This is a genomic window from Xenophilus arseniciresistens (assembly GCF_028023875.1).
GTDB classification, from domain to species: Bacteria; Pseudomonadota; Gammaproteobacteria; order Burkholderiales; family Burkholderiaceae_C; genus Xenophilus; species Xenophilus arseniciresistens.
The window spans coordinates 55,069-165,988 of record NZ_JAQIPB010000002.1 but is presented as its reverse complement, the minus strand read 5'-3'; the positions used below and the strand labels follow the sequence as shown (position 1 = coordinate 165,988).

The window sequence follows — 110,920 nt, the reverse complement described above, 5'->3', positions numbered from 1 at the left end:
CTCGCGCAAGTGCGAGGGGTGACGCTGCCACTGTGGGGCGTCGTAGTAGGCGGCTTCCTGTGCCGCGTGGTCATCCGTCCCGGCCAGGGCCATCAGTTGGTCAAGGCTCACGGCATCGGCGCGATAGTCCTCCATCAGGCGCGGCGAGACATTCGCCAGCTTCAAGCGGCGCTGCACCACCAGCGGCGTGACGGAGAAATCCGCTGCAATGTCCTCGATGGGACGGCCTTCGGCCACCAGCGCGGCGAACGCCTCGAACTGGTCAGCCGGGTGCATGGCTTCACGCTGCACGTTCTCGGTGAGACTGGCAGTGCGGGCCGTGCCATCGGCCACTTGCAGGCAAGGCACCTGCCAATCCTTGGCGATGCGGTGTTTCTTCGCCAGCAGCTTCAAAGCTGCGAGGCGACGGCCACCGGCCACCACCTCGTATTGCAGGCCATCGGCGGCGGGAATCACGATCAGGTTTTGCAGCAGGCCCACGCGCTGGATGGATGCGGCCAGTTCAGGGATGGACATGCGCGGGGTCTTGCGCACGTTGCGGCCCGTGGGGCGCAGCACCAGACGCGACAGCGGCACCAGGATCATGTGCTTGCTCGGGTCGGCGGCTTGCAGCACGTTCGCGGCGCTGTTGGCTGCGGTCTGGACGGCGCGGGCTTCGGTGGTGGTGGTAACGGCGTTCATGGTGAATCTCCAAACAAGTGAAACAAGGGAATGGAGGGGAAACCGCCCCTCCGGCGGGAAAAGCGCCAGAGGGGGTCAGGCTTTGAGAGCACGCATGCCATCGGCCAGCAGCCACAGGGCGCGGTTCAGGCGAATGTCCGAATCAATGCCCTGCACGGGGCGGGTCTGCTGGCGGCGTCCGTTGGTGCTGCGCCCGGACAGGCCGCCCTTGGTCAAGTTCTCCTGCGTGCGGTTGAACACGCTCCACAGGTCGGGGCGGCGGTCGTCGAAGCGGCGCGGCATCAGGATTTGTGATTCCGAGATCGGTGCGGGCTTGGTCGGGTCGTCGTACTTGAGGGCCAGCGCGGCGCGGGCGAACACTTCCGATTCACCGGCGTCCAGCGTGATGGCCTGCATGGATTCGCGCGATTCCTGCGCATGCTCGAAGCCACCCAGCACCTGATAGGCTCCCTCGATGACATGCCCGGCTACGTCGCCTTTGTGGGGCACGCGCACATCGCCCACGGTGTCGCCGCAGACAAGGCCATTGCTGCACACGAAGCGGAACATGCCGCCCAGCAATTGATAGCTGCTCGTGCCGTCGTGCGAGTTCAGCAGGATGATTTCGTTGGCTTCGCGGGCGTTGATCTGGTTGGCATGGCGCAGGCGCAGCATGTGTTTCGTGTGCTCGCGCCGGCCCTCGTTGCGCACGCGGGTCTGGCACACCATGAAGGGTTGAAACCCTTCCTTTCGAAGCTCGGTCAACACGGCAGCCGTGGGGATGTAGGCGTATCGCTCGGAACGGCTCTCATGCGGGGCATCCGCGAAGATGGACGGGGCCACCTTGCGAATCTGGTCATCGGACAGAGGGGTTTCGCTGCGCAGCGCGGGGGAGTGGGAAGCAAAACGGGTTGCAAGCATGTCGTTCTCCTGAACAAAAAGGCTGTTGAAGAAAACCGCACACCGGATTCCTAGATTCGGAGCCCAGCCTTTCGGCTGTTCGGTGCGGTCGGCACGAGGAACCCGGTTGGCCCTGTTGCCACCGTCTTTCCTGAGTTCATCGCCCGCGACGGTCAGGAGCGCGCGGACGGGGGCCGTCAAGGAGACAAGCGCAGGGTTGGTGCGGCCCGCAGGCGCAGCCGAGGACACGGCCCTGCGCGCCTTGACGGCACATGGCCGCGGGCTACAGTCGCGAGCAAGGTGATGGAGTCAGGAAAGACGGCTGAACAAGGCAACGGCCATCCTTGTGTGCCGACCGCACGGCAAGCGAAGCGCGCAGGCCCGGATCTGGAAGCCGGGCCGGAGGCGTCAGTCGAGCAGCGCGAGGGAACGATGGAAGCCCGATAGGGGCGAGACGCCGAAGGCGGCTCGATGCGCAGCACGACAGCGCGACCGGCCATCTCCCAGTTGGCCGGGGACGCCCTGACTTCAATGCTCGATGAAAACCACGCCCAGGACGAACTTTATGCACAAGGCATAGAGGGAGTTGGCTCTGCTGTTGAAACTGCGGTTGGTTTCTGGCCGATCCGGCGCAGCCGGTTCGGCGGTCTTCGAGGGGCGCCAAGCATCGCGCGGCGGGGATAGCCCGCAGGGCTTTCCCCTGGAGGCAAGCGAAGCGCGTAGCGCCGCAGGCGCGAAGGCATCGGCATCGGACGCAGCAAAAGAAAAAGGCGCGTCGTCCTCTCGGGCGACGCGCCAGGTTGCCAACGCGCGATCAGTTCGCCGCCGGCGACACCATCGCTTCAAGCTGCTCGATGACGCCCGGCTCGACGAAGACGCAAGGCTGGTTGGCCTCGATCGGGACGTTGAACATCTTGGAGAACACGTGACGCTTCAGGTGCGCCAGCCGGCCCGTTCGATAAGCCTGCTCGGGCTTCACGCTGCCATTCGGCGAGCCGCTGCGCTGCGGGTCGCATTCGACCAGCGCGACGAAATCATCGTCGGCCAGCTTCTGGTGTTCGGCGCACAGACCCCAGCCTGTCGTCGTGTGGCGCTCCATGCTCGCGCGCAGGCGCTTGTCGAGCAGGATGGCGCCGGTGTCGAAGGCCACGCCGCAGACCAGGCAGACGTGTTGTTCCATCGAAACGTGTGATTTGTCGTTCATGACGATCTCCGGTTGCTCGGGCGGAATTGCCCGGAACCGTCGTCAGCACGGCGCAGTGCAAGCAGTCAGGGGTCGCAGACGGCCGCCAGGACGCAAGCGCGCAAGGCGCGCGCCGCCCTTGACGGCGAGAACGCCGTGATACGGTGAAGGAGACAGCAAGGCCGCCTACCGACCTCCATCGAAGGCACGGACAGGCAAGCGCAGCGCGCAGGCCCCAAGGGCCGGAGGCGTCAGGGATGCGGTAGGCTGGCGAAGCCAGTCCCTTTAGGGATGAGCGGAAAGCGAACCTGGAGAAGCCCGGCCCGCGACGCGGGGACGCACAGAAACATGGCGCCCCGAATTACTTACGGTGCAGGGCTCGTTGCATGCGGGAACAAACCGTACCGACCATGATGAGGGTTCTTACCGAACATCAGTGATTGCTCGCGTTTCATGATCGAATCAGGCGGGTCGGTGTTCTCGACCACGATGACCTGTGTGTCGTTGGGCAATGCTTCAAGGTAGGCGTAGAACTTCTCCTGAAGGTCCGTGCCGGTCAAATCATCTTCTGTTCCATCGGGTTCTCGATACGCAAGCAAGGGAGAGTCGAGAACGACAAATCCTGTGTGCGGCGTCTGACGCGCGCGGCAGAAGGCGAACAACCCGAGAGTGAATGCCGCATGTGTAATGGCACGAAGGCCCTTGCCGAACGCGCTGCGAGACTTCCCCGCAATGACAAGATCGCGCGTTTTGGAGTCGAAGTACACATCTCCGACCTCGGGGAAATGCCAGCCCGTCAGGATGCTCTCGACAGTCTTGGCAAAGCCATGAGCTACGGTAGTGGGGATGTCAGCGTTGGTGAGAGTTCCGGCCTTCTCATCGTCGGCGCCCTTCTCAAGATCGGCGCGGCGTCGTTCCATATCTTGCACCGTGGCATAGAGTCCCAGCGCCTCGCGCACCTCGGCGCGCTTGTCGGCAAAATCGGAATAGGATTTTCGAAGGGTTGAAAGCTTTGGTGCGATCAGCTCTTCAACCGCCGAAGAGATTGATGCCAGTTCTTGGACTACGTTGGGCATCTTGCGGTCAAAGTTGCCGCTCTCGCGTTCAAGGCTATGCACAGTCGCTGCAAGCTCAGCGCGCAAGACCTCGATTTTGTAAATCTCCTGTCGTGCTGCCTGAACAACGGCGTCAATGTCTCCATTGCATTCAGCGTCGGTGCGGTGATGTGTGGGCTCCGCACCGCAGAGGGGGCAGTACCCGGAGCCCAGTACGTTGAATAAGGTTCCGCCTTCCTCGATAGCGCGCAGCCGTTCGATATCGGATGCGTAGTGCTTATCGAGAAGGCTGAACCGCTCAAGCATCGCCCCGACCTCTGCACGTCGCTCACGGCTTTCTTCCAGCTTCTTGCGCAGTTCGCGCCGCTTCCCAGCGGCCTCCTGAAATTCGGCTTCAGTGGTATTTACCTGGACTGCCTGCTGACGGAGCGAGACATCAATCTTCTCTAGCTGCTCCTCCAACTCCTTCGGACTCTTGGTCAATTCCTTGAGCCGCTCACGGTAATCGTCGAGCAGTTGGTCAAGAAGTTTCAGTTGCGCCTCACGCGACAGTTCCTCTGGCTCACGCTTATTGCTGGCGACCAGCGCAGAGTCATCCGTGCCAGTCAAAAGCAACTTGAACGTTGCGAGATTCGGCGTGTTGGCGATGGGATTGCCGTCAAAGAGCGGTGAGCTTTGTTGTGTGATTTCCGTCTCGTTGACGATCATCAGGCGCGCAATATTGCGAAAGCTCAGGCTGTTGGTTTCGTTCTTGGAGTTCCTGCGGACACGCTTGCCACCAAGGCCGCACAAGCCCAACAAGAACGAAGACAGGTTTTCGTCATTCTTGTCGCTGTGCTGTTCATCAAGCTGCTTGTACGGAATATCGGCCGCAGGTGGCGTCTGATGTAAGTCTTCGTAGAGTCGAAATCCACCACCGTCCATGCTGCGCCAGAGCGTGAAGGCCTTCCCGTCCAGCGTCTCAAGACCCAGAAGAATGAGGTCGTAACCGACACGCTCAGGAATGTCGCGCAAGGGCGGCTTGCCGCCGAGCATGAAGTCGATGGCTTCGACGATGAAAGATTTTCCAGTGTTCGATGCGCCATAAATGACATTCAGACCGGGGCCGAAAGTCACGGTTGCGGGCGGCTTCTGCGGGCCGAAAAAGCCGAGGAATCGCAAGCGGATGCCGGGAGTAGCGGCCGTCATGCTTTTTCGCCCCCCAAGCTCCGCTCGACCTGTTGGAATTCCTCGACCCACTTGTCAAAGAAGCGGCGCATGACACCCTTGAATTGTTCGTCAGTGAGGCCGCCGAGGGTTTCGACAAGCCAGGTGGCTCGATCCTTCAGGGCCAACAGATAGCTCGACGAAACTGACGAAAGGAACGTTTCAGCGCTTTCGCCCGCACCATATTTAATGCCATCGGGTGTGACTTCGCGCTCTACGAGATCTCGGGTCATCATGAGAAGTAGCGATTGCTCGACCAGCTTGCGGCGCACCAGCAATTCAGCCGAGTGCATCGGCGTCGGTGGATGCAAATTGTCCGGGCCGTTGATATCGCCTGTGTGGACAAGAAGGTAGTCAAGGGCGACAAGTCGCTGAAGGTCGTAGGTCTGCGGAAAGGCGGCTGCCAGAATTGACACCGCGCGGATACCGGCCTCAAGCGGCCCATTGAATGTGATCGGCTTGCGTTCCAGGCTCATGATCGTGTCCACCGCAGGCGATCCTCATTCGCGAGTTGATGGCAGATTCCATCTCTATCTTTGGGGTTCGTACAGGTGATGAGGGCGTTCGCCGTGATTTGCATATCGCGAGCAGCCTTGGTGACGGCACAGACCTTTTCGTAGCCATCAGCATGGTTCGCGTCGTGCGTGTCGATGACGCCGCCGTGGATGTCATCGAGCAAGGATTCAAAGGTGCCAGGCGGCACACTATCGCGGGCAAAGACGCGCAGCGACTCCGCCTCATAGAACGCTTCGCGCTGGCGACGGAAATGATCCTTGAGCTTTGGTACGGACAGGGCCGAGGGATGGGTCACGATCGACCCCGTGTGCTCGCCATATGCGCCGAGCAATTGCGTCACATAACGGCTCTCGGTGGCGGCGACTTCCTGGGGCGGCTTTTCGGAAGCAGGCCGCGCTGGTAACCCACCGCCAAAGCGCGCTGTATGAACCGGCGTGGCGCGGTGATCGTCAACAAGTTGGAGCGCTGTCTTGGCGTCGAAGATAGAGAAGTCGAAGGCATCCACATAGGCGCGGAGCGTTGCATCGAGCGGCACCGCTTGTGTGCCCGTGATCTCGTCCTTTACGTGCTTGTCCCAGTTGGCAATCAGCTCTTCGCGCAGCTTCGCAGCGTTCGCCAACAGGCGACTGAGCGATGTGCCCGCGCCTCGGGGGGCAACAAAGTAGTAATGACGGGGTGCGGCGTACTCACCGCTGTACGAGTACCAGATGACCTTGCCGAACTCAACCCAGACATCGCCGGGCCTAAGGGCGTGGTCATAGTGCTTGCACTGGTAGTTATCCCATACACCCTTGAGGCGCTTGTCGTCGGCGAATCCGGCAATGTCAATTCCCATGTCGCCAGCACCCGAGAAGCGTTGGACATATTTGTACTTCGCCGGGAGACAGTAGTAGGCCCACTCTTCGACGAAGCCTTCCCACTCGTCTGGCGAGTAGGTCAACAGCCTTTGCTGTGGTGGAATGACGGGACCGTTCGCCACCTGCGCTGCGGTGACCGCGGTCGTGGGACTCGACGGCTTGTTGATGTTTTTCCAACTCGCCGTCATAACGCACCTTCTCCTTGGCCATCATGAGGACGGAAGTACGGGTTCTTGTGTATCTGCGCCGCCTGGACTTTTTTCGTGAAGAACTCTGCGAGGTCGTCCTGTTGTTCGAGTAGATGCACCAGCTCTTGCAGAGTCGAAAGAATCAAGACCTTGTGTTGCAGGAACTCACGTACCGTGTGAATCGCGGGATCGGTGTAGTCACTGGCAGAGATGAAAATGCCTCGAACCTCTGCGCGCGACATGAGACGAACAAGATGCTCTGATATCTCGGGTTTTCCCACCGGGTTGCGATACCACTTCATTTCAACGAAGTACAAGGTGCTACCAAGCTCAATCACGCCGTCGATCTGCTCAACGATCCCCTCCCCAGCATTGCCGACCAAATGGAAGGCTTTGTGAATGAGAACGCCATAGGCTTGGAAGAGATTGTTGAGAGCGGTCTCCAGCATCTTGCCGCGTTCCTGTGCCGTCGCTGAAGTACCAAACAGCGCATACAAACCCTGCTTGGCATTCTCGATCCTGGAAGTGCGCTCGCGCTTCTCCGCAGCGATTCGCTGCGTCTCAGCGAGGCGCGCTCGCCGTTCTTCTTCACGAGCGTTGTTCATTCGTGTGAAGGCATCCTTCTGATTGACGACTTCACGGATGCTGGCGACAAGGCCCTTGGCCTTGAGCTGATCGTCGGGCCAGCACGAATCGAAGTTTGCAAAGTCCACGACACGCCGCAGCACCTCACGTCGCTCGCGAAGAGCGGCTTCCCCCTTCGCGTTGAGGCGCTCCAGCACGGTGCGCACCATTTGGTACTTGTTGACGTCCTTTGGCGCGCTTCTCAAATGAGCGGCTATGTCCGCAGTCGTGGTGTCAGACACACCTGCGCCACGAAAGAAGACAAGCACATCTTGTTTGGATCGGTTGAGCAATGGGACAACATCCACCAGGAGATTGAACAGCTCCGGCGGATAGTGGAACGTGATGTCTGTAGCGGCATCGGTCACGCGATGCTCTCCTTACAAACACACCCACCACCGTGAGATAAGGTTTTGTTCTCCCCCGTCATAAGTCCTTTCCTATGCAGTCTTCACCTGCTTGTGGGCCTTATGGCCGCGAACGACCGGACCAGTAGGGAGCGCTCTGATGGCTAGCCCCGACTCAGCTTCCGCCAGTTCAAGGTCGGATTGCACTTGCAGGCTCATCCAGAATTGCGGGGTGTCCCCGAACCAGTGGGCAAGCCGCAACGCTGAATCGCCAGTAATCCCTCGCTTGCCATTGATGATCTGAGTAATCCTATTGGCGGGGACGCTAAGCTGGCGCGCCAACTCAGTCGGTGACACGCCAATGGCTTCCAGCCTTTGTGCGAGAACTTCACCCGGTTGATGGACTGCCGCAGTCATATTGACCTCAAAATGAACAGGCTATCGCCCCCTCGCTTCCCGTGATTCATCAGCGTTGGCGCGAGAGAATTGACGATGTACGTCAATCGTACATTACTTTTGCTTACTTGGGGCAACGCATGCGGTTCGGCAAGGGCCGGAGGCGTCAGGAATCAAGGCGAATGGCCGTGACTCGGCACGAGGCTCGGACGCAACCAGCGACGCCCGACGGAGGAACGCGAGGACGCTCAGCTATGGCTTGCGTTCTTTGTGGGAAAGTGCCGCGCGAGATTCGAGCAAAAGCCGCGTGCTCTCCAGCTTTTGCTGCAGCAGCTCGGCATCCGGTAGCACCATGCGGTAGTTCGCCGCCATCACCTTGGTGGGCAAGCCCTCCAGCGCGTACCTTGCCAGCGCATGGCCTTTGTCGGCGCACAGGATCAGGCCCACGGGCGGGTTCTCCTCGGGGTAGGCCCAGTGCTCCTTGGCGTAGTTGCAGTACATGTGCATCTGGCCCACGTCCGCATGGCTCAGGCTGCCCAGCTTCAGGTCGACGATGACCAGGCAGCGCAGCCGGCGATGGAACAGCAGCAAGTCCACCCGATACCAGGTCTGGTCGATACGCAACCGGCGCTGCCGCCCGATGAAGGTGAATCCCTCTCCCAGCTCCAGCAGGAAGTCTTCCAGCCGCCGGATCAAGGCGTCTTCCAGATCGGATTCCGAATACTCGTCCTTGAGGTCGAGGAACTCCAGCACATACGGGTCTTTGATGGCATCGCCGGGCGCGACGGAATCCTCGGGCTTGGCCACCGCGCCCTTGGCCAGCATCGCCGCCTTGTTTTTCGACAGCGCCGTGCGCTCGTAGAACTGGCTGCCGATCTGCCGATCCAATTGGCGCACGCTCCATCCGCCGCGCAGGGCCTCAGCTTCATAGAACTGGCGCGCATGCTCGTCCTTGACCGACAGCAGCCGCACGTAGGCCGACCAAGGCAGCGTGAAGACCTGTGCCAGCTCGTCAAGCCGCCACGGCCGCATGGGCTTCGGGGAAGATTTGCCAGACACTGTCTGGCGAATTGGCCGGGTCAGAAAGAATGATCGCATCTGCTGCAGGTTCTGGCGACTGAACCCGCGGCCGAACTGCCGTGTGAGGTCGCTGGACAGTCGCTCCATCAACTGCTCACCATAACCCGCACGCCGCTTGCCCTGTTGCTCAGCCTCCACGATGCGGCGACCAATCTCCCAATAGCTCGCCGTCATCAGTGCATTGACGCTGCGCGCCGCCGCCTGGCGCGCAGCGTCAAGCAGATCCACGATGCCGCTGTGGATGCCGGCGTAGCCGGCAGGCAAAGCAGCGGGTGCGGCTAGCACCGCCGCATGCGTCTTCCTGGTCATGCTGCTACCTCTGCGGGACGTTGCGCCTCAGCAATCGTCTTGCGCCGGTTCGCCACCAGTTCGGCGGCCTTTCGCACGGGATCATCCTCGGTATGGACGTAGCGCATGAACATCGCCACGGTCTTGTGCGCCGTCAGCGCCATGCCGACCTTGACCGGGATGCCCGAGTTGGCAATGTCGGTCGCCGAGCGGTGGCGGATACCGTGCGTGCCGACGTGCGTGGCGCCCGCCGCCTTGAGGGCGCGGCTCCAGCCGTTGTAATACTCGCCCGTGGTCAGATGCTTGCCCGGATGGCTCGGGGACGGGAGCACGTAGGGAATGCCTTCCGGCCGCGGCGCCGTCGCGAGCAGCCGATAGGCTACCTCGCTCATGGGCTTGGACATGCCGCCGGTCTTGCTGTCGGGCCAGATCACACGGCGGTTGTCCAGGTCCACCCAATCCCATTGGAGCGTCACGATTTCGGAGCGGCGGCCGGCGAACTCGAATTGCAGGCGGATCGCCAGCGGGATGACGTAGTTCTCCAGGCCCTCGGCCTCGATGTGCTCCAGTCGCCGAAACAGCTTGCCCATGTCCTCGTCGCTGATGAGGTGCGTGGCCTTGCCGTTGGGGTACATCGGGACGTGGCGGCAGGGGTTGGTGCCGTCCGGCCGGTGGCCCCACACCTCGGCCAGGTTGAACATCTTGCGCATCACGCTGAAAGCACGGTTGGCCTCGGCGGGCTTGTGGGCCATCTTCTTCATCGCTGTGGCCACGTCCGGCCGCTTCACGTCCTGCACCTTCAAACGGCCCAGCATCGGAACGATGCAGCGGTCGATGACGGCCTGATACCCGCGCTGGGTGCTGGGCTTGTTGCGCTGCTTGGAGTAGTCCTCCATGAACTTGGTGCACAGCTCCTTGACCGTGGGGGCTGAACGGGCGGCGGCCTTGGCCGCGCTGGGGTCGCCGCCTCGGCGAACCTCGGCCAGCCATTCTTGGGCCAGCGAGCGGGCCTGTTCGACCGTCAGTTCCCCATACAAGCCCAGGGCGGGCTTGCGTCGCTCGCCAGCGTTCGTGCGGTACTGGAGCATGAACACCTTGCGGCCCGCTGGTGTAACCTTGCACAGGAAGCCGGGCACCAGCGTGTCCCGGAGTTCGATGGCCTGCGCTTGGGGTTGTGCCGCATCGACTGCGGACTTGGTGAGCTTGATTTTCGCCATGATGACTCCTCGGAAAAGACCCGATTCCCAGGAGCCTTGTAGGGGCCAGCAGAGGGGAAGCCAGGTCAGGTTTCGGAAAGCACCGGCATATGTTGAACTCGCCTAAGTTATTGATAAACCTGCTGTATCGGGCTTCGGCGTAGTCCAGCGAAGTTCGGTGCTGGAGTCATGGTGAAATGAAAAATGGCCCCCACGCTCCCCCGCTGCGCGAGGTCCGCTGCCCCCCGAGGGGGCTTTTTCATCTTGGGGCGGCCCGGCGATGAAAAAGGCGCCGCGCGCGGCGCCTTCAGCCTGGCGGCGCGCCGCCCTGGTCGTGCGCAGGCACCAGGCCCAGGCCCTGCGCCACGCGCAAGGCCGCCCAGGCGTCGTTGGCCGCATAGCGCAGCTGGCCTTCGCTGAGCACCGGGGTCGCCCAGTTGGTGGTGCTCTGCTTGCGCGACTTGGTGAAGCACTGGCCAAAAACGATGGCCACGGCGGTCTTGACGCCGATGCTCTGGCGATAGCCCTGGCGGCGAAAGGCGCTGTCCAGGTCCAGCACCGCTTGCGGCTCGATGCCCCAGCGCTCGCGGATCAGGCGCTTGTCGCCATCCAGGCCGAAGCCCACCTTGGTCAGCGCCGCGTCGGCCAGCAGCTCCAGCGCGAGCGCCAGGCAATCGCCCTGGTGCAGCTGGAACACCCAGGCCGCATCCGCACTGGCCAGTTGCAGCGTGTGGGGGCCCGTGGAGCGCTCGTCCTTGTGGAAGGTGGGCTTGGACTCGGTGTCGAAGCCCAGCCAGGCATGGCGACGGATCTGGCCTGCGGCCTGGGCCGCGGCTTGCGCGCTGTTCACGCGATGGATGTGGGCCAGCGGCAGCGGCGCGAAAGGGGGCAGGGCGGCGATCTGCTCGCGCGAGGGCGGCTGCGGCCGAGGGGGGCGCGGGCGTTCGGCGGCGCGGCTGGGCCGGGGCGTGGGGGGCGGCGGGTTGGCGCTCATGGCAGAACAGCAGCAGCAGGAGGCGGAAAAAAATGAGCAGGGCTGGCAGGGCAGCCGCACATGGCATGCGCCGGCTTGCGCCATGGCGCTAAAGTGCGCGCCATGCAACAAGAGCCGATGCGGATGGTAGTGATGGGCGTGTCGGGCTGCGGCAAGTCCAGCCTGGGTCGGGCCCTGGCACAGCAACGGGGCGTGGCGCTCATCGAAGGCGACGATTTTCATTCAGAGCAAAGCGTGGCCAAGATGCGCGCCGGCACGCCGCTGCAGGATGCCGACCGCGCCCAGTGGCTGCGTGTGCTGGGCGAGCAACTGGCCGCGCACCCGCAAGGCGTGGTGCTGAGCTGCTCCGCCCTCAAGAAGGCCTACCGCGCGCAACTGCGTGCCGCTGCGCCGGGCCTGCGCTTCGTGTTCCTGCAGATCACGCCGGAAGAGGCGCTGCGCCGGGTCAGCGCGCGCGCGTCGGCCCACATGTTCCCGGCCAGCCTGGTGGCCAGCCAGTTCGAGGCGCTGGAGTCACCTGAAGGCGAGCCGGGTGTGTTCACGGTGAGTGCCACGGCGCCCACCGAAGGCGCACTCCAGGCCATTGAAGCCTGGTGGGCGCGGGGCGCTGCCTAGCGCCTGTGCCGGCTTGCGGGGGGCCAGCCACGGGCGGCCGGCGGCGCTGACGGGCTTTGCCCAGGAAGCGGGCAGTTAACATGTGGCCCGGCCGGCGCCCTGCCGGCTGCCTTGGGGCACGCCTCGTGCCCTGTCCCTCCTGGCCTTTGGCGCACCGCCGCGCGGTGATGCGAAAGCGCCAGTCCGCCTTGCGCGGTGCCTGATCAAACCTGCCTTTGGGTCTTGAGCGCGCCGCGTGCCTTTGTGCCCCAGTCCGGGCCGAAGGGCTGCAACCGGGCCCGGCCCGCGCTGCAGGTCTTTGTCGCTCCGGCATCAGTCAGCGCCCTCGCGCGCGCTTTTTTTTCATCCGCATGACCCTGGCATTCCGCTGTCTCTCCCTTTCCATTTCCCGCAACCCGCTGCGCCGCTGCGTTCGCCCGCTGGGCGTCGTGCTCGCCGGCATCAGCCTGGCCGGCCTGGCACACGCGCAGTCCGGCGTCACCATCTCCGGCACCGTGGACATCGGTGTGAGCAAGAAGACCGGCTCGACGATGTACCTGGGCACCATCGGCCGCAGCAACCTGTCCTTCGCGGGCACGGAGGATCTGGGAGGCGGCCTGGCCGCGACCTTCAAGCTCAACACGCGCTTCGAGCTGGACACCGGCGAGCAGGAGAACTCCGATGCCCAGCGGCCCTACTGGAAGGCCGAGTCCACCGTCGGGCTCAAGGGCGGTTTCGGCGCCGTGCGCCTGGGCCGCGCGCTCACGCCGCTGTGGGAGCTGTCGTGGGCCTATGACGCCTGGTACAACAACGACCGCATCGCCTCGCCGCAGTGGCTGGGCTTTGCGCCGGACTACCTGTCGAACCCGCAGACCCGCGAGTACAGCCGCCTCAACAACGGCATCTTCTACGACTCGCCCAAGTGGAACGGCTTCAGCGCCCATGTCTCGGCGGCCGTGGAGCGCGACGAGGACGACCTGACGCGCGGCGTGAGCGGCGCCCTGCGCTACGAAGAAGGGCCGTTCTCGGCCATGCTGGGCGTGGAGCGCAACAGCCAGCGCGACCGCGTGGCCTTCGTGGGCGCGAGCTACCAGTTCTCGCAGATCAAGCTGATGGCCGGCTACAGCCATGTCAGGCTCAACCGCCAGGGCGAGATCTTCGGCGCCGACTGGGCCAACTGGGCTGCGGCCAGCAACCCCACCACCAAGCGCTCGGCCTTGACGCTCAGTGGCGTCTACACCGTGGGTGCGTCGAGCTTCAAGCTCGGGGTGGGCCGCGACTTCCAGGGCGCGACCGATGGCTTCAACTACATCGCCAGCACCTTCGCCAAGGCCGGCACGCACTACTCGGGGCCGATCACGCAGGTCAGCCTGGGCTACAGCTATGCGCTGTCAAAACGCACCAGCCTGTTTGCCGACCTGTCGCGCGCGCAGTGGAAGTTCACCGATGACCAGGGCCGGCGTTCGGCCATGGGCTATGCGGTGGGCATGACGCACTCCTTCTGAGTGCAAGCGCGGACGAGGCCTTCAGGCGGCCGGCTTTTTGCGCGAAGCCGCCTTGCCTGAAGCCTTCTTGCGTGGCGCCGTCTTGCGCGCGGCCTGCGCCCTGGCCAGCTTGCCGTTGGCCACGCGCAGGGCGGCCTCGAAGGATCGGCGCGACCACAGCGCCGCTTCGGCACGGTCCTCGAACACGGTCTCGGGCGCCTGCCAGTACGACATGGGCATCTGCCTGCCTTGCCGCTCGTAGGTGAAGGGCGCCAGGCCCAGCGCCTCGAAGTGCGGCTGCGTCTGCGCGTCGCACTTCAGGTAGAGCGTGTCGCGGATCACGATGGCGCACATCAGGCCGTCATGGAACACCCCATGGCCGCCGAACATGCGCCGCAGCTGCACCGGCCCGAGTGCGGCGAAGACTTCATGCAGGCTGTCGGCAAACTGGCTCATGGGGCATGCAGGCTACCGCGGCGCGAGCGCCTTGGCGTGGTGCGCGAAGTGGTCCGCGAGGAAGCTGGCGATGAAGTAGTAGCTGTGGTCGTAGCCCGGCTGCAGGCGCAGGGTGAGCGGGTGGCCCGCGGCTTCGCAGGCCGCCTGCAGCAATTCGGGCCGCAACTGACTGGCCAGGAATTCATCGGCCTCGCCCTGGTCCACCAGCAGCGGCAGCTTTTCCTGTGCGGTCTTCACGAGCTCCACCGCGTCCCACGCGTTCCAGCTGCTGCGGTCTTCACCCAGGTAGGCCGCAAGCGCCTTCTGGCCCCAGGGCACCTGCGTGGGCGCCACGATGGGCGAGAAGGCCGACACGCTCTGGTAGCGGCCCGGGTGGCGCAAGGCCGTGACCAGCGCGCCGTGGCCGCCCATCGAATGGCCGAAGATGCCGCGCGCTTGGCTGGCTGCAAAGTGCTGCTCGATGAGCGCGGGCAGTTCCTCGGCCACGTAGTCCTGCATGCGGAAATGCGGCGCCCACGGGGTCTGGGTGGCGTTCAGGTAGAAGCCTGCCCCCTGGCCCAGGTCGTAGGCCGGATCGTTGGCCACGCCTTCGCCGCGCGGGCTGGTGTCGGGCGCCACCACGATGAAGCCATGTTGCGCGGCCAGCGCCTGCGCGCCGGCCTTGGTGATGAAATTCTGCTCGGTGCAGGTCAGGCCCGAGAGCCAGTAGAGCACCGGGCACTTTTCACCGGCCAGGGCAGCCGGCGGCAGGTACACGCCCACCTTCATCGCCACCCCCAGCGTGGCCGAGGCGTGCTGCCACACCTCCTGCCGGCCGCCGAAGCTGGCGTGCTGTTCAACACGTTCCATGTCGAGCGGCCTCAGGCGTAGTGCACCACGGAGCGGATCGACTTGCCTTCGTGCATCAGGTCGAAGGCTTCGTTGATGCCCGTCAGCGGCATGGTGTGGGTGACGAAGGGCTCGAGCTGGATCTCGCCCTTCATCGCATCTTCGACCATACCCGGCAGCTGGCTGCGGCCCTTGACGCCGCCAAAAGCCGTGCCCAGCCACTTGCGGCCCGTCACCAGCTGGAAGGGGCGGGTGGAGATCTCCTGGCCCGCGCCAGCCACGCCGATGATCACGCTCTGGCCCCAGCCGCGGTGCGCGCATTCGAGTGCGGCGCGCATCACGTTCACGTTGCCGATGCATTCGAAGGAATGGTCCACGCCCCAGCCGGTCATCTCGACGATCACCTGCTGGATGGGCTTGTCGTGGTCCTTGGGGTTCACGCAGTCGGTGGCGCCGAAGGTCTTGGCCAATGCGAACTTGTCGGGGTTGGTGTCCACGGCAATGATGCGGCCGGCCTTGGCCTTCTTCGCGCCCTGCACCACGGCCAGGCCGATGCCGCCCAGGCCGAACACGGCCACCGTGTCGCCTTCCTGCACCTTGGCGGTGTTCCACACGGCGCCCAGGCCGGTGGTCACGCCGCAGCCCAGCAGGCAGACCTGTTCGGGGTTGGCGTCGGGGTTGATCCTGGCCAGCGAGACCTCGGCCACCACCGTGTACTCGCTGAAGGTGGAGCAGCCCATGTAGTGGTAGATGGGCTGGCCGTTGTAGGAAAAGCGGGTGGTGCCGTCGGGCATCACGCCCTTGCCCTGCGTGGCGCGCACGCTCACGCACAGGTTGGTCTTGCCGCTCTTGCAGAACAGGCATTCGCCGCATTCGGCCGTGTACAGCGGGATCACGTGGTCGCCGGGCTTGACGCTGGTCACGCCTTCGCCCACTTCCACCACGATGCCTGCGCCCTCGTGGCCCAGCACGGCGGGGAACAGGCCTTCGGGGTCATCGCCCGACAGCGTGAAGGCGTCGGTGTGGCACACGCCCGTGTGCGTGATCCTGACCAGCACCTCGCCCTTCTTCGGCGGGGCGACGTCGATTTCGACGATCTGCAGCGGTTCTCCGGCCTTGAAGGCGACGGCGGCTCTGGATTTCATGGATGGGTGCTCCTTGTTTGGGGGGAAGGTTGAACGCTTGGCGCGCAACGCCAGGCGTTCACTTGAGATACGTGCGCACAAGCGCGGTCATGTCCTGCACGCGCTGCGCCTGCCGCGCGTCGGCCGGGTCGGCGAACTCCTCCCGGATGTGCGATTCCAGCACCTCCGCCATCAGGCCGTTGACGGCGCCGCGGATGGCCGCGAGCTGCTGCAGCACGGCGCTGCAATCGGCGCCGGCTTCCAGCGCGCGCTCCAGCGCATCGGTCTGGCCGCGGATGCGGCGCACGCGCACGAGCGCCTTTTTCTTTTCGGCGGGGGAGTGGGGCATGGCCTGGAACTATACCCGGGGGGAGTATGTCGATCCAGTGTAGTCCTGCTTGCGGCAGCAGCGTGTGACAAAGCCGCCCGCGCTACCATGCCAGCCCCTTGTCCTGCTCTGCCTGCGTGCGCCTGCCATGAAGAAAAAGATCCTCGTCCTCAACGGTCCCAACCTCAACCTGCTGGGCACGCGCGAGCCCGCGCAGTACGGCCACCACACGCTGGCCGACGTGCAGGCCCTGTGCGAGGCCGCGGGCCAGGCGCGCGGCGTGGCCATCGAATGCCGCCAGAGCAACCACGAGGGCCTGCTGCTGGACTGGCTGCACGAGGCCGGGCGCGAAGCCGCCGCAGGCACGCTGCTGGGCGTGGTGCTCAACGCGGGCGCCTACACCCACACCTCGGTGGCGATCCACGATGCGATCAAGGGCGCCAACGTGCCCGTGATCGAGGTCCACATCTCCAACGTGCATGCGCGCGAGGCCTTCCGCCACCACTCCTACATCTCGCCCGTGGCCAGGGGCATCATCGTGGGCCTGGGCGTGCGCGGCTATGAGCTGGCCATCGATGCGCTGGCGCCGCTGAACCCTGCTGCGGCTGCCCAGGCCTGAACACGGCCTCGTTTACAAGGGGTCACGGAACTGCCGCACGCAGTCGCATCCAATGAGGGCTGTGACGCGATTCGCGTGACGTGCGCTATCTTTGCTGGATGCCGGAGACCCTGCCATGACCGATCAAGAAGCCGACTACCGCCCGCCCGCCGGCCGTTCCCCCTTGCCCTGGCTGGTGCTGGTGGTGGTGCTGGCCGTGGCCGGCTACTTCGGCTGGCGCGCCTGGCAGCAACAGCAGGCACGCGATGCCGGCCCGCCGCCGCTGACCCAGGCCCCGCCGCCCGAAGACCGGCCCGAAACCCCGCCCGCCGCGCCACCGGCCGGGCCGCAGAACCCGGTGGATGCCATCGCACCGGCCGACACCGCGCTGCCCGCGCTGGCCCAGGCCGATGCAGCGGTGCGCGACGCGCTCAACGGCCTGATGGGTGCGGCGCGCGTGGGCCAGTGGCTGCAGGTCGATGGTTTCGTGCGCCGCGTCGTGGCCACCGTGGACAACCTGCCGCGCGAACACGCAGCGCCGGCCGTGTGGCCCGTGCGCCCCATGGCCGGCCGCATGCCGCTGACCGGCGAGGGCGACCTGCAGACCCTCGCGCCCGAGAACGCTCAGCGCTACACGGCCTTCATCGCGATGGCCGAATCGGTGGACAGCGTGGCCGGTGCCCGCGCCTATGCGCGGCTGTACCCGCTGTTCCAGCAGGCTTATGAAGAGCTGGGCTACCCGGGCCGCTACTTCAATGACCGGCTGATCACCGTGATCGACCACCTGCTGGCAGCCCCGGTGGCCGAAGGCCCGCTGGCCATCCGCGTGGTGGAAGTGCGCGGCGAGGTGCCCAGCGAGCGGCCCTGGCTGCGCTATGAGTACGCCGATCCGCGCCTGGAAGCCCTGTCGGCCGGCCAGAAGCTGATGCTGCGCATGGGCAGCGAAAACGCGCAGCGCGTGAAGGTGGTGCTGCGCGCCTGGCGTGCGCAGCTGGCGCGCATGCCGGCTGCTGCCAAGCCTGCGGGCCAGTAGAGAAGCGGCCTCAGTACACGTCGCGCCGGTAGCGGCCGCTGGCTGCCAGCTGCGCCAGCGCCTCTTCGCCCAGCACGGCCTCCAGCGCCCGGTGCACGCTCTGCGCCATGCCCTGGCGCTGGCCGCACACGTACAGCGCCGCACCGCGGCCCACCCAGTCACGCAGCATCGCGGCCTGCGGCGCGATCAGGTCCTGCACATAACGCGCGGCCGTGCCAGGCTCGCGCGAAAAGGCGCGGTCCAGCTGTTGCAGCAGGCCCTGCGTGCGCCAGGCCTGCAGGCGGCTGTCCCAATGCCGGTCTGCACTTGCGCTGCGTTCACCGAACATCAGCCACGCAGGCGCGACAGCCTGCCCGGCATGGCGTGCCTGTTCACGCGCCGTGAGCAACGCAGCCAGGCCGGCCAGCCCCGTGCCGTTGCCGATCAGGATCAGCAAACGTTCTGCTGCCGGCCCATGAAAGCCCGGGTTGCTGCGCAGCTGCAGCGTGAGCGTGTCGCCCAGCGCGAGTTCGCGGCACAGCCAGCCTGAGCCCCGGCCGGCGCTGCCATCGGGCCGATGCACTTCTCGCACCAGCAGTTCGGCACGGCCTTCATGGGGCAGCGAGGCCAGGCTGTATTCGCGCCAGGCTGCAGCCTGGCCTTCGCGCGCGGGCAGATGGATGCGCACCACGTCGCCGGCCTGCCAGTGCGCGCCGGCGTCCAGCGGCTGCAGCACCAGGTGGTGCACCGGCGCGCCGGGGCTGCCTGCGTTGAGCACATGGCGCTGCTGCAGGCGCCAGGCTTGCGGGGCCGACAGCGCACCGGGCGCGGGCGTCATCGCTTCGCCCTTGAGCGTGGATGTGCCTGCAAAGCGTGCGCAGTTCTGCAGCCAGGCCTGCCAGACCTGCGGGTCGTCGTTGTCGGCTTCCAGCGGCGCAAAGGCCGCGCCGGCGCCGCTGGCCTGCAGCCAGTCGTTCAATCGCCGGCCAAAGCCGCAGAAGCGCGCGTAGCTGCGGTCGCCGCGCGCCACCAGGCCGTACTGCAATTTCTGCAGCTGCTGCGGCGCGTGCATCAGGCGCGATTCGAACAGCGCCGCGTTGTCGGGCGCGTCGCCTTCGCCCGTGGTGCTGGCCACCAGCAGCAGCCGCGTGGCGCCTTGCAGCTGTGCGCCGTTCAGCCGGTTCAGTGGCAGCAGGCGAACGGCGCAGCCCTGGCTGGCCAGTTGCTGCGCGGTGCGTTCAGCCCATTGCGCACCCTGGCCGCTCTGGCTCGCATAGGCGATCAGGATCGGCTCGCCCTGCGCCCCACCGCCGCTGGGGCGGATGTGGCCGTGCCGACGCTGGCGCCACGGAATGAGCCACAGGGCGAGCCACAGCGCGACGGCCAGCGCGGCCCAGGCGCTGCGCGCCGCATCGGGCGTCCACGCGTTCAAAGCGCTTCTCCGGCCAGCATCGCGGCCATGGCCGGGCTCAGGTGGTGGTGCAGACCCTGCGCATCGCGCACCGTGATGCGCGCCGCCAGGTCGTGCTGCACGGCCCAGCGCAGCGCGTGTGCCACGCCCATCACGGTGAAGGCGGTGGCCAGTGCATCGGCCACCATGGCCTGCGGATGCAGCACCGTGACGCTGGTGATGCCATGGGCGGCCGGATGCCCCGTGCGCCCGTCGAGCGTGTGCGACAGGCGCCGGCCTTGGTGCATCACGAAGCGCTGGCCGTCGCCCGAGGTGGCCACGGCCATGTCCACCAGCGCGAGCAGGCTGCGCGGGCCGGTGCTCGCATCCGGCGCCAGCGGCTCCAGCTCCACCCACCAGGGCTGCAGGTCGGGCTTGAGGCCTCTGGCCTTGAGCTCGCCGCCAATCTCCACCAGGTGCACGGCCGAGCCCTCGCGCAGCAGCGCGGCGCTGACCTGGTCCACCGCCCAGCCCTTGGCGACGCCGCTCAGGTCCAGCCGCAGGCCTGCGGGCTTGTGCAGACTGCGATCGGCAGCGTGGGCATGCACACGCTGCCAACCGCTGAGCTGCCGCGCGGCCTGGATCTGCGCCTCATCGGGCAGTGGCGCAAGCGGCAGCTGGCGCGGTCCGGGCGGGCCGAAGCCCCAGAGATTGACCAGCGCGCCCAGGGTCGGGTCCACCGCGCCCCGGGTGCTGCGCGCCAGCTGCAGGCTGTGGCCGATCACCGACCAGGCCTCGGGCGAGAACTGCCAGGGTCCGGCGCCGGCCTCGTTGAAGCGCGCCAGTTCGCTGTGCGCATGCCAGTGGCTGAAGAGGTCGATGGTGCGTTGCAGCGCCCGGTCGACGGCCTGCGCCAGCCGGTGTGCGGGCAGCGTGGGCGGCGCATAGGCCTGCACGCACCAGCGCGTGCCCATCGCGCTGCCCTCGAAGCGGTGCGCGGGCCAGTCGCGCGCGGGCCGCAGCGGCGGGGTGGGCCCTGCGGCTTGCGGCAGAAAGACTTCGTTCTTCGGCGGCACCGCCATCGTTGCGCGGGCGCTCTCAGCCATGGATGAAAAGCAGCGCGATCAGCACCGGCGCCAGCAGGCTCAGGCCGGTCAGCGGCCAGGTCAAGGGACGCGTGCGGCCATGCATCCACAGCAAAGCCAGGCCCGTGAGCGTGAACACGATGCAGCTCAAAGCCAGCACATCGATGAAGGCCGACCACACGCCGCCGGTGTGGCGGCCCTTGTGCAGGTCGTTGAAGTAGGCGACCCAGCCGCGGCTGCTGCGCGTGTAGATGGCCGTGGCGCCCTCGCGCTCGATCCGCAGGCTGGCTTCGCCGCCGGGCAGGGACTGGCTCAGGAACAGCTCGTCGGCATCGGCCTCGGCCGTGGCCTGGCGCACGTCGGCGCCGAACTGCTGGCGCACCCAGTCGGCCATGGCCGGTGGCAGCGGCTGCTCGCCTTCTTTGGGCAGGGCCTGCAGCGTGGCCTGCAAGGGGGCGGGCAGCGTTGCGCGCTGCACCTGGCTGCTGGGGGTGGCCGAAAACCAGCCCGCATGGTTGAGCGTGAAGCCCGTGATGGCGAACAGCAGCATGCCGGCCAGGCTCAGCGCGGCCGAGATCCAGTGCCAGGTGTGCAGTTGCTTGAGCCAGAAGGCGCGCATGGATGGGGAGGATCAAATGACGAAAGCCACGGCACCGAAATGCCGTGGCCTGGGGGGCGCGAAGCTCAACTTCGCGTGGGCTTAGAACGCGATACGGGTGACGCTTTCGTTGCTGCCGCGCGCGGCATCACGCCCGTTCTTCACGGTCACGAACAGCACGTTGTTGCGGCTGTCCAGCGCGAGGCTGTTGGGGTGGGCCGGCAGTGCGATGGTCTGCAGCAGCTGCTGGCTGCGCGTGTCGAACACGCTCACGGTGCCGGCGCCGCGGCTGGTCACGTACAGGCGCTCGCGCTGCGCGTCGAACAGCGGTGCGATGGGGCCGTCGCCCGTGGGCAGGCTGGCGCGGATCGCGGCCGTGTCGGCGTCAAACACCACCACGCGGTTGCCCGGCGTGGGCTTGAAGCCCGGCTCGGCCTTCTGGCGCCGCTCGCTGATGCTGGCCAGGCCCTGGTCGGTGGCGAACAGGCGCTTGCCCTGCGCGTCGTAGGCCAGGTTCAGCAACTGGTCGGCGGCCACCGCATGGTGCTTGCGGATGCTCAAGCTGCGCGTGTCCACCTCGTACAGGCCGCCGCGCATGTTGGAGATGAACAGGCGGTTGTTGGCGGCGTCCAGCGCAATGCCCGTGGCCACCTGGCCAAAGCCGGGGATGACCTTCTCGCGCGTGAGCGTGCGGGTGTTGAGCACGTACAGCGCGCTGCCGTCCGAACTCAGCCCGGGCGCATACACGCGCTGGTTGGCGCTGTCGATCACCAGCTCGCGGAAGTGGTGCTCGTACTTCTCCTTGCCGTCGGCGCCCTTGACCTTGTCCATCATCTCGATGGTCTTGATCACCTGGTTCGTGGCCGTGTCGACCACGGTGATGGAGCCCTGCGTGGTGTTGCCGATGTACAGGCGGTTGGCCGCGTCGTCCAGCGCCAGGCCGAAGCCGCGCAGCGGCAATGCAAGCTCGCCCTTGACGGCCAGTGTGGCCGGGTCCAGGCGCAGCAGCTTGCTGGCCGGCGCGTTCTCGCCAAAGCCACCGGCCGAGGCCACGAACACCGTGTTCTGGCGTGCCGAGTAGGCGATCTCATACACGGCCGGCGCCACGGCCGCGCGCTGGATCTGCGCGGCCTGCACGGTGCGGTACGGGGCTGCGGGCGCCTGCGAAGTCGGGGTGCTGCCGCAGGCCGAGAGCAGGGCGGCTGCCAGCAGCGCCAGCGGAAGGAGGGGACGGATGTTCATGCTTTCTTCCTTGTCTTTAAGGCCGGACGGTCACCGTGACCGCGCCCAGCTCCTTGTTGCCCTGGGCGCTGGCGCTGTTGGCGGCGCCGCCCCAGTCGAAGGGCACGCGCAGCAGTTCGCGCTCGCCCTGTTCACGCGCCACTTCCACGGCCAACTGGTAGCGGCCCGCGGGCAGGCCGGCCAGCGTGCCCTTGGCATCGGCGAACTGCAGTGCATGCGTGCCAGCCGGGCGCGTGGCACCGCTGATGCCGTCGGCCGGCAGCGCGAGCTTTTCGCCGCTGCTGCGCCACCAGGTGCGCAGCTGGCGCAGCCAGCTCTTGCCCAGGCCGTCGCGCAGCTTGGTGTCGTACCACACGGCCAGTGGCCCGACCACGGCCTTGTCGTCGGCCTTCTCCACCCACGCTGCCAGGTAGGGCCGGTAATAGGTGGCGGTATCGATGGCCGGCAGCGTGAGCTGCACGTTCAACGATGCAGCGGCGGCCGGGCCGCCCGCGGCCAGCGCGGCCAATGCCGCGGCGCACAGCGTCAGCCGCGCGCCGCCGGCTTGCAGAGGCTGGGTCATGGCGGGCGCTGCGCTCAGTTGTTGTCGGCGTTGCCGCCTGCACGGCGCTCGGGCTGCGGGTCGTCGCGCGACACCACGCCGTCTTTGTTGGTGTCCAGGTTCTTGAAGGTCTTGTCGGCAATGGCCCGGTCTTCGGCGACGGTGAACTTGCCGTCGCGCGCGCGGTTGACGAGCGCGAAGCGCACGTGGGCCTGCTTGATGTTGCCCTGGTAGCGCTCGTCGGGCTGGCGGCCTTGCTCGAAGTACTGACGCTTGAGCCGGCCTTCGTATTCGGCCACGTACTCGGCTTCGCTCAGCACGCCGTCGCCATTGGTGTCGGCGGCGCGAAAGCGCTGCATGCGGATGGCGTCGAACTCGGCGCGCGTGACCTTGCCGTCGCGGTCGGCGTCGTAGCTGCCCAGGAAGGCGTCCAGGCCATGGCCGCCGGCGGGGCGGGCCGGGCCCTGCGTGGGTGCGGGGCTGGCGCAGGCGCCCAGCAGGGCGGCCAGGGCCACGCTGGCCAGCAGGGGCTTGCGGGAAGTGCGATTCATCATCAGGTGCTCCTCAGGTGGGGGTTGGCAGGGATCAGAAATCCACATTCAGGTTGACCGCGAAGGTGCGGCCCGGCGCGGTGGACAGCTCCAGCTGCTGGCGGTCGCGCGCCAGCGAGGGCTCGAGGTTGCGCGTGTTGCTGTAGTTCCAGTACTTCTTGTCGCCCAGGTTGTAGATGCCGGCCGTCAGGCGCACGTTGGGGCTGACGCGCCAATAGCCGCTCAGGTCGAAGCGCGCGTAGCCCGGGATGCGGTAGTAGGTGACGGTGGCGTCGGTCAGGGTCTGGCCGGGGTTGTTGCCGAAGGACAGGCGGTTGGTGGCCTGCGCCTGCTTGCCGCGCACGAAGGTGCCGGTCAGGTTCACGCCCCATCGCTTCTCGGGGGCGTCGTAGCCCACGCCGATGATGGCCTTGCCGGGCTGCACGGTGTCCAGCGGCACGTCCTTGTCGCCGGCGTAGTTTGACTTGGAGTCGCCCTTGCTGTAGCCGAAGGCCCAGGTGCTGTAGAGGCCGCGCGCAGCCGGCGTCCACACGCCGTGGTCCAGGCGCACGGCCAGCTCGGTGCCGTAGATGGTGGCTTCGTCGCGGTTGCTGGCCTGGTACAGGATGCTCAGGTTGTTCTGGATGTTGACGAACTTCTCGGGGTTGTTGGCGCGCGTGTAGCGGGTGTAGGAGATGAAGTCCTTGTAGCGCGTGTAGAACACCGAGCCGTTGAGCGTCACGCCCGGCGTGGGCGAGCCCTTCAGGCCCAGGTCGAAGGCGTTGCTGGTTTCCTTCTTGAGGTTCTTGTCGCCCAGCAGGGCGTAGCTGCCGCCGCCGCTGTTCCAGTAGCCGAAGATCTCGCTGTTGGTGGGCGCGCGGCCGCCGCGCTTCCACTGGGCGTAGGCCGTCAGGCGCGGTGCCACGTCATAGGTCACAGCCAGGCTGGGGCTGACGATGGTGTTGGCCGGCGCGTCGCCGTACATGCTCTCCAGCTGCGCCTGGCTGATGCGCGGGTTGTTGAAGCTGCCGGTGTTGCGGATCTCGGGGGCCACGCGGTCCACGCGCAGGCCCGGGATCACGGCCAGGCGACGGCCGCCGACGTTGAAGTCGATGGTGTCTTCCACGAACACGCCCGAGCGCACCGTGAGCGTGTCGGGGAAGGGCTGCTGGGTGGCGAAGCTGCTGGCGAACTGGTCGGTGGACCAGAAGGGGTGCGAGTTCTTGGTGCGCGAGTAGTTGAAGCCGAACTTGAGGTGGTGGTTGGCCACGCGCTTGTCGGCCACGCTGGAGATGCCCATCTGCTCGGTGCTGTTGCGCGAGATCTCGCGCGTGCGGGCGCGGCTGGGGATGGCGACCGTGTCGGTGGTGTCGTCCATCGAGCTGTCCTGCGTGTACAGGCGCGTTTCCAGGCGGTCCAGCCAGCCCCCCACGGGCGTCCAGGTGTGGGCCAGCGACAAGGTGGTGCGGCCGGTCAGCGCTTCCTGCGTCGAGATGCCGCTGCGCGCCGTGGCCAGCGTGTTCCAGGCGTCGTAGGCCGAGTGGCTGGTCTTGCGATAGAGGTCGGCCGCCAGCTCGAGCTTGTGCTCGCTGTTGATGCGCGTCACGCCCTTGAGCAGCAGCGCGTCGGTGTGCCAGGTCTCGGGGTAGGCGGCGAAGCTGTCGCTGTTGTTCTGGGTCTCTTTGCCGTCGCGGCGCACGTAGCTGATCAGCGCGCTGGTGTTGCCCCACAGGCCGGCGGCCGTGACGCCTTTGGTCCAGGCGCGGTTGGCTTCGCTGTAGCCCACCTTGGCGCCGGCATACCAGGGCTTGGTCACGCTCACATACTCTTCGGGCGACTTGCTCCTGAAGCTCACGGCGCCGCCGATGCCGCCGGCCGTGCGCTGCGCGTTGGTGGTGCCGGACTGGATCTCCACCGAGGAGTACATCTCGGGGTCGATGAAGTCGCGGCCCATGCCGAAGGTGGCGTCCTGCGAGCGCGCGGTGAAGGGCGCGCGGCTCACGGCGTCGGGCATCTCGATGCCGTCCACGTCCAGGCCGATGCGGTTGCCTTCCAGGCCGCGGATGTTGTAGCCCGTGGTGCCGCCGCGGTCATAGCGGCTGGCGCCCTTGGAGGAGCCCGACACGATGCCGGGCGCTTCGACCAGCGGCTGGTAGCGGATCACGTCGGCGATGCCCGTGCCGCCTGCGCGCTCGATGTCCTGCTGGTGGATGACGGTCTTGGTGCCCGGTTCCTGGCGCAGCGCGTCGGCATGGACCTCGATGGCCGGCAGCACCGGGCGAGCAGCGTTCGCGGCAGTGCCGCTGTCGGCCTGCGCGAAGGCCGGTGCGGCGGTGGCCAGCAGCAGGCCCTGCACGGCCAGGGCCACGAGGCTGGGCCGGAGGCGGTCGGGATGCTGTTGGGAGCGTTGTGCGTGGGCGCGAGCGCGCCTTGCGCACGCGAAGTCGGACGAGGCCATGGTTGCTGCCTTGGGTTTCAGAGGTGGATTTGCTGGATTCAGCCCTCTGAAACAGGACACGCATCTGGCTAGGTGGCGCGGATTCTAAGGATGCAAATAAGAACTAGTATCAATAAGGCCAAATATGTCACTGAAATGTCGCGCACTGGCGACAGTGCGCGGCGGTCGGCACCGACGGCCCAGCAAAAAGGCGCGGCGGGTTAGAACCCTGCCGCGCCTTGTTGTTTCGGCTGCTGCAACGCGCAGCGCGATCAGTCTTCGCCAGCCGCCAACGACTCGACGGGCACGCAGCTGCAAAAGAGGTTGCGGTCGCCATAGACGTTGTCCACGCGGCCCACGGGCGGCCAGTACTTGGCCTGCTTGAGCGTGGCCAGCGGGAAGGTGGCGATCTCGCGCGAGTAGGGGTGCGGCCAATCGGTCGCGGCCAGGGTGGCGGCCGTGTGCGGCGCGTTCTTGAGCGGGTTGTCCTCGCGCGGCCACACGCCTTCCTCAATGCGGCGGATCTCGCCGCGGATCGCGATCATGGCCTCGATGAAGCGGTCCAGCTCCGCGAGCGGCTCGCTCTCGGTGGGCTCCACCATCAGCGTGTTGGCCACCGGGAAGCTCAAGGTGGGCGCGTGGAAGCCGTAGTCGATCAGGCGCTTGGCCACGTCCTCGGCCATCACGCCGCTGCTGTCCTTGAGGCCGCGCAGGTCCAGGATGCATTCGTGCGCCACATGGCCGTTCTTGCTGGCATACAGCGTGGGGTAGTGCTCGGCCAGGCGCGCGCTGATGTAGTTGGCGCTGAGGATGGCCGTCTCCGTGGCCGCCTGCAGGCCGGCCGCGCCCATCATGCGGATGTACATCCAGCTGATCGGCAGCACGGCCGCATTGCCATAGGGCGCCGCAGACACGGCGCCCACCGTGCCCGCCTTGCCGCCGGTGGCATGGCCGGGCAGGAAGGGCACCAGGTCTTCGACCACGCACACCGGGCCCACGCCCGGGCCGCCGCCGCCGTGCGGAATGCAGAAGGTCTTGTGCAGGTTCAGGTGGCTCACGTCGCCGCCGAACTCGCCGGGCGCGGCCACGCCCACCAGCGCATTCATGTTGGCGCCGTCCACGTACACGCGCCCGCCATGCGCATGCACGATCTCGCACAGCTCCTTCACGCGGGTTTCGAACACACCGTGCGTGCTGGGGTAGGTGATCATCACGCAGGCCAGTCGCTGCGCATGCTTCTCACAGGCGCGCCTGAGGTCATCGATGTCGACGTTGCCCTGCGCGTCGCAGGCCGTGACCACCACCTGCATGCCCACCATCTGCGCGCTCGCGGGGTTGGTGCCGTGCGCGGAAGAGGGGATCAGGCAGACGTTGCGCTGCGTGTCGCCGCGACTGGCATGCCAGGCCTGGATGGCCAGCAGCCCCGCGTATTCGCCCTGGCTGCCCGCGTTGGGCTGCAGGCTGATGCCGGCGTAGCCCGTGGCTTCGCACAGCCAGGCGCGAAGCTGCGCGTCCAGCTCGGCATAGCCGGCCAGCTGCTCGGCCGGCGCGAAGGGATGGACCTGCGCAAACTCGGGCCAGGTGATGGGGATCATCTCGCTGGTGGCGTTGAGCTTCATGGTGCAGCTGCCCAGCGGGATCATGCTGCGGTCCAGCGCCAGGTCCTTGTCGCTCAGGCTGCGGATGTAGCGCAGCATGGCGGTCTCGCTGTGGTGCGTGTTGAACACCGGATGCGTGAGGAAGGCGCTGGTGCGGCGCAGGTCCTCGGGGATGCGCAGCGCGGTGTCGTCCGCGAGCTGCTCGAAGCGCGGCATGGGCGTGCCCGCGGGCACGAACAGCGCCCACAGCGACTCGACGTCGGCGCGCGTGTGGGTCTCGTCCAGCGAGATGCCCAGGTGCTGCTGCAGGCGGCTGCGCAGGTTCACGCCGGCCTGCTGGGCGCGCGCCAGCACCTGCTGCGTGTCCTCGCCGGTCTTGACGGTGATGGAGTCGAAGGCCGTGTCATGCACCAGCGGGCGGCCCATCTGCTCCATGCCGCGCGCCAGGATGGCCGTGAGCAGCGCCACGCGCTGCGCGATGCGCGTCAGGCCCTGCGGCCCGTGGTAGACCGCGTACATGCTGGCGATCACGGCCGGCAGCACCTGCGCGGTGCAGATGTTGGAGGTGGCCTTCTCGCGCCGGATGTGCTGCTCGCGCGTCTGCAGCGCCAGCCGGTAGGCGGGCGCGCCGTGGGCATCGACGCTCACGCCCACCAAGCGGCCGGGCAGCGAGCGCTTGAAACTGTCGCGGCAGGCCAGGTAGGCCGCGTGCGGACCGCCCGCACCCATGGGCATGCCCAGGCGCTGCGTGTTGCCGCAGACGATGTCGGCATCCCATTCGCCGGGCGGCACCAGCAGCGTCAGCGCCAGAAGGTCTGCGGCCACGCAGAAGGCCGCGTCCTTGGCATGGGCCATGCCGGGCAGCGGGCGCAGGTCATGCACCTTGCCCGTGGTGCCGGGGTACTGGGCCAGCGCGCCGAAGAATTCGCCATTGGCCATCAGGTGCGGCAGCGTCTCGCTGGCCGTGCTCACCTTCACCTCGATGCCCAGCGGCGCGGCGCGCGTGCGGATCACCTCGATGGTCTGCGGATGGCAGTCGCCCGAGACCAGGAAGACATTGCTTTTGCTCTTGACGCTGCGGCGCGCCAGCGTCATGGCTTCGGCCGCGGCCGTGGCCTCGTCGAGCATGGAGGCATTGGCAATCGCCATGCCCGTGAGGTCTGTCACCAGGGTCTGGAAGTTGACCAGCGCTTCCATGCGGCCCTGCGAGATTTCGGCCTGGTACGGCGTGTAGGCCGTGTACCAGGCCGGGTTCTCGAGGATGTTGCGCAGGATCACGCCCGGCGTCAGCGTGCCGTAGTAGCCCTGGCCGATGAAGTTGCGCGCCACCTTGTTCTTGGCTGCCAGCGCGCGCAGCTCGGCCAGCGCCTGGGATTCGCTCACCGCGGGCGGCAACTGCATGGCCTGGCTGCGCCGGATGGCCGGCGGCACGATGCTGGTGATCAGCGCCTCGCGCGTGCTCTCGCCGATGGCCGCGAGCATGCGTGCTTCCTCCTCGCCATCGGGGCCGATGTGGCGGGCAACGAATTCCGCGGGGTTTTCCAGTTCGTGCAGCGAGGGCAGGGCGGGCGTGGTCATGGTCGGATGACAGGGCTGGGAGATGAACAGGCCGCGAAGCGGCCTGGGGGATTGCTCAGTTATCGGCTGCAAACTTGGTGTAGGCGGGCTCGTCCATCAACTGGTCGAACTCCGCCATGTCGCGCTCGCCCAGGTGGACCTTGAAGAACCAGCCATTGCCCATCGGGTCGCTGTTGGCCAGCGAGGGATCGGCGCGCAGCGCTTCGTTCACTTCGACGACTTCGCCGGTCACGGGCATGTAGATGTCGGCAGCGGCCTTGACGGACTCCACCACGCCGGCCACTTCGCCTTGCTTGAAGGTCTTGCCCACTTCGGGCAGGTCGACGAAGACCACGTCGCCCAGCGCTTCCTGCGCGTGCAGCGTGATGCCGACGGTGGCCGCCTCATGCTCTTCGGCGATCTCGATCCATTCGTGGTCTTTGGAGTAATGAACGGTCATGGGTTGTTTCCTGCAAAAAAGGTCAAGGAGGGGCCTGGAGTATGGCGCGCGGCAGTGTCCGGGCCGGTGTCAGTGGGTGTCGGGATTCAGCCGCGCCAGTAGCGCGCCGGCACGAAGGGCATCTGCGTCACTTCCATGGGCACGGCCTTGCCGCGCACCACGGCCTGGATGCGGGTGCCGGGCTGCGCAAAGGCCGCGGCCACGTAGCCCATGGCAATGGGGCGGTCGACCGTGGGCGCCAGCAGGCCGCTGGTCACGGCGCCGATGTCATGGCCTTCCAGGTCCTGCAGCAGCGAGCCCTCGCGCACCGGAATGCGCTCCAGCGCCACCAGGCCCACGCGCTGGCGCGTGAGGGTCTCGCGGTCGGCGGGCATGGCCGCCGCCTCGAGCTGGGCCAGCACCTTCTGCGCGCCCGGAAAGCCGCCTTCGCGCGCGCCGCCGCGGCGCCGCACCTTCTGGATGGCCCAGCTCAGCGCCGCTTCCACGGGCGTGGTCGTGGTGTCGATGTCGTTGCCGTACAGGCACAGCCCCGCTTCCAGGCGCAGCGAGTTGCGCGCGCCCAGGCCCACGGGCTGCACCTCGGCGTGGGCCAGCAGCAGGCGCGCCAGCGCATCGGCATCGGTGCCGGCCACCGAGATCTCGAAGCCGTCCTCGCCGGTGTAGCCGCTGCGCGTGACGAAGGCCGCGATGCCGCCGATCTGCACCTGGCCGCCGGTCATGAAGACAAAACGCTCGATGCCCGGCGACAGCCGCGCCAACACGGCGGCCGCCTGCGGGCCCTGCAGCGCCAGCAGCGCGCGCTCGGGCAGGGGCTGCACCTGGCAGCGCTGGCCGATGCGGGCCTGGATGTGGGCGATGTCCGATGCTTTGCAGGCCCCATTGACGATGACGAAAAGCGAGTCTTCGCCCTCGTTGAAGAAAATCAGGTCATCAAGGATGCCGCCTTCGTCATCGAGCAGCAGGCCGTAGCGCTGCTTGCCGGGCGCCAGGCCGATCACGTCCTGCGGCATCAGCGATTCGAGCGCGGCGGCGGCATCGGGCCCCGTCAGCCGCAACTGGCCCATGTGCGAGATGTCGAACAGGCCTGCGGCGCTGCGGGTGTGGCGGTGCTCGGCGATCAGCCCGGCCGGGTATTGCACCGGCATCGAATAGCCGGCAAAGGGCACCATGCGCGCGCCCAGTTCCAGGTGCAGGGCATGCAGCGGCGTGCGCTGCAGTTCATCGGCGAAGGGGGCGGGAGCGGCCATGGCAGGTCCAGTCAAGGGGCAGTCAACACCGCAACCTGCGTTGCGGGCCACCCCTGCTGTCCCGGGTACCTGAGAGATTCACCACGCGCATCGCCACAGGAAAGCGGGGATGGGGGCTTGCTCCTTCGGTGGGCCGCCTCGGCGGGCGGCCTCTCTCCAGCAAGGAAGCGCCCATTTGCACGGGCGCGCGCGCCAGTCCTTTTGCCTGAGCGTTCGGGGCCATGCCCTGCGCCTTCGGCGGCCGTGCACTTGCGTGCCTTGGCTCTCTCCTGACGAGTGGGCGCAGTATAGCCACGCGCCGGGCCGCCAGCGCCCCGCAGGCGGCCGGAACGGCTCAGGCAGCGACCACTTCCAGCAGCCGGTCCAGCCCGCCGCTGTCGATGGCCACCATGGCCTCGGCGCGCACGCGCGGCTTGGCGTGGAAGGCCACCGACAGCCCGGCCTCACCCATCATGGGCAGGTCGTTCGCGCCGTCGCCCACGGCAATGGCCTGCCTGGGCGAGATGCCCATCAGCGAAGCCACTTCCAACAAGGTGCGGCGCTTTTCTGCGCCGTCGCAGATGTCGCCCCAGCTTTGCTGCACCACCTGGCCGGTGAGCACACCGTCCTTTTCTTCCAGCAGGTTGGAGCGCGCGAAGTCGATGCCCAGCCGCTGCTTCACGCGGTTGGCAAAGAAGGTGAAGCCGCCCGACACCAGCAGCACCTTGAGGCCGGCCGCCTGGCAGGCCTTCACGAGCGCCTCGGCGCCCGGGTTCAGTTGCAGTCGCTGGTCATAGACCTCTTGCAGGGCGCTGGTGGGCACGCCCTGGAGCAGCGCCACGCGCCGGCGCAGGCTCTCCTTGAAGTCGGCGATCTCGCCGCGCATGGTGGCCTCGGTGATCGCGGCCACCTCGGCCTTCTTGCCCACCGCGTCGGCGATTTCGTCGATGCACTCGATGTTGATCAAGGTCGAGTCCATGTCGAAGGCGATGAGCTTGAAGTCCTGCAGGCGCAGCCCGGGCGCGATGCCGCGGATGTGAAGCCCGGGGGCGAATTCGGTGGCGGAAGAGGGCAGGGAGGACATCGGCAATGCGCGTTCGGCAATGAAGCAATGGCGGCTATTGTCGGGGCCCCGCGCCTTGGGGGCCTGCGCGTGCGCGCAGGCCCGGGCAGGCTCAGTCCAGCTCCGCGCGCCGGGGCATGTCTGCCCCGCGGCGCGAGCAGGTGATCGCGGCCGCGCGTGCGGCAAAGCCCAGCAGCGCGTGCAGCGCGTCTTCGTCCAGGTCCCCGAGCGCCTCTGCCGTGAGCGCGCCGCGCTCGTCCAGCCAGGTCAGCAGCGCGGCCTGGAAGGTGTCGCCCGCGCCCACGGTGTCGATCTTGTCCATCTCGGGCGCCGGCACGCTGGCATGGCCCGCGCGCGTCCAGGCGCTTGCGCCCTGGCTGCCGCGCGTGACCACCACCAGCGCCGCGCCCCGTTCCAGCCAGCGCGCGGCGGCTTCCTCGGGCGGCTGGCCCGGGTAGAGCATGGCCAGGTCCTCGTCGCTGACCTTGACCAGGTGCGACAGGGCCACCATCTCGGCCACCACCGCCTGCCAGCGCTCCAGGTCGGGCTCGACATTCAGGCGCACGTTGGGGTCGTAGGCCACCAGCAGCCGGTGGCGCTCGCGCGCAGCCAGCGCGCGCAGCACGCTGCCGACCGGCTCGACCAGCAGCGCATAGGAGCCCAGCTGCAGCACGCGCGTGTTGGGCGGCAGCGCCGGCAGCGTGTTCCAGGTGATCTGCCGGTCGGCCGCGCCCTCGCCGTGCAGCGCGTAGCGCGGCACGCCGCGCGCGTCGATGCTCACGGCGCAGAAGGTGCTGGGCGCATCGCTGCGCACCACCAGCGAGGTGTCCACGCCTTCCGTCTGCAGCGAGGCCAGCAGCCGCTCGCCCATCGCGTCGGTCGACAGGCCGGTCAGCAGCGCGGCCGGCCGCCCCAGCCGCGCCAGGCCCTGCGCAACGTTGAGCGGCGAGCCGCCGATTCGGGCGTCCATCACCATGCCGGTGGATGTGGCTTCGCCCATGTACACATCCATCAGTGCTTCACCACAAACCACGAACACGTTGCGTCTCCCCTGTTCAGCGCGCTGCTGCCCAGCCCTTGTAGTCCTTGACGTTGTCGCGCGTCACCAGCTTGGAGGGCAGCAGCACCATCTGCTGCGCCGGCTTCTTGCCATTGAGCAGGTCCTGGCCGATCTCCACCGCCTTCTGCGCGATCATGTACGGGTCCTGGCTGGCCGAAGCCTGCACCTGGGTGTCGGTCTTCAGCGCCGTCTCGATGTCGGGTGCGCCGTCCACCGCAGTGATGACGATGTTCTTGCGGTTGAGCTGCTTGGCCGCCAGATCGGCACCCACGGCCTGCGGATCGTTGATGGCGAACACCGCATCCACCTTGGGAAAGCGCGTCAGATGGCCCTGCATGACGTTCAGGCCGCCCTCGCGCGTGCCCTTGGCGTCCTGGTCGTCGGACAGGATCTTGATGCCCGGCGCCTTCTTGAGCATGTCCTTGCAGCCCTTGACGCGGTCGATCACGGCCGAGACCTGCGGGCCGTTCTGGATGATGACGTTGCCCTGACCCTTGAGCTTGTCGACGATGAACTGGCAGGCAATCTCGCCGGCCTGCACGTTGTCGGTCTGCACCGTGGCGTCCGCGCCATTGGCGGCCACGTCCACGCCCACCACTGCGATGCCGGCCTTCTTGGCCCGCACCAGCGCCGGTTCGATGGCCTTGGCATCGGCCGCGTTCACCAGGATGAGGTTCACGCCGGCGGCAATGAAGCCGTCGATCTGGGAGAACTGCTTGTTCAGGTCATAGTCGGCCGACAGCGCGGTGACCTTCGCGTTGGGGTTGATGGCCTTGATCTTCGCCTCGGCGCCCTTGGCAAGCGCCACGAAGAAGGGGTTGCCCAGCGTGCCGAGCGTGATGCCAACGCTCTTGATCTGCTGCTGGGCCTGGGCCGCCAGGGGCAGCGAGAGGACCGCGGCCGCGGCGGCCAGTGCGACGAGTTGCTTGCGCATGAGATATCTCCTTGAAGTGAGTGACAGCGTGGTTGAGGAAATTGATGGCCTGAGCGAGTTCAGGTGCGGGCCGAGCCCTTGCGGCGGTACCCGTCCAGGATGACGGCGCCGATGATCACCAGGCCCTTGATGATGTATTGCCAGATGTCGGACACGCCCATCAGGATCAGGCCGTTGGTCAGCACTGCAATGATCAGCGCGCCCACCAGCGTGCCCAGGATGGAGCCGGTACCGCCCACCAGGCTGGTGCCGCCCAGCACCACCGCGGCAATGGCGTCCAGCTCGTAGGACATGCCCAGTTGCAGGCCGTTGGCCGCATACAGCCGGGCCGAGGCCATGACGCCGCCCAGCCCCGCCAGCAGGCCCGAGGTGGCATACACGAACAGCAGGATCAGCGGCACCTTGATGCCGGCCAGGCGCGCAGCCTCGGGGTTGCCGCCCACCGAATAGATGTTCAGGCCCAGCACCGTGCGGCGCAGGATGAACCACGAGATGGCAACCACCGCAAAGGCAATGATGACCAGCCATGGCACGCCCAGCACTTCGCCATTGCCCACGAAGGCAAAGGGCAGTTGCGGGTTGAACACCGTCTTGTCGTCGGCCAGCAGGCGCGCAATGCCGCGCACCGCCGTGAGCGAGCCCAGCGTCACGATGAAGGGCGAGAGCTTGAGCACGGCGATGAGAAAGCCGTTGATCAGCCCGAACACCAGCCCGCATGCCAGCCCGGCGAACATGCCCAGCATGCCCAGGCCCGGAATGGTGGACACCAGCAGCGCGGCCACTGCCGACACCGCCAACACCGAGCCCACCGCCAGGTCGATGCCGCCGGTCAGGATCACGAAAGTCATGCCGGCGGCCAGCACGATGTTGATGGACGCCTGCTGCGTGATGATGGTCAGGTTCTGCACGCTCGCGAAGCTTTCGGTGGTCAGGGCAAAGCCCACGCACAGCAGCACCAGCACCGGCAGCATGCCCAGCGCGCTGATCAACTGTTTTGCATTGCCGCCGGCAGGGCGGGGCGCTGCGCCTTGCGAGGCGACGGCTGCGAGAGAAGTCTTGTCGTTCATGGTTGCCTTCCTGAGGGTGAATGTGTGACAGCTGTCAGTGCAGCACGGGGGGTGGGGCTGAATGCGCGCCCGTGGCCAGCGCGCCTATGTTTTCCTGGGTGATGGGTTCGCCGGTGCTGCCGCCCAGTTCACCGACCAGCTTTCCTTCGCGCATGACCACCACCCGGTCACACACGCCAACCACCTCGGCCAGCTCGCTGGAGATGACCAGCACCGCCATGCCGTTGCGCGCCAGCTCGTCGATGAGGCGGTAGATCTCGCTCTTGGCGCCGATGTCCACGCCGCGCGTGGGTTCGTCCAGGATCAGCACCTTGGGGCCCAGCTCCAGCAGGCGCGCCAGCAGCACCTTCTGCTGGTTGCCGCCCGACAGCGAACCCACGTTCACCTTGGGCGAAGCCACGCGGATGGTCAGCTGCTTGATCGAGTCGAGCGCGCGCTGGGCCGCGCGCCGGCCGTCCATCACGCCGCCGGGCCGGGCGTCGCGCGGGCTGACCATCACGTTGATGTTGTCGCGCACGCTCATGTCCAGGAACAGGCCCTGGTGCTTGCGGTCTTCCGTCAGGTACAGAATGCCGTGGCGTACCGCATCGATCGGCTGGTTGACCTTGATGGGCGTGCCGGCGCCATCGCTGAGCTCGCCGCTGCTGCGCGCGTCGGCGCCGAAGATGAGCCGCGCCAGCTCGGTGCGCCCCGCGCCCACCAGGCCCGCAACGCCAAGCACCTCGCCGGCGTACAGGTCCAGGCTGCAGCCGCGCACGCGCGCGCCGTCGGCAAAGTTGCGCACCGCCAGCGCCTGCGCGCCGGTGTGCTGGCCGTGGTGCTCCTTGCGGTAGAAGCCCGAGAGGTCGCGCCCCACCATCATCTTCACCAGCTTGTCGCGCGACAGCTCGGCCCGGTTGAGCGTGCCCACGTAGGTACCGTCGCGCAGCACCGTCACCTCGTCGGCCAGCTCGTCGATCTCGTCCATGCGGTGGCTGATGTACAGGATGGCCAGGCCTTCGCTGCGCAGCCGCTTGACCAGCGCGAACAGCTTGTCGGTTTCGTGCGTGGACAGCGGCGTGGTGGGCTCGTCCATCACCAGGATGCGGCAGTCGAAGTGCATGGCGCGCGCAATCTCAACGAGCTGGCGCTGCGCGATGGAAAGCGTCTCCACGATCGTGGACGGCTTGAAGTCCGCTCCCAGGCGCTCCAGCGTGGCAACGCAGGCCTTGGCCATGGCGGCGCGGTCCACCTGCCCGGCGCGCACCAGCGGGCGGCCCATGTAGATGTTTTCCGCCACCGTCAGGTTGGGCGCCAGGCTCAGTTCCTGGTAGATCACCGACACGCCCAGCGCCTTGGCGGACAGCGGGCCGTCAATGGCCACCGGCTTGCCGTCGATGAGGATCTCGGCGCCGGCGTCGGGTGTGTAGGCGCCCGAAAGAATCTTCATGAGCGTCGATTTGCCGGCGCCGTTCTCGCCCATGAGGGCATGCACGAGACCCTTGTCGGCCCTCAACCGCACGTTCTGCAAGGCCTTCACGCCCGGGAAGGTCTTGGAGATGTTGCGCAGTTCAAGGAGCGGGGGTGAACCTTCATTCATGTGAACTCTCCTTTGCGTGGTGGGAAAAGCGGGAAGGGTGCTGCCCGCGCAGCACGTCGGCGCGTGGCGAGAAACTGAAGAACATCGGCAGGCTGGCCGCGCCGATGGAGCCTGCGTTGTGGCCGAAGCTGCCGTGCAGCAGCCGCGGGGTCTGGCGCGCCTCGGGGGCGATGCGGCGCAGCCCTTCGTCGGTGCGCCGGATGAGCTCGGCCACGAGACCGTCGTCGATGTCGCAATCGATCACCACGGCCGGCAGGTCCAGCACGGCGAGCGAGGCGCGCAGCGAAGGCACCAGGGCCTCCACGCAGTCGTCCAGCCATTCCTTCACTTCGGGGCGGCCCGATGTCACGCAGGCGGCCAGTTCGGCTTGGTTGTGCACGGGCACGCCGTGGTGGCGCAGGTGGCGGCGCAGCGCGTTGAGCGAGGCGCGGGACAGCAGGATGTCCCAGGGGCCAGCGGAAGGCGGCGCCGAGGCCAACCTGCTGGGCAGCACCGGCATGAGCCCGAGATCGGCTGCATTGCCCGTACTGCCCAGCAGGCTTTCCCCCCCCATGACCGCTCCGGCGCCCAGGGCCGCGCCCAGGAAGACATAGAGAAAGTCGTCTTCAGCGTGGCCAGCGCCGAAGCACAGCTCGGCGATGGCCGCGGCATTGCCGTCGTTTTCCTTGAAGACCGGCTGCCCCAGCGCCTGCGAGAGCAGGGCGCCGAAGTCCACCTCGTCCCAGAGCCGGAAATCGGCCTGCAGGTCGAGTTCGCGCAGCCAACTGCCCAGGTTGTAGGGCTGCGCCAGGCCGACGCCCGTCAGCCGCCGGCGCTGGGATTCGTTCAGCACTTCGAGCAGGCGCGCGATGCTCCGGCGCACCCGCTGGAGCGCTTCGTCCGGATGAGGCAGCAGCAGGTCGTGCGCCTCGCGCGCCAGGATGCGGCCCCCGAGGTCGATCAACACCGTCTCGATGCGGGTGCGGTCCAGCCGGACCCCGATGCCGTAGGCGCCGCCCGGGTTGATCCGGTAGAGCCCGGCCGGCTGTCCGCGCTGGCCTTCCTGGCGCCGACCGGCGGCCTCGATGAGCTGCGACGCTTCCAGCGAATGCACGATGCTGCCCACGGCGGAATTTGTCAGCCCGGCCCAGCGGGCCAGATCGGCCTTCGAGGCTTCGCCCGCACGACGCAGGCGCTGCAGCAGCATCCGCTCGTGGTAGAGGCGCAGGTTCGCCGAATTCGTTCCCCGTCCGGGGCCCTTGTGTGTCACCGCTGTCTCCGTGGGCCCCGCTGCCGTGCGGCATCGAGGGACCTTATTAATTAATTCAACTGGAAGAAAGTTTAGGCGGCAGTGAAGGCTTGAGGATGGGGATAAACCCGGCCCGGGGTTCAGGGCGCAGGGAAACAGGGGCGCGCGCAAGCGCCGCCGCCCGCGGTGCGGGTGGCGTGTGTGCGGGGTCAGTCGGTGGAAGGCGCGGGCGCGGTCGGGCGGCGCGCCGCGATGGGCAGGCGCGTCAGGCCTGGGGGCTGGCCTGGGCGGCGGCCGCCGCGGGCTCGGTGCTGGGCCGGCCCAGCGAGCGCAGCACGTCCCGCACCATCTGCGCGCGGTCCTTGGGCTCCTTGAGCTCGCGCTCGATGCGCAGCTTGTCGTTGCCGGCCAGCTTGATGTGCCGGTTCTTCTGGATCAGCTGGATGATCGCCATCGGGTCGATGGGCGGATTGGGCTTGAAGGCGATGTTGATCACGCCCGGCGCCGCATCCACCTTCACCACGCCGTAGGGCCGCGCCAGCACGCGCAGGCGGTGCACGTCGATCAGCGTCTGCGCCTGCGGCGGCAGCTTGCCGAAGCGGTCGACGATTTCCTCGAGCAGGGTGTCGATCTGGTCGCTGGTCCTGGCCGTGGCCAGCTTCTTGTAGAAGGACAGGCGCAGGTGCACGTCGCCGCAGTAGTCGTCGGGCAGCAGGGCGGGGGCGTGCAGGTTGATCTCGGTGGCCGCATGCAGCGGCGCCAGCAGGTCGGGCTCCTTGCCCTCCTTGAGGCAGCGCACGGCTTCGCTGAGCATCTCGTTGTAGAGCTGGAAGCCGATCTCCATCATGTTGCCGCTCTGGTTCTCGCCCAGCACCTCGCCGGCACCGCGGATCTCCAGGTCGTGCATGGCCAGGTAGAAGCCGCTGCCCAGCTCTTCCATCTGCTGGATGGCGTCCAGCCGCTGCGCGGCCTGCTTGGTCAGGCCCTCGGTGTCGGGCACCATGAGGTAGGCATAGGCCTGGTGGTGCGAGCGGCCCACGCGGCCGCGCAACTGGTGCAGCTGCGCCAGGCCGAACTTGTCGGCGCGGCTCATCACGATGGTGTTGGCGCTGGGCACGTCGATGCCGGTCTCGATGATGGTCGAGCACAGCAGCAGATTGAAGCGCTGCGCCACGAAGTCGCGCATCACGCGCTCGAGTTCGCGCTCGGGCATCTGGCCATGGGCCACGGCAATGCGCGCCTCGGGCAGGATTTCTTCGAGCTTCTGGCGCCGGTTCTCGATGGTTTCGACCTCGTTGTGCAGGAAGTAGACCTGCCCGCCGCGCTTCAATTCACGCAGCACCGCTTCGCGGATCACGCCCGTGCCCTCGTTGCGCACGAAGGTCTTGATGGCCAGGCGCCGCTGCGGCGCGGTGGCGATCACGCTCAGGTCGCGCAGGCCTTCCAGCGCCATGCCCAGGGTGCGCGGGATCGGCGTGGCCGTGAGCGTGAGCACGTCGACCTCGGCGCGCAGCTGCTTCATCTGCTCCTTGTGGCGCACGCCGAAGCGATGCTCCTCGTCGATGATCAGCAGGCCCAGGTTCTTGAACTGGGTCTTTTCAGAAAGCAGCTTGTGCGTGCCGACCACGATGTCCACGCTGCCGTCGGCCACGCCCTTGAGCGCGGCCGTGATCTCCTTGCCGGAGCGAAAGCGGCTCATCTCGGCCACCTTCACGGGCCACTTGGAAAAGCGGTCCACCAGCGTCTGGTAGTGCTGCTCGGCCAGCAAGGTGGTGGGCGCGAGGAAGGCCACCTGCTTGCCGCCCGTCACGGCCACGAAGGCCGCGCGCAGCGCCACTTCGGTCTTGCCGAAGCCCACGTCGCCGCAGACCAGGCGGTCCATGGGGCGCGGCGAGATCATGTCCTGGATGACGGCGTGGATCGCGGCCTTCTGGTCGGCCGTTTCCTCGAAGCCGAAGTCGTTGGCGAACTGCTCGTAGTCCTGCGGCGAATAGCGGAAGGCATGGCCCTCGCGCGCGGCGCGGCGGGCGTAGATGTTCAGCAGCTCGGCCGCGGCATCGCGCACCTGTTCGGCGGCCTTGCGTTTGGCCTTGTCCCACTGGCCGCTGCCCAGCTTGTGCAGCGGGGCCTCGTCCGCGCTCACGCCGGTGTAGCGGCTGATCAGGTGAAGCTGCGACACGGGCACGTACAAGGTGGCCTTGTCGGCGTACTCCAGGTGCAGCATCTCCTGCAGCGCGGGCGTGCCGTCGGCGTTCTTCGAGCCCAGGTCCATGTTCATCAGCCCGCGGTAGCGACCGATGCCGTGCGCGCTGTGCACCACCGGGTCGCCCACGTTGAGCTCCGACAGGTCCTTGATCAGCGCGTCGACGTCGCTGCTGGCCTCCTGCCGCTTGCCGCGCCGGCGCGTGGTGGGCGCGGCGGCGAACAGCTCGGTCTCGGTCACCAGGTCGATGCCCGCTTCGAGCCACACGAAGCCCGCCGCCATCGCGGCCGTGGCGATGCCGATCTTTTCGTCAGCCGTGGCCTCGAACTCCGCCAGCGAATCGAAGGCCGGCGGGTTCACGCCGCTGGCGCGCAGGAAGTCCAGCAGGCTTTCGCGCCGGCCCGCGCTTTCGGCCAGCACCAGCACGCGGTGCTGGGTGTTGCGGATGTGCTCCTTCAGCCGCGTGAGTGGGTCTTCGGCGCCGCGCACCACGGCCAGCGGGGGCAGGGTGCCGAACTCGGCAAAGGGCGCGCTTTCGCCTTCGGCCGTGCCGGTGGCGGGGCGGATGGCCAGCTGTGCATGGGCCTTGGTATGGCCGTAGAACTGCTCGGCCGAGAGGAACAGCGCCTCGGGCGGCAGCGCGGGGCGTTCGGGGTCGCCCTGCACCAGGCGGTAGCGCTCGCGCGTGTCCTGCCAGAAATGCTGGAAGGCGGCTTCCATGTCGCCGTGCAGCACCACGGTGGCGGCCGGGCCCAAATAATCGAAGACCGTGGCCGTCTCGTCGAAAAACAGCGGCAGGTAGTACTCGATGCCGGCGGTGGCCACGCCGTTGCCCATGTCCTTATAGATGCGGCTCTTGGTCGGGTCGCCCTCGAGCAGCTCGCGCCAGCGGCTGCGAAAGCGTGCGCGGGCCTCGTCGTCCATCGGGAACTCGCGGCCCGGCAGCAGCCGCACTTCGGGCACCGGATACAGGCTGCGCTGCGAGTCGGGGTCGAAGGTGCGGATGGAGTCGATCTCGTCGTCGAACAGGTCCACCCGGAAGGGCTGCGGCGAGCCCATGGGGAACAGGTCGATCAGTCCGCCGCGCACCGCGTATTCGCCGGGGCTCACCACCTGCGTGACATGGCTGTAGCCGGCCAGCGTGAGCTGGGCCTTGAGCCTGGCTTCGTCCAGCTTCTGGCCGGTCTTGAACTGGAAGGTGTAGCCGGCCATGAAGGCGGGCGGCGCCAGCCGGTACAGCGCCGTGGTGGCGGGCACCAGCACCAGGTCCACGCCCTCCTTGGCATCGCGCGCGTTCTGCTGGCTGTGGATGCGCCACAAGGTGGCCAGCCGTTCGCTGATCAGATCCTGGTGCGGCGAGAAGCTGTCGTAGGGCAGCGTTTCCCAATCGGGGAACACGGCGGTGCGCAGCTCGGGCGCGAAGAAGGCCAGCTCGTCCACCAGGCGCTGGGTGTCCGTGGCGTCGGCCGCGAAGACCGCCGTGACGCGGCCGGCCCCGCGCTCGCGCTGAGCCAGGCGGGCCAGCAGCAGCGCGTCGCTGGAGGCAGGGGGGCGGGGCAGCGTGAAGCGCTTGCCGGTGTGCAGATGAGGGAGTTCCATGCGGGGCGCAGCAATGCAGAACACCCCGCGCCGGTGGGCGAGGGGTGTGTAGACGGATTTTAGGAGCGTTGCCGCCGGCCGGCCCGGCAAGTGGTCTTGTGGGCGCACGGGCTGGAAGGCGGCGCTCAGAGCTGGAAGGCCAGCGTCAGCAGCAGCCCTTCGGCCAGGTCGCGCGCCAGGCCGGGTTCGCGCGTGCGATAGGCCTCGCCGGCGCTGGCCACGCCCTGCACCCACTGCGCCAGCCAGTCGATCTGCTGCGCTTCGTAGAACACCACGGCGGCCTCGTGATTGAGCAGCAGGCTGCGCTGGTCCAGGTTGATGGAGCCGGTCATCGCCAGGTCGTCGTCCACGATCACGGCCTTGGCATGCGCCATGAAGGGCAGCATGTGGAAGCGCACGCCCGCACGCGCCAGCGGGCGCATGGACCGGCTGCGCACGAAGTCGGCCAGCATGTGGTTGGACTGGTCGGGGATGGCGATGTCCACCTGCACGCCGCGCCGGGCCGCCAGGCGCAGCGCATCCTGCAGGCTGTCGCCGGGCACGAAGTAGGGGGTGACGGCCAGGATGCGCCGTTCGGCCCGGAAGCATGCGCCGATGAGCAGCGACTGCGCGGTGTCCTCGCGCTGGTCGGGCCCGCTGGGCAGCAACTGGGCCAACTGGCCGCTGCGTGAGGGCGCGAGCGCCGCCACGTCGCGCGCGGTTTCGCCGCTGACCAGCGACCAGTCGTGCTCGAACTGGCGCGCCGCCGCGGCCGCCACGTCGCCGCGGATGTCGAAGGACAGGTCCAGCCAGGGGCGCGGATGCGCCTCGTTGCCTTCGAAATACTCGCCCGCGAGGTTGCGACCGCCGCTCCACAGCCACTGGTCGTCGGCGATGGTGAACTTGCGGTGGTTGCGCAGGTTGCGCGGCCCTTCGCGGCGCAGACTGAAGATCGGGCGAAAGACCCGCACCCGTGCGCCGGCCCGGCGCAGCGTGTCCAGATGCCGCCGGTTGATCAGCAGCGCGCCGAAGCCGTCGAGCAGCACGCGCACCTGCACGCCTTCGGCTGCGCGCCGGGCCAGCCGCGCCAGCACTTCGCGGCCCAAGGCGTCCTCGCCGATGAGGAAGGTACATACGTCCAGCCGATGCTGCGCGTCATCGATGACGGCGAGCAGAGCTTCTCGTGCCGCCGCGCCATCACCATGCATGCGGATGGCGCAGCGGCTGGGCGGCGCCAGCCCGAAGCTTTCCAGCATGTCGGCGGCCCAGTGGCCGGCCGGGGCATGGCGCGGCAGCCGGGGCTGGGCGGCGGGCCGCAGCTTGCGCTGACCGAAAACCAGGTAGGCCGGCAGCGCGACGTAGGGGATGAGCAGCAGCGACATGACCCAGGCCATGGCACTGGTGGGCGCGCGCCGCTCGCGTCGCCCGCGCGTGGTCAGCACGTAGACCAGCAGCCCCAGCGTGACGGCCAGGAAGTGCTGCGAAACCGACGGCAGCCAGGGCGCGAAGGAATGGAACATCGGCGCCGAGCTTCGCACAAGTGCGACGCGCGACCTGTCAGGCGCGCTCCTGCGTGGCGGGCTTTGCGGCGAATGCGCAACGGGGCTTGCTTGGTGTGTTTGGATCGCGGGTTGTGGGGCGTGGGCGCAACGCCAGCACGGCACACGCCCCTTCAAGCTTCCCTCAGCAAGGCTCCGCGCAAGAAATCCGCAATCAGCGCCGTCACCTGCTCCGGCGCCTCGCGATGCGGCAGGTGGCCCAGCCCCTGCAGCGTGCGCACGAGGGCGCGCCCCGCGGTGCCGGTCTCGATCATCCGGCCATGCGTGGGGCTGCAATAAGGATCCTCCGAGCCGTAGATCGCGAGCATGGGGCAGCGCACAAGGCGCAACTGCTCCTGCAGGCTCCACGACGCGAAGGCCGGGTCCAGCCAGCGGTCGATCCAGGCGTCGATCACCCAGGCCGCCTTGCTGCCGTGATAGCGGGCCAGCTTGGCCACCTGCTCGAGCGAACGCACCTGCGGCGCGGCGGCGCGGATGCCGTCCAGCGTGTGCGTCTCGGGAAAGATCTGGGCTGCGATGGCCACCACGGCCTCGCAGGCTTCGGGCATCTGTGCGGCGGTCTCGATGGCCATGCCGCCGCCCACGCTGTGGCCCAGCGCCACGAAGCGTTCGATCTGCAGCTGCGCCCGCAACGCAGGCAGCACCTCGCGCGCCTCCTGCGCGACGAAGTCCAGCGCGGGCAGCCCGCTGCGCGCATCGGACTGGCCGAAGCCCAGCCGGTCGTAGGCCAGCACGCGGCGGCCCGTGGCCTCGGCCAGCGCGGCCGGAAAGCCGCGCCACAGTTCCACCGAACCCAGCGATTCGTGCATCAGCAAAAGCGGTGCGGCCTGTGCATCGGGCCCGTGCCACTGGCGGGCAAAGAGCCGCCCTTCAGGCAGGTCGATCCAGTGGTCGGTGGTGGGGGTGGCGCTCATGGTGCGACTGGTGCAGTGAAGGCTGCACTTTAAGGGGGCCGCTCACGCGGCTGCGTCGCCCGCAGGACCGAGGCTCAGGCCGCGATCCCGTCCGCGCGCAGCTGCAGCACGCGGTCGGCGCGCGCCGCCGCGCTGGCCGAGTGCGTCACCAGCACCAGCGCGGCCTTCTGCTCGCGCGTCTGCGCGATCAGCACGTCCATCACCTTCTCGGCCGTGGCCGGGTCCAGGTTGCCGGTGGGTTCGTCGGCCAGCAGCAGGCCGGGGCGGTGCACCAGCGCGCGCGCGATCGCCACGCGCTGCAGCTGGCCGCCGCTGAGCTGCTGCGGCAGCCGCGCGCCCAGGCCGGCCAGGCCCACCACCGCCAGCATCTGCTGCACGCGCGCGTCGTCGTGCTGGCGCAGCAGCAACAGCGGCAGCCCCACGTTCTGCGCCACGTCCAGGTGCGGCAGCACATGAAAAGCCTGGAACACGAAGCCCACGTGGCGCCGCCGCCAGTGCGCGCGGGCCTCGGCGCCGAGCGCGCCGATGTCGGTGCCGCCTGCCATCACGCGGCCCGCGTCCCAGTCGTCCAGGCCGGCGATGCAGTTGAGCAGCGTGGACTTGCCCACGCCCGATTCGCCCACGATGGCGACGAACTCGCCGGGCGCGACCTCGAAGCTCACGTTCCTGAACACCGGCGCCTGCGCATAGTGCTTGGCCAGCGAGTCGATCTGCAGGCTGGGCGCGCTGCTCACCGGGGTACCTTCGGGCGGCCGGGCGGCGCTCATGGCTGCTGCGCCTTCAGCGCCGCGTGCACGGCCGCCACGGCCTGCACCAACGCGTCGCTGGCGTCGGCGTCGATGACCTGGCGTGCCGGCATGCTGCGCAGCCAGGTGATCTGGCGCTTGGCCAACTGGCGCGTGGCGGCGATGCCGCGCTCGCGCAGCTCGGCCAGCGCGGCGGCATCGGGCTGTGTGCGGCCCGCGGCCTGCAGTGCGTCGAACATCTCCCAGGCCTGGCGGTAGCCCACGCAGCGCATGGAAGGCAGGCCCAGGTGCAGGTCGCCGCGCGCACGCAGGGCGCGCACTTCATCGAGGAAGCCGGCGCCCTGCATGGCGTCGAAACGCTGCGCGATGCGCGCGTGAAGCCAGGCGCGGTCCTGCGGCTCCAGCGAGATCAGGTGCAGCGCCAGCGCCGGCTGCGGCGCCTGCGCGCGCTGGTGGAAGTGCGACAGCGGCTGGCCACTGCTCATCCACACCTCCAGCGCGCGCTGGATGCGCTGGCTGTCGTGCGGCGCCAGGCGCGCGGCGGTGGGCGGGTCCACTTCGGCCAGGCGCGCATGCAGGGCGGGCCAGCCCAGCCGGGCGGCGTCGGCGTCGATGCGCGCGCGCACCTCGGCATCTGCCGCGGGCATGGCGTCCAGCCCCTGCATCAGCGCCTTGAAATACAGCATGGTGCCGCCCACCAGCAGCGGCAGGGCGCCGCGCGCGCGGATCTGCGCCACCAGCCGCACCGCGTCGGCCACGAAGGCGGCGGCGCTGTAGCTCTCGCGCGCATCGAGCGTGTCGATCAGGTGGTGCGGCACGGCCGCGCGCTCGGCCGCGCTGGGCTTGGCGCTGCCGATGTCCATGCCGCGAAAGACCAGCGCGGAATCGACACTGATGATCTCCACGGGCTGCACGCGCGCCAGCGAGGCCGCGGCGGCCAGCGCGGCAGCCGTCTTGCCGCTGGCCGTGGGGCCGGCCAGCGCGATGCAGGCCGGGGGCGAGGCCGTCATGCGGTGCTCCTGGCCGCCTTGTTGGCGACAGGCTGTGCGCCACCGTGGCGGCGCACCAGCGTCCAGGCCAGCAGCGCCAGCATCACGCCCCAGAAGGCGATGCCCAGCGCCAGCGGGCGCGTGCTGTGCTCTTCCAGCGCAACACCGAGCCAGGCGCCCACGCCGAAGGCCACCACCATCTGCACGAAGCCGTTGAGCGCCGAGGCCGCGCCCGCGGCCTGCGGGAAGGGGCCGATGGCGCCGGTCTGGCCGCAGGGCTGGTGCACACCGTGCGCCACCATCACAAGCGTGAGCGGCAGCACGATGGCCCACACGGCCTGCACGCCCGCGAGTGCCAGCGCGCCCATGCACACCCCACCCACCAGCGACAGCAGCGAGGCGCGGCAGACCGTGCCAGGCACGCCGTGGCGCGGCAGCCAGCGCCGGCACAGCAGCGTGCCCGCGATGTACGACAGCGAGTTCCACAACATCACCAGCCCGTAGGCCGGCTTGCTCAGCCCCAGCACGTTGATGAAGACGAAGGAAGACGAGGCCAGGAAGGTGAACAGCAGCGCATAGGCCGCGGCCGTGAGCGCCGTGAAGCTGGTGAAGACCGGGTGGCGCAGCATGCCGCCCCAGGCCGCAACCAGCCGGCCCGGCTCGAGCGCCCGCGGGTCGGGACGGGCCAGGCTTTCGCGAAAGCGCAGCGCGATCAGCGCGAAGGCCAGGCCACCGAAGACCGCCGTGCTCAGCAGCGCCGCGCGCCAGCCCCAGAGGTCCGACACCAGCCCGCCCAGCGGCGCGCACAGGCAGGCGATGATGCCCAGGCCGGTGAGCGCGCGCGACATCACGCGTGCGCCTTCGGCCGGCTCGTACAGGTCGCGCACCATGGCGCGCGCCACCATCACGGCCGCGCCCATCGCGGCGCCCTGAACGGTGCGCGCCGCGATCAGCACTTCAATGGAAGGCGCCAGCGCCGTGCCCAGCGCGGCCAGCACATAGGCGCCCAGCCCCGCCAGCAGCACGGGCCGGCGGCCAAAGCGGTCGGCCAGAGCGCCGAAGACCAGTTGCGCAAAGCCAAAGGCCAGCAGCAGCGCCGTGAGCGTGAGCTGTGCCTGCGACACCCGCGCGCCCAGCGCCTGCGTGAGTGCCGGCAGGGTGGGCAGGTACAGGTCGGTGGTGACGGGCTGGATGCCCAGCAGCAGGGCCAGTACCAGCACCACCAGGGCCGGGCTCATCGAATGCACGGCGCCGGCATGCGGGGAAGGTGCTTCGGAAACAGAGGCGGCGGAAGACAAGGGCGGCGGCGCGGGCATCCGGCCAAGGGTAGCAAATGGGCGCGCCCGCCGCAGGCGCAGCACTCGGGCCGCGGAGCTGCTAGCGCCAAAGCCGTACCGCCCCTGCCATATGGGCAGCGCGCTCATCGCTGTCTAGATTGGGGGCATACACATCTAGAAGCTACAGGGACATCATGGCCGCAGAAGTTCTTGAAAAGCCGGTTGGCTTGCGCATGAAGCTCAGCCAGGTCGCCAACCTGTCGGGCGACCAGGAGGCAATCGTCCGGCTGCTGGCCGGCATACCCATGGAAAGCGGCGGCAGACCGGGGCTGTCCTCCGGCCCGCGGGGCCAGTGCCCGAAGGAACTCGGCCTGGCGATCTGGGACTTCCAGACGCGCTGGCTCGGCAAAGGCATCAAGAAGCGCGACGGCGTGGTGGACCCCGGCGGCTCGACACTGGCTCAGCTCAACTTGTTGAGCACCGGCGCGGCGCCATTGATCGGCCCCGGCGGAACCGACCCCACCGCGCGCGCCATCGAAGTGAGCCTGGAGTCGGTCAATGGCCAGTATGGCGTGGTGATCACCAACCCCGTGGTGGCCAACCTGTCCGAGCCGGTGCTGCGTGAAGTTCCGCTCGCGCTGCCGGTGAGCCTGTATCGCTGCAAGGTCCGGAAGAACGGGCGCAGCTTCTGGATCGGGGCGGCCGTGCCCGTGGGGACCCTCGACTACACGGGCGTGCAGCTCTACTTCCACCCGACGCCGACCAACGGCGGGGTCGTGCATGCCGCAGATCCGGATTACGCGAGCTTCGGCGGCGGCTGGGCCGGCTCGATCGAGCGCTACCTGCCGATGATCGGCGGGCAGCTCGCGGGCGTGCGGCCGATGGTGCTGCTGACGCCTTTCATGACCATGGCCGCGATGTCGGATGGCGCGGCCAACATGTTCACGGAGCAGGGGGTGGAGATGCTCAATGCCGTCATGGCGGCGCTGCAGCGTGAATCCAACTGGACGATGAACGCGCCGGATCTGCAGCAGATCGGCGTGACCAGCTTCAGCTCCGGCATCGAGTACCTGCGCCGCTTCATCAGCGCCGTGGGCCCGTCGGGGCTGATCCGCGAAGTGATCGAGCTGGACGCGAGCTTCAACCACCGCTATCCCGCTGCACCGACTCTGTGCGAAGGGGCCGTCTCGAAGGCGTATGGGCAAAGGGAACTGCGCAGCCCGCCTCCTGGCTGGACCACCCTGGCGCCGCACCGCTGGAAAAAGGTGAAGTCCTTTGCCGCGAAGGGCACCCATGCCCAGATTGGCTGGATGACCTATTTCGCGGCCATGCAGTCCAGCGTCATCACCTGAGGCCGCTGGAAGGCTGGGCGGCTCAACCTGCGCTGGCGCTGGCCGCTGCGCCCTGATGGGCCGGCAGCAGGGGCGTCCGAGCGGCCTGCGGCGGCTCGGCGGGGCCGGGCGTGGGCACCACTGCAGCGCGGCCCTTCATGTCGAAGAGCTGGCTCAGCGCCGTGCGGTACTGCAGCTCGCCGATGGAGTTGGTGCTGTGGTGCGAGCCGCCTTCGACCAGCACGAACAGCTTGGGGCTGGTGGCCGCGTCGTACAGCTTCTTGCCCAGGGTGGGGTTGATCAGCGTGTCGTTGGAACCATGCACCACCAGGAGCGGCGATTGGATGGACTTGACCTTGTCGAGCGACTCGAAGCGCTGCGTGACCAGGGCGCTGAAGGGCAGCCAGCCCCACTTGAAGCTGCTGACCACGTCGGTGATGGAGGTGAAGGTGCCTTCGACGATGGTGCCGGCCTCGTCCTTGACCTGCGAGGCCAGGTCGATGCCGATGGCGCCGCCCAGCGAGTGGCCGAAGATGTAACGCGGCTGCTTGGGGTATTTTTTGGCCAGCCATTCCCAGGCCGCGCGGGCGTCCTCGCGGGCCGACAGCTCCGAAGGCAGCGCCTGCGTGCTCTTGCCGAAGCCGCGGTAGTCGATGGCCAGCACCGAAAAGCCCAGCTCGTGCATGCGGCGGATGCGTGGCGCCGATCCGGCCACGTTGAAGCGCGCGCCGTGCAGGTACAGCATGACCGGCTGGTCGGGCGAATTGGGCGCGTCGCCATACCACAGGCCATGCAGGCGCGTGCTCTGCCGGGTGGAGGGCGAGGTGAAGTCGATCCAGATGTCCTCCATGCCTTCGGTCATGGCGGCACTGTTGCCCCAGCTGCGGTCGCTGGGCTGGAAGATCCACTGGCGCTGATGCTCATCAAGGGAGGAACAACCGCCCGCCAGCAGGGCGCAGGCGGTGGTCACCGCGGCGAGAAAAGTCCATCGCTTCATGGGGCAGAGAGAGAAGAGTTGCGGGCCAAAAGTTCACACACTTGCATTTGCAAGCGCCCTCGCGCCTGCAAACGTAACTCCCTGCAACGCTCTTTGGCGTCGTACGGGCTATGCAACGGGCGTGCCCGCGCCCCAGTTGCCATGGAAAACCCGTAAGAACTTGTTCACGCGCCGAAAAGGCGACGCATGGCCCCCCGCAAGGGCGCCTGCTGTCAGCGCCCGCGCAGGAACAGCGTGTCCAGCTCCCGCACCGAAAGCTGCCGCCAGGTGGGGCGCCCGTGGTTGCACTGGTCGGAGCGCTCGGTGGCCTCCATCTGCCGCAACAGGCCGTTCATCTCGTCCAGCGTCAGGCGCCGGTTGGCGCGCACGGCGCCATGGCAGGCCATGGTGGCCAGCAGCTCGTGCTGGGCGCGCTGCACGACGGTGCTGGCCGGGTGCTGGGCCAGTTCGGCCAGCACACTGCGGGCCAGCTCCACCGGGTCGCCGTCGGCCAGCGGCGCGGGCACGGCGCGCACCGCCAGCGTGCGCGGCGAGAAGGGCGAGATCTCCAGCCCCAGCGTGGGCAGCACCTCGGCGCAGGCTTCCGCCGTGGCCACCTCTTCGGGCGTGGCCGCGAAGGTGGCGGGGATCAGCAGCGGCTGGCTCTGCAGGCTCGCGCCTTCCAGTTGCGCCTTGAGCCGCTCGTAGACGATGCGCTCGTGCGCGGCATGCATGTCCACGATCACCAGGCCCTGCCGGTTCTCGGCCAGGATGTAGATGCCCTGCAACTGCGCCAGCGCGCGGCCCAGGGGCCAGTCTTCATCGGCCGCTGCAACGGGTTGCGGTCTGGATGCCGCGCCTGGCAGCGCCGGTGCGCCCTGCCAGGGCGCCGCCTGATCGGGCATGCGCTCCGCTGCGAAATTCTGTGGGGCCTGCGCGGCGGCAGGTTCGGCCGGTGCGGCCTGCGGCCACAGGGCGGCCATGTCGCCCGTGCCGTAGGCACGCCGTTCGGGCCCGAAGGGGATGCGCGGCTGCGCCCAGGCCGCCAGGGTGGGGGGCAGGTCGGTGCGCAGCAGTGACGCGGGCTGAGCGGTCAAGGGGCCGCCGTCGGCGGCCTCGCCAGCTTGCGCTGCCGCCGCGGCCCGCGGCGCGGCCAGCGCGTTCTCGATCGCGTGGCGCACGGCCTGGTGGATTTCGCGACCGTCGCGAAAGCGCACCTCGATCTTGGTTGGATGCACGTTCACGTCCACCCGGGCCGGGTCGATGGCCAGATGCAGCACGAAGACGGGCTGGCGCTGGCCGTGCAGCACGTCCTCATAGGCGCTGCGCACCGCATGGGCCAGCACCTTGTCGCGCACGTAGCGGCCGTTGACGTAGAAGAACTGCTGGTCGGCGCGTGAGCGGGCTGCGTCGGGCACGCCGGCATGGCCGCTCACGCGCACGGCGCCTTCCTGGTGCTCCACGGCAACGCTCTGCGCGACGAACTCGTCGCCGAACACGTCGGCGATGCGCTGGGCCGGCGTGGCGGCGGCGCGCCACTGCTCGATCAGCTTGCCTTCGTGCCAGATGGCAAAGCCCACGTCGGGCCGCGCCAGCGCATGGCGGCGCACGGCCTCGATGCAGTGGGCCAGCTCGGTGGCATCGGTCTTGAGGAATTTGCGCCGCGCCGGCGTGGCGAAGAACAGCTCGCGCACTTCCACGCTGGTGCCCTGGGCGCGGGCCACGGGCTTGAGCTCTCCGGTGGCGCCATCCAGCAGCCAGGCGCCGTCGGCGCCCGCGCGGCGAGACAGCACGCTCACTTCGGCAATCGAGTTGATGGCCGCCAGCGCCTCGCCGCGAAAGCCCATGGTGCCCACCGATTCCAGCTCCTGCAGGCTGCGGATCTTGCTGGTGGCGTGCCGGCGCAGCGCCAGCGGCAGTTCTTCGGGCGGGATGCCCACGCCATCGTCTTCCACGCCGATCAGGCGCACGCCGCCGGCCAGCAGGCGCAGGGTGATCTGCGTGGCGCCCGCGTCCAGCGCGTTGTCCACCAGCTCGCGCACCACCGAGGCGGGGCGCTCCACCACCTCGCCTGCCGCGATCTGGCTGATCAGCTCGTCGGGCAGTTCCTGGATGGGGCGGCGCCCGGCTGTGGCGCAGGCCGCATCGGCGGGGGTAACGGCAGGGGTGAAGGGGGTAGGCGTGGCACTCACCAGGGCATTCTAGAAAGCTGACATGAGCCACTGCCGATAATGCGCCGCCATGGAAATCGTCAGCTTCCTCATCGACTTCATCCTGAACGTCGACACCCATCTCGAGAACTTCGTCATTGCCTACGGCCCCTGGGTCTACGCGCTGCTCTTCGTCATCGTGTTCGTGGAAACCGGCGTGGTCGTCATGCCCTTTCTGCCTGGCGATTCGCTGCTGTTCATCGTGGGCGCGCTGTGCGGCGCCGGGATGATGAACTTCGGCATCGCGATTCCCCTGCTCATCGTGGCCGCCATCCTGGGCGACCAGTGCAACTACAGCATCGGACGCTACTTCGGGCCCAAGGTGTTCCAGTGGGAGAACACGCGCTTTTTCAACCGCAAGGCCTTCGACCAGGCGCATGCCTTCTACGAGCGCTATGGCGGCATCACCGTCGTGCTGGCCCGCTTCATGCCCTTCATCCGCACCTTCGCGCCCTTCGTCGCCGGGGTGGCCGCGATGAGCCGCGGCAAGTTCACGGCCTACAACGTCGGCGGGGCGGTGCTGTGGGTGCTGGGCATCGGCGCGGCCGGTTACTTCTTCGGCAACCTGCCTTTCGTCAAGGCGCACCTGGACAAGATCATCTGGGCGCTGATCATCGTGCCGGGCCTGATCGCCATCTTTGGCGCCTGGCGCGGCTCGCGCGCGAGCGCTGCGGCGCCTGGCACGCCCCCGACGTCCTGAGGCACGCCGGCCTGGCGCCCGCGCCCCAAAAAAAAGAAGCGCGCACTAGGGCGCGCTTCTTCCTTATGCGGGATCCGCTGCTGCTTCTTCAGTAGCGCGGGCCGTAGTACGGGTCATAGGGGCGCTGCGGGTAGTACTGCTGTTGCGGGTAGTACTGTTGCTGCTGCTGGCGCTGGTAATTGCGCTCGTCCACATTGCGGCCCACCTGGTTGCCGATCAGACCGCCGATGGCTGCGCCACCCACCGTGCTGGCCGTGTTGCCGCCAATGGCGTTGCCGATGATGGCGCCGCCCACGGCACCGCCTGCGGTGCCCAGGTTCTGGTTCGGGCCGGAGGCACAGCCGGCGAGGCCCACCACGGCCGAGGCCGCTGCGGCAGTGATCCAGATGCGGGTCTTGGAACGCGTGTTGGTCATGATGTCCACCTTTGTGAAGTGATGGCGTCATGGTGCGCGCGGGCTGTAAACCCTCGGTGTAGGAACGTTGCGCGCCGCCTTGTGCGTGCAAGGGGCGCGTGAAAGTACGCAAGCAGTTGTATGCCGGGCCGGCCCTGGCCAACCGCTGCTTACAACTGCCGGCTGCGCGCCAGGGGCGGGTTCTTGGCGAAGTAGCCCTGGATGCCGCGCATCAGCGCATCGGCCAGCTCTTCCTGATAGCTGGCGCTGCGCAGCTTGGACTCTTCCTCGGGGTTGCTGATGAAGGCGGTTTCCACCAGCACGCTGGGAATGTCGGGCGCCTTGAGCACGGCAAAGCCCGCTTGTTCCACGCGCGGCTTGTGCAGCCGTGCGCCCATGTCCTTCATCTCGCCCAGCATGGCCGTGCCCAGCTTGATGCTGTCGTTGATCTGGGCGGTGGTGCTCATGTCGAACAGGGCGCGTTGCACATGGGCGTCCTGGCCGCTCATGTTCACGCCGCCCACCGCGTCGGCCTCGTTTTCCTTGTTCGCCAGCCAGCGTGCGGCGGTGCTGGAGGCGCCGCTCTGGCTCAGCGCATAGACGCTGGCGCCGCGCGCCGACGGCGTGGTGAAGGCGTCGGCATGGATGCTGACGAACAGGTCGGCCTGCACACGCCGGGCCTTCTGCACGCGCACGCCCAGCGGGACGAAGAAATCGGCATCGCGCGTCATGAAGGCGCGCATGGGGTTGCCGCCCACGTTGCTGGCGTTGATGCGGTCGCGCAGCCGCCGCGCGACGGACAGCACGATGTCCTTCTCGCGCGTGCCGTTGGGGCCGATGGCGCCCGGGTCTTCGCCGCCATGGCCCGGGTCGAGGGCCACGATGATGATGCGGTCGGTGCGGCTGGTGGTGGCGCGGTTGGGGCCCGTGGCGGTGGCGGCGGGGGCCGGCGGTGCCGGCGTGTTGGCCACCGGCGCCTGAGGCGCAGGCGGGGCCAGCCCCGGTTGCGTGGGTGCGGGCGCGGAGGCGACCGGCGGCAGCGGGGTACCGGCGCGGTTGGCCTGCTGGCGCATCAGATCGCCCAGCGGGTCGTTGCTGTCGGCGCCGGGCGCCGGCGTGGCCTGCGCGGTGCGCGGGGGCTGCGGCGCGGCCGCCGGTGCCGGGCCCGCACCTGCATCGCGCAGCCGGTCGGCGATCAGCGCTTCCAGCGGGTCGACCGCGCGCTGCGGATACAGGTCGAAGACCAGCCGGTTCTGGTACGCGGCCACGGGCGCCAGCGAGAACACCTGGGGCACCACCGGCTGCTTGAGGTCGAACACGATGCGCACCACGCGCGGCGCGAACTGGCCCACGCGCAGGCCGGCCACGTAGGGGTCGTCGGCGCGCACCTTGCCCACCAGCTCGCGCAGGGTGGGGCTCAGTTCGAGGCCGTCGATGTCGATGGCCATGCGCGGCGGATTGCCCACCATCAGCTGCTGCGTCTGCAGCCGCTTGTCGGACTCGATGGTGATGCGGGTGTAGTCCTGTGCGGGCCACATGCGCACGGCGACGATGGACGCGCCGAACGCGATGTGCTGGCGGCCCAGCAGCAGGGCCAGCGTGCCGGCCTGCAGCAGGCGGCGGCGCGTGGCCTGGGCGGCATGCATTGGCACGTCTTCGCGCAGACGCGCTGCGGTGCGATCGGCTTCGGGCGGCCGTGCGGCGCTCATGCCGCAGCCTGCAGCAGCGCGAGGCCGCTGTCGCTGTGGGCTTGAAGGGTCACTTGGCGGGTGTCGTCACTCATGGCGTCGATGGTAATGCTCAGGTCCGGCACTGGAAGCTGGCCGCGGGCGTTGGCCGGCCACTCGGCCAGCTTGAGCCCGGCGCCCGCGAAGATGTCGCGAAAGCCGGCGTCTTCCCATTCGCGCGGATCGCTGAAGCGATAGAAGTCGAAATGGAAGATGGCCTGATCACCTTCGCCCTGGTGAGGTTCCACGACGGCATAGGTGGGGCTCTTGATGCGCCCCGTGACGCCCAGCGCGCGCAGCAGGTGGCGCACGAAAGTGGTCTTGCCCGCGCCCAGGTCGCCATGCAGCGCGATGAAGGCGTTGCGCAGGGGCGGCTGGGCGGCCAGCGCCTGCGCCAGACGTGCGGTGTCCTCCTCGTCGTGCCACTGCACCAGCCGCTGCCCGCGCACGGGGGGCGTTTCTACAATCGAAGGGTGGTTGTCGATGCTCAACTCGTCACTCAAACGCTGGTTGCGAAGATCGGTGCGTGGGCCCGCGAGCTGGGATTCTCCCAAATCGGCATTGCCGGCATCGACCTGCGCAGTGCCGAGGCCGGCCTGGCCGCCTGGCTGGCCCAGGGTTTTCATGGCGAGATGGACTACATGGCCGCGCATGGCATGCGCAGGGCCCGTCCGGCCGAGCTGGTGCCGGGCACCGCGAGCGTGATCACCGCGCGCATGGACTACCTGCCCAAGGACACGCCCGAGGGCTGGCAGGCAATCGAGTTCTCGCGCCTGCAGCGCCCCGGCGAGGGCATCGTCTCGGTCTATGCGCGCGGCCGCGACTATCACAAGGTCCTGCGTTCGCGGCTGCAGAAGCTGGCCGATCGCATCGCCGCCGAGATCGGCCCTTTCGGCCACCGCGTGTTCACCGATTCGGCGCCCGTGATGGAGGCCGAGCTGGCCGCGCGCAGCGGCCAGGGCTGGCGCGGCAAGCACACGCTGGTGCTCAACCGCGAAGGCGGCTCGATGTTCTTCCTTGGCGAGATCTACGTGGATTTAGAGCTGCCGCCCAGCGCGCCGGTGGCGCCGCACTGCGGCAGCTGCAGCGCCTGCATGGAGGTGTGCCCCACGCAGGCCATCGTGGGGCCGCACCGGCTCGATGCCCGGCGCTGCATCTCCTACCTGAGCATCGAGCACGCCGGGCCCATCCCCGAGGCGCTGCGGCCGCTGATGGGCAACCGCATCTATGGCTGCGACGACTGCCAGCTCATCTGCCCCTGGAACAAGTTCGCCAGCCCCGCGACGCTGAGCGACTTCGATGCGCGCGCCGGCTTTGCCGACCAGAGCCTGGCCGCACTGTTCGCCTGGAGCGAGGAGGAATTCCTGCGCCGCACCGAAGGCGGCCCGATCCGCCGTATCGGCCACGAGCGCTGGCTGCGCAACATCGCGGTGGCGCTGGGCAATGCGCTGCGCGCGGGCGATGCCGAAGCGGCAGCCGCCTTGGCCACGCGCCGGGATCACTCCAGCGCACTGGTGCGCGAGCACGTGGCCTGGGCGCTGGCGCAGCTGCCCGCGGCCGTCAGTGCGGCAGACTCAACGCAAAGGGCAGGCTGACAACGCCCAGCAGCGTCGAGACCGTGACCAGCCCGGCCACGAAGGGCCCGTTGTAGCCCATGCGCGCGGCCAGCACATAGGCGCTGGATGCGGTGGGCACGGCCGAAAAGGCCATCAGCACCGCGGCCTGCGCCGGCGCCAGTTGCAGCGCGCGGGCCAGGCCCCAGGCCAGCAGCGGCAGCACGAAGTGGCGGATGGCCAGCACCGCCACGCCCAGGCGCTTGGCGCGCGTCAGCGTCGCGAACTGCATGCCCGCGCCGGCGGCCATCAGCCCCAGCGCCAGCGCGGCGGCGCCGATGCGGGTGAGCGTGGGCTCGGCCCAGCCGGGCACGCGCAGGCCCAGCAGGTTCACGACCAGGCCCAGTGCGGTGGCGATGATCAGCGGGTTGCGCAGCAATTGGCGCACGAAGCCCGTGTTGGCATGCCGCGCCATGGGCCAGACCGCGGCCACGTTCAGCAGCGGCACGCACACGCCGATCAGCACCGCGATCAGCAGCAGGCCCTCGGCACCGGCCAGGCGCTCGGCCATGGCCAGGCAGATGAAGGAGTTGAAGCGGAAAGCCACCTGTGCGCTGGCCGCATGCTCGCGCCGGTCCAGCGTGCGAAGCCCGGGCAGCCAGGGCAGGGCATAGGCCAGTGCCACGCCGCCCAGGCTCACGCCCAAGCCGGCCAGCACCAGGTTGGAGGTGGCGCCGAAGTCGATGGGGCTGCGCACGATGGAGTGGAACAGCAGCACCGGAAAGAGGAAGTAATAGACCAGGCTCTCCACGGGCTCCCACACCCGCCGGTCCAGCGCCGTGAAGCGGCACAGCAGCCAGCCGCAGGCGATGAGCGAGAAGTCGGGGAAGAGCAGTTGTGCATAGTTCACGGCGCGCAGCATACGCGGCATCGTGGCGCACCGGATGGCGCTGATCGGCAGCCGCGCCAGCCCGCTTTGACCCGTCGGTTTGTGGGTTATCCAGGGTGAGGCCCAGGGGAACAAGCCGCTAGTATTCGCGCGCCGAATACATTTGCTTGCTGGCAAACGGCAGGCTTGGCACGGGAGGCCGCCGGATGATCGGTGCGCTGGCCAGGTCTGTACCCCACTTTCATCACTAGGAGAGTTTCATGCAACGTCGCCAATGGGCTGCCTTGACGGGCACCGTGATGCTGGCTGCACTGGCGGGCGCGCCCGCCGCCTGGGCCCAGAAATACCCTGAGAGGCCCATCGAACTGCAGGTGCCTTTCGCGGCCGGCGGCACCACCGACATCGTTGCCCGCGTGATCGCCGACCCGCTGGGCAAGACCCTGGGCCAGCCCGTGGTGGTGATCAACAAGGCCGGCGGCGGCGGCATCGTGGGCGCGGCCGAGACCGCGCGCGTTGCACCGGACGGCTACAAGCTGGGCGTGGCCACCGTCTCGAGCACGGCTTCCAACCCCGCCATCAACCCCAAGGTGCCGTACAACCCGGTGACGGACTTCACGCCCATCATCAACATCGCGGCCACGCCCAACATCATTGCCGTCAACCCCTCGTTCCCGGCCAAGGACTACAAGAGCTTCCTCGAGGAAATCAAGAAGAGCCCCGGGCGCTACTCCTATGCCTCCTCGGGCACGGGCGGCATCGGCCACATGCTGATGGAGCTGTACAAGAGCATGACGAGCACCTTCGTCACGCACATCCCTTACCGCGGTGCGGGCCCGGCCCTCAACGACGTCGTCGCGGGCCAGGTGCCGATCATTTTCGACAACCTGCCCTCGGCGCTGCCCTTCATCAAGGCCGGCCGGCTGGTGCCCATCGTGGTGTCGGCGCCCGAGCGCCTGAAGGAACTGCCCAACGTGCCCACCTTCAAGGAAGTGGGCCTGGAGCCGGTCAACCGCATGGCCTACTACGGCATCCTGGGCCCCAAGGGACTGCCCAAGGACGTGGTCGACAAGATCAGCGCCGGCACCAAGAAGGCGCTGGAAGACCCGGCCGTGCGCAAGCGCATCGAAGACACGGGTTCGCTGATCGTGGCCAACACGCCCGAGCAGTTCGCGGCCCAGATCAAGGCCGAATACGCGGTCTACCAGGAAGTCGTGAAGAAGCAGAACCTCAAGCTCGACTGAGCAGCAGCACGCCCACACACCTTCGCGGGTGTGCGAGCATCCAAGGCCGCCTCCGGGCGGCCTTTGTCTTGGCCCGCTGCACTTTTTTCTTCCTGCATGGCTGAATCCGCCTGATGACCCGACCTGCCGCTGTTGCCTCCGATCCGCCCGAGATCGACCTGTTCATCGATGGCCTCTGGCTGGAGCAGGGGCTGTCGGCCAACACCCTGGCCGCCTACCGCCGCGATCTGACGCTGCTGGCCCAGTGGCTGGCGCCGCGCGGCCTGGCCAGCCTGGACGCCGCGCGCGAAAGCGACCTGCATGCCTACATGGGCGCCAGGCTGGCCGAAAAGGGCAAGGCCACTTCGGCCAACCGCCGGCTCACCGTGTTCAAGCGCTACTACCGCTGGGCCCTGCGCGAGCGCCGCATCCATGAAGACCCGACCTTGCGCCTGCTGCCCGCGCGCCAGGCCATGCGCGTGCCCAAGACCCTGAGCGAGGCGCATGTGGAGGCGCTGCTGGCCGCGCCCGACCTGTGCACGCCGCTGGGCCTGCGCGACCGCGCCATGCTGGAGCTGATGTACGCCAGCGGCCTTCGCGTGAGCGAACTGGTGGCGCTCAAGCATTTCGACCTGAGCCTCAACGACGGCGTGCTGCGCGTGCTCGGCAAGGGCAACAAGGAGCGGCTGGTGCCCTTCGGGGCCGAGGCGCGGCGCTGGATCGAGCGCTACCTGGCGCAGGCGCGCGCCGCGATCCTGGGCGGGCAGCAGTCGGCCGACCTCTTCGTCACGGCGCGCGGCGCGGGGATGACGCGCGCGATGTTCTGGGTCATCGTCAAGAAGCAGGCGCAGGCCGCCGGCATCCAGGTGCCACTGTCGCCGCACACGCTGCGCCATGCCTTTGCCACCCATCTGCTCAACCACGGCGCCGACCTGCGCGCGGTGCAACTGCTGCTGGGCCATGCCGACATCTCCACCACCACCATCTACACCCACGTGGCGCGCGAGCGCCTCAGGCAGCTGCATGCGCAGCACCATCCGCGCGGCTGAGCCCGGCCGCGCGCGCCGCATGTACTCCGATTGGGGCATGGCGGCGCCTGCATGAACGAGGCAGACTGCGGCACGCTTTTTGGGGGCCGGGCCGCGACCGTGCGGCAGACCGGCGCCTGCAGGAGGAGTCTTCGATGGAACACTGCCGCAATACCGACCAGGATCGTGGTCACGGGTGGGCCGCCCGCGCACTGGCCACTGCGACCCTTTGGCTGGGCATGGCGGCCGGCTTGCCGGCCCAGGCGCAGGTCAGCGCCGAGGACATGGCACGCATGCGCGAGCTTCAGCCGGGCGAGTTCGTTGTCAAGACGCGCGAGGGCTGCGGCACCATCCGGAAGGAGCGCGGCCCCAATTCAAGGGAAATCATCACGACCGCCGCGTCCCGCGACAGCTGGGAAGGCGCGTGTTCCGAGGGCATGGCGCTCGGCCCGGGCACATACGTCGCCCGCAACGACAAGATGGAAACGGTGGGCAGCACCGACATGTGGTTCTTCTACGGTCGGGGTATCGGTCATGCCGTCTATACAGGGCAGACCCCAGGCATCTACCTGGGCAGCAAGTCCGAGTCGTTTTCCTGGGATGGCATTTCCTATTCGAGGAACGTGGCGCGCATGGAGGCTCTGGAACCGAGGGAGAACGCCGTTGTGCCGCGGATCTGGTATTCCCCCAGGGAGTACGCCAATGAGCTCGCATACACCCTTCATCCTGCGTGCGGCGTCGACCGCCAGCCTTGCGTCACGGAACAGCGGCCTTCCCCTACCGGCAACTTCTTCGACGGCCTGAAGCATCTGCCCTGCAATGGGAGCTGCGGCAGCCTGTGGATGGAAAAGGCGGGACCGCTTTTCGTCGCGTTCGACGACTTCGCCCGGCAGCATGCCGCCGATGTCGAGTCGGTCAAGAAGGCGCTTGAACCGACCCTGGCCCGACTGGGGCGCGAGGCGGCGGTGGCGCAGGCCGAGAAGGAGCGCCAGGCCGAGCGGCAGCGCCAGGAAGCCCAGGCACAGCAGCAGCGCCAGCGCGACGAAGCTGCCCGGGCCGAGCAGCAGTTCCGCACCAGCCTGCAGACCATGAACCCCGGCCAGCTGTTTGCCCGGGCCGACGAGCTGACTGCGCAGGGCGATGCGGTGCGCGCCCGCGAGGTGCAGCGCGCGTTGGTCAGCCGCTTCCCCGACCATCCGCTGGCCGCCACGGCCGCGCGACAGATGACAGGCGGGGCCCCTGGCGGCGGCAGCACGCCGGCTGCGCCCGCTGCTGCTTCCGCCGGAGGCAGCGCCACGCCGGCCGGCACGGGCGCGGCGGCGGGCCGTCTGCCCAGCGCCCAGTGCGAGGCCATGAAGCGAGTCGTCATGGGCACCCGGATCCCGTCCAATGCCTCGGTCACCGCCAGCACCGAAACCGTCATGTTCATGACCGGGACCGTGCTCGACATGATCGCGGGCGGCTGCCCCACCGACGGCACGACGCCTGCGCAGATCGAGGCGGAGCGCAAGGAACGCCAGCAGCAGTACAAGGCCGCCGAGGACGCCTGCAACGCCGTGCAATCCGGCGGGCGCCGCTGCGTGGCCGCCAATCACTTCGGCCCCGGCGCTGCGCCGGGCGCGGGGCTGCGCAGCCCCGATCCGGTCTTCCCGACGATCACCGTGCCCAAAGTCACGCCGCAGCGCTGAGGCCGCGCTGGCGGGCCGCCATCCTCAGCCCGTCAAAGCCTGCAGTTCCTCGTCGGTGAAGCCGGCGCGCGCGCGAGCCTCGAGGTTGAAGGGCGGCCGCATGCGCGGCGCCTCGTGTTGGCGGTAGAGCAGGCGGTAGTGGGCCAGCGGATCCAGCCCCTGCTGCGCGCAGAGCCAGCCGTACCAGCGGTTGCCAATGGCCACGTGGCCGATCTCGTCGCGCAGGATGATGTCGAGGATGGCGCAGGCGGCCTCGGCATCGGCGGTGCCGACGCGGCGCAGTTTGGCCTGGATCAGCGGCGTGGCGTCCAGCCCGCGCGCTTCCAGCGTGCGTGGCACCAGCGCCATGCGCGCGGTCACGTCGTCGCGCGTCTTCTCGCACATGTTCCACAGGCCGTCGTGGCCGGGGAAGTCGCCGTAGCGCCAGCCCATGGACTGCAGGTGCGCATGGATCAGCGTGAAATGCAGCGCCTCTTCGTCGGCCACGCGCAGCCAGTCGCGGTAGTAGTCGGCCGGCATGCCGTCGTAGCGCCACAGCGCATCGAGTGCGAGGTTGATGGCATTGAACTCGATGTGGCAGATCGAATGCACCAGCGCGGCGCGGCCTTCGTCGGTGAAGGGCGAGCGCGCGGGCACGGCCGTGGCCGAGACGCGCACGGGCCGCTCGGGCCGGCCCGGCACGCCCCGGTCGTCGCCGCCCTGGCGCACGGGTGCGGTCCAGTCGGCATCGGGCGGCAACTGCGCGCGCGCCCAGGCGGCCAGCGCCCGGGTGGCGGCCACTTTCTGGTCGGGATCGGTCAGGCACAGCGCATGCAGCGCACGCAGGCGAGGGGGCATCCCTACAATTCTATTTTTGCAACGATCCAGAATTCGGAGACACAAACGATGGCGCTGTACGAACTCGATGGCGTGGCCCCTCAACTGGCAGACGGCGCCTGGGTGGCCGAGAACGCGCAGGTGATCGGCAACGTGAAGATGGCCGAGAACAGCAGCGTGTGGTTCGGCGCCGTCGCCCGGGGCGACACCGAAACCATCGCCATCGGCCGCAACAGCAACGTGCAGGACCTGTCGGTGCTGCATGCCGACATCGGCTCGCCGCTGACCATCGGCGACAACGTGACGGTGGGCCACCAGGTGATGCTGCATGGCTGCACCATCGGGGACAACTCGCTGATCGGCATCCAGGCCGTGGTCTTGAACAATGCGCGGATCGGCCGCAACTGCATCGTCGGTGCCGGCAGCGTGGTGACCGAAGGCAAGGAGTTCCCGGACAACTCGCTGATCATCGGCGCGCCGGCCAAGGTGGTGCGCACGCTGGACGAGGCTGCGGCTGCCAAGTTGCGCCAGAGCGCGCAGCACTATGTGGACAACGCCCGCCGCTTTGCGACGGGCCTCAAACGGATCGCCTGAGCCCGCGCACCGCGCAGTGGCTGGCGATCCCAGGAAAGACCCCTTGAGCGAATTGCATACCTTTCTTTTCGACGGCCTGCCCGTGCGCGGCATGATCGTCCGGCTGGACAGCGCCTGGCAGGAAATCCTGGCCCGCCGCGCCGGCAACACGCAGACCGGTGCCTACCCTGCGCCGGTGGCCGAGCTGCTGGGCGAGATGACGGCCGCTGCCGCGCTGATGCAGTCCAACATCAAGTTCAAGGGCTCTTTGATCCTGCAGATCTTCGGTGACGGCCCCGTCAAGCTGGCCGTGGCCGAGGCCCAGCCCGACCTGGGGCTGCGCTGCACCGCCAGCGTGCAGGGCGAGGTGGAGGCCGACGCGCACCTGCCCGAGCTGGTCAACGTGGGCAACAAGGGCCGCTGCGCCATCACGCTGGACCCGAAGGAGCGCCTGCCGGGCCAGCAGCCCTACCAGGGCGTGGTGCCGCTGTTCGGCGACCAGGGCGAGAAGCTGCACAAGCTCAGCGACGTGCTGCAGCACTACATGCTGCAAAGCGAGCAGTTGGACACCACGCTGGTGCTGGCGGCCGACAGCCAGGTCGCGGCGGGCCTGCTGATCCAGCGCCTGCCGCTGGCCGGGCAGGCGAACATCGCAGGCAGCTCGCAGCGCGCCGAAGAAGACCACATCGGGCTGAACGAAGACTACAACCGCATCGCGGTGCTGGCCGCCAGCCTGACGCGCGAGGAGCTGCTGACGCTGGACGTGGAAACCATCCTGCGCCGCCTGTTCTGGGAAGAGAAGCTGCTGCGCTTCGAGCCCCGCGCCGGGCTGCTGGCGCCGCGCTTTTCCTGCACCTGCAGCCGCGAGCGCGTGAGCAACATGCTGCGCACCCTGGGCCAGGCCGAGGCCCAGAGCATCCTCGACGAGCGCGGCCAGATCGAGGTGGGATGCGACTTCTGCGGCCAGCAGTACCGCTTCGATCCCGTGGACACGGCCCAGATCTTCACCGAGCCCGGCGAGCAGATGCCGGGCTCGCAGGTGGTCCAGTAAGCCGCGACCGGCGCAGCCTTCAGCGCGCGGGCCGGGCCGGGCCGCCCGCGAAGCCGCTGAGCCGGATGTCGGGCGCACTGGTGTTGTGGCGCGAAGGCTGGCTGCGGCCGAACACCACCGAGCGCACCTGCAGCGTGTTCAACTGCGACAGCGGCATCACCTGCTCCGGGGCATGGCGGCCCGCCCGGGCTGCGTCGCGCCATCGCACTTCGCTCACATCGGCGTTGTCGGGCGCCACATGCATGGAGCGCAGCATGGCAAAGGGCTGCGTGTGCGGCACGGCCGGGTTCAGGCGCAGGTCGACGGCCGTGCGTGCACGGCTGGCTTCCACCACGCGCAGCACCGCGCTGCCGCCCTGGGCAAAGCGCAGGTGAAAGCGCATGGGCCGCGGCTCGATGTGGACGTGCGAGATCTCGACCACCGGCCGGCCGGCCTGCGTCACCGGCCCCAGCAGCAGCGATGAGCCATACACCCCGTCGCCCAGGTGGGCCAGCGGCAGCGGCTTGAGGCGCCAGTAGCCGTCGGCCGGATACAGCACCAGCACCTCGCGGAACTGGCCGTCGATGCGGCGCAGGAGCTGGAGCAGATGGAAGCCGCGATCGTGCAGCCTGCCCACCTGCACGGGCACCTGCTGCGGGCGCCAGAACTGCGGCAGCACGCGACCCACGAGGCGCCAGTCGCGGTCCTGGTGCAGCATGCGCACGCGCGGCTCGAAGTCGTGACGGGGGTCGGTCAGATGGCTGGCGCCGTCGAAGTCGCAGCCCGAGAAATCGGGTGCGCTGCCGTCTCGTTCAACCGCAGCGATGTAGGGTGGCTGCAGGGCCTCCACGCGCAGCTGCCGGATGCCCACGGCGCTGAGCGCGATGGAGACGTTGTCTTCCTCGGCGCAGGTGGTGGGCGTGCTCAGTTGCGAAGCTGCACGGCCAACTGGGCGCGTGCGCTGCCGGGCCATGCCGGCGCCAGCAGCGCCAGGCAGATCGCGGCGAGCAGAGCGGGGGCGGGCGGTAGGCGATGCGTGCGAGCAGGCATGGGCGGCGGCAGGGCCGGGCTGCGGCCCTGGCCGCATCATGCCTGCGCGCGCTGGCCCACGAGGTCGGAGAAGAGCCGGTGTTCGCAGACAGGGTCCGAACACTTCTCGCAGTTGCTGCGCCAGTTGGCGAGGCTGCGGGCTTCCGCGGTGGGCTGTGCGTCACCGGTCTGTTGCTGCGCCAAGCCCAATGCGCTTTGCAGTGCCTGCCAGGCCTGCAGCGCGATGGCCGCATCGTCGCCATGCAGCACGCCATAAGCCGCACCGGCTGCGTGCAGTTGCTCGCGCAGGAAGGCTTGCCGGGCCTGCGCCGATGCGTCTTCGTCGGCGCGCGCGGCGCACAGCAGCACCAGGGCGGCGCGGCTCAGCCGGGCCAGCGCAGATGCGGCTTCGCCATCGCAGAACGAAGGGGTGGGGAGGGGTTGGGGCAGGGCCTGGAGCCGGCCTTGCAACTGCGCGATGAGCCACTGGCGGCGGGCCAGCGGCCCGCCCAACACCAGAATCAGGGGCGCCGCCAACGCTGCGGCGGGCTTCACTTGGCGATCTGCACCAGGATTTCGTTGGGCTTGACCATGCCCAGCTCCTGGCGCGCACGCTCTTCCACCATCTCGATGCCTTCCTGCAGGTCGGCCACCTCCGAGCTCAGGCGCTCGTTGCCGGTCTGGGCCTTGGCGTTGGCCTCCTGCTGCTTTTCAAGCCGCTCGCGCAGCTGCGACACCTCCGGCACGCTGCCGCGGCCCGTCCACAGCTGGACCTGCAGCACCAGCAGCAGCAGGACCAGCACGATGGGCACGATGACGCGGGAGCTCATGAAGGCAGCAGCAGCGCGGGGGCTTGCGTCTTAGCGCAGGTTGTAGAAGGCAGCGCGGCCGGGGTAAACGGCCACGTCACCCAGGTCTTCCTCGATGCGCAGCAGCTGGTTGTACTTGGCCATGCGGTCCGAGCGCGAGAGCGAGCCGGTCTTGATCTGGCCGGCGTTCAGGCCCACGGCGATGTCGGCGATGGTGGAGTCCTCGGTCTCGCCCGAGCGGTGCGAGATCACGGCCGTGTAGCCGGCGCGCTTGGCCATCTCGATGGCTTCGAAGGTCTCGGTCAGCGTGCCGATCTGGTTGATCTTGATCAGGATCGAGTTGGCGATGTTCTTGTCGATGCCTTCCTTGAGGATCTTGGTGTTGGTCACGAACAGGTCGTCGCCCACCAACTGCACCTTCTTGCCCAGGCGCTCGGTCAGCAGCTTCCAGCCGTCCCAGTCGCCTTCGTGCATGCCGTCCTCGATGCTGATGATCGGGTATTTGTCGCACCAGGTGGCCAGCATGTCGGTCCATTGCTCGGCCGTCAGTTGCAGGCCGCCTTCGCCTTCGAGCACGTACTTGCCGTCCTTGTAGAACTCGCTGGCCGCGCAGTCCAGGCCCAGGGCGATCTGCTCGCCGGCCGTGAAGCCGGCCTTGTCGATGGCTTCCAGGATCAGCTGGATCGCGGCTTCGTGGCTTTCGACGCTGGGCGCAAAGCCGCCTTCGTCGCCCACGGCGGTGCTGATGCCCTTGTCGTGCAGGATCTTCTTGAGCGCGTGGAAGACCTCGGCACCGTAGCGCAGCGCTTCACGGAAGCTGGGTGCGCCCACGGGGATGATCATGAACTCCTGCAGGTCCAGGCTGTTGTTGGCATGCGCGCCGCCGTTGATCACGTTCATCATCGGCACCGGCAGCTGCAGGCCGCCCATGCCACCAAAGTAGCGATACAGCGGCAGGCCCGATTCCTCGGCCGCGGCACGGGCCACGGCCATCGAGACGGCCAGCATCGCGTTGGCGCCCAGGCGGCTCTTGTTGTCGGTGCCGTCCAGGTCCAGCAGCGTGCGGTCGAGGAAGGCCTGTTCGCTCGCGTCCAGGCCCAGCACGGCTTCGGAGATCTCGGTGTTGATGTGCTCGACGGCCTTGAGCACGCCCTTGCCCAGGTAGCGGCCCTTGTCGCCGTCGCGCAGCTCGATGGCTTCGCGGCTGCCGGTGGACGCGCCCGAGGGCACGGCCGCGCGGCCCATGGTGCCGCTTTCCAGCAGCACGTCGCATTCGACGGTGGGGTTGCCGCGGCTGTCGAGGATTTCGCGGCCGACGATGTCAACGATGGCACTCATTCAATTTCACCTTCTGCTCAGTTTTTGAAACTTGTTCCCTGCGCGTGACCGCAGGGCTGAAAAAGGGTGGACCTGCGGGTCCGGGGGCTCTGGAACGGGCTGGGCTTCAGCCCGCCCCTTCGACGACGACCATGCGCATGACGGCAGCGCCCTCGCGCGCCGCGCGCGCCTTGCCGTATTCGGCCGAGGCGTTGAAGGCCTTGGCTGCTTCGACGCTGGGAAACTTCAGCACCACGATCCGCTGCGGCGCCCAGTCGCCTTCGAGCACTTCCACCTTGCCGCCGCGCACGCAGACTTCGGCACCGTGCACCTGCATGGCGGCCGAGGACCATTTCTTGTACTCCTCGTACTGCGCAGGGTTCGTGACTTCGACGTTGGCGATGATGTAGGCGCTGGGCATGTGTCTGGGTTTGGACGTGAAGTGAGGGGTACGCGGGCGTCAGGCCTGGAAGCGGTCTTCGAGGAAGCCGTTCTTCTTGGTCACGCGATCGAACTCGACCAGCGTTTCCAGCAGCGCCTTCATGTGCTTGAGCGGCACGGCGTTGGGGCCGTCGGAGAGGGCCTTGTTCGGATCCGGGTGCGTTTCCATGAACAGGCCCGCCACGCCCACGGCCACGGCCGCGCGCGAGAGCACGGGCACGAATTCGCGCTGGCCGCCCGAGCTGGTGCCCTGGCCGCCCGGCAACTGCACCGAGTGCGTGGCGTCAAAGACCACGGGCGCGCCGGTCTCGCGCATGATCGCCAGGCCGCGCATGTCCGAGACGAGGTTGTTGTAGCCGAAGCTGGCGCCGCGTTCGCAGGCCATGAAGCTGTCTTCGGGAAGGCCGGCTTCCCGGGCCGCCGCACGCGCCTTGTCGATCACGTTCTTCATGTCGTGCGGTGCCAGGAACTGCCCCTTCTTGATGTTCACCGGCTTGCCCGACTGGGCGGCGGCACGGATGAAATCGGTCTGGCGGCACAGGAAGGCGGGCGTCTGCAGCACGTCGACCACCTTGGCGGCCTCGGTGATGTCCTCTTCGGAGTGCACGTCGGTGAGCACCGGCAGGCCCAGCTCGCGCTTGACCTTGGCCAGGATCTCCAGGCCCTTTTCGCGGCCCGGGCCGCGAAAGCTGGTGCCCGAAGAGCGGTTGGCCTTGTCGAAACTGCTCTTGAAGATGAAGGGAATGCCCAGCGCCGAGGTGATTTCCTTCAACTGGCCGGCCGTGTCCAGCTGCAGTTGTTCGGATTCGACCACGCAGGGGCCGGCGATGAGGAAGAAGGGATGGGCCAGGCCCACCTCGAAACCACACAGTTTCATCTTGCGCTGCTCGTGGGATGCAGGGTTGGGTGGACCGGGTTCAGTTCACGGCCTTCAGGGGCTTCTTGTCGCTGCCCTTGTCCCGGTGCACCAGCGCCGCCTTGACGAAGGCGTTGAACAGCGGGTGGCCTGCCCAGGGGGTGGACTTGAACTCGGGGTGGAACTGCACGCCCATGTACCAGGGGTGCGTCGACTGCGGCAGCTCGACGATCTCGGTGAGCTGCTCGCGCTGCGTGAGCGCGGAGATCACCAGGCCGGCCTGGCGCAACTGGTCCAGGTAGTTCACGTTCGCTTCGTAGCGATGGCGGTGGCGCTCGGTCACCACGTCGCCATAGATGCTGTGGGCCAGGGTGCCGGGCTGCACGTCGGAGCTTTGCGCGCCCAGGCGCATGGTGCCGCCCAGGTCGGACTTCTCGTTGCGCGTCTTGATGCTGCCGTCCGCGTCCTTCCACTCGGTGATCAGGGCGATGACGGGGCAACTGGTCTGCGCGTCGAACTCCGTGCTGTTGGCGTTCTTCAGGCCCGCCACGTTGCGCGCGTATTCGATGGTGGCGACCTGCATGCCCAGGCAGATGCCCAGGTAGGGCAGCTTGTTCTCGCGGGCATAGCGGGCGGCGGTGATCTTGCCTTCCACGCCGCGCTGGCCGAAGCCACCGGGCACCAGGATGGCGTCGTACTTGGACAGGCGCGAGACGTTGTCCGGCTGGATCGTCTCCGAGTCCAGGTAGTCGATCTTCACGCGCGCATGGTTCTTCATGCCGGCGTGGCGCAGGGCCTCGTTGAGCGACTTGTAGCTGTCCGACAGGTCGACGTACTTGCCCACCATGGCGATGGTCACTTCCTGCTGCGGATGCTCGACCTCGTAGACCAGGTCGTCCCAGCGCTTGAGCTGGGCCGGCGGCGTGTTCAGGCGCAGCTTGTCGCAGATGAGCCCGTCGAGCCCCTGCTCGTGCAGCATGCGCGGCACCTTGTAGATGGTGTCCACGTCCCACATCGAGATCACGCCCCACTCGGGCACGTTGGAGAACAGCGAGATCTTGGCGCGTTCTTCCTCGGGAATGCGGCGGTCGGCGCGGCACAGCAGCACGTCGGCCTGGATGCCGATCTCGCGCAGCTTCTGCGCCGTGTGCTGCGTGGGCTTGGTCTTGAGCTCGCCGGCCGCTGCGATGTAGGGCAGGTAGCTCAGGTGCACGAAGGCGCTGTTGTTGGGCCCGGCCTTCAGGCTCATCTGGCGCACGGCTTCGAGGAAGGGCAGCGACTCGATGTCGCCCACGGTGCCGCCGATCTCGACGATGGCCACCTGCACCTCATGCGGGGTGCCGATGCCGGCGCCGCGCTTGACGTATTCCTGGATCTCGTTGGTGATGTGCGGAATCACCTGGACGGTCTTGCCCAGGTAGTCGCCGCGGCGCTCCTTCTCCAGCACGGACTTGTATATCTGGCCCGTGGTGAAGTTGTTGGCCTTGCGCATGCGCGTCGTGATGAAGCGCTCGTAGTGGCCGAGGTCGAGGTCGGTTTCCGCGCCGTCGTCGGTCACGAAGACTTCGCCGTGCTGGAAGGGCGACATCGTGCCGGGATCGACGTTGATGTAGGGGTCGAGCTTGATCAGGGTGACCGTGAGGCCGCGGGATTCAAGGAGGGCGGCGAGCGAGGCGGAGGCGATTCCCTTGCCCAGGGAAGACACCACACCACCGGTGACGAAGACGAATTTGGTCATTGCCTAGTGCGAACGCGCAGGTTCGGCAGTGGGAAATGCAGATTATAGGTGTGGCCCTCGTGCGTTCTGCGCCGTGGCGGTGCATGTCCCGCCTGCGTGCACGGCGGTGCCTGCCAAGGGTGCCCTGGCGCCCGCCGCCCCGCTGCTACAGTGCGCGCCATGCAAGATCTCGCAGGCAAGCACATCGTTCTGGGGCTCACGGGAGGCGTGGCCTGTTTCAAGTCGGCCGAGCTGTGCCGGCTGCTGGTCAAGGCCGGCGCCACGGTGCAGGTGGTCATGACCGAGGCGGCGGCGCAGTTCATCACGCCCGTCACCATGCAGGCACTGTCGGGCCGGCCGGTGTTCCAGTCGCAATGGGATGCGCGCCAGCCCAACAACATGCCGCACATCGACCTGGGCCGCGAGGCCGACGTGATCGTGCTGGCGCCGGCCAGCGCCGACTTCATCGCCCGACTGGCGCAGGGCCGCTCCGACGAGCTGCTGAGCCTGATGTGCCTGGCGCGCCCCGCGCAGCGCGTGGGCCTGCTGGTGGCGCCGGCCATGAACCGCGAGATGTGGGCGCACCCCGCCACGCAGCGCAACCTGCGCCAGATCGATGCCGACGGCGCGCGCGTGCTCGGCGTGGGGCAGGGATGGCAGGCCTGCGGCGAGCACGGCGACGGTCGCATGCTGGAGGCTGCCGAGCTGCTCGAGGAGATCGTGGCCCACTTCCAGCCCAAGGTGCTGGCGGGGCGGCATGTGGTGGTCACGGCCGGCCCCACCTTCGAGGCGCTGGATCCGATCCGCGGCATCACCAACCATTCCTCCGGCAAGATGGGCTTTGCCATTGCGCGCGCCGCGCGCGAAGCCGGGGCCGAGGTCACGCTGGTGGCCGGGCCGGTGCATCTGGCCACGCCGCGCGGCGTGCAGCGCATCGACGTGAAATCGGCGCAGCAGATGCTGCAGGCCACGCAGGCGGCGGTGCAGCAGGCTTCGGTCTTTGTGGCCACCGCGGCCGTGGCCGACTGGCGCCCGGCCAGCCAGGCCGAACACAAGATCAAGAAGGACGGCAGCGGTGCCACGCCGGTGCTGCACTTCGTCGAGAACCCGGACATCCTGGCCACCGTGGCCCAGGGCGAGCGCGCGCGCAGCGGGGCGCTGTTCTGCGTCGGCTTTGCCGCAGAGAGCGAGAACCTGGCCGAGCATGCCAAGGCCAAGCGCGCGCGCAAGGGCATTCCGCTGCTGGTGGGCAACATCGGCCCGCTCACCTTCGGGCAGGACGACAACGCACTGCTGCTGGTGGATGCCCAGGGCGTGCGCGAACTGCCGCGCGCGCCCAAGCTGCAACTGGCGCGCGAGCTGGTGGCCGAGATCGCCGCGCGGCTGCAGCGTGCGCCACACGCTGCAGGCGTCTGAGCCGACGGGCACGCTTTTTCAGCGCCTGCGTTTCCTTTCAAACAAACCATCGCGCGCGGCCCCTTTCCTTCTGCTGCCGCTGCGCAAGGAACCTTCATGAAGATCGATGTGCGCGTGCTGGATGCACGCATGAAAGACGAGTTGCCCCGCTACGCCACGCCCGGCAGCGCCGGCCTGGACCTGCGCGCCTGCCTGGATGCGCCCCTGACCCTGGCGCCGGGTGCCTGCCAGCTGATCGGCACGGGCATCGCCATCCATCTGGCCGATGCGGGCTACGCGGCGCTGATCCTGCCGCGCTCGGGGCTGGGCCACAAGCACGGCATCGTGCTGGGCAACCTGGTGGGCCTGATCGACAGCGACTACCAGGGCGAGCTCAAGGTCAGCGCCTGGAACCGGAGCCAGACCGAATTCGTGCTCCAGCCCATGGAGCGCCTGGCGCAGCTGGTGGTGGTGCCGGTGGTGCAGGCGCAGTTCAACCTCGTGGACAGCTTCGCGCAAGCCAGCGAACGCGGCGCGGGCGGCTACGGGTCCACGGGCACGGCCTGATCCGGGCGGGAACCTGGCGGGCCGCGAAGGCTCCAACCGCTTCGCGCACCAGGGCGCGCCGCCGGGGTCATCCGCGGCGCGTGCTGGCGCGTTGGAGCGCACAAAGGCCTGGCAATCGCCCAGTGCCGCAGAAACAGGAAGGAGGCGCCACATGCCCACATTGCCCGCATTCATTTCGTCCTCCCCTCGCGCCCGCCGCTGGCTGCGCCTGGGCGCTGCCCTCACGGCGGTGGCGGCCCTGAGCGCCTGCGTGGTGGCGCCGCCGGTCTATCACCAGAGCAGCTACCCCTACCAACCTGCGCCGCGCACCTATCCAGCCTATCCGGCCCAGGTGGCGCCCTATGGCACGCTCGAATACGGCCACGTGGCCAACATCGACGTCATGCGCTCCGAGCGCCCGGGCTATGGCACTTCGGGTGGCGGTGCGGTGGCGGGTGGCCTGATCGGCGGCGTGGTCGGCAACCAGTTCGGCCAGGGCTCGGGCCGGGCGGCGGCCACCGCGCTGGGCCTGGTGGGCGGTGCCTTGCTGGGCAACGCCATCGAAGCGCAGAACAACGGCCCGCGTGCCCACGAGAGCTACCGCATCTCGATCCAGACCGACCGCGGCGAATGGCGCGTGTTCGACGTGCCGCACCCCGGTGACCTGCAGGTCGGCGACCGCGTGCGCATCGACAACGGCCAGATCTCGAGGTACTGAGGCGGCAGGCCGCGAAGCAGCCTCAGGGCTGCTTCAATGGACGGAGTCGCTGCCGGGTGCCATCGGCTCAAAGCGGAAGAAGCCCGTGCCCGTCGTGCCGCGGCCGATTTCCTCTTCGGTGGCTTCGCGCACCGACCGCACCGTGAGGTCGATGCGCAGCGCAATGCCGGCCAGCGGGTGGTTGCCATCGAGCACGAGGTGGTCGGGGTAGATCTCGGCCACGGTGTAGATCGCGTCCTTCGGGATGTCCGCGCTGACGCCCGCGGGCAGTGCCGAACCTTCGAAGGTCATGCCTTCGACGACTTCGTTGGGAAAGAGCGAGCGCGGCTCGAGGAAGAGCAACTGGTCGTCGAAATCGCCAAAAGCCTGCTCGGGCTCCAGGTGAAGCTGTACGCGCGCGCCCACGCCGTGGCCCTGCAGCGCCTCTTCGATGGCCTGCAGCAGGTCGTTGCCGCCGACCAGGAATTCCACCGGGTCGTCGAGCACATCCAGCTCGTCGCCCAGGGTGTCTTTCAGGGTCCAGGTCAGGCCGACCACGCATTGGGGAGTGATATCCATGGGGGAGAATTCTCCCATGGACATTGATTCACCCTTGCCGCTGCTGGGCGGCTTGAGCCCGGCGCAGTTCATGCGCCGCCATTGGCAGAAAAAACCGCTGCTGGTGCGCCAGGCCATCCCCGGCTTCTCGGCACCTGTTTCGCGCCCTGCGCTGTTCGACCTGGCCGCGCGCGACGACGTGGAAAGCCGCCTGATCACGCACGACCCCGCAAAGGGCTGGAGCCTGCGCCACGGCCCGGTGCAGCGGCGCGCGCTGCCGCCGCTGTCACGCCGCGCCTGGACGTTGCTGGTGCAGGGTGTGGACCTGCATGACGAGGCCGCGCACCAGTTGATGCAGGCCTTCCGCTTCCTGCCCGATGCGCGGCTGGACGACCTCATGATCAGCTACGCGAGCGACGGCGGCGGCGTGGGCCCGCATTTCGACAGCTACGACGTGTTCCTGCTGCAGGCCAGCGGCCGGCGCGAATGGCGCATCGGACGGCAGAAGGACCTCACGCTGCGCGAAGGCCTGCCGCTGAAGGTGTTGGAGAACTTCGAACCCGAACAGAGCTGGGTGCTGGAGCCCGGCGACATGCTCTACCTGCCGCCGCGCTATGCCCATGACGGCGTGGCCGTGGGCGGCGACTGCATGACCTATTCCATCGGCCTGCGTTCGCCGGCTGCGCAGGAGCTGGCGCTGGACCTGATCACGCGCATCGCCGAAGCCGGCGAGGACGACGATGAACCCCGCAACGCAGGCGCGAGCGGGCGCCGCTATGGCGATGCCGCGCAACTGCCCGTGACGGCGCCCGCCAGCATCCCCGCCGCGCTGCAGGGCTTCGCGCGCGAGGCCGTGCGCGCCGCGCTGTCGGCAGACGACACCATCGACTGCGCGTTGGGTGAATCGCTGACCGAACCCAAGCTCAACGTGTGGTTCGACGAGGGCGAGGCGCCGCGGCCGGGCCAGGGCCTGCGCCTGGATCGGCGCACCCGCATGCTCTACGACGAGCGCCATGTGTTCATCAACGGCGAAAGCTACCGCGCCGCGGGCCGCGACGCGACCCTGATGCGGCGCCTGGCCGACCGGCGCGTGCTCAGCGCGGCCGAGTTCGCGCGGGCCAGTGCCGATGCGCAGGCCCTGGTGGGCGACTGGTGCGAAGCAGGGTGGGTGCATGCCGATTGAGGAGGCAGGCGACCCCGTCGCGCCTTCGGCCTGGCGCTGGCCCGAGGGTGCCGTGGAAGGCCCCGGTGACTTTGCGCAGCGCGTGCGGCAGGTGCTGGCTGCCGCCGCAGGGCAGGGCTGGCAGGAGATGGTGTTCAGCGATGCCGACTTCGCCGATTGGCCGCTGGGCGAGCGCGCCGTGGCGCAGGCCCTGCAGGACTGGGCCGCCAGCGGCCGGAGCCTGAAGCTGGTCGCCACCCATTTCCAGCATTTCGAGCGCGCGCATGCGCGCTTCGTGCAATGGCGCAGGCAGTGGGACCACATCGTGCAGTGCCGCGCCTGCGCCGGCGCCGGTGCACCTGAGGTCCCCAGTGCGCTGTGGACCCCCGCGGGCCTGGTGCAGCGCATCGACCCCCTGCGCAGCCGCGGCGTGAGCAGCACCGAGCCTGTGAACCGTGTTGCATTGAGACAGGCTCTTGACGAATGCTTTCAGCAGGGGCGGCCTGCCTTTGCCGCATCGGTGCTGGGCCTGTAGGTCCAGGCCGCGAATACCCGCTGCCCGGATGGACCGGGAGCCTGCGTGCCTGCAAGATGAAGCGCATGCCACTGCGGTGGCTTCTTCTTCATTCCTGGAGGTTTTCGACCATGCGCTCCTTGTCTTCCACCCTCTGCATTGCCGTGCTGGGCAGCGCCGCGCTGGTGGCCTGTGGCGAACGCAGCCCCACGCCTTCCGCACCCACCGTGCCATCGCCCTCGTCGCCTGCGGCCGTGCCGACCCCCAACGCGCCGGCCTCGGCGCCGGGCGCGGCCTCTGCGCCTTCGTCAGGCACCGATCCGCAAAGCGGCACGCCGCATTCCGGCGCCTCCACGCAGGCACCCGCGCCTGGCGACGGCGAGGGTGCGGCGTCCAGCACCCTGCCGGCCGAAAACAAGAAGCCCTGAATGGGCGCCGCGCCGGCAGGTTGACTGACGGGCCGAAGGAGCGCGTCAGACCTGCAGCCAGTCGCTGCCCTCGGCCGCATCGGCCGTGAGCATGTCCGATGGCTGCGCGCCCAGGCCGTCGGCCAATGCGGCGCGGGCCAGTTCGGGCCGATTGTTCTGCAGGCTCAGGTGCGCGGCCAGCACATGCCGCAGCCCGGCATGGTGCACGGCACGGGCGATCTCGCCCGCTGCCGCGTTCGACAGGTGCCCATAACGGCCACTGACGCGGTGCTTGAGAAAGGGTGGATAGCGCGAGGCCGCCAGCATCTCGGGGTCGTGATTGCACTCGAGCAGCAAGGCGTGCAGACCCTGCAGATGCGCCATGACATGGGCGCTGGCATGGCCCAGGTCGGTCAGTACGCCGAGCTGGCGGTCGCCATCCGAACAGCGCAGCTGCAGCGGCTCGCGCGCATCGTGCGGCACGGTGAAGGGGCGCAACTCCAGCGCGCCCAGCGCAATGGCCTGGCCGTCGCGCGCCAGGCGCAGCCGGCCTTGGTAGTCCGGCGCGCCCGTGGCCAGCCAGGTGCCTTCGCTCATCCACACATCGATGCCGTTGCGCAGCGACAGCGCATGCGCGCAGCCGATGTGGTCGCCATGCTCGTGGGTGACGAAGACGGCATCGAGGTCCTCGGGCTTGAGGTCGATGCGGGCCAGCCGTTGGTCCAGTTTGCGCAGGTTGAAGCCGCAGTCCACCAGCAGCCGCGTGGTATGGCTGCCGTCGCTGGCTTCGATCAGCGTGCCGTTGCCGGTGCTGCCGCTGCCCAGGCTGCGAAAGCGCAACATGGCGTCATCCGAAAAAAGAGGAGGGGCTCAAGCAGCGATGCCGGCTCAAGGCCGGCATCGCGTCTTCAGAGTGCGGGGCAGCTGCCTCAGCGCAGGTCGTCGGCAATCACCTGAACGATGCGCTGGGCGGTGGCCGCAGGCACGGCGCCGCCGCTTTCGCCGAGGACCGACACGGTGGTGCTTTCGCCCTGGCTCTTGACCTGCACGCGGTACTTCTGCGGGCTGTTGTCTTCCTTCTTCGAGCCGCCGAAGAGGCGACCGAAGACGCCGGGCTTGCCGGTTTCGCGCTCGGGGTTGGGCGCCACGTAGCGCACGTAGTAAAGGCCCGCGCTGCGGTCGCGGTCTTCCACCGTGAAGCCGGTGCGATCCAGGGCCAGGCCGACACGGCGCCAGGCGCGGTCGAAGCCTTCGGAGATCTGCACCACGGGCTGGCCGCCCGCGTTGCTGATGGTGGCGGTGCGCTGCGGCGCTGCGGCGGCCGTGGCGGCAGCCTGCTTGGACTGCTCCTGGGACACGCCCAGCTTGACCATCAGGCGGCGCAGGAATTCGGTTTCGAGTTCGGGATCGACCGGGCGCGGCTGCCAGGTGGTGTTGTCCTGGCGCTGGCTGGTGTAGACCTCGACCATGCCGCGATGCGTGATGTAGATCTCGGTGCCGTTGCCCGAGCGCTCCAGGCGCGTGCGGAAGCGGTCCAGCTCGCCGGTGGAATAGACCGAATCGATGAGCTTGCCCAGCGTGCTGCGGATCACGTCCTGCGGCAGCTTGGCGCGGTTCTCGGCCCAGTCGGTTTCCAGGATGCCGAGGTTGCGCTGCTCCGAAGTGAGCAGGAAGCCGCTCTCGAGCCAGAAGTCGCGCACGGCGTCCCAGACCTCCTCGGGCGGGCGGTTGACCACCACCCAGCGCTGGTTGCCCGAGCGCTCCATGCGCACGTCGCCCAACTGGGCCACGGCGGTGGGGATGCCCGGGGCGCTGGCGCGGCCGGCTTCGTAGGCATTGGCAGAAACGGCGCCGCCCGGGATGGCGTAGCGGTTCTCGCGCGAGAGCTGCGTCAGGTCCGGCGGCACCTCCAGCGTGGGGGCCTTGCCGGCGCTCTTGTAATCAATCTTGTCGGTCTCGAGCACCGAACAGCCGGCCAGGCCGGTGATCAGAGCCAGGGCCGCGATGCGCACACAGGTGGGATTCAAGAGGGTCATCTTTGGAAGGCGGTGGAAGTGGGCCGGACTGGGCAAGGCGCCCAGGCGCCTGAGCCATGGAGTCAAACGGCGCCCGAAAGTTTTATTTTCTGCGACGACAGGGGCCGGCGCCGTTCAATCCTGCAGCACGCCGCTGCTGCGCAGCGCGGCTTCCACGCCAGCTTGCAGGGGCTCGGACAGAGGAGTCAGCGGCAGGCGCAGCGTGCCACCGGCACGGCCCATGCGCGAAAGCGCCCACTTGACGGGGATGGGATTGGGCTCCACGAAGAGCTGGCGATGCAGCGGCATCAGCTGGAACTGGATCTGCATCGCGCGGCGAGCATCGCCGGCCAGCGCGGCCACGCACAGCTCGTGCATCAGGCGCGGCGCCACGTTGGCCGTGACGCTGATGTTGCCCTGGCCGCCGCACAGCATGAGGGCCACGGCGGTCGGGTCATCGCCCGAATAGACCGCAAAGTCCTTGGGCAGGTCGCGGATCAGCCATTGCGCGCGCTCGATGTTGCCGGTGGCTTCCTTGATGCCGACGATGCCGGGCACCTCGGCCAGGCGCAGCACGGTGTCGTGCGCCATATCGGCCACGGTGCGGCCGGGCACGTTGTACAGCACCATGGGCAGCTCGCCCACGGCCTCGGCGATGGCCTTGAAGTGCCGGTACTGGCCTTCCTGCGTGGGCTTGTTGTAGTAGGGCACCACCTGCAGCTGCGAATTGGCGCCCACGCCCTTGGCGTAGCGGGCCAATTCGATGGCCTCGGCCGTGGAGTTGGCGCCGCAGCCGGCCATCACGGGCACGCGGCCGGCGGCCTGCTCGACGCTGACGCGGATGATTTCGCAGTGCTCTTCGACATTGACCGTGGGCGATTCACCCGTGGTGCCGACCACGCCCAGGCAATCAGTGCCTTCGGCGATGTGCCAGTCGATGAGCTTGCGCAGGGCGGGGTAGTCGACGCTGCCGTCTTCGTGCATCGGCGTCACGAGCGCGACGATGCTGCCAGTCAGTTGCTCCAAGGAGGGTCTCTTTGGCTGAAAAGATGAAGCGAGCATTCTACCGACTGCCTCAGGGCGGCCGAAGTAGGTGGCGAACGGGTTTTTGGGGCGCTGCCGCGGGTGCGCGCGCAGCAACCATGCGCTGCACGAAGCGCGGCGCGGGGGTGTCGACGAAGCCGTCCTCGTAGGCGATCACCCGCAGCCGGGCGCTGGCGGCGCTTTGAAGCAGCTCACCGGGTGCGAGCAGGAACTCGGCGCGAGCCGGCCGGCCCACGCTTTCCTGGCCCTGGGCGAAGGTCTCGTAGATCAGCAGGCCGCCCGGCGCCACGCAGTCGGCGATCTCTGCGATGCGCGCTCGCCAGAGGTAGTTCGTGACCAGCACCGCATCGAACTGCTGGCCAGCCAGCGGCCAGAGGCCGTTCTCGATGTCGGCGGCCAGCACCTGCGCCCCGGCCTGGGCCAGCGGCGCCAGGCTGGCCAGCGCGGCCGGGTCGCGGTCCACGCCGCAGAGCTGGAAGCCCTGCGCATGCAGCCAGTACATGTGGCGGCCCGGTCCGCAGGCCACGTCCAGCACCCGGCCGCCGGGCCGGATCAGGTGCGCCCAGCGCAGCAACCAGTCCGAGGGCGGGTGAAGGGGCTGCGGCGGCTGGATGGCCTGCACGGCGCTCATCCTCCGAAGCAGGCCCAGATCATGTCGCTGAGCATCACCAAAAAGCCGGGCCGCAGGTACAGCGCCAGCACGCCCAGCAGAACGGCCGCCGCGGTGGCCCAGCCGGCCAGGCGCAGTGCGGCCGTCTTCCAGGTCGAAGGCGATGCGGTGGGGGAGGCGGCAGGGGCGGACATGGTGGCGATGGCGCGATTGTCGGCAGATCAGGCCGCCTGCGGGCTGCCGCGCGCAATGGCCCCTTCCTTGACGGGCAGGTTCACCAGCGCCGCGAAGACGCCCAGCGCGATGGCGATGTACCAGACGATGTCGTAGCTGCCCGTGCGGTCGTACAGGTAGCCGCCCAGCCAAACGCCCAGGAAGGAGCCCACCTGATGGCTCAGGAACACGAAGCCGCCCAGCATCGAGAGATGGGCCACGCCGAAGATCTGCGCAATGATGGCGTTGGTGGGCGGCACGGTGGACAGCCACAGCGCGCCGATCACGGCCGCGAACAGGTACACCGAAAGCGGCGACAGCGGCGCGATCAGGAAGGCCGAGATGGCGATGGCGCGGCCGAGGTAGATGAAGGCCAGGATCTTGCGCTTGGCCACGCGCTGCCCCAGCGTGCCGGCGATGTAGGTGCCGACCACGTTGAACAGGCCGATCAGCGCCAGCGCATAGCTGGCCACCTCGGGCGACAGGCCCTTGTCCTTGAGGTAGCTGGGCATGTGCACGCCGATGAACACCACCTGGAAGCCGCAGACGAAGTAGCCGGCCATCAGCAGCCTGAAGCTCGGGTAGCGGAAGGCCTCGGCCACCGCCTGGCCGATGGTCTGCTGGCGGCGCACGGCGCCCGCGTTCAGGCCCGGCTCGCGCAGGCCGAAGGCCAGCGGCACGATGACCAGGGCCAGCAGCGCCAGCACCAGCAGCGCCGTCTGCCAGCCCAGCTGCAGGATCAACTGGCCTTCCACCGGCACCATGAAGAACTGGCCGAAGGAGCCGGCCGCGGCCGTCACGCCCATGGCCCAGGAGCGCCTGTCGGCCGGCAGCTGGCGCCCGATCACGCCGTAGACCACGGCATAGGTGGTGCCGGCCTGGGCCGCGCCGATCAGCACGCCGGCCGTGAGCGAGAACATCAGCGGCGTGGGCGACAGGGCCATGCCGGCCAGGCCCAGCGCATAGAAGGCCGCGCCGATGAGCAGCACGCGAAAGGCACCCAGCCGGTCGGCCAGCATGCCTGCGAACACGCCGAAGATGCCCCACGACAGGTTCTGGATCGCGATGGCGAAGGAGAAGGTCTCGCGCGTCCACCCCTGGGCCTGCGTGATGGGCTGCAGCCACAGCCCGAAGCCGTGGCGGATGCCCATGGACAGCGTGACGACGAGGGCGCCGCAGATCAGGACCTGGCGCATGGACAAGGGGGCGGGGGAGGACATGGACGAGGGGCGGGCAGGAGAGTCCGGGGAGACGCCGTGCGCAGGCACGGGGGCGGCGCGCGGATTGTGCTTGCTTTGGCCGCGCCTTGCAGGCGGCGGCTCGGCCGGGCCTGTGCCACTGCTGCAGGCCGCCCCGGGTCGGGCCGGCTGCGCAGGCCCCACAATCGGCGCCGTGGAACTGCGCCAGCTTCGCTACTTCGTTCGCATCGTCGAGGCGGGCTCGATGAGCCGCGCCGCCCTGGACCTCGATCTGGTGCAGTCGGCGCTGAGCCAGCAGATCAGTCGCCTGGAGGGCGAGCTGGCCACGCGCCTGCTGCAGCGCACGCCGCAGGGCGTGACGCCGACCGAGGCCGGGCTGGCCTTCTTCCGCGAGGCCAAGCTCACGCTGCGCCATGCCGAACAGGCGGTGCGCGCGGCGCAGCAGGCGCGGCTGTCGGGCAGCGTCAGCATCGGCCTGGCGCCCACCACCTCTGCGCTGCTGGGGCTGCCGCTGATGCAGGCCATGCGCGCGCGCTACCCCGCGGTGCGGCTGCACATGGTCGAGGGCATGTCCGGCCATCTGGCTTCCATGCTGCGCGTGCGTGAGCTGGACCTGGCCGTGCTCTTCGGCCATCGGCCCGATGCGACCGAGCTGCGCCAGCCGGCCGCCGGCGCGGGTGCCGGCTGGCAGGTGCAACCGCTGATGGAAGAGGAGCTGTTCCTCATCCGCAGCGCGGCCGGCGCCCCGCTGCCGCAGGCGCTGGACATCGCCGCCCTGGCCGGGGAGCCGCTGATCGTGCCGACCGGCCCGCACGGGCTGCGCAGCACGCTGGACGGCGTCTTCGCCCGCGCGCGTTTCACGCCCAACGTGGTGCTGGAGGTGGACTCTCTGGCGATGGTGATGGCTGCCGTGGACGCCGGACTGGGCGCCACCCTGCAGCCCTGGGCAGCGCTGGGCCGCTATCCCGATGCGGCGCAGCGCTTTCGCTGGGCGCGGCTGGATGTGCCCGATGCGCGGCGCATCAACCTGCTGTGCAGCCTGGCGGAGGAGGAACTGCCCCCCGCCGCGCTGGCCGCGCGCGGCGTGCTGCGCGATTGCTTGCGCACCCTGGTCGCCGAGGGCCGCTGGGCGGGCGCGCTGCTGATCGGCGATTGACGCAGCGGGCATCACGTTTTGTGATGCCCCCATGACGCGGCGGCTCTGCACGAGCCGGCGCCCCTTTCCTACAGTGCCGGCAGGCCGGACGCGCGGGCAGCCGGCGCCCACGAGGAAAGAGACAGATCACGATGAATCCCGATGTGCTTGTCATCGGCGGCGGCAATGCCGCGCTGTGCGCCGCGCTCATGGCGCGCGAGGCCGGCGCCAGCGTGCTGCTGCTGGAGGCCGCGCCGCGCGACTGGCGCGGCGGAAATTCCAGCCACACGCGCAACCTGCGCTGCATGCACGACGCGCCGCAGGACGTGCTGGTCGAAGCCTATCCCGAGGAGGAGTACTGGCAGGACCTGCTGAAGGTGACCGGCGGGCGCACCGACGAGCACCTGGCGCGGCTGGTGATCCGCCACTCGGCCGGCTGCCGGCCCTGGATGCGCGGCCACGGCGTGCACTTCCAGCCGCCGTTGTCGGGCGCGCTGCACGTGGCGCGCACCAATGCCTTCTTCATGGGCGGCGGCAAGGCGCTGGTCAACGCCTACTACCGCAGCGCCGAGGCGCGCGGCGTGCAGGTGCGCTACGAATCGCCGGTGGACCGCCTCGAGATCGAGAACGGCCGCTTCGTGGCCGCGCATTGCACGGTCAACGGCCGGCCCGAGCGCATCGTGGCCCGCAGCTGCGTGCTGGCGGCCGGCGGCTTCGAATCCAACCGCGACTGGCTGCGCGAGGCCTGGGGCCGCAACGCGCGCGGCGAATGGCCGTCGGACAACTTCCTGATCCGCGGCACGGCCTACAACCAGGGCGTGCTGCTGCGCCACATGCTGGACGAGCAGGGCGCCGAGCGCATCGGCGACCCGACGCAGGCGCACATGGTGGCCATCGACGCCCGCGCGCCGCTGTACGACGGCGGCATCTGCACGCGCATCGACTGCGTCTCGCTGGGCGTGGTGCTCAACCGCGAGGGCGAGCGCTTCTACGACGAGGGCGAGGACTTCTGGCCCAAGCGCTATGCGATCTGGGGCCGCCTGGTGGCGCAGCAGCCGGGGCAGATCGGCTATTCGATCATCGACAGCCAGGCCATCGGCCGCTTCATGCCGCCGGTGTTCCCGGGCGTGGTGGCAGACACCTTGCCCGAGCTGGCCGCAAGGCTGGGCCTGCCGGTCGAGCGCTTCATGCAGACGCTGGACGCCTACAACGCGGCCTGCCGGGCCGGCAGCTTCGACCACACGGCGCTGGACGACTGCCACACCGAGGGGCTGGTGCCGCCCAAGACCCACTGGGCGCGCCCCATCGTGCGTGCGCCCTTCTACGGCTATGCGCTGCGGCCCGGCGTGACCTTCACCTATCTGGGCCTGCGCACCGACGACACGGCCGCCGTGCGCTTTGGCGCCTCGGCCAGCCCCAACCTCTTCGTGGCGGGCGAGATGATGGCCGGCAACGTGCTCGGCCAGGGCTACACGGCGGGCGTGGGCATGAGCATCGGCACCGCCTTCGGCCGCATCGCGGGGCACAACGCCGCGCAGGCCGTCCTGCAGCGCCCGCCGCAGGGGCTGGCCGCACTGATCGCCGAAGACCGGCAAGCCCAGGGAGATGTCCATGCAGTCGCTTGAAGCCCTTGCGCACGAGGCCAGCGCCCTGGCACGTGGCGAACTGGTTCCCGTGCACGCCCCGACGGCGGCCGAATCCGAGGTGGCCCGCCAGCTCCAGATCTGCAATGCCTGCCGCTACTGCGAGGGCTTCTGCGCCGTCTTTCCGGCGATGACGCGGCGGCTCGAGTTCCCCGTCGCCGACGTGCATTTCCTGGCCAATCTGTGCCACAACTGCGGCGCCTGCCTGCACGCCTGCCAGTACGCGCCGCCGCACGAATTCGCCGTCAACATTCCGCAGGCGATGGCGCGCGTGCGGGGCCAGACCTACCACGACTACGCCTGGCCGCCCGCGCTGGGCCGGCTGTACAAGCGCAACGGCCTGGCGCTGTCGCTCGCGCTGGCAGGCGCTCTGGCGCTGTTCCTGGTGCTGGCGGTGCTGCTCAAGGGGGGCGTGCGCGGCCTGTGGGGGAGCGTGCCTGCGGGCGGGAGCTTCTACGACCTGTTTCCGCACAACCTCATGGTGGCCCTGTTCGCGCCGGTGTTCCTGTTCGCGGTGCTGGCCCTGGCGCTGGGCGTGCGGCGCTTCTGGCGCGAGATCACGCCCGTGACCAGCGGCGCGCCGCTGAGCGCGCCGGCCGCCGCCGAGGCCACGCACAACGTGCTGCGCCTGACCTACCTGGACGGCGGCCACGGCGACGGCTGCCACGAGGCCGACGATGCCTACACCCAGGCACGGCGGCGCTTCCATCACCTGACCTTCTACGGTTTCATGTTGTGCTTTGCGGCCACTTCCGTGGCCACGCTCTACCACTACCTGCTGGGCCAGGCCGCGCCCTACGACCTGCCCAGCCTGCCCAAGCTGCTGGGCGCCGTGGGCGGCCTGATGCTGATGGCGGGCACGGCCGGGCTCGGCTGGCTGAACCTGCGCCGCCATCCGCTGCATGGCGACGCCGCGCAAAAGCCGATGGACCTGGGCTTCATCGCGCTGCTGTTCGCGGTCAGCGCGTCGGGCCTGGGCCTGTGGGCGGCGCGCGGCACGCCGGCCATGGCGCTGCTGCTGTGCCTGCACCTGGGCGCGGTGATGGCGCTGTTCGCCACCTTGCCCTACGGCAAGTTCGCCCACGGCATCTTCCGCACCGCCGCGCTGCTGCGCCATGCGGTGGAAAAGCGCCGGCCCTCGCCGGTGGGCCTGGGCGCGGACTGAAGGCCCGCGCGCCGAACTGATTTCGCTGTTCAAACCACAAGGAGACCCCGATGAATTTCCAAAGACGCCTGCTGGCGGCGGGCGCAGCCTGCGCCGCGCTGTGTGCTGCCGCGTGGCTGCCCGCCGTTGCGCAGGCCCCGGACTTCCCGCCCAAGAAACCCGTCACGCTGGTCGTGGGCTTTGCGCCCGGCGGTGCGGCGGACGCCGCGGCGCGGCTGATCGCCAAGAAGCTGGCCGACAACGTGGGGCAGACCATCGTGGTGGACAACAAGGCCGGCGCGGGCGGCAACATCGCGCACCAGTTCGTGGCCGGCCAGCCCGGCGATGGTTCGGTGCTGCTGTTCGGCTCGGTGGGGCCGCTGACCATCGCGCCGCACCTGATGAAGCTGCCCTACGACCCCTTCCGGGACCTGGCGCCCATTTCCGGCGGCGTGTACTTCCCCAACGTACTGGTGGCGCACAAGGCGCTGGGCGTGAAGACGCTGGCCGAGTTCGTCGCGCTGGCCAAGACCAAGAGCGTGGATTTCGCCTCCACGGGGGCGGGCTCGGCCTCGCACCTGGCGGGCGAGCTGTTCAACCAGCGGGCGGGCATCGACATGGTGCACGTGCCCTACAAGGGAGGCGCCCCGGCGCTGCAGGACCTGATCGGCGAGCGCATCGCGTCCTACTTCGCGGCGCCGCCCACGGCCATGCCGCATGTGGAAGCCGGCCGCCTCATTCCGCTGGCGACCACCGGTCTGACCCGGCCCGACTACCTGCGGGGCATTCCCACGGTGGCCGAGGCGGGCTACCCGGGTTTCGAGGCGCTGAACTGGTACGCCTTCGTGGCGCCGGGCAAGACGCCCGCGCCGATGCTCGACCGCTGGAACCGGGAGATCGTCAAGGTCCTGAACGACGCCGAGGTCAAGGAGGCGCTGCTCAAGCATGGCCTCACGCCCCAGCCCACCACGCGCGCGGAGTTCGCGGCCTTCATGAAGAAGGAGTCCGACCAGTGGGGCACGATCGTCAGGCAGCGCAAGCTGACGGCCAACTGAGGCAAGCCCCGCAGGGAGGAGGGCGTGGGGCTGGATGTTCATCCAGTCTTTTCATGGCGCCGTGACTACAATCCGCCGCCATGGCAACTTCCTCCCAGACTTCCCCCGCCTATTCGGAAGGCTCGATCCGCGTTCTCAAGGGCCTGGAGCCCGTCAAGCAGCGGCCGGGCATGTACACGCGCACCGACAACCCGCTGCACATCATCCAGGAAGTGCTGGACAACGCGGCCGATGAGGCGCTGGCCGGCTACGGCAAGAAGATCAAGGTCACGCTGCACGCCGACGGCTCGGTGAGCGTGGAAGACGATGGCCGCGGCATTCCGTTCGGCCTGCACCCCGAAGAAAAAGCGCCCGTGATCGAGCTGGTCTACACCCGGCTGCACGCGGGCGGCAAGTTCGACAAGGGCCAGGGCGGCGCCTACAGTTTTTCCGGCGGCCTGCACGGCGTGGGTGTCTCGGTGACCAACGCGCTGAGCAAGCGGCTCGAGGTCATCTCGCACCGCGAGGGCCAGGTCGCGCAACTGGCCTTCTCGGGCGGCGACGTGATCGAGCCCCTGCAACTGCGCGCCCAGGCCGGCGGCGACCGCAGGCAGGGCACCACCGTTCGCGCCTGGCCCGACGCCAAGTATTTCGAATCGGCGGCGCTGCCCATGCACGAGCTGGTGCATCTGCTGCGCAGCAAGGCCGTGCTGATGCCGGGTGTCACGGTCACGCTGGTCAACGAGAAGTCCAAGGACCAGCAGCAGTGGCTCTACAAGGGCGGCCTGCGCGACTACCTCATGCAGACGCTGTCGGCCGATCCGGTGATTCCGCTGTTCGAGGGCGCGGGCCATGCCGACAAGAATGCCGACAACTTCGCCGAGGGCGAGGGCGCCGACTGGTGCGTGGCTTTCACCGAGGAAGGCCAGCCGGTGCGCGAGAGCTATGTCAACCTGATCCCCACCAGCGCCGGCGGCACGCATGAAAGCGGCCTGCGCGACGGCCTGTTCAACGCCGTCAAGAGCTTCATCGAGCTGCATTCGCTGCTGCCCAAGGGCGTCAAGCTGCTGCCCGAAGACGTGTTCGCGCGCGCCAGCTACGTGCTCTCCGCCAAGGTGCTGGACCCGCAGTTCCAGGGCCAGATCAAGGAACGGCTCAACTCGCGCGACGCCGTGCGTCTGGTTTCCAGCTTCGTGCGCCCGGCGCTGGAACTCTGGCTCAACCAGCATGTGGACTACGGCAAGAAGCTGGCCGAGCTGGCCATCAAGGCGGCCCAGACGCGCCAGCGCGCCGGCCAGAAGGTGGAAAAGCGCAAGGGCTCCGGCGTGGCCGTGCTGCCGGGCAAGCTCACCGACTGCGAAAGCAAGGACATCAGCCACAACGAGGTCTTCCTGGTCGAGGGCGATTCGGCCGGCGGCAGCGCCAAGATGGGCCGCGACAAGGAATGCCAGGCCATCCTGCCGCTGCGCGGCAAGGTGCTCAACACCTGGGAGGTGGAGCGCGACCGCCTGTTCGCCAACACCGAGATCCACGACATCTCGGTGGCCATCGGCGTCGACCCGCACGGGCCCGAGGACAGCCCCGACCTCAGCGGCCTGCGCTACGGCAAGATCTGCATCCTGAGCGATGCCGACGTGGACGGTTCGCACATCCAGGTGCTGCTGCTCACGCTGTTCTTCCGCCACTTCCCCAAGCTGATCGAGACCGGCCACGTGTACGTGGCCCGGCCGCCGCTGTTTCGGGTCGATGCGCCTGCGCGCGGCAAGAAGCCAGCCTCCAAGGTCTACGCACTTGACGAGGGCGAGCTCACCGCCATCCTCGACAAGCTGCGCAAGGACGGCGTGGCCGAAGGCAAGTGGAGCATCAGCCGCTTCAAGGGGCTGGGCGAGATGAGCGCGGAACAATTGTGGGAAACCACGCTCAATCCAGACACCCGCCGCCTGCTGCAGGTGCGTCTGGGCCGCCTGGACTTCACCGGCACCCAGGGCGAGATCACCAAGCTCATGGGCAAGGGCGAAGCCGCCGCGCGGCGCGAGCTGATGGAGCTGCGCGCCGATGACGTGGAGGTGGATGTTTAGCGGAACAACACCCCCAAGCCGCTTCGCGGCGCCCCCTCTGCTGCGCGAGGGGCGCCATGCTGGAGCGGCTCTGATTGCCGTGCAAACAATGATTGAAGTGTCCCGAATACTGCGTCTCCTGCGTCTGTCTGGCCTCTCGCTGCTGCTGGCCGCAGGTGCGGCTGCGCACGCGAACATCTACGGCTATGTGGATGCCAACGGCACGGCCCACTTTGCGGCAGAGAAGGTCGATGAGCGCTACCAGCTCTTCTTCAAGGAGGGCCAGCGCTTCGACACGGCCGAAGGCCTGGGGCGCGCGCCGGCCCTGGGCGGCGCGCCCGGCACCCGCGCGGCCTCGCTGATCGCGCTGTTCGAGAAGGCGCCCAACTGGGGCAGCGCCAGCTCGGCCCTGAAGACCGCCGCCGCGCGCCACGACATCGACGTGGAGCTGCTGCAGGCGCTGGTGGCGGCGGAATCGGGCTTCAACGCACAGGCCATCTCGCCCAAGGGCGCCATCGGCCTGATGCAGCTGATGCCGGCCACGGCGCAGCGCTATGGCGTGCGCGGCGATGCCCGGCGCACGCTGGAGTCCAAGCTGCACGACCCGCAGATCAACATCGCCGCCGGCAGCCGCTACCTGCGCGATCTGATCGCCATGTTCGATGGCAGCCTGGAGCTGGCGCTGGCCGCCTACAACGCGGGCGAGGGTGCCGTGCAGCGCGCCGGCAACCGCATTCCCGATTACCGCGAAACGCAGAACTACGTGAAGACGGTGCTCGCGATCTACGCGCACCTCAAGCCGGCCGGCACGCGGGTGACGCAGAGCCGCACGGGCGCCGCGCGGGGCACGGGTGGCCGCGCGCCGGCGCGCGTGCGCATGGAGCTGCCGGCGGCCCGGCCCGCGGCCGACGCCGTCTCTTCCGACTGACAACAAGAATCAAGAACGCGCGGCCTCTTCGGCGCCGCTGAATTCGAACCGCAACGAGCCTCATGGACGACATTCAACCGACCCTGGATCTCCAGGAACCCGAAGATCCGAACGCGCTGACGCTGGCCGACTATGCGCAGACCGCCTACCTCGAGTACGCGCTTTCCGTGGTCAAGGGCCGCGCGCTGCCCGACGTGTGCGACGGCCAGAAGCCCGTGCAGCGGCGCATCCTTTATTCGATGGAGCGCATGGGCCTGGGCTATGGCGGCGCCAACGGCACCGTGGGGGCCAAGCCGGTCAAGAGCGCGCGCGTGGTCGGTGACGTGCTGGGTCGCTTCCATCCCCACGGCGACCAGGCTGCGTACGACGCGCTGGTGCGCATGGCGCAGGACTTCTCCCAGCGCTATCCGCTGATCGACGGCCAGGGCAACTTCGGCAGCCGCGACGGCGACGGCGCCGCCGCCATGCGCTACACCGAGGCGCGGCTGGCGCGCATCACGCAGCTGCTGCTGTCGGAGATCGACGAAGGCACGGTCGACTTCACGCCCAACTACGACGGCTCCACCGAGGAGCCGCGCCAATTGCCCGCGCGCCTGCCTTTCGTGCTGCTCAATGGCGCCAGCGGCATTGCGGTGGGGCTGGCCACGGAAATACCCAGCCACAACCTGCGCGAGATCGCTGACGCCTGCGTGGCGCTGATCAAGAGCAACGGCCAGCTGAGCGACGAAGAGTTGTTCACGCTGGTGCCCGGCCCCGACTACCCCGGCGGCGCGCAGATCATCAGCAGCGCCGGCGACATCGCCGATGCCTACCGCACCGGCCGCGGCTCGCTGAAGGTGCGCGCGCGCTGGAAGATCGAAGACCTGGCGCGCGGCCAGTGGCAGATGGTGGTCAACGAACTGCCGCCCGGCGTCAGCACCCAGAAGGTGCTCGAAGAGATCGAGGAGCTCACCAATCCCAAGGTCAAGGCCGGCAAGAAGGCCCTGACCACCGAGCAGCAGCAGGTCAAGGCCGCGCTGCTGGCGGTGCTGGACGGCGTGCGCGACGAGTCGAGCAAGGACGCGCCCGTGCGGCTGGTCTTCGAGCCCAAGACCTCGCGCATTCCGCAGGAAGAGTTCATCGCCACGCTGCTGTCGCAGACCTCGCTGGAAAGCTCGTCCTCCATCAACCTCACGATGGTGGGCATCGACGGCAAGCCGGTGCAGAAGTCGCTGCGGCAGATGCTGCTGGAATGGGTGGCCTTCCGCGAGCAGACGGTGCAGCGCCGCTCGCAGCACCGCCTGGATAAGGTCAACGACCGCATCCACATCCTCGAAGGCCGGCAGCTGGTGCTGCTGAACATCGACGAGGTGATCGCCATCATCCGCGCGGCCGAGGAACCGAAGGCGGCGCTGATCGCGCGCTTCAACCTCAGCGACCGCCAGGCCGAGGACATCCTTGAAATCCGGCTGCGCCAGCTGGCGCGGCTGGAGGCGATCAAGATCGAGCAGGAACTGGCCAAGCTGCGCGACGAGAAGAAGAAGCTGGAAGAGATCCTGGGCAGCCCGGCCGCACTGCGCCGCCTGCTGGTCAAGGAGATCGAGTCCGACGCCAAGAGCTTCGAGGACCCGCGCCGCACCTTGATCCAGGCCGAGAAGCGCGCCGTGGCCGAGGTGCGCGTGGTGGACGAGCCCGTGACGGTGATCGTGTCGCAAAAGGGCTGGGTGCGCGCGCAAAAGGGCTGGAGCCCGCGCGGCGAGGCCCGGCCCGAGTACAGCTTCAAGGCCGGCGACGGGCTGTACGGCGCTTTTGAATGTCGCACGGTCGATACGCTGCTGGTCTTTGGCACGGCCAAGGACAAGTCGGTGCGCGTCTACACCGTGCCCGTGGCCAGCCTGCCGGGCGCGCGCGGCGACGGCCAGCCCGTGACCACCATGATCGAGCTGGAAGCCGGCACGCAGGTGGCGCATTTCTTTGCGGGCCCGTCCTCGGCCCAACTGCTGCTGGCCAACACGGGGGGCTACGGCTTCCTCGCGCAGGTGGAGCACATGGTCTCGCGCCAGAAGGGCGGCAAGGCCTTCGTCGATGTGGGCGAGGGCGAGCAACTGACCCGGCCCGCGCTGGTGGGCGGTGCCAGCGGCACCACGCCGGCAGAACCGGCCACCCATGTGTGCTGCGTGGCCAGCGACCGCCAGATCCTGACCTTCGAACTCTCGGAGCTGAAGATGCTGCCCAAGGGCGGCCGCGGCCTCACCTTGATGGACCTGGGGCCCAAGGCCGTGCTGGCCGGTGCCGCGGCCTACACGCGCAGCGTGCGCATCGAAGGCGACTTCCGCGGCAAGCGGCGCGAGGAGCAGCTGGACATCCGGTCATTGAACAACGCGCGCGCCGCGCGTGGGCGCAAGGGCAAGGCTGGCGCCTTCACCTTCACGCCCGACCTCGTGACGCGGGTGGAATGATGGGCGGGCTGGATCTGAGCGCCATCGGGCTGCTGGTGGGCGCGTTGGGCGGGGTGTTCAGCTTCTGGCTGGGCCGGCGTTGGCGGGCCCGCTATCTGGCGCGCAAGCGCACCCGTGACGAGACCGCGGCGCGCGCCGGTGAAAGCCGCCAGGTGCGGCGCGCACGGCAGCGGCGCGACGCCGGTCGCTGAGCGCTGCCCTCATCTGTGGGGGCGGGAAGCGCATTTCTGCCGGCTGAGCCGCTCCAAATATTGTGAGCAGGCGTTTCCAGTCCAGAAATCCTGCAGGCGCATGCGGCAAACTGCCCCGGCTGGTGGAGTGGCTCCGTGCGGGCCCGGTCATCCGCAGGGGGCGTGAGGGCGAGGTCACACACCGCGCGATCGCTTCATCCACAACCAACAGAGACGACTTGAATGAACAAGCTGTATGCATTGATGTCGGTGGCCGTGCTTGTGGCCGCCTGCTCCAGCGAAAGCGCGCCCGTGGCGCCCGCACCCGCCCCCGCGCCGGCCGCGAGCGCGCCTGCACCCGCTGCGCCGGCACCGGCCCCTGCGCCTGAACCGGCCGCTTCTGCCCCTGCCGCGGCGCCCACCGCTTCGACCGATCTGCCCCAGGAATGCCAGGACTACCTGAACAAGGTGTCGGCCTGCGTCAGCAAGCAAAGCGGTGCCGCCGCCGATGCGATGAAGGCCAGCATGGAGCAGACCCGCTCCGCATGGGCGGCCTACGGCGCCGACAAGGCCCAGCTGGGTGCTGCCTGCAAGACCGCCAGCGACAACTTCGCTGCCCAGGCGACCGCGATGAAGTGCTGATCCGCGCCTTTCGCCTGCGCATCCAGCCCATGCGGCGCGCAGGTGGCAGCGAAGGAAGCCGGCCATTGGCCGGCTTTCTTGTTTTCAGGGCCTGTTGTTGATAACAGGCCCGGGCTCTATGCGCCGGGCGTGTCCGGCAGCAGCCAGGCGCGCTGCGTTTCCGCGGTCGTCTTCAGAAAGCGCCACACGGCCTGCATGCGCGCCAGCTGCTTGGACTCGGCAGGCATGGACATCCAGAAGCTGCGAACGAAGCGGGCTTCGGCGGGCAGCAGCCGCATCAGCAGCGGGTCGCGCTCGGCCACGAAGGCCGGCAGCACCGCGATGCCGGCCCCCGCCTGTGCGGCGCGGTGCTGGGCCAGGATGCTGGTGCTGCGCAGGGCGAAGGCGTCGGGCCGGTGCAGCTCGCCCAGGTACTTCAGTTCCTTTGAGAACAGCAGGTCATCGACGTAGCCGATGAAGCTGTGGCCGCGCAGATCCTCGCGCGTGCGGATCGGCGGGTGCGCAGCCAGATAGTCGTGCGCGGCATAGAGGTGCAGGCTGTAGTCGCACAGTTTGGAGGCCAGCACGGGCCCGTGCGCCGGCCGCTCCAGCGAGATCACGATGTCCGCCTCGCGCCTGGACAGGTGAACCAGCCGCGGCAGGGCCAGCAGGTCGATCACCAGCCGCGGATGCTGCAGGCCGAAGCCGGCGAGTGCGGGTGCCAGCACCACGGTGCCGAAGCCTTCGGTGGCGCCCACGCGCACCAGGCCGGCCAGGTCTTCGTCGGCCAGCGGGGCGGCGCTTTGCTCCAGGGCGTGGAAGGCGCGCTCCATCGCTTCCACTTGCGGCTGCAGTCGGCGCCCGTTCTCGGTCAGGCGATGGCCGCCGGCCTCGCGCGCGAAAAGCGGCGTGCCCAGCGACTTTTCCAGCGCCTGGATGCGGCGTGCCACCGTCGTGTGGTCCACGCCCAGGCGGCGGGCGGCAGCCACCAGCGTGCCGGCGCGCGCGAGCTCCAGGAAATAGCGCAGGTTGTTCCAGTCCATGTTCTGCATTTTTGCAGAGCGAAAGCGCATCCGTGGGCATTGCCGCAGCAAAAGTGCAAAGCTAGGATTCGCCGCACTGGCGCCTGCAGGTGCCCGCATCCCACACATCACGGAGACACACGCATGGACGCCCCCGTCAAGCCCGCAACCCAGGTCGCCACCGTCAAGCTGCTCATCGGCGGCGAGTTCGTCGAGTCGAAGACTTCCGAATGGCGCGACGTCATCAACCCCGCCACGCAGCAGGTGCTGGCTCGCGTGCCCTTCGCCACGCCGGCCGAGGTGGACGCGGCCGTGGCCAGCGCGCAGCAGGCCTTCAAGACCTGGAAGAAGACGTCCATCGGCGCGCGTGCGCGCATCTTCCTGAAGCTGCAGCAGTTGATCCGCGAGAACATGGGCGAGCTGGCGGCGCTGCTGACGGCCGAGCAGGGCAAGACGCTGCCCGACGCCGAAGGCGACGTGTTCCGCGGCCTGGAGGTGGTGGAGCATGCGGCCAGCATCGGCAACCTGCAGCTGGGCGAACTGGCCAACAACGTGGCCGGCGGGGTGGACACCTACACGCTGCTGCAGCCGCTGGGCGTGTGCGCGGGCATCACGCCCTTCAACTTCCCCGCCATGATCCCGCTGTGGATGTTCCCGATGGCCATTGCCACGGGCAACACCTTCGTGCTCAAGCCCTCCGAACAGGACCCGATGGTGACCATGCGCCTGGTCGAGCTGGCGATGGAAGCGGGCGTGCCGCCCGGCGTGCTCAACGTGGTCCATGGCGGCGAGCAGGTGGTCAACGCCATCTGCGACCACAAGGACATCAAGGCGATCAGCTTCGTGGGCTCGACCAAGGTCGGCACCCACGTCTACAACCGCGCCACCCTGGCCGGCAAGCGCGCGCAATGCATGATGGGCGCGAAGAACCACTGCATCGTGCTGCCCGATGCGAACAAGGAACAGACCCTCAACGCGCTGGCGGGCGCCAGCTTCGGTGCAGCCGGCCAGCGCTGCATGGCGCTGTCGGTGGCCGTGCTGGTGGGCGAGGCGCGCAACTGGATCCCCGACCTGGTGGCCAAGGCCAAGACGCTCAAGGTCAGCGGTGGCACCGAGAAGGGCACGGACGTGGGGCCGCTGGTGTCCTGCGCAGCGCGCGACCGCGTGACCAGCCTGATCGAGCGCGGCGTGGCCGACGGCGCCACGCTGGAGCTGGACGGCCGCAACCCCCATGTGCCGGGCTACGAGCAGGGCAACTTCGTGGGGCCGACGGTGTTTTCGGGCGTCAAGCCCGGCATGAGCATCTATGACCAGGAGATCTTCGGCCCCGTGCTGTGCCTGGCCGAGGCTGAAACGCTGGACGACGCCATCGAGCTGATCAACAGCAACCCCAACGGCAACGGCACGGCCATCTTCACGCAATCGGGCGCGGCGGCGCGCAAGTTCCAGGAAGAGATCGACGTGGGCCAGGTGGGCATCAATGTGCCGATCCCGGTGCCGGTGCCGCTGTTCTCCTTCTCGGGTTCGCGCGCTTCCAAGCTGGGCGACCTGGGCCCTTACGGCAAGCAGGTGATCCTGTTCTACACGCAGACCAAGACCATCACGGCGCGCTGGTTCGACGACAGCACCACCTCGCATGGGGTGAACACGACGATTTCGCTGAAGTGAGCGGCGCTGGGCCGAGCTTCAAGAGTTTCTCAGGGAGGAGGCACGGAGCCGCGCGGCAGGCCGTGGCCGGTCCGGGCGATGGATGGGGTGGCGAAGAGCGCAGGGAGGGACGCGGCATAGCCGTTGCAAACAGGCATGCTTCGTAAACTGCCACACCATCAGCCCGCACCGGCCGCGGCTTGCCGCGCGGCCGCCGGCGCCCAACCTCTTTGACCTGTCTCCCATGGACTTTGAACTGACCGAAGAACAGCGTGCCTTCGCCGACACGGCGCGCGAGTTCGCTGCCATCGAACTGGCGCCCCATGCCGCGCAATGGGACCGCGACTCCATCTTCCCGCGCGAGGCCATCGCCAAGGCCGGTGAACTCGGCTTCTGCGGCCTTTACGCGCCCGAGCGCATCGGCGGCCTGGGCCTGCCGCGCCTGGACGCGGCGCTGGTCTTCGAGGAAATGGCGGCCGTGGATCCCTCGACCACGGCCTTCATCACCATCCACAACATGGCCACCTGGATGCTGGGCAACTGGGGCAGTGACGCCGTGTGCGCGAAGTGGGGCGAGGCGCTGACCAGCGGCCGCAAGCTGGCCTCCTACTGCCTCACCGAACCCGGCGCGGGCTCTGACGCGGGCGCGCTCAAGACGCGCGCCGTGCTCGAGGGCTCCGAGTACGTCATCAATGGCGGCAAGGCCTTCATCTCGGGCGCCGGCGCCACCGATGTGCTGGTGCTCATGGCGCGCACGGGCGGCGCGGGGCCGGGTGGGGTGTCGGCCTTTGCGGTGCCGGCCGATGCACCTGGCATCGGCTATGGCAAGAAGGAGCACAAGATGGGCTGGAACAGCCAGCCCACGCGCACCATCAGTTTCGACAACGTGCGCGTGCCGGTAGACCATCTGCTGGGCCAGGAAGGCGAGGGCTTTCGCATCGCCATGAAAGGGCTGGACGGCGGCCGCATCAACATCGCGACCTGCTCGGTGGGCGCTGCCCAGGGGGCGCTGGACGCGGCGCGGCGCTACCTGCATGAGCGCCAGCAGTTCGGCAAGCCGCTGGCCAGCTTCCAGGCCCTGCAGTTCAAGCTGGCCGACATGGCCACCGAACTGGTGGCCGCGCGCCAGATGGTGCGGCTGGCTGCCAGCAAGCTCGATGCGCAGCACCCCGACGCCAGCACCTATTGCGCGATGGCCAAGCGCTTTGCCACCGACGCGGGTTTCAACGTCGTGAACGAAGCGCTGCAGCTGCACGGCGGCTATGGCTATCTGGGCGAATTCCCGCTCGAGCGCCTGCTGCGCGACGCGCGCGTGCATCAGATCCTGGAAGGCACCAACGAGATCATGCGCGTGATCGTGTCACGCAAGCTGCTCGAAGGCGACGCAGACATCAGATAACTTGCTGTCCAATCACCCCCATGACTGACGCTGTAGTTATCTTCGACACCCTCCCCACGGCCAACGGCAAGCGCTTCGGCGTTGCCACGCTCAATGCGCCGGCCTCCCTCAACTCGCTTTCGGTCGCCATGGTGCGGCTGCTCACGCCCAAGCTGCGCGAATGGGCGGCCGATCCGCAGATCGTGGGCGTGCTGCTGCAGGCCGTAGGCGAGAAAGCCTTCTGTGCCGGCGGCGACCTGCGCCAGCTCTACCAGACGCTGCGCGACTGCGGGCCGCAGCGCAACGAATATGCCGAGCGCTTCTTCGGCGAGGAATACGAACTCGACCACCTGATCCACACCTTCCCCAAGCCCTTCCTGTGCTGGGGCCATGGCATCGTGATGGGCGGGGGCGTGGGCCTGATGGTGGGCGCCTCGCACCGCGTGGTGACCGAGGGCAGCCGCGTGGCCATGCCCGAAATCAACATCGGCCTGTTCCCCGATGTGGGCGGCAGCTGGTTCCTGCGCCGCGCGCCGGGCCGCACCGGCCTGTTCCTGGCCTTCACGGCCGCGCAGATCAATGGCAGCGATGCCATCTTCTGCGGCCTGGCCGACGTGCTGGTGCCGCAGGCGCGCAAAGCGCAGGTGCTCGAGGCCATCGGCGCCACGGCCTGGAGCGGCGATGACCGCGCCGACCGCGCGCTGCTCTCGCGCATCCTGGCCACGGCGGCCGAAGGCGTGGAGCGCCCGGCTTCCAAGGTGCGCGCGCATTACGACACCATCGAGGCGTTGATGGCTGGCGAGAGCCTCACGGACATTGCCGATCGTTTTGCCGCCTTGCGCAGCGACGACGCCTGGCTGCAAGGCGCGGCCCAGGCCTTTGCCAAGGGCGCGCCCAGCTCCATCGCGCTGAGCTGGGAGCTGTGGCAGCAGGTGCCGCGCATGTCGCTGGCCGAAGTCTTCAGGCTCGAATACTGGGCGGCGCTGGGCTTTTGCGCGCACCACGATTTTGCAGAAGGCATCCGCGCGGTGCTGGTCGAAAAAGACCGAAACCCCCAATGGCAGCCCGCGCGCCTGGCCGACATCACGCCCGAGTTCGTGGCCGAGCATCTGAAGCCGCGCGGCGAGATGGCGCCAGAGCTGGTGCCGCTGCACTGAGAGGCTGAGAGTCTTTCGCCCATGCCCGCCGTGCACGGCCAAAAAACTCTCAGCCTTTGAGCCCCGGCCCTTCGGAACACGGCCGGCGATCCCTCTTTTTTGGAAAAGAAGCACGGAGTCAAAGCATGAAGATCGCATTCATCGGCCTGGGCAACATGGGCGGCCCCATGGCACTGAACCTGCACAAGGCCGGCCACAGCGTCAGCGCCTTCGACCTGTCGAGCGCGGCGTGTGAGACGCTGCGTGCGCAGGGTGTGCCCATTGCCGATTCGGCCGCGGGTGCCGTGGCGGGGGCCGAGGCCGTTGTCAGCATGCTGCCGGCCAGCCAGCACGTGGAATCGCTGTACCTGGGCGAAGGCGGCCTGCTCGCGAAGCTGGCGCCAGGCGCGCTGGTCATCGACAGCAGCACCATCGCCGCCGGCACCTCGCGCAAGCTGGCCGAGGCGGGCGCCGCGCGTGGCATCGCCGTGATCGATGCGCCCGTTTCGGGCGGCACGGGCGGCGCGATCGCGGGCACGCTGACCTTCATGGTGGGTGGCAGCGAAGCCGACCTGGAACGCGCGCGCCCGCTGCTCGAAAAGATGGGCGCCAACATCTTCCACGCGGGCGGGGCAGGGGCCGGGCAGACGGCCAAGATCTGCAACAACATGCTCCTGGGCATCCTGATGGTCGGCACCTCGGAAGCCATCGCGCTGGGCGTGGCCAACGGACTCGACCCCAAGGTGCTGTCCGAGATCATGCGCCGCAGCTCGGGCGGCAACTGGGCGCTCGAGAAGTACAACCCGCTGCCCGGCGTGATGGAGAACGCGCCCGCGTCCAAGGGCTATGCGGGCGGCTTCGGCACCGACCTGATGCTCAAGGACCTGGGTCTGGCGCAGGAGAACGCCACCGCCGTCAAGGCCGCCACCCCGCTGGGCGGCATGGCGCGCAACCTCTATGCGGCGCACAGCCTGGGCGGGCATGGCGCGCTGGACTTCTCCAGCGTGATCAAGCTGTTCCAGAAAGCTGGTTGAACGGGCCGCCAGCGCGCGCTGGCGCTTGGGAATAAGCAGCTAACGAATGGTTCGTTCGCTGATCGTTCACAGAAAGCGACAATAGCCACTTTCTGTGAACTGCGGCCGGCGTCTTTGGGGCCCCGCCTTTGGGGCCGCCTGCCGCTTCCTCCATGACAGCCCATCCCGTTCCCTTGCGCGGCGCGGGCGCCAGCCCTTTGGCTGCTGGTGCCGCGACCGAGCCGGTCATCCGCCTGCAGGCGGTGCAAAAAACCTTCCAGTTGCCCAACGGGCAGCGCTTCGATGCCGTGTGTTCCGTCTCGCTGGACATTGCCGCGGGCGACGTGTTCGGCCTCATTGGCAAGAGCGGCGCCGGCAAGTCCACGCTGCTGCGCCTGATCAACCTGCTGGAGCGCCCCGACGCGGGCCAGGTGCGCGTGGGCGGGCGCGACCTCACCGCGCTTTCGCGCGCGCAACTGCGCGAGACGCGCCAGAACATCGGCATGATCTTCCAGCAGTTCAACCTGCTGCAGAACGCCACGGTGTTCGAGAACGTGGCCTTCCCGCTGCGCATCCACGGCCGCAACGCCACGGCCGACATCGACGCGCGCGTGCGTGAATGCCTGGCGCTGGTGGGGCTGGAAGACAAGGTCCACAGCTATCCGGCCCAGCTCTCGGGCGGCCAGAAGCAGCGCGTGGCCATTGCGCGCGCGCTGGCGCCGCGTCCGCAGGTGCTGCTGTGCGACGAGCCCACCTCCGCACTGGACAGCGAGACCACGCAGTCCATCCTCGACACGCTGCGCGAGATCAACCAGAAGCTGGGCGTGACCATCGTGATCGTTACGCATGAACTCTCGGTGGTGGAGGCACTGTGCCGCCATGTGGCCGTGGTGGAGCAGGGTCAGGTGGTGGAGCAGTTCGCCGTGCGCGAGCCTGCCGCCGAGCGCCTGACGGTGCTGGGCCGCGAACTGGATGCGCTGGTGCGCCGCCGTGCGCGCGAAGCCGCGCTCGATCTGGAACTGGCGCAGGAGGCCGCAGGCGTGCCTGCCGCGCTGCGCGTGGCCGGAGGTGCTGCCCATGTCTGAAAACATCGTCGCCATCCTGCCCGAGCTGTGGCTGGCTGCCGGCCAGACCTTCCTGATGCTGGCCATCGGCCTGTCGGCTGCCGTGGTCATCGGCGGTCCGCTGGGTGTGCTGATCTTTCTGCTGGGCCCGGGTCAGTCGCTGGAGAACCGGCCGCTGTACCTGGTGCTGAACTGGATCGTCAACACGGTCCGCTCCTTCCCCTTCATCATCCTGCTGGTGGCGCTGGTGCCGTTCACGCGCATCGTGGCAGGCACTTCCATCGGACCGCTGGCCGCGGCGGTGCCGCTGTCGGTGGCCGCCATTCCGTACTTCGCACGGCTGGTGGACCAGTGCATCCGCGAAGTGCCGCGCGGCGTGATCGAGGCGGCCCATGCCATGGGCGCGTCGGAGCTGCAGATCGTCTGGCGCGTGCTGGTGCGCGAGTCGCGCTCGGGCCTGGTGCTGGCGCTGACGGTGCTGGCGGTGAGCTTCCTGTCCTACTCGGCCGTGGCCGGCGTGGTGGGCGGCGGCGGCATCGGTGACCTGGCGATCCGCTACGGCTACTACCGCTTCCAGACCGACGTGATGCTGCTCACCGTGGCGTTGCTGATCGTGCTGGTGCAGATCATCCAGTTCCTGGGCAACCACATCGCCCAGCGCCTGGACAAGCGCTGATTGATCCACAACAGGCCCGGCTCGCGCGCTGCGCTGGCGCCGCGCGCGCAAGCCTTTCCCTTTTCTTTCTCCCTCACTCTGGAATTTCCATGCTTCGTCGTTCCCTCATCGCCCTGTCCGTCGCCGCCCTGAGCCTGGGTGGTCTGCCGCTGCATGCGCAGGCTCAAGCGGCCAAGAAGGAACTGGTCATCGGCGGCACCGCCGGCTCCAACGTCGACCAGCTCAAGCAAGGCATCGTGCCGATCCTGCAGAAGAAGGGCTACAAGGTGCGCGTGGTCGAATTCAACGACTACGTGCAGCCCAACCTGGCGCTGGCCCAGGGCTCGCTGGACGCCAACTTCTTCCAGCATCTGGTCTACCTGAAGAAGTTCGCGGCCGACCAGAAGCTGGACATCACCGAGCTGGTGCAGGGCCCCATCGCGCCCATGGGTGTGTACTCGAACAAGCGCAAGAGCCTGGCCGAAGCCAAGGAAGGCGACCGCGTGACCTTACCCAACGACCCGAGCAACCTGGCCCGCGCGCTGCTGCTGCTGCAACAGAACAAGCTGGTCACGATCAAGGACGGCATCGACCCGCTGCGCGTGAGCGAAAAGGATCTGGCCACCAACCCGCGCAAGCTCAAGCTCATTCCGCTGGAGGCCGCGCAACTGCCGCGTTCGCTGGGTGACACCGAGTACGCCATCATCAACGGCAACTTCGCCATCTCCTCGGGCCTGAAGCTGACCGAGGCCGTGACGCTGGAAAAGACGCCCGACCACTACCTCAATGTGGTGGCCGTGAAGACCGCCGACAAGAACAGCGCCTGGGCCAAGGACCTGGTGGAGGCCTACCGCTCGCCCGAGTTCAAGGCGGTGGTGGACAGCAAGTTCCAAGGCTACGCCAAGCCGGCTTTCCTGCAGTAATTGCTGGCCCAAAGCAGAAGCCCCGCCACCGGTTCGCCGGTGGCGGGGCTTCTGCTTTTCTCAGCCGCGAGATCGATCAGTCGGCTTCGGCCATTTGGGATTGCAGGTAGTTCTGGATGCCGACCTTGGCGACTAGATCGATCTGCGTTTCAAGGAAGTCGATGTGCTCTTCGGTGTCGTCCAGGATGCCCTGCAGCAGATCGCGCGAGACATAGTCGCGCACCGATTCGCAGTGGGCGATGCCGGCCTTGATGGTGGCCTGTGCGCCTTGCTCGCTGCGCAGATCGCATTCGAGGATCTCGGGCACGTCCTCGCCGACTTGCAGCTTGGCCAGGTCCTGGAGGTTGGGCAGGCCGTCCAGCATGAAGATGCGGTCCATCAGCTTGTCGGCGTGTTTCATCTCGCCGATGGATTCGTCGTATTCCTTCTTCGCCAGCTTGTCCAGGCCCCAGTGCTTGAGCATGCGGTAGTGCAGGAAGTACTGGTTGATGGCCGTGAGCTCGTTCTTGAGCTGGGCCTGAAGATGCTCGATGACTTTCGGGTCGCCTTTCATGGTGTTCTCTCTTTTCGTATGGGCGGATGCGGCCGATTGTCCGAGTCGCGCATGGCCGGCTCAAGCCAAGCCCCTGCATTTGCGGTCTGCATGCGTGTGAGGCTGAGTGCGGTTCTCAACCCGCTGCGCTCATGTCATGGCGCGGGCCAAATGCGGCGCCGCCTCGGGCCTGTCATTGGCCGCACTCATAGTCAATGCGCCGCCATGGAATAGATTATTTCTATCAATAAATGTTCGGCGATGCATATAATGAACACTCGTTTGTTTCACTGACCAACTAGGAAGCGCAATGTCCCTGATCAATACCCCCGTGCAACCCTTCAAGACCACCGCCTACGTGAACCGTTCGGGCAAGGGTGAGTTCATCGAAGTGACCGAGGAAAGCCTGAAGGGCAAGTGGTCCGTGCTGATCTTCATGCCGGCGGCCTTTACCTTCAACTGCCCGACCGAGATCGAAGACGCTGCTGAAAACTACGCCGAGTTCCAGAAGGCCGGTGCCGAGGTCTACATCGTGACCACCGACACGCACTTCTCGCACAAGATCTGGCACGAAACCTCCGACGCCGTGGGCAAGGCCAAGTTCCCCCTGGTCGGCGACCCGACCCACACGCTGACCAACGCTTTCGGCGTGCACATCCCCGAAGAAGGCCTGGCACTGCGCGGCACCTTCGTGATCAACCCCGATGGCGTGATCAAGACCCTGGAAATCCACTCCAACGAAATCGCCCGCGACGTGTCTGAAACCCTGCGCAAGCTCAAGGCTGCCCAGTTCACGGCCGCCAACCCCGGCCAGGTCTGCCCCGCCAAGTGGAAGGAAGGCGCCAAGACCCTGACGCCTTCGCTGGACCTGGTCGGCAAGATCTAAGAAATCGCCGGCAACGGCAGAGCGCCCGAGCGCTCAGCAGCCGGACAGCGTCATGGCGCCCTGCGCCATGCCGTCCGGCTTTTTTTCGCCCGTGCGAACCCCAAATACACGAGATTGAAAGGAATCCACCATGCTCGACGACAACCTCAAGACCCAGCTCGGCGCCTATCTGGAGCGCGTCTCTCAGCCGTTCGAACTGGTGGCTTCCCTGGATGACAGCGAGACCTCGCGCGACATGCACGCGCTGCTGCAAACGATCCAGAGCCTGCGCAGCGACAAGATCACGCTGCGCACCGACGGCAACGACGCACGCAAGCCTTCGTTCAGCCTGCAGCGCACCGGTGCTGATGCGCAGGCGCAGCAGCTTCGCTTTGCGGGCCTGCCGCTGGGCCACGAGTTCACCTCGCTGGTGCTGGCGTTGCTGTGGACCGGTGGCCATCCGCCCAAGGTCGAACAGGACGTGATCGACCAGGTCAAGGCGCTCGAAGGCGACTTCAGCTTCGAGGTCTACATGAGCCTGACCTGCCACAACTGCCCGGACGTGGTGCAGGCCCTGTCGCTGATGGCCGTGCTGAATCCGCGCGTGAAGACCACGGTGATCGAAGGTGGCGCCTTCCAGCAGGAGGTGACCGACCGCGAGATCATGGCTGTGCCCATGGTGTTTCTCAACGGTCAGATGTTCCACTCGGGCCACACCAGCCTCGAAGAGATTGTCGGCAAGCTCGACACCGGCGCAGCCGCGCGCGACGCGGCCAAGCTCTCGGCCAAGGTACCCTATGACGTGCTGATCGTGGGCGGCGGCCCGGCCGGCGCCGCAGCCGCGGTGTACGCCGCACGCAAGGGCATCCGCACCGGCATCGCCGCCGAGCGTTTCGGCGGCCAGGTCAACGACACGATGGCGATCGAGAACTACATCTCGGTCGTGGAAACCGACGGCCCCAAGTTCGCGGCCGCGCTGGAGGCCCACACCCGCGCCTATGACGTGGACATCATGAACCTGCAGCGCGCGGAAGGCCTGGTGCCGGCCAGCAGCGCAGGCGGCCTGATCGAGGTCAAGCTGGCCAATGGCGGCGTGCTGCAGGGCAAGACCGTGATCCTGTCCACCGGCGCCCGCTGGCGCAACATCAACGTGCCCGGCGAGGCCGAGTTCAAGAACAAGGGCGTGGCCTATTGCCCGCACTGCGACGGCCCGCTGTTCAAGGGCAAACGCGTGGCCGTGATCGGCGGCGGCAACTCGGGCGTGGAGGCGGCCATCGACCTGGCCGGCATCGTGGGCCATGTGACGCTGATCGAGTTCGACACCAAGCTGCGTGCCGACGAGGTGCTGCAGCGCAAGCTGCGCAGCCTGCCCAACGTGGTGGTGGTGGTGAATGCCCAGACCACCGAGATCACGGGCACCGACAAGGTCAACGGCCTGAACTACAAGGACCGCGCCACGGGCCAGGCTCATCGCGTGGAACTCGAAGGCGTGTTCGTGCAGATCGGCCTGGTGCCCAACACCGACTGGCTCAAGGGCACGGTGGAGCTGAGCAAGCACGGCGAGATCGTGGTCGACGCGCGCGGCCAGACCTCGGTGCCGGGCGTGTTCGCCGCAGGCGACGCGACCACGACACCCTACAAGCAGATCGTCATTGCGGCCGGCGAAGGCTCCAAGGCCGCACTGAGCGCCTTCGACCACCTGATCCGCACGACGGCGCCTGCCCAGTGAGCGCCTGAGCCCGGCGCGGCGGTGTGCCGCGCCGAGGCTGGAAGAGGGCGGCGGATTGCCGTCGCTCAGTAGCTCAGCCGCTCCGGCCGCAGTTCCTGCAGGATGGTGGTCGCGATCTCTTCGATGGACTTGGTCGTGGTCGACAGCCAGCGGATCCCCGCGCGCCGCATCATGGCCTCGGCTTCGCTCACTTCGTGGCGGCAGTTCTCGATGCTGGCGTAGCGTGAGTTGGGCCGGCGCTCATTGCGGATCTCGGCCAGCCGCTCGGGCTGGATCGTGAGGCCGAAGATCTTCTTGCGATGCGGCACCAGCGCTGGCGGCAGCTGGCGGCGGTCGAAATCCTCGGGGATCAGCGGGTAGTTGGCCGCCTTCAGGCCGTGCTGCATGGCCAGATACAGCGAGGTCGGCGTCTTGCCGCTGCGGCTCACGCCCACCAGGATCACATCGGCGCCTTCGAGATCGCGGTTGCTCTGGCCGTCGTCGTGCTGGAGGCTGAAGTCGATGGCCGCGATGCGCGCGTTGTATTCCTTGCTCTTGCTGATGTCGGAGAAGCGGCCGATGCGGTGGTTGGACTTCATCGCCAGCTCGATTTCCAGCGGGCGCACGAAGGTGCCGAACATGTCCAGCAGCATGCCCTTGCAGCCGGTCTCGATCACTTCCAGTACGTCCATGTTGGCCAGCGTGGTGAACACGATGGGCCGCAGGCCTTCGATCTCGGCCGTGTGGTTGATCTGCCGCACGGCCTGATGCGCCTTGTCCACGGTGTCGGTGAACGGCAGCCGCACATGGCGCGCCTTGAACTCGAACTGGTTCAGCACGGCGTTGCCGAAGGTCTCGGCCGTGATACCGGTGCCATCGGAGACATAGAAGACGGAGCGGGTGCGCATAGGGTCCTGTCTGGGGGTCAGTCCTGCACGCGCAAGCAAAGCTCGCGCCTACAATCCCGCCATTATCGGCACCTCGCCGTGCCTGCCCCCACCCATCCATGCAGACCCACCGCGCACCCACAGCAACGACAACGATCGTGCCGCTGGCCCGTCTGCATGCGTGCGCCCCGTTTTTAAACTCCGGAGCTTTCCCATGTCTGCACTCTTCGAAGCGACCGCCCTGGTCGTACCGTTTGAGAACCTGAGAATGAGCGATGTCGAGGCGGTCGGCGGCAAGAACGCCAGCCTCGGCGAAATGATCTCGCAGCTGCCGCAGGGCGTGCGCGTGCCCACGGGCTTCGCGACCACCGCCCATGCCTTCCGCCAGTTCCTGGCGCACGAGGGCCTGAGCGAGCGCATCAGCCAGCGCCTGGCCACGCTCGATATCGAGGACGTGCGCGCACTGGCGACTGCCGGCGCCGAGATCCGCGGCTGGATCGAGGCCCAGCCTTTCCCCGCCGACCTGGAACAGGGCGTGCGCGAGGCTTTTGCCACGCTGTCGGCCGGCAACGACCAGGCCAGCTTCGCCGTCCGCTCCTCCGCCACGGCCGAGGATCTGCCCGACGCATCCTTCGCCGGCCAGCAGGAAACCTTCCTGAACGTGGTCGGCATCGAGGACGTGCTGCACAAGATGAAGGAGGTCTTTGCCTCCCTCTACAACGACCGCGCCATCAGCTACCGCGTGCACAAGGGCTTCGCGCATGACGTGGTGGCCCTGTCGGCCGGCGTGCAGCGCATGGTGCGCTCCGACCTGGGCGCGGCCGGCGTGATGTTCACGATCGACACCGAGTCCGGCTTCGACCAGGTGGTGTTCATCACCTCCAGCTACGGCCTGGGCGAGACGGTGGTGCAGGGCGCCGTGAACCCCGACGAGTTCTACGTCCACAAGCCGATGCTGGAAGCCGGCAAGAAGGCCGTGATCCGTCGCAACCTTGGCTCCAAGCTGATCCAGATGGAGTTCTCCACGCCCGAGGAGAAGAAGGCCACGGGCAAGCTGGTCAAGACCACCGACGTCAAGGCCGAGCTGCGCAACCGCTATTCGCTCAGCGATGAAGACGTGGAGCAACTGGCCCGCTACGCACTGGTGATCGAGAAGCACTATGGCCGCCCGATGGACATCGAGTGGGGCAAGGACGGCACCGACGGCCAGCTCTACATCCTGCAGGCCCGCCCCGAGACGGTGAAGAGCCAGCAGCAGGGCAAGGCCGAGCAGCGCTTCAAGCTCAAGGGCAAGAGCACCGTGCTGGCCGAAGGCCGCGCCATCGGCCAGAAGATCGGTACCGGCCCCGTGCGCCTGGTGCACAGCATCAGCGAGATGGACAAGGTGCAGGCCGGCGACATCCTCGTGACGGACATGACCGACCCGAACTGGGAGCCGGTGATGAAGCGCGCCAGCGCCATCGTGACCAATCGCGGCGGCCGCACCTGCCACGCGGCCATCATCGCGCGCGAACTCGGCATTCCGGCCGTGGTGGGCTGCGGCGATGCCACCAGCCTGCTCAAGGACGGCACGCTGGTCACCGTGAGCTGCGCCGAAGGCGACACCGGCTTCATCTACGACGGCCTGCTGGAAACCGAGGTGACCGAGGTGCAGCGCGGCGAGATGCCGCCCATCGACACCAAGATCATGATGAACGTGGGCAACCCGCAGCTGGCCTTCGACTTCGCACAGCTGCCCAACGGCGGCGTGGGCCTGGCACGGCTGGAGTTCATCATCAACAACAACATCGGCGTTCACCCGAAGGCCATCCTCGACTACCCGCAGGTCGATGCCGACCTGAAGAAGGCTGTGGAATCGGTGGCGCGGGGCCATGCTTCGCCCAAGGCCTTCTACGTCGACAAGGTCGCAGAAGGCGTGGCCACCATCGCGGCGGCCTTCTGGCCCAAGCCGGTGATCGTGCGGCTGTCGGACTTCAAGTCCAACGAATACCGCAAGCTGATCGGCGGCAGCCGCTACGAGCCCGAGGAAGAGAACCCGATGCTGGGCTTCCGCGGCGCGGCGCGCTACATCAGCGCCGAGTTCGGCGAAGCCTTCGCCATGGAGTGCGAGGCGCTCAAGCGCGTGCGCAACGACATGGGCCTGACCAACGTCCAGATCATGGTGCCTTTCGTGCGCACTCTGAAGCAGGCCGAGCGCGTGACGGGGCTGCTGGCCCAGCACGGCCTCTCGCGTGGCGAGAACGAGCTCAAGGTCATCATGATGTGCGAGGTGCCGAGCAACGCCATCCTGGCCGACGAGTTCCTCCAGTTCTTCGACGGCTTCTCCATCGGCTCCAACGACCTGACCCAGCTCACGCTGGGCCTGGACCGCGATTCGGGCCTGGAGCTGCTGGCGGCGGACTTCGACGAGCGCGACCCGGCGGTGCAGGCCATGCTCAGCCGCGCGATCAAGGCCTGCAAGTCGCAGGGCAAGTACGTGGGCATCTGCGGCCAGGGGCCCAGCGACCATCCGGACTTCGCGCAGTGGCTTGCAGCCGAGGGCATCGAATCGATCTCGCTGAATCCCGACAGCGTGATCGATACCTGGCAGCGACTGGCCAAGGGCTGACACAGAGCCCAGGGGCGGCAAGGCAGGCCGGGCGGCCTCCTTGCCTGGGACTAACCCGAATTCGGGTGTCCCATGAGGAAGGAATGCAAGTTGGATGTCACACTTGGTGACATTCATGCGCGACAGCGCAGCATTGTTTCCCGGACGGCCTGAGCCGTCCTGCCCCAGGGGCCGCCCATGATTCTGGTCAAGACCGAGCTCGGTCATCAGCTGTTCAAGGACCGCACGGTGCGGCTCACGCCGCGCCAGCGTGCTGCCTTCATCTTGTTCGACGGCAAGCGAAGCGTGAATGAGGTGCGCCAGAGCAGTCAGGCGGAACAGAGCGATGTGGACGTGCTGCTGAGCCTGGGGCTGCTGAGCGCGGCAGATGCGCACACGCCACCGCCCCTGGCCCAGCCACCGGGCGCCGTGGCGGCGCCCACCGTGGCTGAGCCCGCGGGGGCTGTCCGTTCGGCACAGCAGCGCTACCAGGCGGCCTATCCGCTGGCCACCCAGTTGACGGCCAGCCTGGGCTTGCGCGGGTTGCGGCTGAACCTGGCCGTGGAGGCCGCTTCCAGCTGCGAGGAACTGCTCGATCTGCTGCCCAGGATCCGCGCCGCGGTCGGGGCGGAGAAGGCGGCGCCCCTGGAACAGGCACTGGCGCCCTGAGTCAACCGCCTGCTATACTCGCGGGCTTTCCTTGCCACACCGCCTGGACGCGGCGGGTGGCTTTCCAAGCCCGGATCATGCAGCGCGCGGCCTTTTTCAAGGGCTTGCGGCGCCACATGCGGGCATCCATCCTCAAGGAGTGTCATGCGTCACTACGAAATCATTCTGCTGATCCACCCGGATCAGAGCGAGCAGGTTCCGGCCATGCTGGAGCGCTACAAGGGCATGATCGCCACCGGCAACGGCAAGGTGCATCGTGTCGAAGACTGGGGCCGCCGCCAGCTGGCCTACCAGATCAACAAGCTGAACAAGGCGCACTACCTGTGCGTGAACATCGAGGCTGACCAGGCCGTGATGGCCGAGCTCGAGCACGCCTTCAAGTTCAACGACGCCGTTCTGCGCCACCTGACGGTGCAGAAGAAGAAGGCCGAGACCGGCCCGTCGTCGATGATGAAGACCGTGGAGCGCGAAGAAGCGCGCAAGGCCGCCCAGGCCGAGTACGCCGCCAACAACGGTTGAAGTGGAGCCCCGAACGGGTGCGGTCAATCAGCTGCTGCTGAGCGCCTGCATCACCGAACTGGCTGCCTTGCGTTTCACCCCGGCGGGTCTGCCCGCCATCGACCTGCGGCTCGAACACGAGTCCATGCATGTCGAAGCCGGCCAGGGCCGGCAGGTGAAGGCGGCCTTGAAGGCAGTGGCCTTCGCTTCGGTGGCAGAGCGTCTGGCGCAGCTGCCTCTTGGGAGCCATTGGCGCTTCCAGGGCTTCCTGGCCAATCCGCGAAACGGCAAGCACCCGGTGCTCCACATCACTGAGTTCCAGCAAGATTAATTTTTCGAGAGGTCCCAGATGGCCACGTTCAAGAAGTTCAACAAGGACAAGCGTCCGAAGCGCAACACCCAGTCGCTGCTGTTCAAGCGCAAGCGTTTCTGCCGCTTCACCGTCGCCGGCGTCGAAGAGATCGACTACAAGGATGTCGACACGCTGCGTGATTTCATCAGCGAAAACGGCAAGATCATCCCCGCACGCCTGACCGGCACGCGCGCGATCTACCAGCGCCAGCTCAACACCGCGATCAAGCGTGCACGCTTCCTCGCGCTGGTGCCGTACACCGACCAGCACCGCATCTAAGAAGAAGGGGAACTCACATGCAGATCATTCTTCTGGACAAGGTCGTCAACCTCGGCAACCTGGGCGAAATCGTCAAGGTCAAGGATGGCTACGCTCGCAACTTCCTGATCCCCTCGGGCCGTGCACGTCGTGCCACCGAAGCGGCCAAGGCTGAATTCGAAGCCAAGCGCGCCGACCTGGAAAAGGCTGCTGCCGCCAAGCTGGCTGCTGCCCAGGCCCAAGGCGAGAAGCTCGCCGGCTCGACCGTCAAGCTGACGCAAAAGGCCGGTGTGGACGGTCGCCTGTTCGGCTCCGTCACGAACCACGACGTGGCTGACGAGCTGAAGAAGTCGGGCTACGAAGTCGTGAAGTCGCAGGTGCGCCTGCCCAACGGCCCCATCAAGACCGTGGGCGACACCACCGTGGCCGTGCAACTGCACACCGACGTGGTGGTCGAGATCACCGTGACGGTGTACGGCGAAACCGCCTGAGGTTTTGCCGTCAGGAGCGAGAGCCCTGCGCTCTCGTTCTTCGAGGAGCCGCCCTTCGGGGCGGCTTTGTTTTTTGTGTGCCGCGCTTGTCCCGCGCAGCCCACTGGATAAGCACCGCTTTTCCACAGCCTTATCCCATGACTTGGTCTCTTTAGGGGCCTAGCATCGTGGGTTGCAAGGAGACCCATGTCCGCCGTCTTTTCCTACGCCGACAACGACCCTTCGAATGATCGCCAGGTGGCCCAGCTGCGCGTGCCGCCGCACAGCATCGAAGCCGAATCCAGCGTGCTGGGCGGCCTGTTGCTGGACAACGGCGCCTGGGACCGGGTCGGCGACATCCTGGTCGATGGCGACTTCTACCGCCACGAGCACAAGCTGATCTTTGCGGCCATCGGCGGCCTGATCAACGGCAACAAGCCGGCCGACGTGATCACCGTGCACGAGCAGCTGCAGACCATGGGCAAGGCCGAGGAGGTGGGCGGGCTGCAGTACCTCAACTCGCTGGCCCAGTACGTGCCCAGCTCCAGCAACATCCGCCGCTACGGCGAGATCGTTCGCGAGCGCTCGATCCTGCGCAAGCTGATCTCGGCCGCCGATGAGATCGCCACCAACGCCTTCAACCCGCAGGGCAAGGCCGTGGACAAGATGCTCGACGAGGCCGAGCAGAAGATCTTCAACATCGGCGAAGAAGGCTCGCGCATGAAGCAGGGCTTCCAGAGCATGGATTCCCTGGTGGTCGACCTGCTGGACCGCGTGACCGAGATGGCCGACAACCCGAACGACATCACGGGCGTTCGCACCGGCTTCTACGAGTTCGACAAGATGACCTCGGGCCTGCAGCCCGGCGACATGATCGTGCTGGCCGCGCGGCCTTCGATGGGCAAGACATCGCTGGCCATCAACATCGCCGAGCATGTGGCGCTGGAAGAGGGCCTGCCGGTGGCCGTGTTCTCGATGGAAATGGGCGCGGCGCAGCTCGCGGTGCGTATCGTGGGCTCCATCGGCCGCATCGACCAGGGCCACCTGCGCACGGGCAAGCTGACCGACGAGGAATGGCCGCGCCTGACCGAAGCCATCGAGAAGCTGCGCACGATCTCGCTGCACATCGACGAGACGCCGGGCCTCACGTCCAGCGAGCTGCGCGCCAACTCGCGCCGCCTGGCACGCCAGTACGGTCGCCTGGGCCTGATCGTGGTCGACTACCTGCAGCTGATGAGCACCTCCAGCAGCATGAGCGACGAGAACCGCGCCACCGCGGTGGGCGAAATCTCGCGCGGCCTGAAGATGCTGGCCAAGGAACTCAAGTGCCCCGTGATCGCGCTGTCGCAGCTCTCGCGCGGCGTGGAAAGCCGCACCGACAAGCGGCCGATGATGAGCGACCTGCGCGAGTCCGGCGCCATCGAGCAGGACGCGGACCTGATCATGTTCATCTACCGCGACGACTACTACAACAAGGACTCCAAGGAGCCTGGCGTGGCCGAGGTGATCATCGCCAAGCACCGCAACGGCCCCACGGGCAGCGTCAAGCTGGCCTTCCTCAAGCCGCTGACCAAGTTCGAGAACCTGGCCATGGGCATGGGCGACGATTACTGAGGCGCGCCCGCCACGCCCGCATGACAATGTGCGAGCCTTTCGCCGCCCGTCATGCCCCACCGCCCACTTCCCGGCCATTTCACCGTTCGCGCGCAGACCATCGTCTGGGCCGATGCCAGTGCACACGCGCTGCTCGAGTACGAGCCCGGCCAACTGATCGGCCGTCCGGCCCAGCTGCTGCAGGGCGAAGGCTCGCCCGCGCTCGCGCAGCTGCCGCGACCGCACGAGACGGAGGTCGATTTCGAGCGCGCCTCGCTGCGCACGGCGGGCGGCCCCCTGCGCACGCTGCAGCTGCATGGCGAGCGCATGGACGCGCAGCAGGTGCTCTGGACCTGCTGGCCGGCAGCGCGCGCCACCGAGGCGCTGGGCGATGCGGACACGCGTGTGGCCCTGTCCAGGGCCCAGATCGCGCAGGGTCTTGCGGCCGGCGAGTTCAGGCTCGATTACCAGCCCAAGGTCGACATGGCCCGCGGCCGCGTGATCGGCGTCGAGGCGCTGGTGCGCTGGGCCCATCCTGAGCACGGCTGGCTGCCGCCCCGGCATTTCGTGCCCTCGATCCAGGACGACACGTTGATCGAGGAGCTGGGCGAGTGGGCGCTGCGCCAGGCCGGCCTGCAGTGCGCCGCCTGGGCTCCGGCATGGCGCGAGCCGGGCCGGCGCATGCCCATCAGCGTCAACATCAGTCCGCGCCATCTGGTGCGCGACGATTTCATTGGGCAGCTGGCGCAGCACCTGCGCTGCGGCGATGCCGGCATCTCCGTGCCGCTGGAGCTGGAACTGCTCGAAGCGCCGGTGCTGGACGATCTGGACGACGCCGCGCGCGTGGTCCGGGCCTGCCGCGACCTGGGCGTGCCCGTGCTGCTCGATGACTTCGGCACCGGCTACGCCATGCTGAGCTACCTGCGCGCCTTGCCCGTCTCCGGTATCAAGCTGGACCGCTCCTACGTGGGCGGCATGGTCGACGACCCGCGGGATGCGGCCATCGTCGGCGGCATGCTGGCGCTGGCGCGCAGCCTGGATTGCGAGGTGGTGG

105 protein-coding genes and 2 riboswitches (2 of these 107 running past the window's edge) are annotated in these 110,920 nt (G+C 68.1%); of the genes, 44 read left to right on the top strand and 61 right to left on the bottom strand.

Features of this window, described 5'->3' with window-relative positions:
- From PGB34_RS05330 to PGB34_RS05280, 11 genes are all read right to left on the bottom strand, one after another.
- Nucleotides 1–681: the 5' portion of a ParB/RepB/Spo0J family partition protein gene (locus PGB34_RS05330; protein ID WP_035884633.1), read on the bottom strand. 1,371 nt of this gene lie to the left of the window's left edge; only the first 681 of its 2,052 coding nucleotides appear in the window; it begins with the start codon at nt 679–681; its stop codon lies off the left edge, out of view.
- A 75-nt stretch (nt 682–756) separates the two neighbouring features.
- Entirely contained in the window at nt 757–1,581 is an 825-nt protein-coding gene (locus PGB34_RS05325; protein WP_271427664.1) for a DUF932 domain-containing protein, read from the bottom strand.
- A 793-nt stretch (nt 1,582–2,374) separates the two neighbouring features.
- Nucleotides 2,375–2,764, bottom strand: a complete 390-nt coding sequence (locus tag PGB34_RS05320; protein WP_017407442.1) for a hypothetical protein — start codon at nt 2,762–2,764, stop codon at nt 2,375–2,377.
- A gap of 344 nt (nt 2,765–3,108) precedes the next feature.
- Nucleotides 3,109–4,986, bottom strand: a complete 1,878-nt coding sequence (locus PGB34_RS05315; RefSeq protein ID WP_271427047.1) for an AAA family ATPase — start codon at nt 4,984–4,986, stop codon at nt 3,109–3,111.
- Complete coding sequence (locus PGB34_RS05310) at nt 4,983–5,492, bottom strand: ABC-three component system middle component 2 (protein ID WP_017407440.1); 510 nt, start codon at nt 5,490–5,492, stop codon at nt 4,983–4,985. The genes PGB34_RS05315 and PGB34_RS05310 overlap by 4 nt, the downstream gene beginning before the upstream one ends.
- Complete coding sequence (locus PGB34_RS05305; protein ID WP_271427046.1) at nt 5,477–6,565, bottom strand: ABC-three component system protein; 1,089 nt, start codon at nt 6,563–6,565, stop codon at nt 5,477–5,479. The genes PGB34_RS05310 and PGB34_RS05305 overlap by 16 nt, the downstream gene beginning before the upstream one ends.
- Nucleotides 6,562–7,557 (bottom strand): restriction endonuclease, encoded by a 996-nt coding sequence (locus PGB34_RS05300; RefSeq protein ID WP_271427045.1) that lies wholly within the window; start codon nt 7,555–7,557, stop codon nt 6,562–6,564. Before PGB34_RS05300 ends, PGB34_RS05305 begins: the two co-directional genes overlap by 4 nt.
- Nucleotides 7,558–7,629: 72 nt before the next feature.
- Nucleotides 7,630–7,953 (bottom strand): HigA family addiction module antitoxin, encoded by a 324-nt coding sequence (locus tag PGB34_RS05295; RefSeq protein WP_043855156.1) that lies wholly within the window; start codon nt 7,951–7,953, stop codon nt 7,630–7,632.
- A 231-nt stretch (nt 7,954–8,184) separates the two neighbouring features.
- Nucleotides 8,185–9,321, bottom strand: a complete 1,137-nt coding sequence (locus PGB34_RS05290) for a PDDEXK nuclease domain-containing protein (RefSeq protein ID WP_026062901.1) — start codon at nt 9,319–9,321, stop codon at nt 8,185–8,187.
- Nucleotides 9,318–10,517, bottom strand: coding sequence for a tyrosine-type recombinase/integrase (locus PGB34_RS05285; RefSeq protein ID WP_271427044.1), 1,200 nt, complete (start codon nt 10,515–10,517; stop codon nt 9,318–9,320). Before PGB34_RS05285 ends, PGB34_RS05290 begins: the two co-directional genes overlap by 4 nt.
- A gap of 286 nt (nt 10,518–10,803) precedes the next feature.
- On the bottom strand, nt 10,804–11,490 hold the full coding sequence (locus PGB34_RS05280; protein ID WP_271427043.1) for a 3'-5' exonuclease: 687 nt from the start codon (nt 11,488–11,490) through the stop codon (nt 10,804–10,806).
- Nucleotides 11,491–11,592: 102 nt separating this feature from the next.
- Here PGB34_RS05280 and PGB34_RS05275 point away from each other — a divergent pair, with 102 nt between their 5' ends.
- Together PGB34_RS05275 and PGB34_RS05270 are read left to right on the top strand one after the other, a co-directional pair.
- Nucleotides 11,593–12,105: a gluconokinase gene (locus tag PGB34_RS05275; RefSeq protein ID WP_271427042.1), complete on the top strand. Its 513-nt coding sequence runs from the start codon at nt 11,593–11,595 to the stop codon at nt 12,103–12,105.
- Nucleotides 12,106–12,455: 350 nt separating this feature from the next.
- Nucleotides 12,456–13,589 carry a porin gene (locus tag PGB34_RS05270; protein ID WP_271427041.1) on the top strand — a complete coding sequence of 378 codons (1,134 nt, stop codon included), beginning with the start codon at nt 12,456–12,458 and terminating at the stop codon, nt 13,587–13,589.
- Nucleotides 13,590–13,610: 21 nt separating this feature from the next.
- On the opposite strand, the gene PGB34_RS05265 is transcribed toward PGB34_RS05270, so the two are convergent.
- Genes PGB34_RS05265 through frmR form a run of 4 tightly spaced genes read right to left on the bottom strand, consistent with a single transcriptional unit; the run spans nt 13,611 to nt 16,325 of the window.
- Nucleotides 13,611–14,024, bottom strand: coding sequence for a TfoX/Sxy family protein (locus PGB34_RS05265; RefSeq protein WP_271427040.1), 414 nt, complete (start codon nt 14,022–14,024; stop codon nt 13,611–13,613).
- 12 nt (nt 14,025–14,036) lie between these two features.
- Nucleotides 14,037–14,873, bottom strand: a complete 837-nt coding sequence (gene fghA, locus PGB34_RS05260) for an S-formylglutathione hydrolase (RefSeq protein ID WP_271427039.1) — start codon at nt 14,871–14,873, stop codon at nt 14,037–14,039.
- Nucleotides 14,874–14,884: 11 nt separating this feature from the next.
- Nucleotides 14,885–15,997: an S-(hydroxymethyl)glutathione dehydrogenase/class III alcohol dehydrogenase gene (locus tag PGB34_RS05255; RefSeq protein ID WP_271427038.1), complete on the bottom strand. Its 1,113-nt coding sequence runs from the start codon at nt 15,995–15,997 to the stop codon at nt 14,885–14,887.
- 58 nt (nt 15,998–16,055) lie between these two features.
- On the bottom strand, nt 16,056–16,325 hold the full coding sequence (frmR, locus tag PGB34_RS05250) for a formaldehyde-responsive transcriptional repressor FrmR (protein ID WP_271427037.1): 270 nt from the start codon (nt 16,323–16,325) through the stop codon (nt 16,056–16,058).
- Nucleotides 16,326–16,452: 127 nt separating this feature from the next.
- Here frmR and aroQ point away from each other — a divergent pair, with 127 nt between their 5' ends.
- On the top strand, nt 16,453–16,923 hold the full coding sequence (gene aroQ, locus PGB34_RS05245) for a type II 3-dehydroquinate dehydratase (RefSeq protein WP_271427036.1): 471 nt from the start codon (nt 16,453–16,455) through the stop codon (nt 16,921–16,923).
- Between the two features lie 115 nt (nt 16,924–17,038).
- A complete protein-coding gene (locus tag PGB34_RS05240) occupies nt 17,039–17,935 on the top strand; it encodes a DUF3014 domain-containing protein (protein ID WP_271427035.1) in 897 nt (298 codons plus the stop codon).
- A gap of 10 nt (nt 17,936–17,945) precedes the next feature.
- On the opposite strand, the gene PGB34_RS05235 is transcribed toward PGB34_RS05240, so the two are convergent.
- From PGB34_RS05235 to PGB34_RS05130, 22 genes are all read right to left on the bottom strand, one after another.
- Entirely contained in the window at nt 17,946–19,346 is a 1,401-nt protein-coding gene (locus tag PGB34_RS05235; RefSeq protein ID WP_271427034.1) for an NADPH cytochrome P450 oxidoreductase family protein, read from the bottom strand.
- The gene (locus PGB34_RS05230) at nt 19,343–20,410 is read right to left on the bottom strand and encodes an FAD:protein FMN transferase (RefSeq protein WP_271427033.1); all 1,068 of its coding nucleotides are present in this window, start codon (nt 20,408–20,410) and stop codon (nt 19,343–19,345) included. Before PGB34_RS05230 ends, PGB34_RS05235 begins: the two co-directional genes overlap by 4 nt.
- Nucleotides 20,403–21,008 (bottom strand): PepSY-associated TM helix domain-containing protein, encoded by a 606-nt coding sequence (locus PGB34_RS05225; RefSeq protein ID WP_271427032.1) that lies wholly within the window; start codon nt 21,006–21,008, stop codon nt 20,403–20,405. Before PGB34_RS05225 ends, PGB34_RS05230 begins: the two co-directional genes overlap by 8 nt.
- A gap of 81 nt (nt 21,009–21,089) precedes the next feature.
- Nucleotides 21,090–22,229 (bottom strand): YncE family protein, encoded by a 1,140-nt coding sequence (locus PGB34_RS05220; protein ID WP_271427031.1) that lies wholly within the window; start codon nt 22,227–22,229, stop codon nt 21,090–21,092.
- Nucleotides 22,230–22,245: 16 nt separating this feature from the next.
- Nucleotides 22,246–22,791, bottom strand: a complete 546-nt coding sequence (locus PGB34_RS05215; protein WP_271427030.1) for a DUF2271 domain-containing protein — start codon at nt 22,789–22,791, stop codon at nt 22,246–22,248.
- A 14-nt stretch (nt 22,792–22,805) separates the two neighbouring features.
- Entirely contained in the window at nt 22,806–23,324 is a 519-nt protein-coding gene (locus PGB34_RS05210) for an EF-hand domain-containing protein (RefSeq protein WP_271427029.1), read from the bottom strand.
- A gap of 31 nt (nt 23,325–23,355) precedes the next feature.
- Nucleotides 23,356–25,668, bottom strand: a complete 2,313-nt coding sequence (locus PGB34_RS05205; RefSeq protein ID WP_271427028.1) for a TonB-dependent hemoglobin/transferrin/lactoferrin family receptor — start codon at nt 25,666–25,668, stop codon at nt 23,356–23,358.
- A gap of 341 nt (nt 25,669–26,009) precedes the next feature.
- Nucleotides 26,010–28,913, bottom strand: a complete 2,904-nt coding sequence (gcvP, locus tag PGB34_RS05200) for an aminomethyl-transferring glycine dehydrogenase (protein WP_271427027.1) — start codon at nt 28,911–28,913, stop codon at nt 26,010–26,012.
- Nucleotides 28,914–28,968: 55 nt separating this feature from the next.
- A complete protein-coding gene (gene gcvH, locus PGB34_RS05195; RefSeq protein ID WP_271427026.1) occupies nt 28,969–29,352 on the bottom strand; it encodes a glycine cleavage system protein GcvH in 384 nt (127 codons plus the stop codon).
- An 86-nt stretch (nt 29,353–29,438) separates the two neighbouring features.
- Nucleotides 29,439–30,599, bottom strand: coding sequence for a glycine cleavage system aminomethyltransferase GcvT (gcvT, locus tag PGB34_RS05190; protein ID WP_271427025.1), 1,161 nt, complete (start codon nt 30,597–30,599; stop codon nt 29,439–29,441).
- 46 nt (nt 30,600–30,645) lie between these two features.
- Nucleotides 30,646–30,769, bottom strand: a riboswitch (glycine riboswitch).
- A gap of 13 nt (nt 30,770–30,782) precedes the next feature.
- Nucleotides 30,783–30,881: riboswitch (glycine riboswitch) on the bottom strand.
- 52 nt (nt 30,882–30,933) lie between these two features.
- Nucleotides 30,934–31,662 carry a phosphoserine phosphatase SerB gene (gene serB / locus PGB34_RS05185; protein ID WP_271427024.1) on the bottom strand — a complete coding sequence of 243 codons (729 nt, stop codon included), beginning with the start codon at nt 31,660–31,662 and terminating at the stop codon, nt 30,934–30,936.
- A gap of 91 nt (nt 31,663–31,753) precedes the next feature.
- Nucleotides 31,754–32,674, bottom strand: a complete 921-nt coding sequence (locus PGB34_RS05180) for a carbohydrate kinase family protein (protein ID WP_333909022.1) — start codon at nt 32,672–32,674, stop codon at nt 31,754–31,756.
- A 22-nt stretch (nt 32,675–32,696) separates the two neighbouring features.
- Nucleotides 32,697–33,635 (bottom strand): ABC transporter substrate-binding protein, encoded by a 939-nt coding sequence (locus tag PGB34_RS05175; RefSeq protein ID WP_271427022.1) that lies wholly within the window; start codon nt 33,633–33,635, stop codon nt 32,697–32,699.
- A gap of 59 nt (nt 33,636–33,694) precedes the next feature.
- Nucleotides 33,695–34,702, bottom strand: coding sequence for an ABC transporter permease subunit (locus PGB34_RS05170; protein WP_408647832.1), 1,008 nt, complete (start codon nt 34,700–34,702; stop codon nt 33,695–33,697).
- Nucleotides 34,703–34,736: 34 nt separating this feature from the next.
- Nucleotides 34,737–36,281 carry a sugar ABC transporter ATP-binding protein gene (locus tag PGB34_RS05165; RefSeq protein ID WP_271427021.1) on the bottom strand — a complete coding sequence of 515 codons (1,545 nt, stop codon included), beginning with the start codon at nt 36,279–36,281 and terminating at the stop codon, nt 34,737–34,739.
- The gene (locus tag PGB34_RS05160) at nt 36,274–37,467 is read right to left on the bottom strand and encodes an ROK family protein (RefSeq protein WP_271427020.1); all 1,194 of its coding nucleotides are present in this window, start codon (nt 37,465–37,467) and stop codon (nt 36,274–36,276) included. The genes PGB34_RS05165 and PGB34_RS05160 overlap by 8 nt, the downstream gene beginning before the upstream one ends.
- 307 nt (nt 37,468–37,774) lie before the next feature.
- Nucleotides 37,775–41,311, bottom strand: a complete 3,537-nt coding sequence (mfd, locus tag PGB34_RS05155; RefSeq protein WP_271427019.1) for a transcription-repair coupling factor — start codon at nt 41,309–41,311, stop codon at nt 37,775–37,777.
- Nucleotides 41,312–41,436: 125 nt separating this feature from the next.
- On the bottom strand, nt 41,437–42,810 hold the full coding sequence (locus PGB34_RS05150) for a phospholipase D-like domain-containing protein (RefSeq protein WP_271427018.1): 1,374 nt from the start codon (nt 42,808–42,810) through the stop codon (nt 41,437–41,439).
- 152 nt (nt 42,811–42,962) lie between these two features.
- Nucleotides 42,963–43,763, bottom strand: coding sequence for an alpha/beta fold hydrolase (locus tag PGB34_RS05145; RefSeq protein WP_271427017.1), 801 nt, complete (start codon nt 43,761–43,763; stop codon nt 42,963–42,965).
- Nucleotides 43,764–43,837: 74 nt separating this feature from the next.
- Nucleotides 43,838–44,530: an ABC transporter ATP-binding protein gene (locus PGB34_RS05140; RefSeq protein WP_271427016.1), complete on the bottom strand. Its 693-nt coding sequence runs from the start codon at nt 44,528–44,530 to the stop codon at nt 43,838–43,840.
- The gene (miaA, locus tag PGB34_RS05135; RefSeq protein WP_271427015.1) at nt 44,527–45,519 is read right to left on the bottom strand and encodes a tRNA (adenosine(37)-N6)-dimethylallyltransferase MiaA; all 993 of its coding nucleotides are present in this window, start codon (nt 45,517–45,519) and stop codon (nt 44,527–44,529) included. Before miaA ends, PGB34_RS05140 begins: the two co-directional genes overlap by 4 nt.
- Nucleotides 45,516–46,736 carry a Bcr/CflA family efflux MFS transporter gene (locus PGB34_RS05130; RefSeq protein WP_271427662.1) on the bottom strand — a complete coding sequence of 407 codons (1,221 nt, stop codon included), beginning with the start codon at nt 46,734–46,736 and terminating at the stop codon, nt 45,516–45,518. The genes miaA and PGB34_RS05130 overlap by 4 nt, the downstream gene beginning before the upstream one ends.
- A gap of 233 nt (nt 46,737–46,969) precedes the next feature.
- On the opposite strand from PGB34_RS05130, the gene PGB34_RS05125 reads away from it, so the two are divergent.
- Entirely contained in the window at nt 46,970–48,127 is a 1,158-nt protein-coding gene (locus PGB34_RS05125; protein ID WP_271427014.1) for a hypothetical protein, read from the top strand.
- A 22-nt stretch (nt 48,128–48,149) separates the two neighbouring features.
- Here the strand turns inward: PGB34_RS05125 and PGB34_RS05120 are convergent, their stop codons facing one another.
- Nucleotides 48,150–49,103, bottom strand: coding sequence for an alpha/beta hydrolase (locus PGB34_RS05120; protein ID WP_271427013.1), 954 nt, complete (start codon nt 49,101–49,103; stop codon nt 48,150–48,152).
- Between the two features lie 212 nt (nt 49,104–49,315).
- Nucleotides 49,316–51,274: a DNA mismatch repair endonuclease MutL gene (gene mutL, locus PGB34_RS05115; protein WP_408647831.1), complete on the bottom strand. Its 1,959-nt coding sequence runs from the start codon at nt 51,272–51,274 to the stop codon at nt 49,316–49,318.
- A gap of 49 nt (nt 51,275–51,323) precedes the next feature.
- Between mutL and PGB34_RS05110 the strand changes: the two genes are divergently transcribed.
- Entirely contained in the window at nt 51,324–51,992 is a 669-nt protein-coding gene (locus PGB34_RS05110; protein ID WP_271427012.1) for a DedA family protein, read from the top strand.
- 88 nt (nt 51,993–52,080) lie between these two features.
- Here PGB34_RS05110 and PGB34_RS05105 read toward each other — a convergent pair whose 3' ends face one another.
- The 3 genes from PGB34_RS05105 to tsaE form a co-directional block, all read right to left on the bottom strand.
- Nucleotides 52,081–52,407 carry a glycine zipper domain-containing protein gene (locus PGB34_RS05105; protein ID WP_271427011.1) on the bottom strand — a complete coding sequence of 109 codons (327 nt, stop codon included), beginning with the start codon at nt 52,405–52,407 and terminating at the stop codon, nt 52,081–52,083.
- A 149-nt stretch (nt 52,408–52,556) separates the two neighbouring features.
- Nucleotides 52,557–54,032 carry an N-acetylmuramoyl-L-alanine amidase gene (locus PGB34_RS05100; RefSeq protein WP_271427660.1) on the bottom strand — a complete coding sequence of 492 codons (1,476 nt, stop codon included), beginning with the start codon at nt 54,030–54,032 and terminating at the stop codon, nt 52,557–52,559.
- A gap of 59 nt (nt 54,033–54,091) precedes the next feature.
- Nucleotides 54,092–54,604: a tRNA (adenosine(37)-N6)-threonylcarbamoyltransferase complex ATPase subunit type 1 TsaE gene (tsaE, locus tag PGB34_RS05095; RefSeq protein WP_408647830.1), complete on the bottom strand. Its 513-nt coding sequence runs from the start codon at nt 54,602–54,604 to the stop codon at nt 54,092–54,094.
- Between tsaE and queG the strand changes: the two genes are divergently transcribed.
- A complete protein-coding gene (queG, locus tag PGB34_RS05090) occupies nt 54,587–55,708 on the top strand; it encodes a tRNA epoxyqueuosine(34) reductase QueG (RefSeq protein WP_271427010.1) in 1,122 nt (373 codons plus the stop codon). The genes tsaE and queG overlap by 18 nt on opposite strands.
- Here queG and PGB34_RS05085 read toward each other — a convergent pair.
- Nucleotides 55,674–56,588, bottom strand: coding sequence for an AEC family transporter (locus tag PGB34_RS05085; RefSeq protein WP_271427658.1), 915 nt, complete (start codon nt 56,586–56,588; stop codon nt 55,674–55,676). The genes queG and PGB34_RS05085 overlap by 35 nt on opposite strands.
- Before the next feature lie 227 nt (nt 56,589–56,815).
- Here PGB34_RS05085 and PGB34_RS05080 point away from each other — a divergent pair, with 227 nt between their 5' ends.
- From PGB34_RS05080 to PGB34_RS05070, 3 genes are all read left to right on the top strand, one after another.
- Complete coding sequence (locus tag PGB34_RS05080) at nt 56,816–57,796, top strand: tripartite tricarboxylate transporter substrate binding protein BugE (protein WP_271427009.1); 981 nt, start codon at nt 56,816–56,818, stop codon at nt 57,794–57,796.
- Nucleotides 57,797–57,909: 113 nt separating this feature from the next.
- Nucleotides 57,910–58,824, top strand: a complete 915-nt coding sequence (xerD, locus tag PGB34_RS05075; protein ID WP_271427008.1) for a site-specific tyrosine recombinase XerD — start codon at nt 57,910–57,912, stop codon at nt 58,822–58,824.
- A 134-nt stretch (nt 58,825–58,958) separates the two neighbouring features.
- Nucleotides 58,959–60,491: a hypothetical protein gene (locus PGB34_RS05070; RefSeq protein WP_271427007.1), complete on the top strand. Its 1,533-nt coding sequence runs from the start codon at nt 58,959–58,961 to the stop codon at nt 60,489–60,491.
- Nucleotides 60,492–60,515: 24 nt separating this feature from the next.
- Here PGB34_RS05070 and PGB34_RS05065 read toward each other — a convergent pair whose 3' ends face one another.
- Nucleotides 60,516–61,328 carry a ferritin-like domain-containing protein gene (locus PGB34_RS05065; RefSeq protein ID WP_271427006.1) on the bottom strand — a complete coding sequence of 271 codons (813 nt, stop codon included), beginning with the start codon at nt 61,326–61,328 and terminating at the stop codon, nt 60,516–60,518.
- 48 nt (nt 61,329–61,376) lie between these two features.
- Here PGB34_RS05065 and PGB34_RS05060 point away from each other — a divergent pair, with 48 nt between their 5' ends.
- Together PGB34_RS05060 and hslO are read left to right on the top strand one after the other, a co-directional pair.
- Complete coding sequence (locus PGB34_RS05060; RefSeq protein WP_271427005.1) at nt 61,377–61,901, top strand: gamma carbonic anhydrase family protein; 525 nt, start codon at nt 61,377–61,379, stop codon at nt 61,899–61,901.
- A 43-nt stretch (nt 61,902–61,944) separates the two neighbouring features.
- Entirely contained in the window at nt 61,945–62,931 is a 987-nt protein-coding gene (gene hslO / locus PGB34_RS05055) for an Hsp33 family molecular chaperone HslO (protein ID WP_271427004.1), read from the top strand.
- Nucleotides 62,932–62,950: 19 nt separating this feature from the next.
- Here the strand turns inward: hslO and PGB34_RS05050 are convergent, their stop codons facing one another.
- From PGB34_RS05050 to PGB34_RS05020, 7 genes are all read right to left on the bottom strand, one after another.
- Complete coding sequence (locus PGB34_RS05050; RefSeq protein ID WP_271427003.1) at nt 62,951–63,883, bottom strand: hypothetical protein; 933 nt, start codon at nt 63,881–63,883, stop codon at nt 62,951–62,953.
- A gap of 113 nt (nt 63,884–63,996) precedes the next feature.
- Nucleotides 63,997–64,494 (bottom strand): hypothetical protein, encoded by a 498-nt coding sequence (locus PGB34_RS05045; RefSeq protein WP_271427002.1) that lies wholly within the window; start codon nt 64,492–64,494, stop codon nt 63,997–63,999.
- Nucleotides 64,491–64,769, bottom strand: coding sequence for a septum formation initiator family protein (locus tag PGB34_RS05040; RefSeq protein WP_271427001.1), 279 nt, complete (start codon nt 64,767–64,769; stop codon nt 64,491–64,493). The genes PGB34_RS05045 and PGB34_RS05040 overlap by 4 nt, the downstream gene beginning before the upstream one ends.
- A gap of 30 nt (nt 64,770–64,799) precedes the next feature.
- The gene (gene eno / locus PGB34_RS05035) at nt 64,800–66,086 is read right to left on the bottom strand and encodes a phosphopyruvate hydratase (protein ID WP_271427000.1); all 1,287 of its coding nucleotides are present in this window, start codon (nt 66,084–66,086) and stop codon (nt 64,800–64,802) included.
- Nucleotides 66,087–66,192: 106 nt separating this feature from the next.
- A complete protein-coding gene (locus PGB34_RS05030) occupies nt 66,193–66,486 on the bottom strand; it encodes a DUF1330 domain-containing protein (protein ID WP_271426999.1) in 294 nt (97 codons plus the stop codon).
- A 39-nt stretch (nt 66,487–66,525) separates the two neighbouring features.
- Nucleotides 66,526–67,383 carry a 3-deoxy-8-phosphooctulonate synthase gene (gene kdsA, locus PGB34_RS05025; RefSeq protein ID WP_271426998.1) on the bottom strand — a complete coding sequence of 286 codons (858 nt, stop codon included), beginning with the start codon at nt 67,381–67,383 and terminating at the stop codon, nt 66,526–66,528.
- Nucleotides 67,384–67,423: 40 nt separating this feature from the next.
- Nucleotides 67,424–69,100, bottom strand: a complete 1,677-nt coding sequence (locus tag PGB34_RS05020) for a CTP synthase (protein WP_271426997.1) — start codon at nt 69,098–69,100, stop codon at nt 67,424–67,426.
- Nucleotides 69,101–69,259: 159 nt separating this feature from the next.
- On the opposite strand from PGB34_RS05020, the gene coaBC reads away from it, so the two are divergent.
- The 3 genes from coaBC (at nt 69,260) to PGB34_RS05005 (ending at nt 71,738) form a co-directional block, all read left to right on the top strand.
- Nucleotides 69,260–70,495 carry a bifunctional phosphopantothenoylcysteine decarboxylase/phosphopantothenate--cysteine ligase CoaBC gene (coaBC, locus tag PGB34_RS05015; RefSeq protein ID WP_271426996.1) on the top strand — a complete coding sequence of 412 codons (1,236 nt, stop codon included), beginning with the start codon at nt 69,260–69,262 and terminating at the stop codon, nt 70,493–70,495.
- Between the two features lie 96 nt (nt 70,496–70,591).
- Nucleotides 70,592–71,041 carry a dUTP diphosphatase gene (dut, locus tag PGB34_RS05010; protein ID WP_271426995.1) on the top strand — a complete coding sequence of 150 codons (450 nt, stop codon included), beginning with the start codon at nt 70,592–70,594 and terminating at the stop codon, nt 71,039–71,041.
- 151 nt (nt 71,042–71,192) lie between these two features.
- On the top strand, nt 71,193–71,738 hold the full coding sequence (locus PGB34_RS05005) for an outer membrane lipoprotein (RefSeq protein WP_271426994.1): 546 nt from the start codon (nt 71,193–71,195) through the stop codon (nt 71,736–71,738).
- Between the two features lie 33 nt (nt 71,739–71,771).
- Here the strand turns inward: PGB34_RS05005 and PGB34_RS05000 are convergent, their stop codons facing one another.
- Entirely contained in the window at nt 71,772–72,296 is a 525-nt protein-coding gene (locus PGB34_RS05000) for an FKBP-type peptidyl-prolyl cis-trans isomerase (protein WP_271426993.1), read from the bottom strand.
- A gap of 16 nt (nt 72,297–72,312) precedes the next feature.
- On the opposite strand from PGB34_RS05000, the gene PGB34_RS04995 reads away from it, so the two are divergent.
- The 3 genes from PGB34_RS04995 (at nt 72,313) to PGB34_RS04985 (ending at nt 74,379) form a co-directional block, all read left to right on the top strand.
- Nucleotides 72,313–73,458, top strand: coding sequence for a JmjC domain-containing protein (locus PGB34_RS04995; protein WP_271426992.1), 1,146 nt, complete (start codon nt 72,313–72,315; stop codon nt 73,456–73,458).
- Nucleotides 73,448–73,972 (top strand): hypothetical protein, encoded by a 525-nt coding sequence (locus tag PGB34_RS04990; RefSeq protein WP_271426991.1) that lies wholly within the window; start codon nt 73,448–73,450, stop codon nt 73,970–73,972. Before PGB34_RS04995 ends, PGB34_RS04990 begins: the two co-directional genes overlap by 11 nt.
- Nucleotides 73,973–74,082: 110 nt before the next feature.
- Nucleotides 74,083–74,379 carry a hypothetical protein gene (locus PGB34_RS04985; protein WP_271426990.1) on the top strand — a complete coding sequence of 99 codons (297 nt, stop codon included), beginning with the start codon at nt 74,083–74,085 and terminating at the stop codon, nt 74,377–74,379.
- Nucleotides 74,380–74,424: 45 nt separating this feature from the next.
- Here the strand turns inward: PGB34_RS04985 and PGB34_RS04980 are convergent, their stop codons facing one another.
- The 6 genes from PGB34_RS04980 to PGB34_RS04955 form a co-directional block, all read right to left on the bottom strand.
- Entirely contained in the window at nt 74,425–75,201 is a 777-nt protein-coding gene (locus PGB34_RS04980; protein WP_271426989.1) for an MBL fold metallo-hydrolase, read from the bottom strand.
- Nucleotides 75,202–75,287: 86 nt separating this feature from the next.
- Nucleotides 75,288–76,385 carry an outer membrane protein assembly factor BamC gene (bamC, locus tag PGB34_RS04975; RefSeq protein ID WP_271426988.1) on the bottom strand — a complete coding sequence of 366 codons (1,098 nt, stop codon included), beginning with the start codon at nt 76,383–76,385 and terminating at the stop codon, nt 75,288–75,290.
- A gap of 123 nt (nt 76,386–76,508) precedes the next feature.
- A complete protein-coding gene (dapA, locus tag PGB34_RS04970; RefSeq protein WP_271426987.1) occupies nt 76,509–77,435 on the bottom strand; it encodes a 4-hydroxy-tetrahydrodipicolinate synthase in 927 nt (308 codons plus the stop codon).
- A gap of 13 nt (nt 77,436–77,448) precedes the next feature.
- Nucleotides 77,449–78,039 carry a class I SAM-dependent methyltransferase gene (locus tag PGB34_RS04965; protein WP_271426986.1) on the bottom strand — a complete coding sequence of 197 codons (591 nt, stop codon included), beginning with the start codon at nt 78,037–78,039 and terminating at the stop codon, nt 77,449–77,451.
- 5 nt (nt 78,040–78,044) lie between these two features.
- Nucleotides 78,045–78,221 (bottom strand): hypothetical protein, encoded by a 177-nt coding sequence (locus PGB34_RS04960; RefSeq protein ID WP_271426985.1) that lies wholly within the window; start codon nt 78,219–78,221, stop codon nt 78,045–78,047.
- 27 nt (nt 78,222–78,248) lie between these two features.
- Nucleotides 78,249–79,460: an MFS transporter gene (locus PGB34_RS04955; RefSeq protein ID WP_271426984.1), complete on the bottom strand. Its 1,212-nt coding sequence runs from the start codon at nt 79,458–79,460 to the stop codon at nt 78,249–78,251.
- A gap of 172 nt (nt 79,461–79,632) precedes the next feature.
- Here PGB34_RS04955 and PGB34_RS04950 point away from each other — a divergent pair, with 172 nt between their 5' ends.
- The 9 genes from PGB34_RS04950 to PGB34_RS04910 all read left to right on the top strand — a co-directional run bounded on the left by PGB34_RS04950 (nt 79,633) and on the right by PGB34_RS04910 (nt 90,630).
- Nucleotides 79,633–80,595: a LysR substrate-binding domain-containing protein gene (locus PGB34_RS04950; protein ID WP_271426983.1), complete on the top strand. Its 963-nt coding sequence runs from the start codon at nt 79,633–79,635 to the stop codon at nt 80,593–80,595.
- Nucleotides 80,596–80,726: 131 nt separating this feature from the next.
- Complete coding sequence (gene tcuA / locus PGB34_RS04945) at nt 80,727–82,199, top strand: FAD-dependent tricarballylate dehydrogenase TcuA (protein ID WP_271426982.1); 1,473 nt, start codon at nt 80,727–80,729, stop codon at nt 82,197–82,199.
- Nucleotides 82,186–83,382, top strand: coding sequence for a tricarballylate utilization 4Fe-4S protein TcuB (gene tcuB / locus PGB34_RS04940; RefSeq protein WP_271426981.1), 1,197 nt, complete (start codon nt 82,186–82,188; stop codon nt 83,380–83,382). Before tcuA ends, tcuB begins: the two co-directional genes overlap by 14 nt.
- A gap of 50 nt (nt 83,383–83,432) precedes the next feature.
- Nucleotides 83,433–84,416, top strand: coding sequence for a Bug family tripartite tricarboxylate transporter substrate binding protein (locus PGB34_RS04935; protein ID WP_271426980.1), 984 nt, complete (start codon nt 83,433–83,435; stop codon nt 84,414–84,416).
- Between the two features lie 80 nt (nt 84,417–84,496).
- Complete coding sequence (locus PGB34_RS04930; RefSeq protein ID WP_271426979.1) at nt 84,497–86,473, top strand: DNA topoisomerase IV subunit B; 1,977 nt, start codon at nt 84,497–84,499, stop codon at nt 86,471–86,473.
- 88 nt (nt 86,474–86,561) lie between these two features.
- Nucleotides 86,562–87,380 (top strand): lytic transglycosylase domain-containing protein, encoded by an 819-nt coding sequence (locus PGB34_RS04925; RefSeq protein ID WP_271426978.1) that lies wholly within the window; start codon nt 86,562–86,564, stop codon nt 87,378–87,380.
- 62 nt (nt 87,381–87,442) lie between these two features.
- Complete coding sequence (parC, locus tag PGB34_RS04920; protein WP_271426977.1) at nt 87,443–89,818, top strand: DNA topoisomerase IV subunit A; 2,376 nt, start codon at nt 87,443–87,445, stop codon at nt 89,816–89,818.
- Complete coding sequence (locus PGB34_RS04915; protein WP_271426976.1) at nt 89,815–90,009, top strand: hypothetical protein; 195 nt, start codon at nt 89,815–89,817, stop codon at nt 90,007–90,009. The genes parC and PGB34_RS04915 overlap by 4 nt, the downstream gene beginning before the upstream one ends.
- A gap of 222 nt (nt 90,010–90,231) precedes the next feature.
- Nucleotides 90,232–90,630: a hypothetical protein gene (locus PGB34_RS04910; protein WP_271426975.1), complete on the top strand. Its 399-nt coding sequence runs from the start codon at nt 90,232–90,234 to the stop codon at nt 90,628–90,630.
- A 116-nt stretch (nt 90,631–90,746) separates the two neighbouring features.
- On the opposite strand, the gene PGB34_RS04905 is transcribed toward PGB34_RS04910, so the two are convergent.
- A complete protein-coding gene (locus tag PGB34_RS04905; protein WP_271426974.1) occupies nt 90,747–91,652 on the bottom strand; it encodes a LysR family transcriptional regulator in 906 nt (301 codons plus the stop codon).
- A gap of 123 nt (nt 91,653–91,775) precedes the next feature.
- On the opposite strand from PGB34_RS04905, the gene PGB34_RS04900 reads away from it, so the two are divergent.
- The 7 genes from PGB34_RS04900 to PGB34_RS04870 all read left to right on the top strand — a co-directional run bounded on the left by PGB34_RS04900 (nt 91,776) and on the right by PGB34_RS04870 (nt 99,447).
- Nucleotides 91,776–93,299 carry a CoA-acylating methylmalonate-semialdehyde dehydrogenase gene (locus PGB34_RS04900; RefSeq protein ID WP_271426973.1) on the top strand — a complete coding sequence of 508 codons (1,524 nt, stop codon included), beginning with the start codon at nt 91,776–91,778 and terminating at the stop codon, nt 93,297–93,299.
- A gap of 223 nt (nt 93,300–93,522) precedes the next feature.
- Nucleotides 93,523–94,677 carry an acyl-CoA dehydrogenase family protein gene (locus tag PGB34_RS04895; protein WP_271426972.1) on the top strand — a complete coding sequence of 385 codons (1,155 nt, stop codon included), beginning with the start codon at nt 93,523–93,525 and terminating at the stop codon, nt 94,675–94,677.
- Between the two features lie 20 nt (nt 94,678–94,697).
- Nucleotides 94,698–95,813, top strand: coding sequence for an enoyl-CoA hydratase/isomerase family protein (locus tag PGB34_RS04890; protein ID WP_271426971.1), 1,116 nt, complete (start codon nt 94,698–94,700; stop codon nt 95,811–95,813).
- A gap of 125 nt (nt 95,814–95,938) precedes the next feature.
- Nucleotides 95,939–96,826, top strand: a complete 888-nt coding sequence (gene mmsB, locus PGB34_RS04885) for a 3-hydroxyisobutyrate dehydrogenase (RefSeq protein ID WP_271426970.1) — start codon at nt 95,939–95,941, stop codon at nt 96,824–96,826.
- Nucleotides 96,827–96,978: 152 nt separating this feature from the next.
- Entirely contained in the window at nt 96,979–97,890 is a 912-nt protein-coding gene (locus PGB34_RS04880) for a methionine ABC transporter ATP-binding protein (protein WP_271426969.1), read from the top strand.
- Nucleotides 97,883–98,545 (top strand): methionine ABC transporter permease, encoded by a 663-nt coding sequence (locus PGB34_RS04875; protein ID WP_271426968.1) that lies wholly within the window; start codon nt 97,883–97,885, stop codon nt 98,543–98,545. The genes PGB34_RS04880 and PGB34_RS04875 overlap by 8 nt, the downstream gene beginning before the upstream one ends.
- 89 nt (nt 98,546–98,634) lie before the next feature.
- Nucleotides 98,635–99,447 (top strand): MetQ/NlpA family ABC transporter substrate-binding protein, encoded by an 813-nt coding sequence (locus tag PGB34_RS04870; RefSeq protein ID WP_271426967.1) that lies wholly within the window; start codon nt 98,635–98,637, stop codon nt 99,445–99,447.
- Between the two features lie 76 nt (nt 99,448–99,523).
- Here the strand turns inward: PGB34_RS04870 and bfr are convergent, their stop codons facing one another.
- Nucleotides 99,524–100,000, bottom strand: coding sequence for a bacterioferritin (gene bfr, locus PGB34_RS04865; RefSeq protein WP_271426966.1), 477 nt, complete (start codon nt 99,998–100,000; stop codon nt 99,524–99,526).
- 289 nt (nt 100,001–100,289) lie between these two features.
- Between bfr and ahpC the strand changes: the two genes are divergently transcribed.
- Both ahpC and ahpF read left to right on the top strand, forming a co-directional pair.
- Nucleotides 100,290–100,865: an alkyl hydroperoxide reductase subunit C gene (gene ahpC / locus PGB34_RS04860; protein WP_271426965.1), complete on the top strand. Its 576-nt coding sequence runs from the start codon at nt 100,290–100,292 to the stop codon at nt 100,863–100,865.
- 130 nt (nt 100,866–100,995) lie between these two features.
- Nucleotides 100,996–102,573, top strand: coding sequence for an alkyl hydroperoxide reductase subunit F (gene ahpF, locus PGB34_RS04855; RefSeq protein ID WP_271426964.1), 1,578 nt, complete (start codon nt 100,996–100,998; stop codon nt 102,571–102,573).
- 65 nt (nt 102,574–102,638) lie between these two features.
- Here the strand turns inward: ahpF and ppsR are convergent, their stop codons facing one another.
- Entirely contained in the window at nt 102,639–103,460 is an 822-nt protein-coding gene (ppsR, locus tag PGB34_RS04850; RefSeq protein WP_271426963.1) for a posphoenolpyruvate synthetase regulatory kinase/phosphorylase PpsR, read from the bottom strand.
- Between the two features lie 193 nt (nt 103,461–103,653).
- On the opposite strand from ppsR, the gene ppsA reads away from it, so the two are divergent.
- The 8 genes from ppsA to PGB34_RS04810 form a co-directional block, all read left to right on the top strand.
- Nucleotides 103,654–106,047 carry a phosphoenolpyruvate synthase gene (gene ppsA / locus PGB34_RS04845; RefSeq protein ID WP_271426962.1) on the top strand — a complete coding sequence of 798 codons (2,394 nt, stop codon included), beginning with the start codon at nt 103,654–103,656 and terminating at the stop codon, nt 106,045–106,047.
- 177 nt (nt 106,048–106,224) lie between these two features.
- Nucleotides 106,225–106,695: a hypothetical protein gene (locus PGB34_RS04840; RefSeq protein WP_271426961.1), complete on the top strand. Its 471-nt coding sequence runs from the start codon at nt 106,225–106,227 to the stop codon at nt 106,693–106,695.
- Nucleotides 106,696–106,839: 144 nt separating this feature from the next.
- The gene (gene rpsF, locus PGB34_RS04835) at nt 106,840–107,214 is read left to right on the top strand and encodes a 30S ribosomal protein S6 (protein ID WP_271426960.1); all 375 of its coding nucleotides are present in this window, start codon (nt 106,840–106,842) and stop codon (nt 107,212–107,214) included.
- A gap of 1 nt (nt 107,215) precedes the next feature.
- Nucleotides 107,216–107,524, top strand: a complete 309-nt coding sequence (gene priB, locus PGB34_RS04830) for a primosomal replication protein N (protein WP_271426959.1) — start codon at nt 107,216–107,218, stop codon at nt 107,522–107,524.
- Nucleotides 107,525–107,542: 18 nt separating this feature from the next.
- Nucleotides 107,543–107,824 (top strand): 30S ribosomal protein S18, encoded by a 282-nt coding sequence (rpsR, locus tag PGB34_RS04825; protein WP_271426958.1) that lies wholly within the window; start codon nt 107,543–107,545, stop codon nt 107,822–107,824.
- Nucleotides 107,825–107,841: 17 nt separating this feature from the next.
- Nucleotides 107,842–108,294, top strand: coding sequence for a 50S ribosomal protein L9 (gene rplI, locus PGB34_RS04820; RefSeq protein WP_271426957.1), 453 nt, complete (start codon nt 107,842–107,844; stop codon nt 108,292–108,294).
- A 186-nt stretch (nt 108,295–108,480) separates the two neighbouring features.
- Nucleotides 108,481–109,887: a replicative DNA helicase gene (gene dnaB / locus PGB34_RS04815; protein WP_271426956.1), complete on the top strand. Its 1,407-nt coding sequence runs from the start codon at nt 108,481–108,483 to the stop codon at nt 109,885–109,887.
- A 51-nt stretch (nt 109,888–109,938) separates the two neighbouring features.
- Nucleotides 109,939–110,920, top strand: partial view of an EAL domain-containing protein gene (locus PGB34_RS04810; RefSeq protein ID WP_271426955.1) — the 5' portion only. It continues 170 nt past the right edge of the window; the window shows 982 of its 1,152 coding nt (coding positions 1–982); it begins with the start codon at nt 109,939–109,941; the stop codon falls past the right edge of the window.

What these genes read in the sequence shown, in the direction of transcription:
- PGB34_RS05020 (WP_271426997.1), bottom strand. Translation starts at nt 69,100, where the DNA reads ATGACCAAATTCGTCTTCGTCACCGGTGGTGTGGTGTCTTCCCTGGGC.
- PGB34_RS04875 (WP_271426968.1), top strand. Translation starts at nt 97,883, where the DNA reads ATGTCTGAAAACATCGTCGCCATCCTGCCCGAGCTGTGGCTGGCTGCC.
- PGB34_RS05325 (WP_271427664.1), bottom strand. Translation starts at nt 1,581, where the DNA reads ATGCTTGCAACCCGTTTTGCTTCCCACTCCCCCGCGCTGCGCAGCGAA.
- PGB34_RS04910 (WP_271426975.1), top strand. Translation starts at nt 90,232, where the DNA reads ATGAACAAGCTGTATGCATTGATGTCGGTGGCCGTGCTTGTGGCCGCC.
- PGB34_RS04880 (WP_271426969.1), top strand. Translation starts at nt 96,979, where the DNA reads ATGACAGCCCATCCCGTTCCCTTGCGCGGCGCGGGCGCCAGCCCTTTG.
- ppsR (WP_271426963.1), bottom strand. Translation starts at nt 103,460, where the DNA reads ATGCGCACCCGCTCCGTCTTCTATGTCTCCGATGGCACCGGTATCACG.
- gcvP (WP_271427027.1), bottom strand. Translation starts at nt 28,913, where the DNA reads ATGACCACGCCCGCCCTGCCCTCGCTGCACGAACTGGAAAACCCCGCG.
- rpsR (WP_271426958.1), top strand. Translation starts at nt 107,543, where the DNA reads ATGGCCACGTTCAAGAAGTTCAACAAGGACAAGCGTCCGAAGCGCAAC.
- serB (WP_271427024.1), bottom strand. Translation starts at nt 31,662, where the DNA reads ATGTCCTCCCTGCCCTCTTCCGCCACCGAATTCGCCCCCGGGCTTCAC.
- PGB34_RS05275 (WP_271427042.1), top strand. Translation starts at nt 11,593, where the DNA reads ATGCAACAAGAGCCGATGCGGATGGTAGTGATGGGCGTGTCGGGCTGC.
- miaA (WP_271427015.1), bottom strand. Translation starts at nt 45,519, where the DNA reads ATGACGGCCTCGCCCCCGGCCTGCATCGCGCTGGCCGGCCCCACGGCC.
- ahpF (WP_271426964.1), top strand. Translation starts at nt 100,996, where the DNA reads ATGCTCGACGACAACCTCAAGACCCAGCTCGGCGCCTATCTGGAGCGC.
- PGB34_RS05060 (WP_271427005.1), top strand. Translation starts at nt 61,377, where the DNA reads ATGGCGCTGTACGAACTCGATGGCGTGGCCCCTCAACTGGCAGACGGC.
- PGB34_RS04905 (WP_271426974.1), bottom strand. Translation starts at nt 91,652, where the DNA reads ATGGACTGGAACAACCTGCGCTATTTCCTGGAGCTCGCGCGCGCCGGC.
- PGB34_RS05285 (WP_271427044.1), bottom strand. Translation starts at nt 10,517, where the DNA reads ATGGCGAAAATCAAGCTCACCAAGTCCGCAGTCGATGCGGCACAACCC.
- PGB34_RS05280 (WP_271427043.1), bottom strand. Translation starts at nt 11,490, where the DNA reads ATGAGCGCCAACCCGCCGCCCCCCACGCCCCGGCCCAGCCGCGCCGCC.
- PGB34_RS04955 (WP_271426984.1), bottom strand. Translation starts at nt 79,460, where the DNA reads ATGTCCTCCCCCGCCCCCTTGTCCATGCGCCAGGTCCTGATCTGCGGC.
- PGB34_RS05160 (WP_271427020.1), bottom strand. Translation starts at nt 37,467, where the DNA reads ATGCTGCTGCAGCGCCTGCGTCGTGCGGGCGAAGCCTCGAAGGCCGAT.
- fghA (WP_271427039.1), bottom strand. Translation starts at nt 14,873, where the DNA reads ATGGAACGTGTTGAACAGCACGCCAGCTTCGGCGGCCGGCAGGAGGTG.
- PGB34_RS05085 (WP_271427658.1), bottom strand. Translation starts at nt 56,588, where the DNA reads ATGCTGCGCGCCGTGAACTATGCACAACTGCTCTTCCCCGACTTCTCG.
- PGB34_RS05225 (WP_271427032.1), bottom strand. Translation starts at nt 21,008, where the DNA reads ATGCGCGCCTTCTGGCTCAAGCAACTGCACACCTGGCACTGGATCTCG.
- PGB34_RS05240 (WP_271427035.1), top strand. Translation starts at nt 17,039, where the DNA reads ATGACCGATCAAGAAGCCGACTACCGCCCGCCCGCCGGCCGTTCCCCC.
- PGB34_RS05040 (WP_271427001.1), bottom strand. Translation starts at nt 64,769, where the DNA reads ATGAGCTCCCGCGTCATCGTGCCCATCGTGCTGGTCCTGCTGCTGCTG.
- aroQ (WP_271427036.1), top strand. Translation starts at nt 16,453, where the DNA reads ATGAAGAAAAAGATCCTCGTCCTCAACGGTCCCAACCTCAACCTGCTG.
- PGB34_RS04900 (WP_271426973.1), top strand. Translation starts at nt 91,776, where the DNA reads ATGGACGCCCCCGTCAAGCCCGCAACCCAGGTCGCCACCGTCAAGCTG.
- PGB34_RS04935 (WP_271426980.1), top strand. Translation starts at nt 83,433, where the DNA reads ATGAATTTCCAAAGACGCCTGCTGGCGGCGGGCGCAGCCTGCGCCGCG.
- PGB34_RS04985 (WP_271426990.1), top strand. Translation starts at nt 74,083, where the DNA reads ATGCGCTCCTTGTCTTCCACCCTCTGCATTGCCGTGCTGGGCAGCGCC.
- coaBC (WP_271426996.1), top strand. Translation starts at nt 69,260, where the DNA reads ATGCAAGATCTCGCAGGCAAGCACATCGTTCTGGGGCTCACGGGAGGC.
- PGB34_RS04930 (WP_271426979.1), top strand. Translation starts at nt 84,497, where the DNA reads ATGGCAACTTCCTCCCAGACTTCCCCCGCCTATTCGGAAGGCTCGATC.
- PGB34_RS04890 (WP_271426971.1), top strand. Translation starts at nt 94,698, where the DNA reads ATGACTGACGCTGTAGTTATCTTCGACACCCTCCCCACGGCCAACGGC.
- PGB34_RS05270 (WP_271427041.1), top strand. Translation starts at nt 12,456, where the DNA reads ATGACCCTGGCATTCCGCTGTCTCTCCCTTTCCATTTCCCGCAACCCG.
- mfd (WP_271427019.1), bottom strand. Translation starts at nt 41,311, where the DNA reads ATGGAACTCCCTCATCTGCACACCGGCAAGCGCTTCACGCTGCCCCGC.
- dnaB (WP_271426956.1), top strand. Translation starts at nt 108,481, where the DNA reads ATGTCCGCCGTCTTTTCCTACGCCGACAACGACCCTTCGAATGATCGC.
- eno (WP_271427000.1), bottom strand. Translation starts at nt 66,086, where the DNA reads ATGAGTGCCATCGTTGACATCGTCGGCCGCGAAATCCTCGACAGCCGC.
- PGB34_RS04960 (WP_271426985.1), bottom strand. Translation starts at nt 78,221, where the DNA reads ATGTCCGCCCCTGCCGCCTCCCCCACCGCATCGCCTTCGACCTGGAAG.
- PGB34_RS05140 (WP_271427016.1), bottom strand. Translation starts at nt 44,530, where the DNA reads ATGAGCGCCGCCCGGCCGCCCGAAGGTACCCCGGTGAGCAGCGCGCCC.
- PGB34_RS04840 (WP_271426961.1), top strand. Translation starts at nt 106,225, where the DNA reads ATGATTCTGGTCAAGACCGAGCTCGGTCATCAGCTGTTCAAGGACCGC.
- PGB34_RS05230 (WP_271427033.1), bottom strand. Translation starts at nt 20,410, where the DNA reads ATGGCTGAGAGCGCCCGCGCAACGATGGCGGTGCCGCCGAAGAACGAA.
- PGB34_RS05100 (WP_271427660.1), bottom strand. Translation starts at nt 54,032, where the DNA reads ATGCATGCCGCCCAGGCCACGCGCCGCCGCCTGCTGCAGGCCGGCACG.
- ahpC (WP_271426965.1), top strand. Translation starts at nt 100,290, where the DNA reads ATGTCCCTGATCAATACCCCCGTGCAACCCTTCAAGACCACCGCCTAC.
- PGB34_RS04995 (WP_271426992.1), top strand. Translation starts at nt 72,313, where the DNA reads ATGGACATTGATTCACCCTTGCCGCTGCTGGGCGGCTTGAGCCCGGCG.
- PGB34_RS05130 (WP_271427662.1), bottom strand. Translation starts at nt 46,736, where the DNA reads ATGAGCCCGGCCCTGGTGGTGCTGGTACTGGCCCTGCTGCTGGGCATC.
- PGB34_RS04925 (WP_271426978.1), top strand. Translation starts at nt 86,562, where the DNA reads ATGATTGAAGTGTCCCGAATACTGCGTCTCCTGCGTCTGTCTGGCCTC.
- tcuA (WP_271426982.1), top strand. Translation starts at nt 80,727, where the DNA reads ATGAATCCCGATGTGCTTGTCATCGGCGGCGGCAATGCCGCGCTGTGC.
- PGB34_RS05210 (WP_271427029.1), bottom strand. Translation starts at nt 23,324, where the DNA reads ATGATGAATCGCACTTCCCGCAAGCCCCTGCTGGCCAGCGTGGCCCTG.
- PGB34_RS05110 (WP_271427012.1), top strand. Translation starts at nt 51,324, where the DNA reads ATGGAAATCGTCAGCTTCCTCATCGACTTCATCCTGAACGTCGACACC.
- PGB34_RS05305 (WP_271427046.1), bottom strand. Translation starts at nt 6,565, where the DNA reads ATGACGGCGAGTTGGAAAAACATCAACAAGCCGTCGAGTCCCACGACC.
- PGB34_RS05150 (WP_271427018.1), bottom strand. Translation starts at nt 42,810, where the DNA reads ATGTTCCATTCCTTCGCGCCCTGGCTGCCGTCGGTTTCGCAGCACTTC.
- parC (WP_271426977.1), top strand. Translation starts at nt 87,443, where the DNA reads ATGGACGACATTCAACCGACCCTGGATCTCCAGGAACCCGAAGATCCG.
- kdsA (WP_271426998.1), bottom strand. Translation starts at nt 67,383, where the DNA reads ATGAAACTGTGTGGTTTCGAGGTGGGCCTGGCCCATCCCTTCTTCCTC.
- gcvT (WP_271427025.1), bottom strand. Translation starts at nt 30,599, where the DNA reads ATGGCCGCTCCCGCCCCCTTCGCCGATGAACTGCAGCGCACGCCGCTG.
- tcuB (WP_271426981.1), top strand. Translation starts at nt 82,186, where the DNA reads ATGCAGTCGCTTGAAGCCCTTGCGCACGAGGCCAGCGCCCTGGCACGT.
- rpsF (WP_271426960.1), top strand. Translation starts at nt 106,840, where the DNA reads ATGCGTCACTACGAAATCATTCTGCTGATCCACCCGGATCAGAGCGAG.
- PGB34_RS05000 (WP_271426993.1), bottom strand. Translation starts at nt 72,296, where the DNA reads ATGGATATCACTCCCCAATGCGTGGTCGGCCTGACCTGGACCCTGAAA.
- xerD (WP_271427008.1), top strand. Translation starts at nt 57,910, where the DNA reads ATGACCCGACCTGCCGCTGTTGCCTCCGATCCGCCCGAGATCGACCTG.
- PGB34_RS04990 (WP_271426991.1), top strand. Translation starts at nt 73,448, where the DNA reads ATGCCGATTGAGGAGGCAGGCGACCCCGTCGCGCCTTCGGCCTGGCGC.
- PGB34_RS05070 (WP_271427007.1), top strand. Translation starts at nt 58,959, where the DNA reads ATGGAACACTGCCGCAATACCGACCAGGATCGTGGTCACGGGTGGGCC.
- PGB34_RS04870 (WP_271426967.1), top strand. Translation starts at nt 98,635, where the DNA reads ATGCTTCGTCGTTCCCTCATCGCCCTGTCCGTCGCCGCCCTGAGCCTG.
- PGB34_RS05050 (WP_271427003.1), bottom strand. Translation starts at nt 63,883, where the DNA reads ATGGCCCGGCAGCGCACGCGCCCAGTTGGCCGTGCAGCTTCGCAACTG.
- PGB34_RS05105 (WP_271427011.1), bottom strand. Translation starts at nt 52,407, where the DNA reads ATGACCAACACGCGTTCCAAGACCCGCATCTGGATCACTGCCGCAGCG.
- PGB34_RS05315 (WP_271427047.1), bottom strand. Translation starts at nt 4,986, where the DNA reads ATGACGGCCGCTACTCCCGGCATCCGCTTGCGATTCCTCGGCTTTTTC.
- bfr (WP_271426966.1), bottom strand. Translation starts at nt 100,000, where the DNA reads ATGAAAGGCGACCCGAAAGTCATCGAGCATCTTCAGGCCCAGCTCAAG.
- PGB34_RS05005 (WP_271426994.1), top strand. Translation starts at nt 71,193, where the DNA reads ATGCCCACATTGCCCGCATTCATTTCGTCCTCCCCTCGCGCCCGCCGC.
- frmR (WP_271427037.1), bottom strand. Translation starts at nt 16,325, where the DNA reads ATGCCCCACTCCCCCGCCGAAAAGAAAAAGGCGCTCGTGCGCGTGCGC.
- PGB34_RS05220 (WP_271427031.1), bottom strand. Translation starts at nt 22,229, where the DNA reads ATGAACATCCGTCCCCTCCTTCCGCTGGCGCTGCTGGCAGCCGCCCTG.
- PGB34_RS05120 (WP_271427013.1), bottom strand. Translation starts at nt 49,103, where the DNA reads ATGAAGCGATGGACTTTTCTCGCCGCGGTGACCACCGCCTGCGCCCTG.
- PGB34_RS05320 (WP_017407442.1), bottom strand. Translation starts at nt 2,764, where the DNA reads ATGAACGACAAATCACACGTTTCGATGGAACAACACGTCTGCCTGGTC.
- PGB34_RS05265 (WP_271427040.1), bottom strand. Translation starts at nt 14,024, where the DNA reads ATGAGCCAGTTTGCCGACAGCCTGCATGAAGTCTTCGCCGCACTCGGG.
- dut (WP_271426995.1), top strand. Translation starts at nt 70,592, where the DNA reads ATGAAGATCGATGTGCGCGTGCTGGATGCACGCATGAAAGACGAGTTG.
- ppsA (WP_271426962.1), top strand. Translation starts at nt 103,654, where the DNA reads ATGTCTGCACTCTTCGAAGCGACCGCCCTGGTCGTACCGTTTGAGAAC.
- PGB34_RS05175 (WP_271427022.1), bottom strand. Translation starts at nt 33,635, where the DNA reads ATGCGCAAGCAACTCGTCGCACTGGCCGCCGCGGCCGCGGTCCTCTCG.
- dapA (WP_271426987.1), bottom strand. Translation starts at nt 77,435, where the DNA reads ATGCTCGCTTCATCTTTTCAGCCAAAGAGACCCTCCTTGGAGCAACTG.
- PGB34_RS05170 (WP_408647832.1), bottom strand. Translation starts at nt 34,702, where the DNA reads ATGAACGACAAGACTTCTCTCGCAGCCGTCGCCTCGCAAGGCGCAGCG.
- PGB34_RS05215 (WP_271427030.1), bottom strand. Translation starts at nt 22,791, where the DNA reads ATGACCCAGCCTCTGCAAGCCGGCGGCGCGCGGCTGACGCTGTGCGCC.
- PGB34_RS04980 (WP_271426989.1), bottom strand. Translation starts at nt 75,201, where the DNA reads ATGTTGCGCTTTCGCAGCCTGGGCAGCGGCAGCACCGGCAACGGCACG.
- PGB34_RS05125 (WP_271427014.1), top strand. Translation starts at nt 46,970, where the DNA reads ATGGCCGCAGAAGTTCTTGAAAAGCCGGTTGGCTTGCGCATGAAGCTC.
- PGB34_RS05065 (WP_271427006.1), bottom strand. Translation starts at nt 61,328, where the DNA reads ATGCCCCCTCGCCTGCGTGCGCTGCATGCGCTGTGCCTGACCGATCCC.
- gcvH (WP_271427026.1), bottom strand. Translation starts at nt 29,352, where the DNA reads ATGACCGTTCATTACTCCAAAGACCACGAATGGATCGAGATCGCCGAA.
- PGB34_RS05295 (WP_043855156.1), bottom strand. Translation starts at nt 7,953, where the DNA reads ATGACTGCGGCAGTCCATCAACCGGGTGAAGTTCTCGCACAAAGGCTG.
- PGB34_RS05145 (WP_271427017.1), bottom strand. Translation starts at nt 43,763, where the DNA reads ATGAGCGCCACCCCCACCACCGACCACTGGATCGACCTGCCTGAAGGG.
- PGB34_RS05080 (WP_271427009.1), top strand. Translation starts at nt 56,816, where the DNA reads ATGCAACGTCGCCAATGGGCTGCCTTGACGGGCACCGTGATGCTGGCT.
- rplI (WP_271426957.1), top strand. Translation starts at nt 107,842, where the DNA reads ATGCAGATCATTCTTCTGGACAAGGTCGTCAACCTCGGCAACCTGGGC.
- PGB34_RS05030 (WP_271426999.1), bottom strand. Translation starts at nt 66,486, where the DNA reads ATGCCCAGCGCCTACATCATCGCCAACGTCGAAGTCACGAACCCTGCG.
- PGB34_RS05165 (WP_271427021.1), bottom strand. Translation starts at nt 36,281, where the DNA reads ATGAATGAAGGTTCACCCCCGCTCCTTGAACTGCGCAACATCTCCAAG.
- PGB34_RS05255 (WP_271427038.1), bottom strand. Translation starts at nt 15,997, where the DNA reads ATGAAATCCAGAGCCGCCGTCGCCTTCAAGGCCGGAGAACCGCTGCAG.
- mmsB (WP_271426970.1), top strand. Translation starts at nt 95,939, where the DNA reads ATGAAGATCGCATTCATCGGCCTGGGCAACATGGGCGGCCCCATGGCA.
- PGB34_RS04895 (WP_271426972.1), top strand. Translation starts at nt 93,523, where the DNA reads ATGGACTTTGAACTGACCGAAGAACAGCGTGCCTTCGCCGACACGGCG.
- PGB34_RS05290 (WP_026062901.1), bottom strand. Translation starts at nt 9,321, where the DNA reads ATGACCAGGAAGACGCATGCGGCGGTGCTAGCCGCACCCGCTGCTTTG.
- PGB34_RS04915 (WP_271426976.1), top strand. Translation starts at nt 89,815, where the DNA reads ATGATGGGCGGGCTGGATCTGAGCGCCATCGGGCTGCTGGTGGGCGCG.